Source organism: Shinella pollutisoli, from assembly GCF_024609765.1.
GTDB classification, from domain to species: Bacteria; Pseudomonadota; Alphaproteobacteria; order Rhizobiales; family Rhizobiaceae; genus Shinella; species Shinella pollutisoli.
The window spans coordinates 1-91,260 of the sequence record NZ_JANFDG010000023.1 but is presented as its reverse complement, the minus strand read 5'-3'; the positions used below and the strand labels follow the sequence as shown (position 1 = coordinate 91,260).

The 91,260-nt window shown below is 67.1% G+C and carries 89 protein-coding genes, 2 tRNA genes and 1 pseudogene; 42 read left to right on the top strand and 50 right to left on the bottom strand.

All coding sequences use genetic code 11. The features are described 5' to 3' along the window. Positions 1 to 66 precede the first annotated feature (66 nt). From NNZ72_RS18360 to hflX, 7 genes are all read left to right on the top strand, one after another. The gene (locus NNZ72_RS18360) at positions 67 to 1,200 is read left to right on the top strand and encodes a two-component system sensor histidine kinase NtrB (protein WP_257316954.1); all 1,134 of its coding nucleotides are present in this window, start codon (positions 67 to 69) and stop codon (positions 1,198 to 1,200) included. Next, complete coding sequence (ntrC, locus tag NNZ72_RS18355; RefSeq protein ID WP_257316953.1) at positions 1,197 to 2,651, top strand: nitrogen regulation protein NR(I); 1,455 nt, start codon at positions 1,197 to 1,199, stop codon at positions 2,649 to 2,651. Before NNZ72_RS18360 ends, ntrC begins: the two co-directional genes overlap by 4 nt. A 127-nt stretch (positions 2,652 to 2,778) precedes the next feature. Then, entirely contained in the window at positions 2,779 to 5,055 is a 2,277-nt protein-coding gene (locus NNZ72_RS18350; protein ID WP_257316952.1) for a sensor histidine kinase NtrY-like, read from the top strand. Continuing rightward, positions 5,045 to 6,409, top strand: a complete 1,365-nt coding sequence (ntrX, locus tag NNZ72_RS18345; RefSeq protein ID WP_257316951.1) for a nitrogen assimilation response regulator NtrX — start codon at positions 5,045 to 5,047, stop codon at positions 6,407 to 6,409. The genes NNZ72_RS18350 and ntrX overlap by 11 nt, the downstream gene beginning before the upstream one ends. A 90-nt stretch (positions 6,410 to 6,499) precedes the next feature. Beyond that, positions 6,500 to 7,876 carry a Trk system potassium transporter TrkA gene (trkA, locus tag NNZ72_RS18340; RefSeq protein WP_257316950.1) on the top strand — a complete coding sequence of 459 codons (1,377 nt, stop codon included), beginning with the start codon at positions 6,500 to 6,502 and terminating at the stop codon, positions 7,874 to 7,876. Positions 7,877 to 8,044: 168 nt separating this feature from the next. Further along, positions 8,045 to 8,287 (top strand): RNA chaperone Hfq, encoded by a 243-nt coding sequence (hfq, locus tag NNZ72_RS18335; RefSeq protein ID WP_257316949.1) that lies wholly within the window; start codon positions 8,045 to 8,047, stop codon positions 8,285 to 8,287. A gap of 88 nt (positions 8,288 to 8,375) precedes the next feature. After that, positions 8,376 to 9,695 carry a GTPase HflX gene (hflX, locus tag NNZ72_RS18330; protein ID WP_257316948.1) on the top strand — a complete coding sequence of 440 codons (1,320 nt, stop codon included), beginning with the start codon at positions 8,376 to 8,378 and terminating at the stop codon, positions 9,693 to 9,695. A gap of 330 nt (positions 9,696 to 10,025) precedes the next feature. Here hflX and mazG read toward each other — a convergent pair whose 3' ends face one another. Further along, on the bottom strand, positions 10,026 to 10,862 hold the full coding sequence (gene mazG, locus NNZ72_RS18325; protein ID WP_257316947.1) for a nucleoside triphosphate pyrophosphohydrolase: 837 nt from the start codon (positions 10,860 to 10,862) through the stop codon (positions 10,026 to 10,028). 11 nt (positions 10,863 to 10,873) lie between these two features. Then, positions 10,874 to 11,461, bottom strand: a complete 588-nt coding sequence (locus tag NNZ72_RS18320; RefSeq protein ID WP_257316946.1) for a tRNA-specific adenosine deaminase — start codon at positions 11,459 to 11,461, stop codon at positions 10,874 to 10,876. Positions 11,462 to 11,669: 208 nt separating this feature from the next. On the opposite strand from NNZ72_RS18320, the gene cysG reads away from it, so the two are divergent. From cysG to NNZ72_RS18295, 5 genes are all read left to right on the top strand, one after another. Next, the gene (gene cysG, locus NNZ72_RS18315; RefSeq protein WP_257316945.1) at positions 11,670 to 13,109 is read left to right on the top strand and encodes a siroheme synthase CysG; all 1,440 of its coding nucleotides are present in this window, start codon (positions 11,670 to 11,672) and stop codon (positions 13,107 to 13,109) included. A gap of 1 nt (position 13,110) precedes the next feature. Beyond that, positions 13,111 to 13,428, top strand: a complete 318-nt coding sequence (locus NNZ72_RS18310; protein WP_257316944.1) for a DUF2849 domain-containing protein — start codon at positions 13,111 to 13,113, stop codon at positions 13,426 to 13,428. An 8-nt stretch (positions 13,429 to 13,436) separates the two neighbouring features. Next, positions 13,437 to 15,110 carry a nitrite/sulfite reductase gene (locus tag NNZ72_RS18305; RefSeq protein ID WP_257316943.1) on the top strand — a complete coding sequence of 558 codons (1,674 nt, stop codon included), beginning with the start codon at positions 13,437 to 13,439 and terminating at the stop codon, positions 15,108 to 15,110. Positions 15,111 to 15,121: 11 nt separating this feature from the next. Next, on the top strand, positions 15,122 to 15,634 hold the full coding sequence (locus NNZ72_RS18300; RefSeq protein ID WP_257316942.1) for a DUF934 domain-containing protein: 513 nt from the start codon (positions 15,122 to 15,124) through the stop codon (positions 15,632 to 15,634). A 201-nt stretch (positions 15,635 to 15,835) separates the two neighbouring features. Then, a complete protein-coding gene (locus NNZ72_RS18295; protein ID WP_257316941.1) occupies positions 15,836 to 16,648 on the top strand; it encodes a ferredoxin--NADP reductase in 813 nt (270 codons plus the stop codon). Positions 16,649 to 16,842: 194 nt separating this feature from the next. On the opposite strand, the gene NNZ72_RS18290 is transcribed toward NNZ72_RS18295, so the two are convergent. Both NNZ72_RS18290 and NNZ72_RS18285 read right to left on the bottom strand, forming a co-directional pair. After that, positions 16,843 to 17,463 carry a GntR family transcriptional regulator gene (locus tag NNZ72_RS18290; protein ID WP_257316940.1) on the bottom strand — a complete coding sequence of 207 codons (621 nt, stop codon included), beginning with the start codon at positions 17,461 to 17,463 and terminating at the stop codon, positions 16,843 to 16,845. A 114-nt stretch (positions 17,464 to 17,577) separates the two neighbouring features. Continuing rightward, positions 17,578 to 18,207, bottom strand: coding sequence for a MarC family protein (locus NNZ72_RS18285; RefSeq protein WP_257316937.1), 630 nt, complete (start codon positions 18,205 to 18,207; stop codon positions 17,578 to 17,580). Positions 18,208 to 18,429: 222 nt separating this feature from the next. Here NNZ72_RS18285 and gyrA point away from each other — a divergent pair, with 222 nt between their 5' ends. Next, a complete protein-coding gene (gene gyrA / locus NNZ72_RS18280; protein WP_257316935.1) occupies positions 18,430 to 21,192 on the top strand; it encodes a DNA gyrase subunit A in 2,763 nt (920 codons plus the stop codon). Positions 21,193 to 21,222: 30 nt separating this feature from the next. On the opposite strand, the gene NNZ72_RS18275 is transcribed toward gyrA, so the two are convergent. From NNZ72_RS18275 to NNZ72_RS18260, 4 genes are all read right to left on the bottom strand, one after another. Continuing rightward, positions 21,223 to 21,798: a hypothetical protein gene (locus NNZ72_RS18275; RefSeq protein ID WP_257316934.1), complete on the bottom strand. Its 576-nt coding sequence runs from the start codon at positions 21,796 to 21,798 to the stop codon at positions 21,223 to 21,225. A 45-nt stretch (positions 21,799 to 21,843) separates the two neighbouring features. Further along, a complete protein-coding gene (locus NNZ72_RS18270; protein WP_257316931.1) occupies positions 21,844 to 22,023 on the bottom strand; it encodes a hypothetical protein in 180 nt (59 codons plus the stop codon). A 246-nt stretch (positions 22,024 to 22,269) separates the two neighbouring features. Further along, the gene (locus NNZ72_RS18265) at positions 22,270 to 22,416 is read right to left on the bottom strand and encodes a hypothetical protein (RefSeq protein WP_257316928.1); all 147 of its coding nucleotides are present in this window, start codon (positions 22,414 to 22,416) and stop codon (positions 22,270 to 22,272) included. A gap of 13 nt (positions 22,417 to 22,429) precedes the next feature. Continuing rightward, positions 22,430 to 22,555 (bottom strand): hypothetical protein, encoded by a 126-nt coding sequence (locus tag NNZ72_RS18260; protein ID WP_257316927.1) that lies wholly within the window; start codon positions 22,553 to 22,555, stop codon positions 22,430 to 22,432. 251 nt (positions 22,556 to 22,806) lie between these two features. Here NNZ72_RS18260 and coaD point away from each other — a divergent pair, with 251 nt between their 5' ends. The 6 genes from coaD (at position 22,807) to tgt (ending at position 27,181) form a co-directional block, all read left to right on the top strand. Beyond that, positions 22,807 to 23,301: a pantetheine-phosphate adenylyltransferase gene (coaD, locus tag NNZ72_RS18255; protein WP_257316926.1), complete on the top strand. Its 495-nt coding sequence runs from the start codon at positions 22,807 to 22,809 to the stop codon at positions 23,299 to 23,301. A gap of 30 nt (positions 23,302 to 23,331) precedes the next feature. Then, positions 23,332 to 23,901, top strand: coding sequence for a peptidylprolyl isomerase (locus NNZ72_RS18250; RefSeq protein ID WP_257316925.1), 570 nt, complete (start codon positions 23,332 to 23,334; stop codon positions 23,899 to 23,901). 39 nt (positions 23,902 to 23,940) lie between these two features. Then, positions 23,941 to 24,456, top strand: a complete 516-nt coding sequence (locus NNZ72_RS18245; protein WP_257316924.1) for a peptidylprolyl isomerase — start codon at positions 23,941 to 23,943, stop codon at positions 24,454 to 24,456. A 78-nt stretch (positions 24,457 to 24,534) separates the two neighbouring features. Next, positions 24,535 to 24,984 (top strand): DMT family transporter, encoded by a 450-nt coding sequence (locus NNZ72_RS18240; protein ID WP_257316923.1) that lies wholly within the window; start codon positions 24,535 to 24,537, stop codon positions 24,982 to 24,984. A gap of 8 nt (positions 24,985 to 24,992) precedes the next feature. Next, positions 24,993 to 26,054: a tRNA preQ1(34) S-adenosylmethionine ribosyltransferase-isomerase QueA gene (gene queA, locus NNZ72_RS18235; protein WP_257316922.1), complete on the top strand. Its 1,062-nt coding sequence runs from the start codon at positions 24,993 to 24,995 to the stop codon at positions 26,052 to 26,054. Next, positions 26,051 to 27,181: a tRNA guanosine(34) transglycosylase Tgt gene (tgt, locus tag NNZ72_RS18230; RefSeq protein ID WP_257316921.1), complete on the top strand. Its 1,131-nt coding sequence runs from the start codon at positions 26,051 to 26,053 to the stop codon at positions 27,179 to 27,181. Before queA ends, tgt begins: the two co-directional genes overlap by 4 nt. Positions 27,182 to 27,185: 4 nt before the next feature. On the opposite strand, the gene NNZ72_RS18225 is transcribed toward tgt, so the two are convergent. Both NNZ72_RS18225 and NNZ72_RS18220 read right to left on the bottom strand, forming a co-directional pair. Further along, complete coding sequence (locus NNZ72_RS18225) at positions 27,186 to 27,611, bottom strand: DUF4864 domain-containing protein (protein ID WP_257316959.1); 426 nt, start codon at positions 27,609 to 27,611, stop codon at positions 27,186 to 27,188. A gap of 108 nt (positions 27,612 to 27,719) precedes the next feature. Beyond that, entirely contained in the window at positions 27,720 to 27,962 is a 243-nt protein-coding gene (locus NNZ72_RS18220; protein WP_257316916.1) for a hypothetical protein, read from the bottom strand. A gap of 250 nt (positions 27,963 to 28,212) precedes the next feature. On the opposite strand from NNZ72_RS18220, the gene NNZ72_RS18215 reads away from it, so the two are divergent. Further along, positions 28,213 to 28,605 (top strand): GFA family protein, encoded by a 393-nt coding sequence (locus NNZ72_RS18215; RefSeq protein ID WP_257316913.1) that lies wholly within the window; start codon positions 28,213 to 28,215, stop codon positions 28,603 to 28,605. A 102-nt stretch (positions 28,606 to 28,707) separates the two neighbouring features. Here NNZ72_RS18215 and NNZ72_RS18210 read toward each other — a convergent pair. Continuing rightward, a pseudogene (locus NNZ72_RS18210) lies at positions 28,708 to 29,694 on the bottom strand (IS30 family transposase). Positions 29,695 to 29,932: 238 nt separating this feature from the next. On the opposite strand from NNZ72_RS18210, the gene NNZ72_RS18205 reads away from it, so the two are divergent. After that, a complete protein-coding gene (locus NNZ72_RS18205) occupies positions 29,933 to 30,877 on the top strand; it encodes a phosphoribosylaminoimidazolesuccinocarboxamide synthase (RefSeq protein WP_257316958.1) in 945 nt (314 codons plus the stop codon). Here the strand turns inward: NNZ72_RS18205 and NNZ72_RS18200 are convergent. From NNZ72_RS18200 to NNZ72_RS18160, 9 genes are all read right to left on the bottom strand, one after another. Beyond that, positions 30,865 to 31,689: an MBL fold metallo-hydrolase gene (locus NNZ72_RS18200; protein ID WP_257316912.1), complete on the bottom strand. Its 825-nt coding sequence runs from the start codon at positions 31,687 to 31,689 to the stop codon at positions 30,865 to 30,867. The two genes, NNZ72_RS18205 and NNZ72_RS18200, sit on opposite strands and share 13 nt — an antisense overlap. 2 nt (positions 31,690 to 31,691) lie before the next feature. Further along, on the bottom strand, positions 31,692 to 32,471 hold the full coding sequence (locus NNZ72_RS18195) for a TatD family hydrolase (RefSeq protein WP_257316910.1): 780 nt from the start codon (positions 32,469 to 32,471) through the stop codon (positions 31,692 to 31,694). Positions 32,472 to 32,478: 7 nt separating this feature from the next. After that, a complete protein-coding gene (gene metG, locus NNZ72_RS18190; RefSeq protein ID WP_257316909.1) occupies positions 32,479 to 34,029 on the bottom strand; it encodes a methionine--tRNA ligase in 1,551 nt (516 codons plus the stop codon). 83 nt (positions 34,030 to 34,112) lie between these two features. Further along, complete coding sequence (locus NNZ72_RS18185) at positions 34,113 to 35,144, bottom strand: DNA polymerase III subunit delta' (protein WP_257316905.1); 1,032 nt, start codon at positions 35,142 to 35,144, stop codon at positions 34,113 to 34,115. After that, complete coding sequence (tmk, locus tag NNZ72_RS18180) at positions 35,141 to 35,827, bottom strand: dTMP kinase (protein ID WP_257316903.1); 687 nt, start codon at positions 35,825 to 35,827, stop codon at positions 35,141 to 35,143. The genes NNZ72_RS18185 and tmk overlap by 4 nt, the downstream gene beginning before the upstream one ends. A gap of 98 nt (positions 35,828 to 35,925) precedes the next feature. Then, positions 35,926 to 37,089: a D-alanyl-D-alanine carboxypeptidase family protein gene (locus tag NNZ72_RS18175; RefSeq protein ID WP_257316902.1), complete on the bottom strand. Its 1,164-nt coding sequence runs from the start codon at positions 37,087 to 37,089 to the stop codon at positions 35,926 to 35,928. 54 nt (positions 37,090 to 37,143) lie between these two features. Continuing rightward, complete coding sequence (locus NNZ72_RS18170; RefSeq protein WP_257316957.1) at positions 37,144 to 38,145, bottom strand: septal ring lytic transglycosylase RlpA family protein; 1,002 nt, start codon at positions 38,143 to 38,145, stop codon at positions 37,144 to 37,146. 196 nt (positions 38,146 to 38,341) lie between these two features. After that, entirely contained in the window at positions 38,342 to 38,554 is a 213-nt protein-coding gene (locus NNZ72_RS18165; protein ID WP_257316901.1) for a hypothetical protein, read from the bottom strand. A gap of 265 nt (positions 38,555 to 38,819) precedes the next feature. Continuing rightward, complete coding sequence (locus NNZ72_RS18160) at positions 38,820 to 39,140, bottom strand: hypothetical protein (protein WP_257316900.1); 321 nt, start codon at positions 39,138 to 39,140, stop codon at positions 38,820 to 38,822. Between the two features lie 134 nt (positions 39,141 to 39,274). On the opposite strand from NNZ72_RS18160, the gene NNZ72_RS18155 reads away from it, so the two are divergent. Then, positions 39,275 to 39,364 (top strand) — tRNA-Ser (locus NNZ72_RS18155). A gap of 121 nt (positions 39,365 to 39,485) precedes the next feature. Here NNZ72_RS18155 and NNZ72_RS18150 read toward each other — a convergent pair. The 11 genes from NNZ72_RS18150 to NNZ72_RS18105 all read right to left on the bottom strand — a co-directional run bounded on the left by NNZ72_RS18150 (position 39,486) and on the right by NNZ72_RS18105 (position 50,487). Beyond that, positions 39,486 to 39,710, bottom strand: coding sequence for a hypothetical protein (locus NNZ72_RS18150; RefSeq protein ID WP_257316899.1), 225 nt, complete (start codon positions 39,708 to 39,710; stop codon positions 39,486 to 39,488). A gap of 160 nt (positions 39,711 to 39,870) precedes the next feature. Beyond that, positions 39,871 to 40,782: an AbiTii domain-containing protein gene (locus NNZ72_RS18145; protein ID WP_257316898.1), complete on the bottom strand. Its 912-nt coding sequence runs from the start codon at positions 40,780 to 40,782 to the stop codon at positions 39,871 to 39,873. Positions 40,783 to 41,049: 267 nt separating this feature from the next. After that, positions 41,050 to 41,556 carry a hypothetical protein gene (locus NNZ72_RS18140; protein ID WP_257316897.1) on the bottom strand — a complete coding sequence of 169 codons (507 nt, stop codon included), beginning with the start codon at positions 41,554 to 41,556 and terminating at the stop codon, positions 41,050 to 41,052. Next, positions 41,553 to 44,105 carry a phage tail tape measure protein gene (locus NNZ72_RS18135; RefSeq protein WP_257316896.1) on the bottom strand — a complete coding sequence of 851 codons (2,553 nt, stop codon included), beginning with the start codon at positions 44,103 to 44,105 and terminating at the stop codon, positions 41,553 to 41,555. Before NNZ72_RS18135 ends, NNZ72_RS18140 begins: the two co-directional genes overlap by 4 nt. Positions 44,106 to 44,231: 126 nt before the next feature. Further along, positions 44,232 to 46,181, bottom strand: coding sequence for a prohead protease/major capsid protein fusion protein (locus tag NNZ72_RS18130; RefSeq protein ID WP_257316887.1), 1,950 nt, complete (start codon positions 46,179 to 46,181; stop codon positions 44,232 to 44,234). After that, positions 46,181 to 46,429: a MarR family transcriptional regulator gene (locus NNZ72_RS18125; protein WP_257316884.1), complete on the bottom strand. Its 249-nt coding sequence runs from the start codon at positions 46,427 to 46,429 to the stop codon at positions 46,181 to 46,183. The genes NNZ72_RS18130 and NNZ72_RS18125 overlap by 1 nt, the downstream gene beginning before the upstream one ends. A 245-nt stretch (positions 46,430 to 46,674) precedes the next feature. Beyond that, on the bottom strand, positions 46,675 to 47,151 hold the full coding sequence (locus NNZ72_RS18120) for a hypothetical protein (protein ID WP_257316882.1): 477 nt from the start codon (positions 47,149 to 47,151) through the stop codon (positions 46,675 to 46,677). A 174-nt stretch (positions 47,152 to 47,325) separates the two neighbouring features. Further along, positions 47,326 to 47,772 carry a hypothetical protein gene (locus NNZ72_RS18115; protein WP_257316881.1) on the bottom strand — a complete coding sequence of 149 codons (447 nt, stop codon included), beginning with the start codon at positions 47,770 to 47,772 and terminating at the stop codon, positions 47,326 to 47,328. Next, positions 47,769 to 48,725, bottom strand: a complete 957-nt coding sequence (locus NNZ72_RS18110) for a hypothetical protein (protein ID WP_257316880.1) — start codon at positions 48,723 to 48,725, stop codon at positions 47,769 to 47,771. The genes NNZ72_RS18115 and NNZ72_RS18110 overlap by 4 nt, the downstream gene beginning before the upstream one ends. A gap of 140 nt (positions 48,726 to 48,865) precedes the next feature. Next, on the bottom strand, positions 48,866 to 49,075 hold the full coding sequence (locus NNZ72_RS25545; RefSeq protein ID WP_371747782.1) for a helix-turn-helix domain-containing protein: 210 nt from the start codon (positions 49,073 to 49,075) through the stop codon (positions 48,866 to 48,868). Positions 49,076 to 49,257: 182 nt separating this feature from the next. Next, positions 49,258 to 50,487, bottom strand: a complete 1,230-nt coding sequence (locus NNZ72_RS18105; RefSeq protein ID WP_257316879.1) for a tyrosine-type recombinase/integrase — start codon at positions 50,485 to 50,487, stop codon at positions 49,258 to 49,260. Between the two features lie 432 nt (positions 50,488 to 50,919). Between NNZ72_RS18105 and NNZ72_RS18100 the strand changes: the two genes are divergently transcribed. The 3 genes from NNZ72_RS18100 (at position 50,920) to NNZ72_RS18090 (ending at position 52,612) form a co-directional block, all read left to right on the top strand. Continuing rightward, positions 50,920 to 51,228: a hypothetical protein gene (locus tag NNZ72_RS18100; RefSeq protein WP_257316878.1), complete on the top strand. Its 309-nt coding sequence runs from the start codon at positions 50,920 to 50,922 to the stop codon at positions 51,226 to 51,228. A gap of 450 nt (positions 51,229 to 51,678) precedes the next feature. Further along, positions 51,679 to 52,191, top strand: coding sequence for a DUF992 domain-containing protein (locus NNZ72_RS18095; protein WP_257316877.1), 513 nt, complete (start codon positions 51,679 to 51,681; stop codon positions 52,189 to 52,191). 73 nt (positions 52,192 to 52,264) lie between these two features. Beyond that, positions 52,265 to 52,612: a hypothetical protein gene (locus tag NNZ72_RS18090; RefSeq protein WP_257316876.1), complete on the top strand. Its 348-nt coding sequence runs from the start codon at positions 52,265 to 52,267 to the stop codon at positions 52,610 to 52,612. 10 nt (positions 52,613 to 52,622) lie between these two features. Here the strand turns inward: NNZ72_RS18090 and NNZ72_RS18085 are convergent, their stop codons facing one another. From NNZ72_RS18085 to pcsA, 7 genes are all read right to left on the bottom strand, one after another. After that, the gene (locus NNZ72_RS18085) at positions 52,623 to 53,366 is read right to left on the bottom strand and encodes a FadR/GntR family transcriptional regulator (protein WP_257316875.1); all 744 of its coding nucleotides are present in this window, start codon (positions 53,364 to 53,366) and stop codon (positions 52,623 to 52,625) included. A 156-nt stretch (positions 53,367 to 53,522) separates the two neighbouring features. After that, entirely contained in the window at positions 53,523 to 54,593 is a 1,071-nt protein-coding gene (locus tag NNZ72_RS18080; protein WP_257316874.1) for a BMP family ABC transporter substrate-binding protein, read from the bottom strand. A 41-nt stretch (positions 54,594 to 54,634) separates the two neighbouring features. Continuing rightward, on the bottom strand, positions 54,635 to 55,555 hold the full coding sequence (locus NNZ72_RS18075) for an ABC transporter permease (protein ID WP_257316873.1): 921 nt from the start codon (positions 55,553 to 55,555) through the stop codon (positions 54,635 to 54,637). Further along, complete coding sequence (locus tag NNZ72_RS18070; RefSeq protein WP_257316872.1) at positions 55,555 to 56,649, bottom strand: ABC transporter permease; 1,095 nt, start codon at positions 56,647 to 56,649, stop codon at positions 55,555 to 55,557. The genes NNZ72_RS18075 and NNZ72_RS18070 overlap by 1 nt, the downstream gene beginning before the upstream one ends. Beyond that, positions 56,633 to 58,216 (bottom strand): ABC transporter ATP-binding protein, encoded by a 1,584-nt coding sequence (locus NNZ72_RS18065; protein WP_257316871.1) that lies wholly within the window; start codon positions 58,214 to 58,216, stop codon positions 56,633 to 56,635. The genes NNZ72_RS18070 and NNZ72_RS18065 overlap by 17 nt, the downstream gene beginning before the upstream one ends. 48 nt (positions 58,217 to 58,264) lie before the next feature. After that, a complete protein-coding gene (locus tag NNZ72_RS18060; protein ID WP_257316870.1) occupies positions 58,265 to 59,236 on the bottom strand; it encodes a quinone oxidoreductase family protein in 972 nt (323 codons plus the stop codon). Between the two features lie 18 nt (positions 59,237 to 59,254). Beyond that, positions 59,255 to 59,983 carry a phosphatidylcholine synthase gene (gene pcsA / locus NNZ72_RS18055; protein ID WP_257316869.1) on the bottom strand — a complete coding sequence of 243 codons (729 nt, stop codon included), beginning with the start codon at positions 59,981 to 59,983 and terminating at the stop codon, positions 59,255 to 59,257. A 208-nt stretch (positions 59,984 to 60,191) separates the two neighbouring features. On the opposite strand from pcsA, the gene NNZ72_RS18050 reads away from it, so the two are divergent. Continuing rightward, on the top strand, positions 60,192 to 61,394 hold the full coding sequence (locus NNZ72_RS18050; protein ID WP_257316867.1) for a UbiH/UbiF family hydroxylase: 1,203 nt from the start codon (positions 60,192 to 60,194) through the stop codon (positions 61,392 to 61,394). Here NNZ72_RS18050 and NNZ72_RS18045 read toward each other — a convergent pair. Both NNZ72_RS18045 and NNZ72_RS18040 read right to left on the bottom strand, forming a co-directional pair. Continuing rightward, positions 61,362 to 62,324, bottom strand: coding sequence for an AEC family transporter (locus tag NNZ72_RS18045; RefSeq protein ID WP_257316865.1), 963 nt, complete (start codon positions 62,322 to 62,324; stop codon positions 61,362 to 61,364). The genes NNZ72_RS18050 and NNZ72_RS18045 overlap by 33 nt on opposite strands. Before the next feature lie 41 nt (positions 62,325 to 62,365). Then, positions 62,366 to 63,115: a cytochrome c biogenesis CcdA family protein gene (locus NNZ72_RS18040; protein WP_257316864.1), complete on the bottom strand. Its 750-nt coding sequence runs from the start codon at positions 63,113 to 63,115 to the stop codon at positions 62,366 to 62,368. Between the two features lie 205 nt (positions 63,116 to 63,320). On the opposite strand from NNZ72_RS18040, the gene NNZ72_RS18035 reads away from it, so the two are divergent. Beyond that, a tRNA-Lys gene (locus NNZ72_RS18035) sits at positions 63,321 to 63,396 on the top strand. 189 nt (positions 63,397 to 63,585) lie between these two features. Further along, positions 63,586 to 64,305, top strand: a complete 720-nt coding sequence (locus tag NNZ72_RS18030; protein WP_257316862.1) for a hypothetical protein — start codon at positions 63,586 to 63,588, stop codon at positions 64,303 to 64,305. A 95-nt stretch (positions 64,306 to 64,400) separates the two neighbouring features. Here NNZ72_RS18030 and NNZ72_RS18025 read toward each other — a convergent pair whose 3' ends face one another. After that, complete coding sequence (locus NNZ72_RS18025) at positions 64,401 to 64,928, bottom strand: single-stranded DNA-binding protein (RefSeq protein WP_257316861.1); 528 nt, start codon at positions 64,926 to 64,928, stop codon at positions 64,401 to 64,403. Between the two features lie 267 nt (positions 64,929 to 65,195). On the opposite strand from NNZ72_RS18025, the gene uvrA reads away from it, so the two are divergent. From uvrA to NNZ72_RS18005, 4 genes are all read left to right on the top strand, one after another. Then, positions 65,196 to 68,114: an excinuclease ABC subunit UvrA gene (gene uvrA, locus NNZ72_RS18020; protein WP_257316859.1), complete on the top strand. Its 2,919-nt coding sequence runs from the start codon at positions 65,196 to 65,198 to the stop codon at positions 68,112 to 68,114. Further along, on the top strand, positions 68,111 to 68,497 hold the full coding sequence (locus NNZ72_RS18015) for a nuclear transport factor 2 family protein (RefSeq protein WP_257316858.1): 387 nt from the start codon (positions 68,111 to 68,113) through the stop codon (positions 68,495 to 68,497). The genes uvrA and NNZ72_RS18015 overlap by 4 nt, the downstream gene beginning before the upstream one ends. A 124-nt stretch (positions 68,498 to 68,621) precedes the next feature. Beyond that, positions 68,622 to 69,248 (top strand): glutathione S-transferase family protein, encoded by a 627-nt coding sequence (locus NNZ72_RS18010; RefSeq protein ID WP_257316956.1) that lies wholly within the window; start codon positions 68,622 to 68,624, stop codon positions 69,246 to 69,248. Between the two features lie 30 nt (positions 69,249 to 69,278). Next, entirely contained in the window at positions 69,279 to 70,082 is an 804-nt protein-coding gene (locus NNZ72_RS18005) for a DUF72 domain-containing protein (RefSeq protein WP_257316856.1), read from the top strand. Between the two features lie 191 nt (positions 70,083 to 70,273). On the opposite strand, the gene NNZ72_RS18000 is transcribed toward NNZ72_RS18005, so the two are convergent. Further along, on the bottom strand, positions 70,274 to 71,761 hold the full coding sequence (locus NNZ72_RS18000) for an NAD(P)H-hydrate dehydratase (protein WP_257316855.1): 1,488 nt from the start codon (positions 71,759 to 71,761) through the stop codon (positions 70,274 to 70,276). 367 nt (positions 71,762 to 72,128) lie between these two features. Here NNZ72_RS18000 and NNZ72_RS17995 point away from each other — a divergent pair, with 367 nt between their 5' ends. Both NNZ72_RS17995 and glnA read left to right on the top strand, forming a co-directional pair. Further along, positions 72,129 to 72,467 carry a P-II family nitrogen regulator gene (locus NNZ72_RS17995; RefSeq protein WP_011975544.1) on the top strand — a complete coding sequence of 113 codons (339 nt, stop codon included), beginning with the start codon at positions 72,129 to 72,131 and terminating at the stop codon, positions 72,465 to 72,467. Positions 72,468 to 72,527: 60 nt separating this feature from the next. Further along, on the top strand, positions 72,528 to 73,937 hold the full coding sequence (gene glnA, locus NNZ72_RS17990) for a type I glutamate--ammonia ligase (RefSeq protein WP_257316843.1): 1,410 nt from the start codon (positions 72,528 to 72,530) through the stop codon (positions 73,935 to 73,937). A 225-nt stretch (positions 73,938 to 74,162) separates the two neighbouring features. Here the strand turns inward: glnA and pyrG are convergent, their stop codons facing one another. The 3 genes from pyrG to tpiA form a co-directional block, all read right to left on the bottom strand. Next, positions 74,163 to 75,791 carry a CTP synthase gene (gene pyrG, locus NNZ72_RS17985; RefSeq protein WP_257316841.1) on the bottom strand — a complete coding sequence of 543 codons (1,629 nt, stop codon included), beginning with the start codon at positions 75,789 to 75,791 and terminating at the stop codon, positions 74,163 to 74,165. Positions 75,792 to 75,938: 147 nt separating this feature from the next. Beyond that, positions 75,939 to 76,364 (bottom strand): preprotein translocase subunit SecG, encoded by a 426-nt coding sequence (secG, locus tag NNZ72_RS17980; protein WP_257316838.1) that lies wholly within the window; start codon positions 76,362 to 76,364, stop codon positions 75,939 to 75,941. Positions 76,365 to 76,467: 103 nt separating this feature from the next. Further along, entirely contained in the window at positions 76,468 to 77,238 is a 771-nt protein-coding gene (gene tpiA, locus NNZ72_RS17975) for a triose-phosphate isomerase (RefSeq protein WP_257316836.1), read from the bottom strand. A gap of 162 nt (positions 77,239 to 77,400) precedes the next feature. On the opposite strand from tpiA, the gene NNZ72_RS17970 reads away from it, so the two are divergent. Both NNZ72_RS17970 and NNZ72_RS17965 read left to right on the top strand, forming a co-directional pair. Continuing rightward, positions 77,401 to 79,002 carry a caspase family protein gene (locus NNZ72_RS17970; protein ID WP_257316828.1) on the top strand — a complete coding sequence of 534 codons (1,602 nt, stop codon included), beginning with the start codon at positions 77,401 to 77,403 and terminating at the stop codon, positions 79,000 to 79,002. A 29-nt stretch (positions 79,003 to 79,031) separates the two neighbouring features. Further along, positions 79,032 to 79,649, top strand: coding sequence for a hypothetical protein (locus NNZ72_RS17965; protein ID WP_257316826.1), 618 nt, complete (start codon positions 79,032 to 79,034; stop codon positions 79,647 to 79,649). Between the two features lie 9 nt (positions 79,650 to 79,658). Here NNZ72_RS17965 and NNZ72_RS17960 read toward each other — a convergent pair whose 3' ends face one another. Then, positions 79,659 to 80,537, bottom strand: a complete 879-nt coding sequence (locus NNZ72_RS17960) for an alpha/beta hydrolase (RefSeq protein ID WP_257316824.1) — start codon at positions 80,535 to 80,537, stop codon at positions 79,659 to 79,661. A 209-nt stretch (positions 80,538 to 80,746) separates the two neighbouring features. Here NNZ72_RS17960 and parE point away from each other — a divergent pair, with 209 nt between their 5' ends. Both parE and NNZ72_RS17950 read left to right on the top strand, forming a co-directional pair. Further along, the gene (gene parE, locus NNZ72_RS17955) at positions 80,747 to 82,786 is read left to right on the top strand and encodes a DNA topoisomerase IV subunit B (protein ID WP_257316823.1); all 2,040 of its coding nucleotides are present in this window, start codon (positions 80,747 to 80,749) and stop codon (positions 82,784 to 82,786) included. Between the two features lie 75 nt (positions 82,787 to 82,861). Continuing rightward, positions 82,862 to 83,263, top strand: a complete 402-nt coding sequence (locus tag NNZ72_RS17950; RefSeq protein ID WP_257316821.1) for a hypothetical protein — start codon at positions 82,862 to 82,864, stop codon at positions 83,261 to 83,263. 6 nt (positions 83,264 to 83,269) lie between these two features. On the opposite strand, the gene NNZ72_RS17945 is transcribed toward NNZ72_RS17950, so the two are convergent. Beyond that, positions 83,270 to 84,412 carry a DUF2336 domain-containing protein gene (locus NNZ72_RS17945; RefSeq protein WP_257316820.1) on the bottom strand — a complete coding sequence of 381 codons (1,143 nt, stop codon included), beginning with the start codon at positions 84,410 to 84,412 and terminating at the stop codon, positions 83,270 to 83,272. Positions 84,413 to 84,528: 116 nt separating this feature from the next. Between NNZ72_RS17945 and NNZ72_RS17940 the strand changes: the two genes are divergently transcribed. Then, positions 84,529 to 85,122, top strand: coding sequence for an aldolase/citrate lyase/malate synthase family protein (locus NNZ72_RS17940; RefSeq protein WP_257316819.1), 594 nt, complete (start codon positions 84,529 to 84,531; stop codon positions 85,120 to 85,122). Positions 85,123 to 85,171: 49 nt separating this feature from the next. Here NNZ72_RS17940 and NNZ72_RS17935 read toward each other — a convergent pair whose 3' ends face one another. Further along, on the bottom strand, positions 85,172 to 85,786 hold the full coding sequence (locus NNZ72_RS17935) for a flavin reductase family protein (protein WP_257316817.1): 615 nt from the start codon (positions 85,784 to 85,786) through the stop codon (positions 85,172 to 85,174). Then, positions 85,779 to 86,363, bottom strand: coding sequence for a nitroreductase family protein (locus NNZ72_RS17930; RefSeq protein ID WP_257316814.1), 585 nt, complete (start codon positions 86,361 to 86,363; stop codon positions 85,779 to 85,781). Before NNZ72_RS17930 ends, NNZ72_RS17935 begins: the two co-directional genes overlap by 8 nt. 98 nt (positions 86,364 to 86,461) lie before the next feature. On the opposite strand from NNZ72_RS17930, the gene NNZ72_RS17925 reads away from it, so the two are divergent. Beyond that, a complete protein-coding gene (locus NNZ72_RS17925; RefSeq protein ID WP_257316812.1) occupies positions 86,462 to 87,457 on the top strand; it encodes an RgsD C-terminal domain-containing protein in 996 nt (331 codons plus the stop codon). 66 nt (positions 87,458 to 87,523) lie between these two features. Here the strand turns inward: NNZ72_RS17925 and NNZ72_RS17920 are convergent, their stop codons facing one another. Continuing rightward, positions 87,524 to 88,147 (bottom strand): invasion associated locus B family protein, encoded by a 624-nt coding sequence (locus tag NNZ72_RS17920; RefSeq protein WP_257316811.1) that lies wholly within the window; start codon positions 88,145 to 88,147, stop codon positions 87,524 to 87,526. 278 nt (positions 88,148 to 88,425) lie between these two features. Between NNZ72_RS17920 and NNZ72_RS17915 the strand changes: the two genes are divergently transcribed. Both NNZ72_RS17915 and NNZ72_RS17910 read left to right on the top strand, forming a co-directional pair. After that, positions 88,426 to 90,204, top strand: coding sequence for an extracellular solute-binding protein (locus NNZ72_RS17915; protein WP_257316955.1), 1,779 nt, complete (start codon positions 88,426 to 88,428; stop codon positions 90,202 to 90,204). Between the two features lie 112 nt (positions 90,205 to 90,316). After that, complete coding sequence (locus tag NNZ72_RS17910; protein WP_257316809.1) at positions 90,317 to 90,988, top strand: DsbA family oxidoreductase; 672 nt, start codon at positions 90,317 to 90,319, stop codon at positions 90,986 to 90,988. The last annotated feature ends 272 nt before the right edge of the window (positions 90,989 to 91,260 follow it).

Here is a 91,260-nt window from a genome sequence, read left to right as displayed (position 1 = left end):
CATCCTCGGCCATAAACACAGTGCCCGAAAGGCAGATGTCGAAACGCATTTCATTGGTAGGGCGGCATGAGCGCGGGAGCCCAGGGCGCCGATCTGGCGATGGCGGTGCTGAACGCCATCCAGAACCCGGTCATCATGGTGGACGAGGCCGGCTATGTCGCCTTCGCAAACTGGGAGGCCGAATCCTTCTTCGGCGCAAGCGCCAATTTCCTCGCCCGCCACCGCATCGACGCCTTCATTCCATTCGGCAGCCCGCTGCTGACGCTGGTCGACCAGGTGCGCGAGCGGCGCGGGCCGGTCAGCGAGTATCGCGTCGACCTGAGCTCGCCGCGGCTCGGCGCCGACAAGCTGGTCGACATCTACGTCGCACCCGTGACGACGACGCCGGGCGCCGTGGTCGTCGTCTTCCAGGAGCGCTCGATGGCGGACAAGATCGACCGCCAGCTCACCCATCGCGGCGCGGCCCGCTCCGTCACCGGCCTCGCCTCCATGCTCGCCCACGAGATCAAGAACCCGCTCTCCGGCATCCGCGGGGCGGCGCAGCTGCTCGAAAGCGCGGTGGTGGACGAGGACCGCGCGCTGACGCGCCTCATCTGCGACGAGACCGACCGCATCGTCTCGCTCGTCGACCGCATGGAGGTCTTCTCCGACGAGCGGCCGATCGACCGGGTGCCGGTCAACATCCATTCGGTGCTCGACCACGTGAAGGCGGTGGCCAAGGCCGGGTTCGCCCGCCAGATCCGGATCACCGAGCTCTACGACCCCTCGCTGCCGCCGGTCTACGCCAACCGCGACCAGCTCGTGCAGGTCTTCCTGAACCTCGTCAAGAACGCGGCGGAGGCGATCGGCGAGCGGCCGGACGGCGAGATCCTGCTGACGACCGCCTACCGGCCAGGCATCCGCCTCTCGGTCGCCGGCACGCGGGAAAAGATCTCGCTGCCGCTCGAATTCTGCGTCCACGACAACGGGCCCGGCGTGCCGGCCGACCTCCTGCCGCATCTCTTCGACCCGTTCATCTCCACCAAGACCAACGGCTCCGGCCTCGGGCTCGCGCTCGTCGCCAAGATCATCGGCGACCACGGCGGCATCGTCGAATGCGACAGCCAGGGGAGCCGCACCACCTTCCGCGTGCTGATGCCGGCCTCGCGCGGGGTCAGCGAAGACGACGACATCCAGAAGACCAGAGGACATATCCGATGACAGGCGCCACAGTTCTCGTCGCCGACGACGATGCCGCGATCCGGACCGTGCTGAACCAGGCCTTGAGCCGCGCCGGCTACGACGTGCGCATCACCTCCAACGCGGCGACGCTATGGCGCTGGATCGCTGCCGGCGAGGGCGACATCGTCGTCACCGACGTCGTGATGCCGGACGAGAACGCCTTCGACCTCCTGCCCCGCATCAAGAAGGCGCGGCCCGACCTGCCGGTGCTGGTGATGAGCGCCCAGAACACCTTCATGACGGCGATCAAGGCCTCGGAGAAGGGTGCCTACGACTACCTGCCAAAACCCTTCGACCTCACCGAGCTGATCGCCATCGTCGGCCGGGCGCTCGCCGAGCCGAAGAAGAAGCCCGCCCGCCTCGACGACGACGCGCAGGACGGCATGCCGCTCGTCGGCCGCTCCGCCGCCATGCAGGAGATCTACCGCGTTCTCGCCCGGCTGATGCAGACGGACCTGACGCTGATGATCACCGGCGAATCGGGCACCGGCAAGGAGCTCGTGGCGCGGGCGCTGCACGACTACGGCAAGCGCCGCAACGGCCCCTTCGTCGCCATCAACATGGCGGCGATCCCGCGCGACCTCATCGAATCGGAGCTGTTCGGCCACGAGAAGGGGGCCTTCACCGGCGCGCAGACCCGCTCCACCGGCCGTTTCGAGCAGGCGGAGGGCGGCACGCTGTTCCTCGACGAGATCGGCGACATGCCGATGGACGCGCAGACGCGCCTGCTGCGCGTGCTGCAGCAGGGCGAATACACGACCGTCGGCGGCCGCACGCCGATCCGCACCGACGTGCGCATCGTCGCCGCCACCAACAAGGACCTGAAGCAGTCGATCAACCAGGGGCTTTTCCGGGAAGATCTCTATTACCGCCTCAACGTCGTGCCGCTGCGCCTGCCGCCGCTGCGCGACCGGGCGGAGGACATTCCCGATCTCGTGCGCCATTTCGTGCAGCAGGCCGAGAAGGAGGGGCTCGACGCCAAGCGCTTCGACCAGGAGGCGCTGGAGCTGATGAAGACCTATCCGTGGCCGGGCAACGTGCGCGAGCTCGAAAACCTCGTGCGGCGGCTCACCGCGCTCTACCCGCAGGACGTGATCAGCCGCGAGATCATCGAGGCGGAGCTGCGCCCGGACGTGCCCGACAGCGCCATCGAAAAGGCGCCGGTCCACAGCGGCGCGCTCACCATCGCCCAGGCGGTGGAGGAGAACATGCGCCGCTATTTCGCAAGCTTCGGCGACGGCCTGCCGCCCTCCGGCCTCTACGACCGGGTGCTGGCCGAGGTCGAACATCCGCTGATTCTCGCCGCGCTGACCGCCACGCGCGGCAACCAGATCAAGGCGGCCGACCTGCTCGGCCTCAACCGCAACACCTTGCGCAAGAAAATCCGCGAGCTTGGCGTGTCCGTCTATCGCAGTTCCCGTTCCGCTTGACTTCCCCGGCGGCAGCGTTGCATTTTGGCCACAATCTGTTGCTTGAGAGTGACAGACGGGCGGCCCGGGCCGCGCCTGCAACGATATGGGGAAAGCCGGCGCCGTCGGGCGCACGGGCGGGGAACGGATGCGGCAGACGGCAGAGGGCCTGGGCCTTGCGACAAACGGAAGCGACGGGGCTGCCGGCGGCGACCGGCGGGCGTCCTTCGCCCTTCCGGGCCTCGTGCTCGCCGGCGGCGCGCTGGTGGCGGCCACCATCTCGCTCTTCATCCTGCTCGGCCTCACGCCGATCAAGCCCGAGGCCAACGTCGTCATCGCCTCGGCCTCGATCAACGCAATCTTCGTCCTCGGCCTCATCTACCTGATCGGACGCGAGATCACCCGGCTCGTCAGGGCGCGCAACCGCGGCAGGGCGGCCGCACGGCTGCACGTGCGCATCGTCGCGCTGTTTTCCATCGTCGCCATCACGCCGGCGGTGCTGGTGGCGATCTTCGCCTCGATCACCCTCGACGTCGGCCTCGACCGCTGGTTCTCGATCCGCACCCAGTCGATCGTCAGCTCCTCGCTCAACGTGGCCCAGGCCTACGTGCTGGAGAACGCGAGCTACCTGCAGGGCCAGACCGTGTCGATGGCCAACGACCTCGACCGCAACCGCCAGCTCTACAGCCTCGACCGCACCGGCTTCATCGAGCTGATGACCCGGCAGGCGAGGGGCCGCGGCATGCTCGGCGCCTTCCTGCTGCGCCCCGACGGCTCGACGATCCTGCAGGCGAGCATCCTCACCGAGGATCCGCTGCCGCCCCTGCCGGAGGAGGCGCTGAAGGCGTCCGCGGCCGGCCAGCCGACGCTGGTGCCGCCCGGCACCACCAATCTCGTCGGCGCGGTGATCAAGCTCGAGAACATCCCCGACGCGATCCTCTACACGATCCGCACCGTCGACCCGGAAGTGATGCGCTCCATGCGCCTGATGGAGGAGAACACGGCGGAGTACCGGGCGCTGGAGGCCGGCCGCACGACGCTGCAGATCGCCTTCGGCGTGCTCTATCTCGGCTTCGCGCTGATCGTGCTGCTCGCCGCCATCTGGACGGCGATCGCCGTCGCCGACCGCATCGTCCGGCCGATCCGCCTCCTGATCGGCGCGGCCGACAGCGTCGCCTCGGGCAATCTCGACGTCAGCGTGCCGGTGCGCACGGCCGACGGCGACGTCGGCAACCTGTCGCGCACCTTCAACAAGATGATCGCCGAGATCCGCGCCCAGCAGGCGGAGATCATCGACGCCAAGGACGAGATGGACCACCGCCGCCGTTTCATCGAGGCGGTGCTCTCCGGCGTCACGGCCGCGGTGATCGGCGTCGAGGAGGACGGCCGCATCACCATCGCCAACACCTCGGCCGAGCTCCTGACCGGCCGCGACGCGGCGTCCCTCGTCGGCCGGCCGCTCGCCGAGGTGGCGCCCGAGATCGCCGCGGTGCTGGCGGACGGCGCGACGCGCCACCGCAACGATTACCGCAAGCAGATCAACATCATGCAGGGCGGCAAGGAGCGCACCCTCAACGTGCAGGTGACGCGCGAGGAGGCGAGCGACGCGCAGGAATCCTACGTCATCACCGTCGACGACATCACCGACCTCGTCATCGCCCAGCGCTCCACCGCCTGGGCCGACGTGGCGCGCCGCATCGCCCACGAGATCAAGAACCCGCTGACGCCGATCCAGCTTTCCGCCGAGCGCATCCGCCGCCGCTACGGCAAGCAGATCGACCAGGAGGACCGGGCCGTCTTCGACCAGTGTACGGACACGATCGTCCGCCAGGTGGAGGACATCGGCCGGATGGTCGACGAGTTCTCCTCCTTCGCCCGCATGCCCAAGCCCACCAAGGAGCGCACGGACCTGCGCGGCATCCTCAAGGATGCGGTGTTCCTGCGCGAGATGGGCAATCACCACGTCGCCTTCCGGAAGGACCTCGGCGAGGAGCCGCTCACCGGCCTGTTCGACGCGCGCATGCTCGGCCAGGCCTTCGGCAACCTCGTCAAGAACGCCGTCGAGGCGATCGAGGCGGTGCCGCCGGAGGCGGCCCGCACCGAGCCGAGGATCCTCGTGCGCGCCCGGCGCGACGAGGAGGGGCGGCGCTTCGTCGTCGACGTCATCGACAACGGCAAGGGGCTGCCGACCGAGAACCGCCACCGGATTCTCGAGCCCTACATGACGATGCGCGAGAAGGGCACCGGGCTCGGGCTCGCCATCGTCAAGAAGATCATCGAGGACCACGGCGGGCAGCTCGAGCTGCACGACGCGCCGCGGGACTTCGACAACGGCCACGGGGCGATGATCCGCGTGATCCTGCCCTTCGAGGACACGGCCGGCGAGACGGATGCTGAAGACAAGGAACTGACCCATGGCCTCTGATATTCTTGTTGTCGACGACGAGGAGGACATCCGCGAGATCGTGTCGGGCATCCTGTCCGACGAGGGGCACGAGACGCGCACCGCACACGACAGCGACAGCGCGCTGGCGGCGATCAGCGACCGCGTGCCGCGGCTCGTCTTCCTCGACATCTGGATGCAGGGCAGCCGGCTCGACGGCCTCGCGCTGCTCGACGAGATCAAGAGCCGCCACCCCGATCTTCCCGTGGTGATGATCTCCGGCCACGGCAATATCGAGACCGCCGTCTCGGCGATCCGCCGCGGCGCCTACGACTTCATCGAGAAGCCGTTCAAGGCCGACCGGCTGATCCTGATCGCCGAGCGGGCGCTGGAGAACTCGAAGCTCCGCCGCGAGGTGACGGAGCTGAAGAAGCGCTCGGGCGACCCGGCCGAGCTGATCGGCACCTCGGTCGCCGTCTCGCAGCTGCGCCAGACCATCGACAAGGTGGCCCCCACCAACAGCCGCATCATGATCCTTGGGCCTTCCGGTTCCGGCAAGGAGCTGGTGGCGCGGATGATCCACCGCAAGTCGAGCCGGGCGGGCGGGCCGTTCGTCGCGCTCAACGCGGCTGCGATCACGCCGGAGCGCATGGAGATCGCGCTGTTCGGCACCGAGGGCACCTCCGGCCAGCCGCGCAAGACCGGCGCGCTGGAGGAGGCGCACGGCGGCATCCTCTACCTCGATGAAATCGGCGAGATGCCGCGCGAGACGCAGAACAAGATCCTGCGCGTGCTGGTCGACCAGCAGTTCGAGCGCGTCGGCGGCTCCAAGCGCGTCAAGGTGGACGTGCGCATCATCTCGTCCACCGCCTACAATCTCGAAGGGCTGATCGCCGAGGGCGCCTTCCGCGAGGACCTCTACCACCGGCTCGCCGTCGTGCCTGTGCGCGTGCCGCCGCTCGCCGAGCGGCGAGAGGACATTCCCTTCCTCGTCGACATGTTCATGCGCCAGATCGCCGAGCAGGCGGGCATCCGCATCCGCAAGATCGGCGACGACGCGCTCGCCGTGCTGCAGGCGCATGACTGGCCGGGCAACATCCGGCAGTTGCGCAACAACATCGAGCGGCTGATGATCCTCGCCCGCAGCGATGGCCCCGACACGCCGATCACCGCCGACATGCTGCCGACCGAGGTCGGCGACATGCTGCCGAAGATCTCCACCCAGGGCGACCAGCACATCATGACCCTGCCGCTCCGGGAGGCGCGCGAGATGTTCGAGCGCGACTATCTCGTCGCCCAGATCAACCGCTTCGGCGGCAACATCTCCCGCACGGCCGAGTTCGTCGGCATGGAACGCTCCGCGCTCCATCGCAAACTGAAATCGCTTGGCGTATAAGACGTCGGCGAGTCCGGCCGGAGCAATCCCGGCAGGCGTGCGAAGCGGCTTTGCGTCCGGAATTGCGTGACGGCGGATGAGGGTTGAGGCATGAAGGTCATCATCTGCGGCGCCGGGCGCGTGGGCTACGGCATTGCCGAGCGGCTTGCCGAGGAGGGCAACGACGTGTCGGTGATCGACACGCAGCCCTCGCTCGTCGCCGCCATCACCGAGACGCTCGACGTGCGGGGCCATGTCGGCCACGGCGCGCATCCCGACGTGCTCGCCAAGGCCGGCGCCGACCAGGCCGACATGATCATCGCCGTCACGCTGTTCGACGAGATCAACATGGTCGCCTGCCAGGTGGCCCACTCGCTCTTCAACGTGCCGACGAAGATCGCCCGCATCCGCGCGCAGAACTATCTCGCGCCCGAATATTCCGACCTGTTCTCGCGCGAGAACATCCCGATCGACGTGGCGATCTCGCCCGAGGTCGAGGTCGGCAAGATGGTGCTCCGGCGCATCTCGTTTCCCGGCGCGACCGACGTCGTGCGCTTCGCCGAGGACCGCATCGTCATGGTGGCGATCGAATGCCTGGAGGACTGCCCGGTCGTCGAGACGCCGCTCAAGCAGCTGAGCGAGCTTTTCCCCGACCTCAACGCCACCGTCACCGGCATCGTCAGCAACGGCCGGCTCTTCGTGCCGCGCTCGGCCGACCAGCTCCACGCCGGCGACCTCGCCTATGTGGTCTGCGACCGCGACCACGTGCGCCGCACGCTCTCGCTGTTCGGCCACGAGGAGCAGGAGGCCGCGCGCATCGTCATCGCCGGCGGCGGCAACATCGGCTATTTCGTCGCCCGGACCATCGAGGAGTACCAGCCGCGCACCCGGCTGAAGATCATCGAGAGCGACCGCGAGCGCGCCGTGACGATCGCCGACAAGCTGCGCGGCGCCGTCGTGCTGCACGGTTCGGCGCTCGACCGGCGCATCCTGCTCCAGGCCGACATCCAGGACGCCGACCTCGTCGTGGCGCTCACCAACAACGACCAGATCAACATCCTCGGCGGCGTGATGGCCAAGCACCTCGGCTGCAAGCAGAACCTCGTGCTCCTCAACGACCCGACCTTCCAGGACTTCACCCACAGCCTGGGCATTGATTCGCACATCAATCCGCGCGCGGCGACGATCTCCGGCATCCTCCAGCACGTGCGCAAGGGCCGCATCCGCTCGGTCTACGCGGTGCAGAAGGGATCCGCCGAGGTGATCGAGGCGGAGGCGCTGGAAACCTCGCCGCTCGTCGGCAGGCCGCTGCGCGAGATCCACCTGCCGGCCGGCGTGCGCATCGGCGCGATCTACCGCGACAAGGCCTTCATCCGCCCGGACGGCAGCACGAAGATCAAGGCGAAGGACCGGGTCGTGCTGCTCGCCGAAGCGGCGGCCGTGCGGCACGTGGAGCAGCTCTTCCGCGTCAGCATCCAGTATTTCTAGGGAATCCCCGGCGGACCGGCGAAAATTCGCCGGACCGTTTTCGTCGTTGCGGAGAGGACTGCGATTTGATACCAGAATCGACGGTCCCGGCGGAGCTTCCCCGGACCTGGGGGCAATTTATTTCAGTCAACCGGTCGAAGAGGCCGGCAATCAGAAAGAAGCGGCGCGATGGCGGAACGTTCTCAAAACCTGCAGGACCTTTTTCTCAATACCGTTCGCAAGCAGAAGATTTCGCTGACGATCTTCCTCATCAACGGGGTGAAGCTGACGGGGGTCGTGACCTCCTTCGACAATTTCTGCGTGCTGCTGCGCCGCGACGGCCATTCGCAGCTCGTCTACAAGCACGCGATCTCGACCATCATGCCGGGCCAGCCCCTGCAGATGTTCGAGGCCGAAGACAGCGGCGCCTGACGGGACGAAGCCCATTCGCAAAACCGAAACACGTTCCGGATCCGCCAAGGATTCCATCGTCCCGGAGGCCGAGAAGCCCCGGGACGACATGCGCGCCGTCGTCATCGCGCCGGTCGTCAAGGCCGGCCGCGCCGATCCGTCGGCAGCGCCCGTCCGTTCCGACGAGGCGCGGCTGGAGGAGGCCGTCGGGCTCGCCCGCGCCATCGATCTGACGATCGTGCACGCGGCGGTCGTGCCCGTCAGCCAGCCGAAGCCGGGCACGCTGCTCGGCACCGGCAAGATCGCCGAGATCCGCGAGGCGCTCGACGCGCACGATGCCGGCCTCGTCATCGTCGACCATCCGCTGACGCCGGTGCAGCAGCGCAACCTCGAGAAGGAATGGAACGCCAAGGTCATCGACCGGACGGGTCTGATCCTGGAGATCTTCGGCCGTCGTGCCTCCACCAAGGAGGGCACGCTGCAGGTCGAGCTCGCCCATCTCAACTACCAGAAGGGCCGGCTGGTCCGCAGCTGGACCCACCTCGAACGCCAGCGCGGCGGTGCGGGCTTCATGGGCGGTCCCGGCGAGACGCAGATCGAGGCCGACCGCCGGCTGCTGCAGGAGAAGATCGTGCGGCTGGAGCGCGAGCTGGAGCAGGTGCGCCGCACCCGCAAGCTCCACCGCGCCAAGCGCAAGAAGGTGCCGCACCCGATCGTGGCGCTGGTCGGCTACACCAACGCCGGCAAGTCGACGCTGTTCAACCGCATCACCGGGGCGGGGGTGCTCGCCGAGGACATGCTCTTCGCCACGCTCGACCCGACTCTGCGGCGCATGAAGCTGCCGCAGGGCCGCACCGTCATCCTCTCGGACACGGTGGGCTTCATCTCGGACCTGCCGACCCATCTCGTCGCCGCCTTCCGCGCGACGCTGGAGGAGGTGCTGGAGGCCGACCTCATCCTGCACGTGCGCGACATGTCGGACCCCGACAACGGCGCGCAGGCGGCCGACGTCACCCGCATCCTCGCCGATCTCGGCATCGACGAGAAGGACGGGGCGGAACGCATCCTGGAAGTCTGGAACAAGATCGACCGGCTGGAGCCGGAGGCGCGCGCCGCGCTGGTGCAGAAGGCGGAAGGGGCGGAGAACGTCGTCGCCGTCTCGGCGATCTCGGGCGAGGGCGTCGACCGGCTGCTCGCCGAGATCAACGAGCGGCTCTCCGGCGTGCTGGTCGACCGCGAGGTCGTCCTGCCGGTCGGAAAGCTTCCGCTGCTGCCCTGGGTCTACGACCATTCTGTCGTCGACGCGCGCGAGGACCTGGAGGACGGCGGCATCCGCCTGGAGCTTCGCCTTACCGAGACCGAGGCCGCCGAGCTCGACCGCCGCCTCGGCACCGGCGCGAAGGCGCCGCGCGAGGACTGGGAACGGTGACGGGACAGGCGAGGGACGCGACTATGCCCCTCATCCGCCTGCCGGTACCTTCTCCCCGCGAGCGGGGAGAAGGAGAACGTGGGGATGGTTTCCTGAAATCCGGAAAACGGGGCGGCGTATCCCTTTGTAACTTCCCTTTCACCGCGAAAGGGTCTGTATTTCCCTTTGCGGTGGCGGATGGAAACCCGCATGACCTTTGGGCCTGGAAGCCCGTGGGAGAGCTTGGGTATCCGTCCGCCGTTCCATCGAACCCGAACAGTCGCCAGGGCCGCTCTCCCCGCTTGCGGGGAGAAGGTCGCGGCAGCGGGATGAGGGGCGCAACCCGACGGACTACCGCGCCAGCCTGCGCTCGATCTCCTTGGCCGCCTGCCAAAGCTCTTCCATCCGCTCCAGCGATGCCCCTTCGAGAGATTCTCCTGACTTCTCAAGATTCTCTTCTATATAGCTGAACCGGCTTCGGAATTTCGTGTTCGTGCCACGCAGCGCCATCTCCGGGTCGGCGCCGACATGGCGGCCGATGTTGACGAGCGCGAAGATCAGGTCGCCGAGCTCGTCCGCTACTGCAGCCCGATCGCCGGCGGCGAGCGCCTCGCGTAGCTCGCCGATCTCCTCCTCGATCTTGTCGAGGATCGGCGCCGGCTCCGACCAGTCGAAACCGACCTTGGCCGCGCGCTCCTGCAGCTTCAGGGCCTCGACCAGCGCCGGGAAGGAGCGCTGCACGGAGCCGAGATGGCCGCGTGCGGCGTCCTCGGGCAGGCCGCGGCGGGCGCGCCGCTCCCGGCGCTCGCGCTTCTCCGCCTGCTTGATCGCGTCCCATTGCAGCTTCACGGCCTCCGGCGTGTCGGCGTCCGAGCGGGCGAAGACATGCGGATGGCGTCGGATCATTTTGCGCGTGACGGCCTCGACGACGCTGCCGAAGTCGAATTCGCCGAGCTCCTCCGCCATCCGGGCGTGGAAGACCACCTGCAGCAGCAGGTCGCCGAGCTCGTCGCAGAGATCGTCCATGTCGGCGCGCTCGATCGCATCGGCGACCTCGTAGGCCTCCTCGATCGTATAGGGTTTTATCGTCTCGAAGGTCTGGACGACGTCCCAGGGGCAGCCGGTCTCCGGCTGGCGCAGCGCCGCCATGATCTCGATCAGGCGCCCGATATCGCGGCTCGGTTCCATGGCTTCGGCCCTCAGTTGAGCGGGATGCTGTTGCCGGCCTTGCCGGACTGGTAGGTCGCCGACAGCGCGCCGTAGGCCGCGCGGATGCGGGCGTCCTGCTGCTTCAGGCCATGCTTCCCCGCCGCGTCGGATGTGGCGATCAGGTCGGCGATGGCGGCGGAGCGCCAGAAGGCGTTCGTCCTCGCATAGCCGCCGGGATCGAGGCGGAATACCTCCTTGAGGATGCGCAGGTCGTGCGGGATGGAAAAACTGTCGCGCGAATCCTCGTGGCTGAACAGGTAGTGGAAATTGTCGAAGCCGGCCCAGGTGATGGCGGAGAGGCACATGGAGCAGGGCTCGTGCATCGACAGGAACAGAAGCTCGCGCGTGTCCGGCCGCTCCGTCCGCTCGTAGAAGCGCTTCAGCGTATGGACCTCGCCGTGCCAGAGCGGGTTCTCCGTCTCGTTGTTCGTCTCGGCCAGCACCAGCGACAGGTCCGCCTTGCGCAGGATCGCCGCGCCGAACACCTTGTTGCCGGCGGCGACGCCCGCGCGCGTCAGCGGCAGGATGTCGAACTCGATGACGTCGAGTAGGCGGCTGGCGAGGGCGGCCTGATCCATGTATAGGTCCCGGTAGAGCGTGTCCGGCTCCTTCCTTAGCGGCCGCAGCATCGCCGAGGCAAGGGCGTTTCGGGCGTCCGGTGACTTATGCTCAAAATGCCGGTGGCGCGAGCAAAACAATACGCACCGCCACGGGCACGGGGATTCCTGTTTCTTTCGTCTCTGGCGCCTTTCCGCGATAGTGCGCACACTTCAACCGGACCGCATCATGATTCAGACCGACCAGAAGCTCACGACCTTTCCCGCCTTCTTCCGCGTCAGCGGCAGGACGGTCGTCGTCGTGGGCGGGGGGGACGAGGCCTTCGCCAAGGCGCGGCTGCTGTTCAACACCGATGCCCGGATCGTCGTCGTCGCGGAAGAGCCGGAAACCGCCTTCGCCCGCTTCATCGCGGAAAAAGGCCTGACGCTCGATCGCCGGCCGTTCTCGCCGGAAACGATCGCCGGCGCGACGCTCGTCTTCGCCGCGACCGGTGATGCGGCGGCCGACCGTGCGATCTCCGTCGTCGCGCGCGCGCTCGGCATTCCGGTCAATGCCGTCGACCAGCCCGACTGTTGCGATTTCTTCACGCCGGCGCTCGTCAACCGCGCGCCGGTCGCCGTCGCCATCGGCACGGAGGGCGCCGGCCCGGTCCTCTCGCAGATGATCCGCGCGCAGGTCGACCAGATCCTCTCGCCCTCGCTCGGCCGGCTCGCGAGCCTCGCCGATAGCTATCGCGGCGCCGTCGACCGCGTGTTGCCGCGCGGCGCCACCCGGCGCGCCTTCTGGCGGCGCTTCTTCCGCGGCGCGGTGGCGGATGCCGTCGACAACGGCGACATCGAGGCGGCGCGGCGCAATGCCAACCGGCTGCTCAATGCCGAGGGTGCGGCCGAGGGCCACGTCTGGCTCGTCGGTGCAGGCCCGGGGGCCGAGGACCTGCTGACGCTGCGCGCCCAGCGCGTGATGATGGATGCCGACGCGATCGTCTTCGACGCGCTGGTGCCGCAGGCGATCGTCGACATGGGTCGGCGCGACGCCGAGCGCATCTCCGTCGGCAAACGCAAGGGCTGCCATTCCAAGTCGCAGGACGAGATCAACGACCTGCTGGTGGAGCTCGGCAAGTCCGGAAAGCGCGTCGTGCGGCTGAAATCCGGCGATCCGCTCGTCTACGGCCGGGCCGGCGAGGAGATGGCGGCGCTGCGCCGGGCGGGTATCCGCTACGAGGTCGTGCCGGGCATCACCTCGGCCTTCGCGGCGGCCGCCGATTTCGAGCTGCCGCTGACGCTCAGGGGCGTCGCCTCGTCGCTGGTCTTCACCACCGGCCACGATCTCACCGGCGCGGTGCTGCCCGACTGGGCGCGGCTTGCCGTTTCCGGCGCCACCGTCGCCGTCTACATGGGCCGCACCGTCGCGGCCTCCGTCGCCGGACGGCTGATGGAGGCGGGCCTGCCGGCGGAGACGACGGTCGCCGTCGTCGAGAACGCCAGCCGCCGCGACCGGCGCCTGCTGCACGGCACGCTCAAGGACCTGCCGGGGCTGGAGCATCGCGACGACCTCGACGGCCCCGTGATGGTGATTATCGGCGAGGCCGTCGCCGGCGCCAATTTCGACCGTTCCGTACCGCTCGCCGCCGGCATGCCGGTGCGCGAGGAAGCCGCATTGGGAGCATGACATGGCCGACAAGGTTCTGACAGCAAACCGCCTCTCCGACGGCATCTCCGTCTGGCTGGATGCCGCCGGCAACTGGAACGAATCGCTCCAGGCCGCCTTCGTCGCCCGCCACAAGGAGGCCGTCGACGCGCTGGAGGCGACCGGAAAACAGGCCTTCGCCGACAACAAGGTGGTTGACGTCAACGTCGTCGACGTCGAAGAGGTGGACGGTGTGCTGAGGCCCTTGCGCATGCGCGAGCGCATCCGCGCCGATGGCCCGTCCATTGCCTATGCCGCCGGCTATGCCGGCCTGACCGCGACCGCCGTGCCTGCGGCCTGAGGATTACGATGTACCGCTACGACGAATTCGACCATGCCTTTGTCGCCGGCCGCGTGGAGCAGTTCCGCGACCAGGTCGAGCGCCGCCTTGCCGGGGAACTGGCCGAGGACGCCTTCAAGCCGCTGCGCCTGATGAACGGCGTCTACCTGCAGCTCCACGCCTACATGCTGCGCATCGCCATCCCCTACGGCACGCTGAGCGCACGGCAGATGCGCATGCTCGCCCATATCGGCCGCAAGTACGACCGCGGCTACGGCCATTTCACCACGCGCCAGAACATCCAGTTCAACTGGCCGAAGCTGTCCGAGATCCCGGACGCGCTCGCCGATCTCGCCACCGTCGAGATGCACGCGCTGCAGACCTCCGGCAACTGTATCCGCAACGTCACGGCCGACCACTTCGCCGGTGCGGCCGCCGACGAGGTCGCCGACCCGCGCCCCTATGCGGAAATCCTGCGGCAATGGTCTTCCGTCCATCCGGAATTCTCCTTCCTGCCGCGCAAGTTCAAGATCGCGGTGACGGGGGCGGAGCGCGACCGCGCGGCGATCCAGGTCCACGACATCGGCCTGCACCTGAAGAAGAACGACGCGGGCGAGATCGGCTTCGCCGTCTATGTCGGCGGCGGGCAGGGGCGCACGCCGATGGTCGCCAAGAAGATCCGCGACTTCCTGCCGGAAGAGGACCTGCTCTCCTACACGACCGCGATCATGCGCGTGTACAACCTGCACGGCCGGCGCGACAACAAGTACAAGGCGCGCATCAAGATCCTGGTGCACGAGACGGGCGCGGAGGAGCTATCGCGCCAGGTCGAGGCCGAGTTCGCGGAGCTGAAGAACACCGAGCTGAAGCTGCCGGAGGCCGACATCGCCGCGATCTCCGCCTATTTCGCGCCGCCGGAGCTGCCCGCGCGCGCGGAAGGCTGGGCGAACCTTGCCGGGTGGAAGAAGGCCGACCCGGCCTTCGCCGACTGGGTGCGCCAGAACGTCCAGCCGCACAAGCATCCCGACTACGGCATGGTGACGATCTCGCTCAAACCCATCGGCGGCATTCCGGGCGACGCCACCTCCGAGCAGATGGAGGCGGTCGCCGACATCGCCGAGGATTATGCGCTCGACGAGATCCGCGTCAGCCACGAGCAGAACCTGATCCTGCCGCATGTGGCGCTCGCCGATCTGGAAGCCGTCTATCGCGGCCTCGTCGCGGCGGAGCTGGCGACGGCCAATGCCGGGCTCATCACCGACATCATCGCCTGCCCGGGCCTCGACTATTGCGCGCTGGCCAATGCCCGCTCGATCCCCGTCGCCCAGGAGATATCCACCCGCTTTGGCTCGCCCGAGCGTCAGGCGGAGATCGGCGAGCTGAAGATAAAAATCTCCGGCTGCATCAATGCCTGCGGCCACCACCATGTCGGCCATATCGGCCTGCTCGGGGTGGAGAAGAAGGGAGCCGAGCTCTACCAGATCACCCTTGGCGGCTCGGGCGACGAGAACACGTCGATCGGCGAGATCATCGGCCGCGGCTTCGAGCCGGAGAAGGTGACGGACGCGATCGAGGTGATCGTCGACACCTATCTGGGGCTGCGCCTCGATCCGTCGGAAACCTTCCTCGCCGCCTATCGCCGCGTCGGGCCGCAGCCCTTCAAGGACGCGCTCTACGGCGACAAGACGGCCGAAGCGGCCTGAGGAGAGCGGCGATGACGAAGATCTGGAACGAAACCGGATTCGTGGCCGACGATCCCTGGGTCGTCGAGACCGAGGAGACCTCGGCGGGGTCCAACCAGAAGGCGATCCTCGGCCTCGACGCCTTCCTCGCCCGCGTGGCGGGGACGGAGGAAACGGGGCTCGGCGTGCTGATCCAGCCGGCCGACGACGTGCGCCGGCTCGAAGGCCATTTCGACCGGCTGGCGCTCGTCGCCGTGGCCTTCCCGGCCTTCAACGACGGCCGCGCCTTCAGCCATGCCTCGCTCCTGCGCACGCGGCTCGGCTTCGCCGGCGAGGTGAGGGCGGTCGGCGACGTGCTGATCGACCAGATCCCGCTGATGTTGCGCTGCGGCATCGACAGCTTCGCCGTCACCAATCCGACGGCGCTGAAGCGGCTCGCCGAGAACCGGCTGCCGGGCATCGACAACCATTACCAGCCGACGGCGCGGCCCGCGGCGGAGGCCGGTTCCTACAGCTGGCGGCGGCGGGCCTCTCCCGCCGCCTGAGCCCGCGAATGGCCGCAATCCGGCGCTACGATTGCGGCCTGTCAAGGACAGACCGCATGCGTTGCGGCAAGGATGCGCCTGCGCCAAACTATTGCGCGGCCAATCAGCGCATTGGAACGGAATACCTTCCTTTGTCGCTCCACATGTAATATCTGCCTATCGTCAAATCCTTGTCGACAAGAAGCCAGGACCGATCCCAGCATGAACGCACCTGCCAAGACCGAAGATTTTGTCGCGACCGTGCCGGCCGGCGTTTTCGCCGAGACGGTGACGAGCGTGCAGCATTACACGGATCGCCTGTTCCGCTTCCGCATGACGCGCCCGGAAAGTTTTCGCTTCCGCTCCGGCGAGTTTGCCATGATCGGCCTGATGGTCGGCGACAAGCCGATCTACCGCGCCTATTCGATCGCCAGCCCCGCCTGGGACGACGAGCTGGAATTCTTCTCGATCAAGGTGCCGGACGGGCCGCTCACCTCGCATCTCCAGCAGATCAAGCCCGGCGACACCGTGCTGATGCGCAAGAAGCCGACCGGCACGCTGGTGCTCGACGCGCTGACGCCGGGCAAGCGTCTCTATATGTTCTCGACCGGCACGGGCATCGCCCCCTTCGCGAGCCTGATCCGCGACCCGGAGACCTACGAGAAGTTCGATGAGGTCATCCTGACGCATACTTGCCGCGAGGTCGCCGAGCTCAAATACGGCTTCGACCTGATCGATGAGATCAGGAACCACGAGTTCCTGTCGGAGATCGTCGGCGGGAAGCTGCGCCACTACGCGACGGTGACGCGCGAGGACTATCCGTTCCAGGGCCGCATCACCGACCTCATCGTCGACGGCAAGATGTTCGAGGACCTCGGCCTGCCGCGCTTCGATCCCGCCGTCGACCGCGGCATGATCTGCGGCTCCTCGGCCATGCTGAAGGACACCAAGGCGCTGCTCGAACAGGCCGGCCTCGTCGAGGGCTCGAACGCCAAGCCGGGCGAATTCGTCATCGAACGCGCCTTCGTCGACTGAGCCGACCGCCGGTCTTTTCGGCGTCCCCCTCATCCGGCCCTTCGGGCCACCTTCTCCCCGAGGGGAGAAGGGACGGCGGCGCTGCCTCATTCCCCTTCTCCCCGCCGGGGAGAAGGTGCCGGCAGGCGGATGAGGGGGCGTTTCCGCTATATCGATCGTTCATCGCGGCGGCCTTCGGGCCGCCTTTTTCGTGCTCAGCCGGCAAGCACGTCCATCAGCTCGGCCATCGCCGCCGCGGCGCCCGGGCCGTCGGCCTGGCGGACGGCGCGGATGACGCGCACGTGCAACTCGATCGAGCGGTCCATGTGCCGCTCGTCGGCGCGCGCGAACCAGAGGCGGCGCGCGTGGGTCTGGAGCGGGGCAAGCGCCGCGGTCAGGAAGCGGTTCGGGCAGGCCTCCTCCATGATGCCGTCGAAATCCTTGTCGGCGGCAAGGAACCCCTCGATGTCGGAACGGATCGAGCAGGCGGTCATCGCCTGGGCGCAGGCGACGAGCCGCTCGCGCTGGCGTTCGTCCGCATGGATCGCCACCAGCTCGGCGGCGAGCGGCTCCAGCCGCCGGCGGGCCTGCATGACCTCGGCGTGATCGCCGGGGCGGATGGCGGTGATCCTCAGGCCCGCGCGCGGGCGGACCTCCATCAGGCCCTGCCAGGCGAGCTTCTGGATCGCCTCGCGCACCGGCGTGCGGCCGTGGCCGGAGAGCGCGATCAGCTCCTTTTCCGTGACAAGGGCTCCCGGCTCCAGCTTCAGCGAGACGATCAGGCCTTCGAGGGCGCGATAGGCGAGGTGGGCCTGCGATCCGGTGGTTTCCGTCATGATACCCGCCTCTGATATATCAGTGCTCAAACCTGTCGCAAAAACGACATGCCGCCTGCTGATATATCAGGGTATGGCGCACACGGCTACGGGGCGGGGAAAAATGGCCGAAAATCAGAGGGAAAAGGCCGAGCGCACGCCGTCGACGACGAACTGCACGGCAAGTGCCGCGAGGATCACGCCGAGGAGGCGCGTCAGGATCGCCCGGCCGGTGACGCCGAGGAGGCGATCGATGCGCTCGGCGATGACGAGCGCCAGGAACAGGATGGCGATGCAGAACGCGATGACGCCGATCAGCGCCCCGCGCTCCAGCGCCGTCGGGAAGGAGCCGGAGAGCAGGATGGTGGCCGAGATCGCGCCGGGGCCGGCGATGAGCGGCAGCGCCAGCGGGAAGACGGCGATGTTGTGGATGTGGTCGCGGGTGATCGCCACCTCGCTGGTCTTCTCCTTGCGCTCGTTGCGCCGCTCGAAGATCATCTCGAAGGCGATCCAGAAGAGCAGCAGGCCGCCGGCGATGCGGAAGGCGCCGATCGATATGCCGAGAAGCGAGAGCACGCCGGCCCCCGTCAGCGCGAAGACGGCGAGGATCGCGAAGGCGATGATCGAGCCCCTCAGCGCCACCTGCTTGCGCTGGGCGCGGCTCATGCCGACCGTCAGGCCGAGGAAGATCGGCGCGAGGCCCGGCGGGTCGATCGTGACGAGCAGCGTCGTCACCGCGTTGATCACCTGATCCATGCTGGGCATCGGCCGTCCCCTCCGGCTGCGGCCGTTTTCCCGGCCTTGTGGCGCCATTGTTAGGCAAGGCCAAAGCCGAAGGGAAGGGCCGGGCGCAAACCGCTACGAAAATGCGCAAATCTGCGGTTTTCCTCGTGAAAAGCCTGTTCAAAACCCTCCGCGAAATTGGCGCTCACAGGCGGGGTAGGCTATAAATTTGCAACTGATTCTGAACGAAGATCGTGACTGACATTGACAGAGCAATCGACCCCCGGCGGCAAGAACCCTCCCGGCATTGAGCCCATTTCCATCATCGAGGAGATGCAGCGGTCCTATCTCGATTACGCGATGAGCGTGATCGTCTCCCGCGCGCTCCCGGACGTGCGCGACGGGCTCAAGCCCGTGCACCGGCGTATCCTCTACTCGATGAGCGAGATGGGCGTCGACTGGAACAAGAAATACGTCAAGTCGGCCCGCGTCACCGGTGACGTGATGGGTAAGTACCATCCGCACGGCGACGCCGCGATCTACGACGCGCTCGCCCGCATGGCGCAGGACTGGTCGCTCCGCCTGCCGCTCATCGACGGCCAAGGCAATTTCGGCTCCGTCGACGGCGACCCGCCGGCGGCGCAGCGCTACACGGAATGCCGGCTGGAGAAGGCCGCCCATTCGCTGCTCGACGACCTCGACAAGGAGACGGTCAACTTCCGCGACAACTACGACGGCACGCTCTCCGAGCCGGTCGTCATCCCGGCGAAGTTCCCGAACCTGCTCGTCAACGGCGCGGGCGGTATCGCCGTCGGCATGGCGACGAACATCCCGCCGCACAATCTCTCCGAGGTCATCGATGGCTGCATCGCGCTGATCGACAATCCGGCGATCGACCTCATCGACCTGATGCAGATCATCCCGGGGCCGGACTTCCCCACCGGCGCGCTGATCCTCGGCCGCGCCGGCATCCGCCAGGCCTACGAGACCGGCCGCGGCTCGATCATCATGCGCGGGCGCGCCCGCATCGAGCCGATGCGCGGCGACCGCGAGCAGATCATCATCACCGAGATCCCGTTCCAGGTGAACAAGGCGACGATGATCGAGAAGATGGCCGAGCTGGTGCGCGAGAAGCGCATCGAGGGCATCTCGGATCTCCGCGACGAGTCCGACCGCGAGGGCTACCGCGTCGTCATCGAGCTGAAGCGCGACGCCAACGCCGAGGTCATCCTCAACCAGCTCTACCGCTACACGCCGCTGCAGACCTCCTTCGGCGCTAACATGGTGGCGCTCAACGGCGGCAAGCCGGAGCAGATGACGCTGCTCGACATGCTGCGCGCCTTCGTCGCCTTCCGCGAGGAGGTCGTCAGCCGCCGCACGAAGTACCTGCTGCGCAAGGCGCGCGACCGCGCCCACGTCCTGGTCGGCCTCGCCATCGCCGTCGCCAATATCGACGAGGTGATCAACCTCATCCGCCGCGCGCCCGACCCGCAGACGGCACGCGAGCAGCTGATGGAGCGCCGCTGGCCGGCGAAGGACGTCGAGGCGCTGATCCGCCTCATCGACGATCCGCGCCACCGCATCAACGAGGACCTCACCTACAATCTCTCGGAAGAACAGGCCCGCGCCATCCTCGAGCTGCGGCTTGCCCGCCTCACCGCGCTCGGCCGCGACGAGATCGACGAGGAACTCAACAAGATCGGCGAGGAGATCAAGGATTACCTCGACATCCTCTCCTCGCGCCTGCGCATCATGACCATCGTCAAGGACGAGCTCGGCGCGATCCGCGACGAGTTCGGCACGCCGCGCCGCACCGAGATCGCCGACGGCGGCCCGGACATGGACGACGAGGACCTGATCGCCCGCGAGGACATGGTCGTCACCGTCTCGCATGCCGGCTACGTCAAGCGCGTGCCGCTCGCCACCTATCGCGCCCAGCGGCGCGGCGGCAAGGGCCGCTCCGGCATGGCCATGAAGGACGAGGATTTCGCGACCCGCCTCTTCGTCGCCAACACGCACACGCCGGTGTTGTTCTTCTCCTCGCGCGGCATCGTCTACAAGGAGAAGGTCTGGCGCCTGCCGATCGGCACGCCGCAGTCGAAGGGCAAGGCGCTGATCAACATGCTGCCGCTCACGCCGGGCGAGCGCATCACCACGATCCTGCCGCTGCCAGAGGACGAGACGACCTGGGAAAACCTCGACGTCATGTTCGCGACGACGCGCGGGACCGTGCGCCGCAACAAGCTCTCCGACTTCGTGCAGGTCAACCGCAACGGCAAGATCGCCATGAAGCTGGAAGAGGAGGGCGACGAGATCCTCAACGTCGAGACCTGCACGGAGCGCGACGACGTGCTTTTGACGACCGCGCTCGGCCAGTGCATCCGCTTCCCGGTCGACGACGTGCGCGTCTTCGCCGGCCGCAACTCGGTCGGCGTGCGCGGCATCTCGCTTGGCGCCGGCGACCGCATCATCTCGATGACCATCGTCAGCCATGTCGATGCCGAGCCGTGGGAGCGCGCCGCCTACCTCAAGCGCTCCGCGGCCGAGCGGCGCGCGAGCGGCGTCGACGAGGACGATATCGCGCTTGTCGGCGAGGAGGTCGGCGAGATGGGCGAGCTCTCCGAGGAGCGTTACCAGGATCTCAAGGCGCGCGAGCAGTTCGTGCTGACGGTCTCGGAGAAGGGCTTCGGCAAGCGCTCGTCCTCCTACGACTTCCGCACCTCCGGCCGCGGCGGCAAGGGCATCCGCGCCACCGACACGTCGAAGACCGGCGAGATCGGCGAACTGGTCGCCGCCTTCCCGGTCGAGGACACGGACCAGATCATGCTCGTCTCCGACGGCGGCCAGCTGATCCGCGTGCCGGTCGACGGCATCCGCATCGCCAGCCGCGCCACCAAGGGTGTCACGATCTTCTCCACCGCAAGGGACGAGAAGGTAGTCTCCGTCGAGCGCATCAGCGAGCCGGAAGGCGATGACGAGGGCGAGAACGGCGAAAACGGCGGCGAGGAGACGGCGGCCGAGGAATAGGCCGCTCGCCTCTGCCGGGGCAAGGGCGGGCTATTGCCTCGCGCTGACGCAGGATTTCTCGACGCGTTGGATCGCCCCGGCGGCGGCGATCCTGTCCTCGGGCGTCGGCACGGACACCGTCCAGGCCTTGTAGCAGGTCGAGTCGTATGCGGGCCTTTCCGCCGCCAGATTGACGATGTCGCGGCAGACCCACGGCGTTTCGCCGTCGATGGCGACGAGCCGCACGTCCTGGGCCTCCGCCGACCGCGAGGGCGCGGAGCCGGGATCGTCCGTTTCCGATAGCCAACGCACCCTTTTGACCTTGGTGAAATCGAACGCCACGGTCCCGGATTCGGCCCAGCCGGTCTTCGATTGCCGGATGCTGTGAAGGCGCACGATGCAAAGGCCCGGCCCGGGCGCGAACACGCCGACGAAGGATGCGTCGCCGGACCGGTTCTCGATGACGATGCTGCCGTTGACGATGCGTCCCGGAACCGGATGCGACGGCGGTTGCGAGGCGATCAGCGAGAACATCGCCCGAAGCACCTCCTCGTCCGCCGCGGCGGGCAGGGGAACTGCGGCAAGGACGGACACGGCAAGGGCGCCGCATGCAAGAGGCCTCTTCATTCCATCCTCCATCGGGACATGCCGGAGCCGGATTGCGCGCCGCGCTCAGTCTCCCCGGCTAATCTTGTAGAGGGAGCCGGCGCATGCGACGAGCGCGAGGATGAAGAACACCCAGTTCATCGCGCTGACGGCGGTCCCGGGCGCTTCGGTCGCGCCGAAAATCGAATATGCGAGGAAGAGTGCGGCGACGCCGCTCACGACTGCGACCAGTTTCGGGTTGTTCATTCCCCTGTCCCCCGCAGGATCCGTCGAATGCAGCGGACGGAGAATAGGACGATCGGCGTTCCATGACAAGGACGGGCGCGGCGGCCGCTGGACATGGAAAAGCCGGACGGGCAGGGAACGACCGTCCGGCTTCTCGGTGGGCGCGGGTAGCCCGGAGGGAAGGCTACCCGCTGAACGGCGGCAAGGGAGCGTCCGTTTCTCTGCATTCGCGCGGCGCCGGGCGTTTCCGCCCGGCCGGAACGATGCTCAGACGCTGAAGCCGCCTGCTTTCGTCTTTCGCCACTGCGCCTTCAGCTCGGCCCGGTCGCGGCGGATCTCATCGATCGCGCGCAGGAAATCGACCGTGAAGACGATGCTGATGAACAGCATGGCGAGAATGGTGATCGCGGCCATGGGCCTTCTCCGTTCAGCGCAGCCACTTGCCGCGGGCGGCGGCCTTCGGGGCCGCGGGACGGGCCTCTTCGCGCAGCGCATTGAGCGTCGCGGCGGTGAGAACGATGAACATCGTCATGCAGAGAAGAGCGAGTGCCATTGTTGTTTTCCTTCCAGCCTGAGGAAACGCGATACTTGGTCTGCCGTTGTCGACCGGTACAATGCGCAAGCGTGGTCTTTGTTCCGGCCCCCGATGCTTGCATCTAGACATGGCGCGGCTGAAATGGTCTTGAACGGGCCGTTCATGCGGCGTTCATCTTCTTGCAGCGGGGGACAGAGCGCGGTGGCCGGCCGCCCGCTCTTGCGGAAAAGGGCGGTCCGTGACACAAGGCGGCAAACGGGACGCAGCCGATGACCATTGCCTTCTATCCGGGCTCCTTCGATCCGATCACCAACGGCCATGTCGACGTGCTCGTGCAGGCGCTGGCCGTGGCGCCGAAGGTGGTCGTCGCGATCGGCATCCATCCCGGCAAGGTGCCGCTCTTTACCTTCGAGGAGCGCGCCGACCTCATCCGCCGCTCGCTCGCCGAGGCGCTGCCCGCGCGCGCCGGCGACATCGACGTCGTCTCCTTCGACAGGCTCGCCGTCGATGCCGCGCGGGAAAACGGCGCGAGCCTGCTGATCCGGGGCCTGCGCGACGGCACGGACCTCGACTACGAGATGCAGATGGCCGGCATGAACCAGCAGATGGCGCCCGACGTGCAGACCGTGTTCCTGCCGGCCGGCACCGCCTCGCGGCCCATTACCGCCACATTGGTCCGGCAGATCGCGGCGATGGGCGGCGATGTCCGGTCCTTCGTCCCGACGCCCGTCTTCGAGGCCCTGCAAGCCCGCCGCAAGGGCTGAGCCCGTTCACCCGAAACCTGAGGAGCCCTCATGACCATCCTCCGCACCGCCCTCGCAGGCGCCTTCTTCCTCGCCTCCACGCTCGGCGCGGCCTTCGCCCAGTCCGGCGATTTTCTCACCATCCAGCTGAAGGACGGCCCGGTCGTCGTCGAGCTGCGCCCGGACGTGGCGCCGAAGCACGTCGAGCGCATCAAGGCGCTCGCCGCCGCCGGCGAATACGACAACGTCGCCTTCCACCGCGTCATCGAGGGCTTCATGGCCCAGACCGGCGACGTCGAGTTCGGCGACATGGAAGACGGATTCCAGCCGCAGCGCGCCGGCACGGGCGGCTCCAGCCAGCCGGACCTGCCGGCGGAATTCTCCGACGTGCCCTTCGAGCGCGGCACGGTCGGCATGGCGCGCGCGCAGGACCCGAACTCCGCCAACTCGCAGTTCTTCATCATGTTCGCCCCCGGCGACTTCCTGAACGGCCAGTACACGGTCGTCGGCAAGGTGGTCGAGGGCATGGAGAACGTCGACAAGATCAAGCGCGGCGACGATGCCGCCAACGGCGCCGTCAGCGATCCCGACCGGATGATCAAGGTCACCGTCGGCAAGTAATCTCGAAAATCCGAAAGTTCACGCGACAGGAGAAAGACCATGGCCGAGATCAAGGATCCGGAAAACACGATCATCATGGAGACCACGAAGGGCAGGGTGGTCATAGAGCTTCTTCCGGATCTCGCGCCGGGCCACGTCGCGCGCGTCAAGGAACTGGCGCGCGAGGGCGCCTATGACGGCGTCGTCTTCCATCGCGTCATCGAGGACTTCATGGCCCAGACCGGCGACGTCAAGTTCGGCAAGCAGGGCGGCGAGCACTTCAACCCGGCGCGCGCCGGCATGGGCGGCTCCGACAAGCCGGACCTCAAGGCCGAGTTCTCCAACATGAGCCATGTGCGCGGCACCTGCTCGATGGCCCGCAGCCAGATGCCGAACTCCGCCAATTCGCAGTTCTTCATCTGCTTCACCGACGCCCCCTGGCTCAACAAGCAGTACTCCGTCTGGGGCCAGGTCGTCGAAGGCATGGAGAATGTCGACAAGATCAAGCGCGGCGAGCCCGTGCGCGATCCCGACTCGATCGTCTCGATGAAGGTTGCCGCCGACGTGGCGGCCTGATAGAAAACCGGCGTTTTCGACCGCGCTCGCCCCGGCGGGCGCGGTTTTTGTTTGCGCTTTTCAAACGAGAGCTTGGACATGGCTGCAATCCTCTGGGCGTTGCTCGGCGTCGTGGCCGGCGCATGCATCGCGATCCAGGCGCCGATCAACACGCTGCTCGGGCGCGGCCTCGGCATGCCGGTCGCCGCCGCCTGCGTCTCCTTCCTCGCGGGGACGATCCTGCTGGTGATCGTCGTGGCGGCCGCATCCGCCTTCGAGGGCAGGGCGCCCGACTGGCGCGTGCCGGCCGTCTGGACCTATGTCGTCGGCGGCGCGCTCGGCTCGATCTACGTGACGAGCGTGATCTACCTGATCCCGCGCATCGGCGCGGCCGCCGTCATGGCCTTCGCCGTCTCCGGCCAGCTTCTCGCCGGCATCCTGCTCGACCGCATCGGCTTCCTCGGCATGGCGGTGCGGGAAGTCTCCGTCGGCCGCATCGCGGGCGCCCTGCTGCTCGTCGCCGGCGCGCTGATGATCCGCGTCTTCTGAGCCCCGCCATGCGTGTCGACCTCTTCGATTTCGATCTTCCCGAGGACAGCATCGCGCTGCGCCCCGTGACGCCACGCGAGGCGGCGAGGCTGCTCGTCGTGCGCCCGGGTGCGCACACGCCCTACGAGGACCTGACCGTCGGCGACCTGCCGTCGCTGCTTCGCCCCGGCGACGCGCTGGTCTTCAACGACACGCGCGTCATTCCCGCCCAGCTCGAAGGCGTGCGCCGCCGGGAGGGTGCGGGCGGGCAGAGGGTTTCCGCCACGCTGCACATGCGCGTCGCCGCCGACCGCTGGAAGGCCTTCGCGAAGCCCGGCAAGCGCATCAAGGCCGGCGACCGCATCCTCTTCGGCGAGGATCTCGCGGCCCGTGTCGAGGACAAGGGCGAGGGCGGCGAGGTCACCCTGCATTTCGATGCCGCGGGTCCGGCGCTCGACCGCGCCATCGCCGCCGTCGGCCATATCCCGCTGCCGCCCTACATCGCCTCCAAGCGCGAGGACGACGAGGCCGACCGGCGCGACTACCAGACGATCTACGCCCGCGAGGAGGGCGCCGTCGCCGCGCCCACCGCGGGGCTGCATTTCACCGACGCGCTCTTCGAACGGCTCGATGCGCTCGGCGTCGAGCGGCATTTCGTGACGCTGCACGTGGGGGCGGGCACCTTCCTGCCCGTCAAGGCGGAGGACACGGCCGACCACATCATGCACGAGGAGATCGGCCACGTCCCGCACGAGACGGCCATTGCGCTCAACGCGGCCAGGGCGAGGGGCGGGCGCATCGTCTCCGTCGGCACGACCTCGCTGCGGCTGCTCGAGAGCGCCGCGGACGAGGACGGCACGATCCGGCCCTGGTCGGGGGCGACCGGCATCTTCATCACGCCCGGCTACCGCTTCCGCACCGCCGACATGCTGATGACCAATTTCCACCTGCCGAAGTCGACGCTGTTCATGCTCGTCTCGGCCTTCTCCGGCCTGGAAACGATGCGCGGCGCCTATGCGCATGCCATCGAAACCGGCTACCGCTTCTATTCCTACGGCGATTCCAGCCTGCTTTTCCGGGACGACCGATGACCGAGACCTTCCAGTTCAAACTGCTGGCCACCGACGGCGCGGCGCGGCGCGGCGAAGTGTCGATGCCGCGCGGCACGGTCCGCACGCCGGCCTTCATGCCCGTCGGCACGGTCGGCACGGTCAAGGCGATGTATCTCGACCAGGTGCGCGACCTCGGCGCCGACATCATCCTCGGCAACACCTATCACCTGATGCTGCGCCCCGGCGCGGAGCGCGTCGCCCGGCTCGGCGGCCTGCACGAGCTGATCCGCTGGCCCTGGCCGATCCTTACCGATTCCGGCGGCTTCCAGGTCATGTCCCTTTCCGGGCTGCGCAAGCTCGACGAAAAGGGCGTCACCTTCAAGAGCCATGTCGACGGCGCGCTGCACCACATGTCGCCGGAGCGCTCGATCGAGATCCAGGGCCTGCTCGACAGCGACATCCAGATGCAGCTCGACGAATGCGTGGCGCTGCCGGCCTCGCCGGACGAGATCGAGCGCGCCATGGAACTGTCGCTGCGCTGGGCGGAGCGCTGCAAGACGGCCTTCGGCGACCAGCCGGGCAAGGCGATGTTCGGCATCGTGCAGGGCGGCGACGTCGCGCGCCTGCGCGAGCGCTCGGCACAGGCGCTCGCCGGCCTCGACCTCAAGGGCTACGCCATCGGCGGGCTCGCCGTCGGCGAGCCGCAGGCCGTCATGCTCGACATGATCGCGACGACCGTGCCGCACCTGCCGGCAGACAGGCCGCGCTACCTGATGGGCGTCGGCACGCCGGACGACATCCTGAAATCGGTGGCCCGCGGCATCGACATGTTCGACTGCGTGATGCCGACCCGCTCCGGCCGCCACGGCCTCGCCTTCACGCGCCGCGGCCGCATCAACCTGCGCAACGCCCGCCACGCCGAGGACATGCGCCCGCTCGACGAGGAATCGAGCTGCCCGGCCGCGCGCGATTATTCGCGCGCCTACCTGCACCACCTGGTCCGCGCCAACGAGTCGCTCGGCGGCATGCTGCTCACCTGGAACAATCTTTCCTACTACCAGGACCTGATGGCCGGCATCCGCAAGGCGATCGAGGAGGGCCGCTTCGCCGACTTCGCGGCCGAGACGCAGGAGACCTGGGCGAGGGGCGATCTGGCGCCGCTCTGAGGTTTCAGATGTCCGGCCCGGGCGCCGCCGGCACGAGGTGCATGGCGTTGATCCGGTAGCTGTCGTCCGGCTGGCGGAGAAGCTGGTAAAGCGCCGTCCAGTCCTTCCCGTCGGGGCCGGATATCAGCACCTCCTGCAGGATCATGCCGCCATCCTGCCTCGCGCGGCCGAAGGCGAAATTGCCGGGATGGTAGACCGGCGCGTACTGGCGCCTGACCATGTCGAAGAAGCCCGCCTCGGTCGGGAATTTCTCGCGGATCGCGGGCGACGCGAAGGCATAGGCCGTGGCGGGATCGTCGTTGAGGAAGGCCTGGATCTGCTGGCCGATGATCTCCCTCGCCGCCAGGATCGCATCCTCCGGCGAGGCCGCCGGCACGACGGACAGCGATACGCACGAACACAGGGCAAGCAGAACGGTCATGGCGCGAATCCTCCGCACCGGCGATACTAGCGCAGAAACCGTCCGCGGACGAGAAAGGCCCGCCATCCTTGCGGGTGGCGGGCCGGTTCAGGGCGAAAGTCGCGTGGGCTTTCGGGCTCAGCGGGTCAGGACGATGTTGGCCCGGTCGCCGTCGTCGTCGAAGACGACGGAGGCATGGGTTCCGGCCGCGAGGTTCGCGGGAACCGCGACGTCCTGCGGGAGAGCGACGGTCTTGCCGCTTTCGAACGTGATGACGCGGGTATGCGCATCATACGACTGAACGATGCCGCTGACCGGCATGGCCGCGAGTGCGGAGCCGGCGAAGAGAGCGAATGCGGCGGAAAGAACGATCTTCTTCATGATAATCACCTTGGATTGATTTCTGCTCATGACCGAGGCGGTATGTCATCGCCTCGATAGCTGGAAGATGGGAAGCCGCCGGCCGCGCAATAAGGCCCTGAATCGTGTCCGCAGTGTTCACCGGACGGCGATCACAAGCCGGTGAGGACATCTTGACCCGGGAGACGGCTGACCTAAACGTCAGGCTGTCTTGGACGCCGGCAGGATGATTGCAGACCAGCCAGCCGTTCGAAAATGGAGGAGGCGCAGCATGGATCGGTTCACGGGCGGCTGCCTGTGCGGCAATGTGCGGATCGTGGCGACGGGCCGGCCGTATCGCGTCGGCCTTTGCCATTGCCTCGACTGCCGCAAGCATCACGGGGCGCTCTTTCACGCCTCCGCGATATTTTCCGAGGATGCGGTGACGGTCGAGGGCGAGACGCGGGACTATGCCGGGCGGTTTTTCTGTCCGCGCTGCGGCTCGTCCGTCTTTGCGCGCACCGCGGACGAGGTCGAGGTGAACCTCGGCTCGCTGGACGCGCCGGACCGGCTGACGCCGACCTACGAGAGCTGGACCGTCCGCCGCGAATCCTGGCTGCCGCCGTTTCCGCTCGCACGGCGATACGAGCACGATCGCGACGCCACGAGCCGCTTCGAGGAATAGGCCGCACGGCAGCCGGGAAGGCGCCGTTCCGGGCGGGAGGGTGCCGCCCGGCGCTGGGAGAACCCAACCCAAGTGCATCATGCCATTGTTGAGGGTAGGGGATTACCCCGCTTCCTGCGAATGTGCCATGAATACCTCGGCCGGTATCCTGTAACCGAGGTGCCTTCGCGGCTGATCGTTGCGCTCGCGGGCGAGCTGGGTGAGATCGCGTTGTGATACGGTTGCCAGGCCGGTATCGCTGGGCATGAAACGGCGAATGCGCTTGTTGGCATTTTCCACGGCGCCTTTTGCCACGGTGCGCTGGGGTCGCAGAACCAACTGCGCGCATCGATACCATCTTCCAGAGCCCGGAAGCCGGCAAACTCCGTGCCGCGATCAAAGGTGAAGCTCTGACGTGCCAGGGATGGCAGGGGCGAGAATGTGTCGACGATCTTGTCCATGATCGGCCGCGAGTGCCTGCTTGGGTTCTTGATCATCACCGTGAGCGGCTCTTGCGTTCAACGAGGGTGGTGACATTGGCATGGCCGAGTTCTCGTTCGAAGATCAGGAGATCGCCTTCCCAATGACCGAACTGGGATCGATCACCAATAAAATCTATCCTGTGGCTGGCTGGAAACACGCTGTTGCGCGGCTTCCTCGATCCACGCGGACGGTGTTTGCGGCGTGCCTCGGGTAGATAGCGATAAAGGCCGAGCCCGTAATCTTCCTTGCCATAGATGAAGCGATAGATCGTCCCGGCGCAGATCCGGACCAGGCTGACGCCGTCCGCCAGGAGGCGACCTGCGATCTGCTCCGGCGACCCATAGGCCTTCAATCTTTCGATCACCAAGGCACGCAACTGCGAATGGCGTCGCAGCTTCCTCAGGCGCCGTCGACGTTCCTTGCGATATCGTCGGCAACTGTGCTGTAGTAGCCGTCGTAGTCAGGCAGTTCGCGATCATGAAACGTATTGCGCTTGATCTCGCGATAAATGGTCGAGCGATGATGACCAAGTTGGCGCGCCATCTCGTTGACTGGAACTTTTGCCGCCACGAGACGATGCAGGCGTCGACGGTCGGTGAGGGTGAGCTGCGAATAGCATCGGGGCATGCCAGGATCTCCAAAGCGAAGCCATTGAAATCATTGGCATGTCGCACCTGGAAATAGAATGTATCCCTGCCGATACGAAGATCGCATAAGATAGATTATGGAACCAGCCGATATGCCGAAACCCCGGAATATCCGTGCCTTGGCGGTCCCCGCGCCGTTTCCGCCTTGACCCGGCGCGGCCTCGAGCCGTAAGCGGAACGCGGGACAACCGATCTTGAAGGCCATGCCGATGAGCGATCTGCGCATTCTCTCCGACGCCCATATCCCGGAACTGCCGAACCGCTACAAGGGCAAGGTCCGCGAGAACTACGATCTTCCCGACGGCCGGCGCATCATCATCGCCACGGATCGCCTCAGCGCCTTCGACGTCATCCTGACGTCGATCCCGTTCAAGGGCCAGGTCCTGACCCAGACGGCGCGCTACTGGTTCGAGGAAACGGCCGACATCTGCCCGAACCACGTCCTCGACTATCCCGACCCCAACGTCGTCGTCGGCACGCGGCTCGACATCCTGCCGGTCGAGGTCGTCGTGCGCGGCTATCTCGCCGGCACCACCAGCACCTCGATCCTGACAAAATACCGTAAGGGCGAGCGCGAGATGTACGGCATCCGTCTGCCCGACGGGCTGCGCGACAACGAGAAGCTGCCCGAGCCGATCATCACGCCGACCAGCAAGGCCTTCGACGGCGGCCACGACGCGCCGCTGTCCGGCGCGGAGATCCTCTCCCAGGGCCTGCTGACGGCCGCGCAATGGGACACCGTCTCGCGCTATGCGCTGGCGCTCTTCGCCCGCGGCCAGAAACTTGCCGCCGCGCGCGGGCTGATCCTGGTCGACACGAAATACGAGTTCGGCACGGACAAGGACGGCCGCATCGTCCTTGCCGACGAGATCCACACGCCGGATTCGAGCCGCTACTGGATCGCCGACAGCTACGCGAAGAGCTTTGCCGAAGGCCGCCGCCCGGCGAGCTTCGACAAGGATTTCGTCCGCGCCTGGGTGACGGAGCGCTGCGATCCCTATCGCGATCCCATTCCCGAGATCCCGCGCGCGCTCGTGGAACAGACCTCGAAGGTCTATATCGAGGCCTACGAGCGGATCACCGGCCGGACCTTCGTGCCGGACCTGTCCGGCGCCACGGTGCTGGAGCGGATCCGGACGAACCTGAAACCCTATTTCTCCTGACCGGGCAGCTCGATCTCGAAGCTCAGCCCGTCATAGGCGGGCTCGACGTTGTCCGGCGTCTCCCGCGCCACGGTCTCGTAGTCGAGCGGCACGTGCATGTGGGTCAGGATCGCGCGGCGCGGCTTCAGCCGCGCGATCCAGTCGAGCGCCTGGCTGATCGACAGATGGCTCGAATGGTAGCGGTACTGCAGGGCGTCGATGACGAGCATGTCGAGGTCCCGCATCAGCGGCAGCGTATCGTCGGGAAAGTCGCTGACGTCGCTGCAATAGGCGACGTCGCCGACGCGGAAGCCCAGCGAATGGATCGAGCCGTGCACCTGGACGAGCGGCTGGAAGGGGATGGCGCCCCCTGCCCCTTCGATGATGATCGGCCCGTCCGTGGGATCGATCAGGTTCTCTGTGACGATCGGCGGATACATGCTGCCGGGCGGCGTCTTCAGGCAGTAGCTGAACCCCTCGCGGATGCGCTCCATCGTGAATTCGTCCGCCCAGATCGGCACCTGCCGGTGGTTCTGCAGCACGAAGCCGCGGATGTCGTCGATGCCGTGGATATGGTCGGCATGGCCGTGGGTGTAGATGACCGCGTCGATCGACTGGACGCCGTTCGCGATCATCTGGTCGCGGAAGTCCGGTCCCGTGTCGACGACGACGGTGGTGCGGCCCTCCGGGCCGATCTGCTCGACCAGGAAGGCGGCGCGGGTGCGGCGGTTCTTCGGGTTGGACGGGTCGCAGGCGCCCCAGTCGCCGGTGATCCGCGGCACGCCGGGCGACGAGCCGCAGCCGAGGATGGTGAAGCGCCGCCGCACCGCCAAGGCTACACCCTCGGCATCTTCGAGAAGATGCGGAAGGCGTTTTCGGTGGTGATGCGGGCGATCTCTTCCGCGCTCAGGCCGAGCGTGTCGGCGAGCACCGCCGCCGTATGCGCCACGTAGGCCGGCTCGTTGCGCTTGCCCCGGAACGGCTTCGGCGCGAGGTAGGGCGCGTCGGTCTCGACCAGCAGGCGCTCGAGCGGCACGGTTTTCGCGATTTCGCGCAGCTCCTCCGACTTCGGGAAGGTCAGGATGCCGGAAAATGAGACGTAGCCGCCGAGCGCGACGCCGGTGCGGGCGAGCTCCGGCCCGGAGGAGAAGCAGTGGAGCAGGAAGGGAAAGGCCCCCTTCCCCGTCTCCTCGGTCAGGATCGCCGCCATGTCCTCGTCGGCCGAGCGGCTGTGGATGACGAGCGGCAGGCCGGTCTCGCGCGCGGCGGCGATATGGTTGCGCAGGCCCGCGGCCTGGGCGTCGCGCGGGGCGTTGTCGTAATAGTAGTCGAGCCCCGCCTCGCCGATGGCGACGACGCGCGGATGCCTCGACAGCGCGACGAGCTCGGAGACCGGGATGTCCAGCTCCTCGTCGGCATTGTGCGGATGGGTGCCGACCGAGCAGAAGACCGACGGGTATTTTTCGGCGATCGCGAGGATCGCCGGGAAGCGGCGCACGCGCGTCGAGATGGTGATCATCTGCCGGACGCCGGCCGCGTGCGCGCGCGCGACGATGGCGTCGCGCTCGGCCTCGAAATCCGGGAAATCCAGATGGCAGTGGGTGTCGATCAGCATCGGCGCGTTACGCCTCCGGCGCCACGTAGCGCGGGAAGACCGGCGTCGGCGCCTCGAGCGCCGTGCCGCTGACGAGGCGGCCCGCCGGTCCGAGCGCCGCGAAGTCGCGCCTGTCGGCCGGCGCGGCGACGAGGTCGAGGAGCCTTGCGCCCGATTGCGGCATGAACGGCTGCAGCAGGATCGCGATCTGCCGCACCACTTCCGCCGTGACGTAGAGCACGGTGCCCATGCGCGCCGGATCGGTCTTCTTCAGCGCCCAGGGCGCCTCGCCGGCGAAATAGCGGTCGGCCTCCGAGACGACGGCGATGATCGCCGAAAGCGCCCGGTGGATCTGCTGGCGGTCCATCTCCTCGCGGGTGATGCCGTGCAGCGCGTCGACCGAGGCCAGCATGGCGCGGTCGGCCTCCGCGAGGTCGCCGCATTCGGGGACCTTGCCGTCGCAGTTCTTGACGATCATCGACAGCGAGCGGCTGGCAAGATTGCCGATGCCGTTGGCGAGGTCGGAATTGATGCGGGTGGCGATCCCCTCCTCGCTGTAGGAGCCGTCCTGGCCGAAGGAGACCTCGCGCAGGAAGAAGTAGCGGATCGGGTCGAGGCCGAAATGGTTGACCAGGTTCACCGGGTCGACCACGTTGCCGAGCGACTTCGACATCTTCTCGCCCTTGTTGAGCAGGAAGCCGTGGGCGAAGACGCGGCCGGGCAGCGGCACGCCGGCCGACATCAGGAAGGCCGGCCAGTAGACGGCGTGGAAGCGGATGATGTCCTTGCCGATGACGTGGATGTTCGCCGGCCAGTATTTCGCCCGCGGGCCGTCGGGGTCGGTCAGATAGCCGGTCGCGGTCACGTAGTTGGTGAGCGCGTCGACCCAGACATACATGACATGCGCCGGATCGTCCGGCACCTGGATGCCCCAGTCGAAGGTGGTGCGCGAGACCGAGAGGTCCTTGAGGCCGGACTTGACGAAGGAAATCACCTCGTTGCGGCGCTCGGCCGGGCCGATGAAATCCGGGTTCTCCTCGTAGTGCCTGAGCAGCCTGTCCTGATAGGCGGAGAGGCGGAAGAAATAGCTCTCCTCCTCCACCCATTCGACGGGCGTGCCCTGCGGGCCGTAGCGCACGCCGTCGTCGCGCAACTCCGTCTCGCCCTCCTGGTAGTAGGCCTCGTCGCGCACGGAGTACCAGCCGGCATAGCCGCCCTTGTAGATGTCGCCGTTCGCCGCCATGCGCCGCCAGATCTCCCGGCAGGCCTCGTGGTGGCGCTCCTCGGTGGTGCGGATGAAATCATCGTTCGATGCATTAAGAAGAACCGCCATATCCTTGAATTCCTGCGAATTCCTGTCGGCGAGTTCACGCGGCGTGACGCCTTCCTTGCGCGCGGTCTGCTGCATCTTCTGGCCGTGCTCGTCCGTGCCGGTCAGGAAGAACACGTCGCGCCCGTCCAGCCGCTCGTAACGCGCCATGGCATCCGTCGCGATCAGCTCGTAGGCATGGCCGATATGCGGCTTGCCGTTCGGATAGGAAATGGCGGTCGTGATGTAGAAGGGGGACTTTTCGGTCATGGCGCGTCTGTCTTCTATGGTGCGATGCCGCAAGCTATTATCCCATGCGGACGCCAAGGGAAACAGCAAGTTGGCCTTTTCGCTCAGAGCGAGGCGCGGATGTCGTCGAGGAGGCCGATCACCGTCTGCTTGCGGTCGAGATTGTAGGCCTGCGCGACCGTGAGCTTCTCGGCGAGCCGCGAGGAGAGCCCCGCCAGCCGGTCGGCCCGGCCGATATCGCCCGCAAGGGCCGCCGCGCGCGCCGCCTCCGTCACGAAGTCCGACGCCTGCTGGCAGAAGAAGCCGAAGACGATCTCGCTGTCCTTCGCCGACAGCACGTCCGCCAGCCGGTGCACGTCGCGGCGCGGCGGCTCGCCCGCCCCGCCGACGATGGCGCGGAACGCCTCGACGATGTCGAAGCCGCCGTAGTTCACCAGCTTCAGCGCCTGCGAGACGCTGCCGTGCGCGGCAGCGATCACCTCGCCCGCCCGCGGGCCGGACGGCAGCACGCCGAGGCTCGCCATGGCGGCGGCGAGATCGTCCGGCGACAGCGGCGAGAGGCCGAGCGGCAGGCAGCGCGAGCGGATGGTCGGCAGGAGCTTGCCCGGTGCGTGCGTCAGCACCAGGAAGAGTGCGCGCTTCGGCGGCTCCTCGAGGATCTTCAGGATGGCGTTGGCGGCATTGCGGTTGAGGTCGTCGGCCGGGTCGATGACGACGATGCGCCAGTTGCCGGTGCCCGAGGTCTGGGCCAGGAACTTTCCCGCCTTGCGCACCTCGTCGACGGTGATGGCCGACTTCGCCTTGCCGGTCTTCTCGTCGACGGGCCGGGTGAGATGCAGGAGATTGTGGGAGGCGCCGGCGGCGAGCTGCCGCGTCACCGACGAGTCCGGCGACGGGTCGGCAAGCGTCTCCGGCGCCTGCGCCGGCTCCGGATGGGAGAGCACGTGGTTGGCGAAGCGGAAGGCGAGCGTCGCCTTGCCGATCCCCTCCGGTCCCTCGATCAGGATGGCGTGATGGCCCTTGCCGGAGCGGTAGGAGCGGGCGAGGAAGGCCTCCGCCGCGGCATGGCCGAAGAGTTTCGGCTGTTCGGCGGGGTGGCGCGCGCCGTCGAGCACGTCGGCACGAATGTCGCTCACGACACGCGCTCCGGATCGGTCCTGCCGCGCGCGCGGATCGGCAGCAGCGGCTCGACGATGGCGAGCACGGCGGCCGCCACGGCCTCCGGCGGCTGCAGGGCGTCGACCACCCGGCAACGCAGCGGCTCGCGCTCGGCGATGTCGAGGAAGGCCTCGCGGCGCTTCTCGTGCGTCTCCAGCTCCTCCTTCTCGAAACGGTCCGGCCCGCCCTCGCCCGGCCCCTCGCCGCGCCGGCGCGCGCGCTCCAGCCCGACGGACGCGGGAAGGTCGAAGACGATCGTGCAGTCCGGCGTGACACCGTTGATCGCGACGCGCTCCAGCGCCGCGACCAAGGCCGGCTCGAGATTGCCGGTGATGCCCTGGTAGACGCGCGAGGAATCCATGAAGCGGTCGCACAGCACGACGGTGCCGGCGGCGAGCGCCGGGCGGATCACCTCTTCCACGTGGTCGCTGCGCGCGGCGGAAAACAGGATCGCCTCCATGCGCGTGCCGAAGGGTTCCGCCGCGCCCGAGAGCAGCACGTGCCGCACGGCCTCCGCCCCCTTCGAGCCGCCCGGCTCGCGCGTCACCAGCACCGTCAGCCCCCGCGCGCGCAGCGCGTCGGCGAGCAGGCGGATCTGCGTCGACTTGCCGGCGCCCTCCCCGCCCTCGAACGTGACAAACAAACCCGGTGCGGCAGACAAATCCCGTTCCCGTTCCAATGGCCGCAGGAGCGGCAACGATTCGGACCACTACTAGCCCATGTTTCCCGCGGGCGAAACGCCTTTGCCGCCGCGCCCCGTCAAATCCAGAAGAACAGGAGTTCGAGGAGCGCATCGAGCGCGCGGGCGCGCAGCGTTCCGACGCCGACGCTGCCGGCCGTCCTCACCGGGACCTCGCGCAAGACCTGCTTCTCGTTGGAGATCCTGAGCGTGCCCACCTCCATCCCCGGCTCGACGGGGGCGCGGATCGGCCACGTATAGACGACGCGCGCCGTCAGGCGCTGCGAATTGTCGACCGGCAGGAAGACGTCGACCCGGTCGCCGGCGACGAGCGGAACCTTGCCGGCGTCGCCGCCGTAGACGCTCGCCTCGGCGATCGCCTCGCCCTCCTTGAACAGCGTGCGCCGCTCGAAGGAGGAGAGGCCCCATTCCAGGATGCGCCGCGTCTCCTCCACGCGCTGCTTGTCGGATTCGAGCCCGCCCATGGCGAGCAGCAGGTGCTTGCCGTCACGGCGGATCGAGGCGACGATCGAATAGCCGCCCTCCTCCGAGAAACCGGTGACGAAGCCGTCGACGCCGATGTTGAGCGCCAGCAGCGGGTTGCGGTTGCGCTGCTTGATGCGGTTCCACTCGAACTCGGCCTCGGTGTAGTAGCCCATGCGCTGCGGATAGGCCTGCTGCAGATGGCGGGCGAGCTGCACCATCTCGCGCATGGTCACGCGGTTTTGCGGGTCGGGCAGGCCGGTGGCATTGGCGAAGGTCGATTTTGCCAGGCCGAGCGCCCGTGCCTCCTCGGTCATGCGCGCGGCGAACGCCGTCTCCGAGCCCGCCAGGCCCTCGGCGAGGATGATGCAGGCGTCGTTGGCGAACTGCACCGTCACGCCGCGGATCAGGTCCTCGACGCGGACGCTGGACTTCAGCGCCGCGAACATGGTGGCGGTGCGCGACGGCGCGCCGCCTGTGCGCCAGGCGTGCTCCGTCACCGGATATTCCGTGTCGAGACCGGTCTCGCCCGTCGCCAGCGCCTTGAAGACGACGGCCATCGTCATCAGCTTGGCGAGCGAGGCGGCCGGCACGACCTGGTCTTCGTTGCGGGCGAAGAGCACCGTGCCCGTCCCGGCCTCGATCAGATAGACCTGGCCCGCCTTGACGTCGAAGCCGGCCTGGGAGGCCGGCTGCTGGCCGAAGGCGGGGTGAAGCAAAAGCGCAAGGACGGCGAGGCAGGCGAGGATACGGCGATGCATGGCGACTCCGGACTGCCGTCACACTCCCACACAAGCGCGCATTGCGCAAACGGCTCAGCCGGCGTCTTCGGCGAGTTTCGAGAGCGGCGTCAGCGTGCCGTCGACATGCAGGATCGCGTCGAACGCGCCGGCGGCGTCGCGCACCCGCTCGTCCGCATAGGCGGCGGCGTAGCTCGCATCCGGCTGCATGTCGGGCACGTAGCTCGGCCGCTCGAGCGGCAGCGGGCCGGTCTCCGGCAGCATCACGAACTGCTCGAGCGCCTGGAAGGCCTGCGATGCGGCCGGCGTCTCGGCGAGCGCCGTCATCGCGCCGCCGCCGTCGGGCAGCCGTAGCACGTTCTCATCGCCCGCGCCCGGCAATGCGCCGGCGCTCGCGGAGGCGACCATCACGCCGGTCGCGATCTGGCCGCCCGGATCGACGGCGGGAACGCGCGAGCCCTTGGGGATGTAGGAGGCCATCAGATAGGGCATGTCGTTGCCGTCCATGCTCGCCTTGCCGACATATTCGACGCGGACCTTGGCGGTGCCCGTGCGCTTCATGTCGAGAAGCTCGGCCGTCTTCGAGGAGACGTCGATGATGCGGTTCTCGTGGAACGGCCCGCGGTCGTTCACGCGGACGAGCACGGACGAGCCGTTCTCGAGATTGGTGACGCGCGCATAGCTCGGGAGCGGGAAGGTCGGATGGGCGGCCGACAGGTGATACTTGTCGTAGACCTCGCCGTTCGCCGTCCGGCGGCCGTGGAAGGCCGAGCCGTACCAGGAGGCGAGCCCGGTCTTGTTGTAGTTCGGATTCTCTTCCGGCTTGTACCAGCGGCCGCGCACCTGGTAGGGCTTGCCGACCTGATAGCGGCCGCCGCCCTTCGGCACGGCCTTGCCCTCCTCCACGACGCGCGGGCTCGCCTTCACGCCATATTCGGATTCGGAGAAGAATTCCTTGCTGCGGACCTTCTTCTTCGGCGCCGGCGCCGTGGTGGCGCAGGCTGCGAGCCCGGCGCAGATGAAGGGAACGGCAATGAAGCGCAGCCCCCTGCCGATCCGGCCGTTTCCGGTCTTGATATCGTATTTTCCCACGCCGCTATTGTCCCCGACGGTGTGCCGACCAACTCGCTTGCCCCTCGCAAGCCGGCCGTCCATGCCACTCTCAACATAACAGTCCGTTAATCATGCCAATAACGTGGCAAAATTGCGAGCGGCGCGCGCGGCGCGGGGAAAGAACGCGCGATCATGGTTTACGGCAGGTAAACCGCGGCCTTCAGCGATCGGGCCGCAGCGTCTCGAAAAGCTGCTGCGGATCGCGCACGCCGTGGCGGTAGAGCTTGATGATCGAGCGGGCGAGCGAACGGGCCTTCGCCTCGTCCCGCACCGCAAGGTCGGCCGCGTTGAGGCGGGCGAAAACCGATTGCAGGAGCGCCACGTCCTGCGGCTCGAACATGCCGATATGAGTCTGGTCGCGAAGCACGTCCATGGAGGCCTCCTTTTGACCACGTCCGGCAGAATACCCTGCTGAGGATGGCCGACAGGGTAACGAAGCATTAAGGCGCCAGCAAGTCGAGAAATCTTGCCGCGCCCGCCCTGCCCCCTTGAAACGCGGACCGGCGGCACCATCTATGGGTCAGGATTTCGCTTCCGCCCTGACCACGGATGTACTGGCAGGACGTCGAGGCGAAGCGAAAGGTCGGGACGCAAGTACCCGGCCTTTTTGTTTGCGCGGCCGTCCCGCGCGCCGGCGGCTATTCGTCCTCGTCCGGATCCGCCTTCCCGGCATGTCCCGCGCGCGCCCGGGCACGGGCGGCCCTCGGCAGATGGCCGGCATGGACCCAGACGATGCCGTTCTCGATGGTGAACTGGAACCGGCGGGGATAGGGATGGGTCGCGCCGGCGGCCTGCATGTCGCTCACCGCCTCGAGGAAATCCTCGGAGGAAACCCGCATGTAGTGCCCGGCGAGAATATGGACGCGGACATAGACATCCGCGACCTTCCTCACGGCGAGCTTCAGGTCCCGCAACGTCTGCCATGTCCGGGGTTGCTCGCGGCGGCTGTCTTCACTCATTTCGCATTCCAATCCCTGTTGCCCCCGTTTACCCCCTCGGCGGCAAGCGTTCAAGCCCGGCGGGTGCCGCGGGCGATGTTGACGCCACCCCGTCCCTGCCTGTAAAGGCGACCGAACCCGCGATCGCGGGGTGCGGATGGGTGGCCGAGCGGTTTAAGGCACCGGTCTTGAAAACCGGCGTAGGCGAAAGCCTACCGTGGGTTCGAATCCCACCCCATCCGCCAACCGATTTGCCATAACAAATTGATTTTGCTTGCGGTTTCTTGTTGTTGCCGATCCTTGGTCCTAGCGGCGGTCCTATTTTTCCGTTTTGCTATCGGCCAATAGGACCAAGATTTTTTTTGATCAGCAGTCGCAGCGGCAGCGCTCGTCCTGCTTGACGACTTCAAGGCGGCGCTCGGCGATTTCGATGACGGCGAGCATGTCGGCAAGATTTCGATGCGCGTCGGCGAGATCGCTGGCGATGGTCTCGCGCGTCTCGGGATCGGCCCGCAGTCGCTCGCGGAAGGCGGCAAGCTCGTCATCGCTCATTTCGGCGATGCGCGCGGCGACGCGCATACTCGCCGCCATGGCCTCTGCCCAGGCAGGAGAGCCGATTGGCATAAGATCGTCAGTCAAGGTAATGCCCCTTCTTCAAGCCACACGCGCCCGTGGGCGCGCGTCTGACTTTCTCCGCTATCACAAGGGCGGCGAGGGGCCATAGCGCGCTGTCGTCGCGCTTCCCCGGTTCTCACTTCAATCCGTAGTATTTCAAAGCTGCCTCTTTAAGCAAATCAGTCGCTACGGCTGATCCGATCTTCCAAGCGCTGCCAGCCGCCTTGGGCGTGTTCTTCTTGATCCAGTCGAGAGCCTTGCGCCCGAGGGGTTGGTCGGCATTGTCCGGCTTCTCGGAGGCGACGATCTCCGTGATTTCCTTGGCGGCCGGTTCGGACAATCCCGCCTTAATCAGTTCACTGACCATCGACGCATTGTCGCCTGCCGTGATCGCGAGCGAGACGTGCGCGTTGTCGGTCGCCGTCACATGAGTGACATTTCCGTGGATCGTCTGATTGAAAATCTGCGTGACCGTTGCAGCGCTTTCAGGGGTCTTCTCGATCACGCTTTGCAACGTGACTTCAACCGCCTGCGGCAGCCGCTTCTCAAGCTCAATCGTCAGCTCAAGGATGCGAGCACGGACAGCTTGGACGATTTCGCGGACGGCGAAGATGGAAATATTTCCTGAGACGGCATTGCAAGCATAATCCTCATAGACTTTGCCTTGCAGCATGAGAATTAGGTTCGAGGAATTGAGACCTAGGTCGTGATCCTTACTCGCCATCTCTTGAACGCCGGCAATGCTCTCGCGAACCCGATGTCGGGTCCAATGTTCCCCTGCGTGCTTCTCTATCAGATACGGTGGGATCGGAGCGTTGCTTATGCCGCCACCAAAAGGACCGGACCAACTGCCGGTGTATGAAACGCTGACGATCCGGTAGGTCGGGACTTCTATATCGCGGGGATACCCTTCCGCTTCATACTTCACCCAATCCTCAAGCGGCTCACTACCAAGCCGCGACGCGAGAAGACGCAGCTTGAGCAGGATCGTGCCGAGGTCTGGGTTCTCTTGGAGGATAGCTGCCTGTATGTCGCGAAGAATACTCAATTGTGCCCCCGATCATCGAAAGCTTCAATATTTCGGTTGCCGGTGCCACGCGCAAGTCCCGAGCGGGAAAGCAGCGGGCGGCTATAAAGCCGCCCGCCTGTTCTAGCCGGTGGTGCCCTTGACCCGGAATTAGAATAACCGCGCCCACCGGGAGGACACCTTTCGCAGCGAGGCAGCTAGCCCCCGCCCGGAAGTGGCGCGGTATTTGTGCGAGCTGGCTCAATGCATTGGCCGTGCTCAAGCACGGCCAATGCCGGATCGCTTTGGTCAGCAATCATTTCGCCCGTCCTCTTGTTCAGTCCTAGAACCGAGCCGCGAGACAGCCGCGCTGGCGCGCGTTTCATCGTCGGCGCTGTCTGTGACGCGCCGTGCCGGAAATGCGACTACACGGCCCTCCTGCGTGACCAGAGCGGCAGGCGCGCTATTCGTCATCGCAAGGGCTTCTTCAATGCTCGCGCCCTTCATCAGCGTGGCGATGACATCGGCCTCACGTCCCTTGGCGGCCGGCGATGAGATCGCTGTCATGACGCGCTGCATGGTCTCGCGTTCGGCGAGCATCCACGTCAAGCCGAACGCTTGGCCTGCGCCTTCCGCGTGCTCATCGTCGCTCGATACGAAGCGACGGAAATAGAGCGCGGCCCGCATCATGGCGGCCCGCGTGAAGGAAAGGCCGGTTACGGCATCGCCGGTAATACGGCGCTCGGCGATCTGCCGCTCGATGTGCGCCATCATCAGCGGGGCGAGTTCTTCGAGATCATCGGCGGCGATTGTCATGTGTATTTGAACCCATAGTCGGCCTGGACGCCGCGCAGCGCCTCTCGGGTTGCGTCGGAGATTGCTCGTTTCACCTTGTCGATGATCGCTTCATCGTCCTGCGCGCCGGTAATGTTGATGTTGACTGTTTGGTTGAAGCTCCCACCGCCGCCCGAGCCGTTCGGATGGACGTAGCCGCTGCGCGACGGCGTGATGATTTCCGGCCCCTGCTCGCCGACAAGGTAGCTCCGGCCGGGATAGACCGGGCCGCCGCTCGCGCGCTTGCCGTCTACGGCCGGCTGGCTATCGCCACCGCCGCCACCGCCGCCGCCCGCCCACGAAGGGATAAGCCCGCGAATGGCGCCGGAAAGGTCGGTCGTGATCGCCGCCTTGATCCGCGCCGGGATCGTCTTCACCCACGCGATAAGCTGCTCGACCTTGCTCACCATCCCATCCCAAAGGGACTGGATCATGTCGGCGCCAGCGGCAAAGATTTGCGCATTCGCAGACTTGAATGCCGCAACCAGCGCCTCGATCGAAACGGCGTCCTTGAAGTCGATCTTCCCGAATGCCGCCCTGATCCGCTGCGGGATCGTGGCCGCCCAGGTGACGGCCTCCCCGATCTTGGAGGCCATCCCTCCTAGAAGGGACTGGATCATCTGCACGCCGGCATCAAGGAGAAGCCCATGCCCTACCTTGAGGCCGTTGATGATGCGGTTCGTGATGTCCCGCGCGTCACCCTCAAGCGCCGCCTTCTGATCTTCGGAGAGAAGTTCGCGGGAGAAAATCGAGCCGAACCAGTCGCCCACGGCGCTAAGAGCGCTCGCGGCCTTTTCCCAGGCCCAGGCTATCGCGTCGCCGACCGGCGCGAGCCATTCAAGCACGGGACGCGCTGCCTCGAATGCCGGCGCAAGCTGATCGCCGATCGCCAGCGCCACGCCACGGAAGATCGAGGACAGCCGATCCCAATATTTCCAGATCGTGAAGCCGACTGCCGCGACGGCGGCAATGCCGGCGACGATGGGAACGGTCAGAGAGCCGAGCGCGGCGACGATCGCGCCGATGGCAGGACCGACCAGCCGCAGGCCGGGCGTAATGCGTGCGATGGCCTTGAGAGCGTCTGCCGCCTTCGCCAGCCCACCGTAGCTTGCGCCGCCCGCCAGGGCGGCTTGCAAGGCCCACGTCGCGCGTACCGCGCCGCCCATCTTGCTCCCTGCGGCGGCGATCCGGCCGAAGGTCGCCGCCAGCAGCGACAGCGCGCCGCCCTTCACGAACAGCCCGGCGAACCGCAGGCCGGCGAGCGCGATCCTGAAACCGATCAGCGCCGATGTTGCTGCGATGACGTTCGCCGTGAGGGTCGGATGGGCTTCGGCGAAGCGCTGGACCGCATCCACAATCGGCCCGAGCTTATCCATCATCGCCGTGAGTGGCGGAAGCAGAACGTTGCCGATCGTCACCGCGACCGCATTGAGGCGGTTGCGGAAGAGTTGGAGATTATTGGCGAAGGTCGCCGCGCGGGCCTCGTATTCGCGGGTCGCCGAGCCGGCATAGTCGGTCTCGTTCGCGACCAGCCCGAGCGACTTTTTAAGCAGATTGAGGTTCGTCAGGAGCGGGCCAAGGGCGCGAGCCTCATTGCCGAAGAGATCGGACGACAAGGACGCCTGCAAATCTTTCGGCAGCTTGCCAATCGCCTCAAGGACTTCGAGCGTGGTGCCTACGGCGTCGCGCTGCATCGCCTTCGACACCTTCGTGGCATCGAGACCGAGCGCCCGGAAAGCTTGCCGCTGGCGCTTGGTCGCTGACGCGCCCCGCGTCAGCGCAAGGCCCATGTTGCGGAAGGAGGTCGCGACCACTTCGCTTTCCATGCCGGCCGACAGCATGGCCGAGGCGAAGGCAGAGACTTCGACGGCGCTATAGCCATACTGCTTGGAGGTCGCGCCGACGCGGCGTACCACGTCGAGAATGTCGGCGGCGCTCGATGCCTGCGCGTTGCTCAAATGGTTCATCGCGTCGGCAAGCCGCCCGACCTGATCGACGGAAAGATCAAGCCCGGTCATCACCTTCGCCAGCGCTTCGCCCGTCTGCTCGGCGGTGATGTCGAAGGCGACACCGACCTTGGCCGCCATATCGGTGAACCGAAGAAGCTCTTCCCGCGCGATGCCGGCCTGACCGGCAGCAGCCACGATTTTCGTCAAGTCCTGCGCCGCGAGGGGCAGGCGCTTCGACATTTGGAGAACCGAAGTCTGGAAATCTTTGAACGCCTGCGGGGTGTCGAAGTCCACGACCTTGCGGACATCGGCCATCGCGCTTTCAAATTCGGACGCTGCACGGATCGGGGCAGCGAGCGCTCGTTGCAGCGCGTAACCGGCCGCCACGGCATCGACCATTCGACCCCGCGCGGCATCAAGCGCACGTTCGTTCTTCGCCATCGCGGCCTGCAAGCGGCCCTGCATTCCGCCGATCTTGTTGGCGGCCTGCCCGATGCCGAGCAGCGCGCCGGCAGCTTTGCGGGCGGGACCGGACACGCCATCAATCAGGCGCACTAATAGTTGAGAAACGTGGTTTGCCACCGTGCCACCTCATGAAGGGAGGAAGCGCCCGACCGGCGCACGACGGCCGGGCGCTGGTGGCGGCCCGCCTCGCAGGTGGCGGACCGCCGAGGGCGGCGGAGGACTAGGCCGCCGCCGAAGAGTTTGTCAGCCGCCGGACGGGCCGTCGTAAGGCGTCTTGAAGAGGCCGCGCCAGTCGAGCACCTTGGCGGCCACGTCGAGGCGCGCCTTGATCTCGATCCCGTCGATGTCAAAGCCCATACGGGTTTCGGTGAAGACGCCCTGCTGGCCTTCGAGATAGGCCAGTTCCACGATGTCGACGACGCTCGGCGAGGCGGCGAAATAGAAGGCGTCATCATTGCCCGCGATGCCGAAGCGCGGAATGCCGAGGTCGAGGCGGGGTTCCGCGATGACCGTAAGATTGCGAAGCTCGCGCGGCACCGCGTCGTCGGTCTTGGCCGGCGTGATCGTCGTCAGGAACTTCAACGCCGCCGTCTCCTGCGCCTTCGGGACGATCAGATATGCGGGCGTCAGGTTCAGCGCCGTGGCACCGTCAAGGCCGGTTTGGAGGCCCATGCCCTTGCGCGCTTCGCTGACGGACGCCTCGCCAATCGCGAGATCGGTTCCGAGGTTTTTGTGATCCGAGTGGAACAGGTCCACGTTGTCGCCCATCTTCGGATTGCCGATGATCTGCGCCCACACGACATCGCTCTCCAACTGCGCCGCCTGGACGCCGAAGGCGCGCGGCAGGCGGTCGAAAGCGCTCAAGTCGTCGTTGACGATGCTCTGCCGGGTCAAGCCGATGACCTTTCCATAGGTCGCGAGCCGGAAGGTTTCTTTGCCTTCGCCGATCGTGCCGCGCTTGAACTCGCCATGCTCGTTTACCCGTTCAAGGGCGGGCGCCTCGCCGATCGACACGCGGCTTTGCTCTTTGAAGTCGGGGACCGTCGTCACGCGGACGAGCGGCCGGAAGGTCTGCGGCGCAGCCTCATAGGCCATCCGCAGTACCTTGCCGGTGACACCGGCAAGGACCGCCGGGAAGTCGCTCGTGCCGTGCAGGCCGCCGAGCGACCGCTGATCCAGCGCCGCCGCCGCGATCTGCATCTTCGACATGCCGGCGGTGCGGACGCCCCTGCCTTCGACAGCCGCGCGGGCGACTTCCAACAGAGGCATTGCGACGAAGACCTCGGCACCGGCTTCCAGCGGGAAGGCGGTCGGATCGACGCGGTGCAGGATCGCCGATGCCATCGCGGCAGCGCGACGATTGTCGAAGCTGTGATCGGCCACGGTAGCCGGCGCGCCGATCTGCTGGCCGGGGCCGCCGGGATGGACGCGACGTTCGTCTTCGACCATGCGGTCGAACAGCGCTGCGCGGAAATCATCAACCGTCGTGCCTGCCTGGATCGCGGGCGCGATCATTTCCGGCAGGCCGGCGCGGGTCGCGAGGTCGGTGATGGTGCCGGCGCGGCTGCGCTCGGCTTCGAGGGTCGCCGCGTCGGCGGCAGGGTTGGCATTCGTCTTCGTAGGCATCTTCGTTGCCCCTTTCAGTTCGATGATTGCGGGAAAGGTTTCAGAGCCGGCGCGGATTTGCGCGCCGGCATCAGCCGGGATCGGCACGGCCGAGATTTCGAGAGGCTCGAAATCGACCACACGATGAAGCGGGACATCGCCGTCGCTTTCGATCTTTTCGACGCGATGCACGCGATACCCGACGCTCACATTGCGGATGACGCCGGCCTTGATCTTGGCGACGGTATCGGCATCGCCGGGCGCATCGCTCAACAGGATGCGAGCAACGCCCTGGCCCCTCACGATCTTTGCGCTGCCGGGCACGACCGAGCCGATCACATCGGCAAGGTCGTAGCTCGCATGGGTATTGAGGAAGGGCGCGCCCGCGTTGAGCCGGTCAAGGCGGACGGACTGCGGGCTGACGACAAGCTCTTCGTCAAAGGCCCCATCGAGCCACGAAAAGCGCCGGACCTTTGCGCCCGTCGTCCAAACCACTTCGATCGTGTTCGCGGCTTCATCGAAGGAAGCGGCGCGAAGCTGCGCATCGCGCCTCATGGCCGGAAGGCTGATGGTGAGAGGCGCGTTCATCAGTTCGCCCGCCCCCGGTTTTCATCGGCTTCGGCTTCGAGCAGCCGCAGCGCCTCATCCGCGATCAGGTAGCCGACCAACTGGCGGATGAGTTCGTTCGTGTCGGTGCCGATGACTTCGGCGATCTCGGCGAGAGTGAGATCGCCACCGCGCTCAAGCAGCGCGAGGACTGCATCGCGCGTATGGCAATCGCAGCACGCGAGCACGGTGCTCAAATTGATTTCGATGGGGGGAAGAGAGTTCGGCATGACGGTCGGTGTCCTTTTATGACCTGACCGCGCCGAAGGCGTCGTCTTGTTCGGCCCTACCGTTTTTCACGGGCTCGGCACCGAAACCCACGCATATTTGCGATCAGGCGATTAAGATGATCAGCGTCAACGGCGTTTTCGTCAAGAAAACACGGACGCGCTGACGTATTTTTTTGTCTCACTCGGCGCTGAATATCGCGTCAATACTTTTCCAACGCCGATATCGATGGTGGTGCGTTGGTTTTCTACTTATAGAAATCCTCGCCAAGCTCGGCGCTCTTCTGCGCATCGGCAGCGGCCTTTTCGATCCGTCCCATCATCTGATCAATCTCGGCCCGAACTTCATTGCGGATGTAGCTCGGCAGCGCGGCGGGGACTTTCTCGACCTCGCGACGCACGACACGCACGAGGCTTCCCATGACTTGCCTGTGATCTTCGAGCGGGATCAGTTCCCGCATCTTCTGTGCGATGCGCTGCTCAATCTCGGTCGCGCGCGCAGAGGCGACCTTCGCCGCCGACGCCGCCTGCGCGGCGCGGCGTCCCTCGTCTTGGAGCCACCGCAGATAGCCCCTGATGCCGGCGACCATCGGGTAAGCATCGCGGCCGGCCTTCGGGATGATGCCGGCCTGCGCAAGCTGCCGGACCCGGCCGGTGGAGATCATGAGAAGGGCGGCAAGCTGCTGTGCTGAAACGCTGCCGGCGGGGGTGTTTGGATTAGTCATTGGGATGCTCCTGCGATAACGAAACGGGAAAACGGAATGTGGAAAAACACTCGCCCACCGGGGCAGCGCTGCCCGCAGAGGGGCGGGGATAGCAAGAAATCCTTTGATGCCGGGGGGCTGACGGCGCGCATGGGGGCGCGCAGGGAGGAGACGCAGGCAGGAAGGCGGCGCGGCTCATACCGCGCCTCCCTTGCGACCATGGCCGTCGCTATCGGTGGGATCATTCGGGATTTGCTGCCAACGTGTGCGCGCGCCATTGGAATGGAACACGGTCACGAACATTGCAGGCCGGGGGGTGAAGAACGGGCGAGGATTGTTGACTGCAAGCGCCAAGCCTTCCGTCGCCCATTTGAGCATCTTGCGCGCGGCGGTCTCAATGTCATCGTTCGTAATTGCGATGATGACTTCGCGCTGGTGACGGCCAGTGCAATTGCGAAGCATAAAAAGCGCGATCTCGCGAGGCCCGCGCCGCTGTTCAGTGCGCATGATCTCGCGCGCGATGTCGGCAATCCTCGGCGCGAGCGCACGAGCAAAATGTTCTGCGTCGTCGCCATTGATGCCGCACGCCGCCGCTGCGCGGCGGCCGGCCCAAAGTCCCCAAGAAATCCTGGGAGTGCTCATGCGACTGCCCTCCTGTTGCCCTTATCGATTTTGGTCTTGACCGGAATGGACGGCTGGCTCTGCACCGCCGCGCCGATAGGACGCAAGCGAGCGCTATAAGGCGTCTGCTCGTTCGTGTTGGGCTGCAAGACGCGTACGAGCGCTACGGCCGCTCCGCTGGCACGCTTGCTCGCGTTGGTCGCGATCCGGCCGATCTCGTGCAGCTTTGCGGTCGTTTCTGGCGACAGCCTGATCATTTTCGCCGCGCGGCCTGCGGGCCGCGCGCTATTCGGTGTGGCCATTTTTTCGTCGGCAGCAATATGATCCTCATACTTGCTGCCGACGTTTTTTTGGCCATCGTTCTGACGGCGACGCCGCCACGTCCTGTAGCTTATGCCTTGGGCCTCCCACGGACGGGTGTCCTTGAGCTTTTCCTTCTTCGGCAGCGCGGCCCGCTTGGCGCGGGCCGCAGCGGCATCACGCTCGCGCCGCTCCTTCTTCATGCTTTCGTCGGTCTGCCCGACTGCGCGAATGGTCGTGATCTTCAACTCATTCCGCTCTTGACGCGTCAGGGCCAAGGCCTTGCCGGCTTCGGTCGCGTTGAACCGCTTCGGCTCGCTCGCGGCGACAGACAGGAATTCGCTATCGGTCAGCAGCGGCGCCATTGCGGTCGCCCAAGCGCGAGCCGATCCGGCGGGCAGATGCGGGTAAATCAATTCGAGGTAAATCAGGCCATCGTCAGTGTCGACCGGGCCGCCGTGCCGACGACGGATCAGGCGCTCGATCTCAGCGACCCGCTGGCGGTCTTGCGTCCAGCCGCGACAATATGACTGCGGATCGTGATCGTAACCGAGAATGCATGAACCTACGCGCCGAAAGCGCGCGGCTTTCGGCACCGCGCGCAAGGCTTGTTCCGCGCGCGGATCGCTTTCCTCAAAGACCGCTGCCGGTCGAGGTTTCTGGACGATACCCATCAGCGCCTCCCTGCTACGGCCAGGCGCAATGCCTTTGCGATGGCGGTGGGCGCGAGGGTCTCCAAAAGCGCGCGCCGCCGCTTGAAGGCGGCGGCGAGCATGGCAAGGCGATCGAGATGAGAGAGAGCCGAGGCCGACATCTAGGCGGCCTCCGCGATCGAGGCGATCAAGCGCTCAAGGTCAGCCCTCGCAACGAGCGTCCGGCCGAGCAAGCGGCGTTTCGGCAGGAGGCCCTGCCTGAACATTTTATAAAGAGTGGGGCGGGAGACGCGGAGCTGCCGTGCAGCCTCCGCGACGGTCAGGAGAAGGGTGCCATCCTTCTCGTGAGCGATAATTTCCTCGGGGTCCATATTACACCTGCGCGTCGCGTGACGGGTTTCATTTTAATTTTCTCCATCAAAACGACGGCTATGGTGCCGAAGTGTCCAAATCGTATTAGCGAAAATCGCGAAAATGCAAGTCAAAAAATGAAAAGCGGCGCAATTTGGCGCCGCTCATTCAGAATTCGTTGCGTTGGAATTCTATATTTTCACTACGCAGACCTTTGAAATTGAAGAACGTTGCGTGCTTGCGTGCCCGTCACGTATGCAGCCCAATCGCTCATCAGTGCGCGACGCTTCTCAAGCGCCGCGCCGCGCCTGTAAGCTCCCTCGACGCCGCGCAAAGTATGCGCAAGCGCCGCTTCCGCGACTTCACGCGGATAGGTGGTCATGTCGCCGCACCAATCCCGGAACGTGGAACGAAAGCCATGAACCGTGATGCCTTCGACGCGACCACGCAAGCACATTGCCAAGCTCATATCAGAAAGGGGCGTTCGCTTTCGCGATGGGAAGACCAGTGCCTTGCCGCGCTCCGCGCCTTGCGGCGCGAGCGGCAGCACCTTGCGCAAGATCGCTACCGCTTCATCCGAGAGCGGCACTTGATGTTCACGGCCGGCCTTCATCCGTTCCTTGGGCACGGTCCATAGCTTCTCGTCAAGGTCGATCTCGCCCCATGTCGCTCCGCGCGTCTCGCCGCTGCGTGCGGCGGTCAGGATCGTAAATTTGAGCGCCTGCGCGCTGAGGCTATCGAGCGCGTCGAGCTTCGGCCAGAAGGCCGGAACGGCCTTGTAATCCATCGCTGCATGGTGGCCCCGCTGAAGCCTATTTCGCTTCGGCAGAAGAAACTCGATATGCCCACGCAGGCGGAAGGGGTTCTCTCCGCTTCGCAGGCCCTTTGCCTTGGCGGCGTCAAGGATCGCTTCGAGCCGGCCGCGAATGCGGGCGGCGGTTTCAGACTTCACCGTCCAGATAGGTGAAAGGATCGCAAGCGCGTCTTCCGTGTCGATCTCGTCAAGCCGTTTTTTCTGGATGCCTTTGCAATATGCAGGGCCGACCGTCATGCGCCATTGATCGATGTGCTTTTCATTCCGCAATGCGGTTGCTTTCGTATCGATGAAGTCCTTCGCGAACGCCTCGAAGGTCGGCTTTTCGAGGTCAGCCTTCGCCTCTTCGAGCTTCTTGCCGCGCATGACTATCGGGTCGATGCCGGCGTCGAGCAGCTTGCGCGCTTCGGCTGCGGCCGAGCGCGCGTCCTTGAGGCTGACGGCATCCGGGCCAGCGGCCGTGCCAAGCCCCATGTCGCGCTGACGGCCGTTGAGAACGAAGCGTAGCAGCCAGGATCGCCGGCCGTCAGGCCGAACGAGCAAATAGAGGCCGCCACCGTCGCCATGGCGACCGACAGGCGCGTTCTTGACTGCAAGCGGGGTGAGTTTGTTCAGCAATCGGGGGGCCACGTTTCGTTCCTTCAATCCATTCCGTTCAAAAGGGACCAGCGGCTCCGGTCCTATTTCCGGTCCTATTTCCGGTCGCCGCTAGCAAGTATCTATTTTCAATGGAAATTGGAAATCCGCAAGATATTTCAACGGGATGCGTTTACATCCTTTGACAACGTTTTTCACGGAAAAACGGAATTTCTAAAGACACCCCATCCGCCATATTGCCGGTTTTACGCTGCAGTTCAGTATATCCCGAGGCCGCAACGGCAGCTTCCGACCTCACTTGAGCGCGGCACCCAAACCCTGTCATTCACATCACATCGGAGTCCTGACCCAATGAAAGTATTAAGGGTTCTTCGCACGCTACCGTTTACGGCCCTCGCTTTGGCCAGTATCTGGGCTGCCAATCGGGCTCCCGATGGTCGCCGTCCTCCGCAGATGGACTTCACCGTTACGCCCGAGGCAATCGTCAATGCCCTGACCAAGATGCCGCACATTGCCTCCATGGCTATGCTGTTTGTCCTCGCCGTACTCGCAACCGGCTACTCGCGCATCCGGCTTGCTGCCGTGCTGACTTTTCTTGTGGGCGTGAGCTGGGAACTCGTTCAGACCACCGTAATCGGCCACAATCCGCGTGTCGTCGACATCTTTCCCAACCTTGTCGGCATCGCGCTTGCCTGGATCGTCGTATCCGTGTCGGTTTTCCTCTGGCGCTCGGCCCGTTCGCGCTCTGCGAACTCCCATTGAACGAGACGCGCCCGGATTCCCCGTAAGTCGTGCGGTTCTATAATGCGCAGTAGCGCAGACCTCCTTAAGTCTTGCGACAAAATCACCGCACCTGATTCTTCAAGGGGATTTCCGTCGCAAAAGTCAGATGCACAAACCCGACCGGGCGACAGATTTTTGCGTCACTGGAAGACTGCTTCCCCACTCCGTAAGTCCGAAAGCTGCCTGACCGCTAACGCGCTCCTCTCAGCCCGAGAGCCGCCATTCGGCTTTCCACCCCACTGCGACCTTTCGCTCTTACTTCAACTTAGAGAGCCATAGCGTAGACGCAGTTTTCCGTTTCGTCGGCTTCGGCCCGCCAGGCACCGCCCACACTCCGCCATGATCGTCGCCGAGCGTTTCGCGATCGCGTCGCGGCGGGAACGAATCTTTTGCCGCGGCCGTTCCTGAGAAGATCGAAGGAGTGCTCCCATGACGAAATTGCTTGCAACTGCCCTCACCCTCGCGCTCGCCACGGCCGCGAGTGCTGCGGACATGACGGTGCGCGAGGCGGCGCCGGTCTATGTCGAACCGGACTCCCAGGACGGCGTCAAGATCGGCATGCTCACCTGCGACGTCGGCGGCGGCGTCGGCTACGTGCTCGGCTCGGCAAAGTCCGCCGACTGCGTCTTCCGCTCGATCCGGGGCCAGGAGGACGGCTATTCCGGCGTGATCCGCAAGATGGGCGTCGACCTCGGCTTCACCACCCGCGGCCGCATCGTCTGGGCCGTCTTCGCGCCGACGGCCGGCTACCACCGGGGCTCGCTCGGCGGCCTCTACCAGGGGGCCACGGCCGAGGCGACGGTTCTCGCCGGCGTCGGCGCCAATGTGCTGGTCGGCGGCACGTCCGGGTCGATCCACCTGCAGACGGTGAGCGTCAGCGGCCAGCTCGGCCTCAACCTCGCCGCGACCGGCACCTCCGTCACCCTGTCGCCGCAGGGCTGACGGGCCGCATCGACGGCGGTTGCGTTCTCCGCTAGTGTGCGGGGGGACGACGGATCAGCGACGGGGAGATGCCATGCTGGAGAGCAGCGATGCCGAACTCGAGGACGAGCGCCTGAAGCAGCTGGACCTGCTCGCCGGCGAGCGCGAGATGACGCCGGCGGAGCTGCTCGGCCACTACGCGCCCGGCACCTTCGGCTTCCACGAGGCGGCGAGCACCGCCTCGCTGATCCTCGACCTCGTCGACGAGCGGCTGCTCCAGCATCCCGCCATCGCCGGCAATCCGGACTGTTTCAGGCTCGCCGCGCGGGCGAGCGAGGCGCTGTTCAATCTCTACCAGACGCTGGGCGCCGTGCAGATCGCCGCCCACGAACCCGAAGAGGGCCTCCGGCCGGAGGAGCTCAACGCCAGCAACGACGACTGACGCGGCCGCCTCAGCCGCGCTCGCGCAGGGCCTGGACGACGCGGTCGCGGCCGACCTTGATGACGTTCTCCATCGCCTGGCGCGCGCCCTCCTCGTCGCGGCGGTCGATCTCCTCGACGATGCGGATATGGCTTGCCGCCACGTCGCCGATCTTGCCGCGGTCGGCGGCGGGCGAGCTCAGCTTGAAGGCGCCGACCAGCGCCGCCTCGATCAGGCTGCCGACGGTGCGCAGGAACGGGTTGCGCGACGCCTCCAGCACGCTCAGGTGGAATTTCAGGTCGGCCATGGCGAGCGTCTCGGCCGTGTGCGCCGGATTGCCCATGGCGACGGCGAGCCGCATCATCTGGCTGATGTCCGCCTCGGAGGCGTGGCGGGCGGCAAGGGCGGCGGCGTGCGGCTCGAAGGCCAGCCGCACCTCGCTCAGGTGGATCAGGAAGTCCTCGTTGACGCCGACGGCGAAATACCAGGTCAGGATGTCGCTGTCGAACAGGTTCCACTGGGTGTTGGGCGTCACGCGGGTGCCGATGCGCGCGCGCGGCACGATCAGGCCTTTCGCGGCGAGCGTCTTCATCGCCTCGCGCAGCACGGTGCGCGACACCTTGAAGCGCTGGGCGAGCTCGGCGTCGCCCGGCAGCGTGGCGCCCACCGGATAGTCGCCCGCGACGATGGCCTTGCCAAGTTCGTTGACCACCTGGGCATGGCTGGTACGCGTGCTGACGCCGCCGATGACCGTCTCAAGCAGACCCTTGCGCAAAGCCGTCCCCTCTCCCGTCCCGGATCTCCCGTGCGTTCCGGAACCATCCCGAAGGTATAGAGCGCCCCGGCGATTCCGCAAAGCATCGTTGAATGCTGATGAACGAAAAAGGCGCCCCTTCCGGAGCGCCTTCCCGCATCTGCACGTCCGCCGGACCTACTGCGGCAGCTTGTCGTCGATGCCGGCGATGTAGAAGTTCATGCCGAGCAGCGTGCCGTCGTCGGAGACCTCGCCTTCGGCGAGCCAGTCCGAGCCGTCCTGCTTCTTGACCGGGCCGGTGAAGGGGTGCAGCTCGCCGGAGCGGATCTTGGCCTCCACCTCCTCGGCGGCCTTCTTCACGTCGTCCGGCATGTTGGTGTAGGGCGCCATGGTGAGGATGCCGTCCTTGAGGCCGTCCCAGATGTTCTCCGGCTTCCAGGTGCCGTCGATCACCGCCTGCGTGCGCTTGATGTAGTAGGCGCCCCAGGTGTCGACGATGGCGGTGAGCTGCGTCTCGGGGCCGGCGGCGATCATGTCGGAGGCCTGGCCGAAGGCCTTGATGCCGCGCTCGGCGGCGACCTGCATCGGCGCGGTCGAGTCGGTATGCTGCGTCAGGATGTCGACGCCCTGGTCGGCGAGCGCCTTGGCGGCGTCGGCTTCCTTGCCGGGATCGGCCCAGGTGTTGGCCCAGACGATCTTGACCTTGAAGTCCGGATTGACCGAATGCGCCCCCAGCATGAAGGCATTGATGCCCATCACCACCTCCGGGATCGGGAAGGAGGCGATGTAGCCCGCCACGCCGGCCTTGGAGACCTTGGCGGCGATCACGCCCTGGATGTAGCGGCCCTCGTAGAAGCGGGCGTTGTAGGTGCCGACGTTCTCCGAGCTTTTGAAGCCGGTCGCATGCTCGAACTTCACGTCGGGGAACTTCTGCGCCACCTTGATCGTGGCGTCCATGAAGCCGAAGGAGGTGGTGAAGACCAGTGCGCAGCCGGAGCGTGCCATGCGCTCGATGGCGCGTTCGGCGTCGGGGCCTTCCGGCACGTTCTCGAGGAAGGCCGTCTCGACCTTGTCGCCGAGGGCCTGTTCCAGTTCCTGGCGGCCGCGGTCGTGGCCTTCCGAATAGCCGCCGTCGGTCTTCGAGCCGACATAGATGAAGCAGACCTTGGTCTTGTCCTGGGCGCCGGCGGCGGCGGAAAAGCCGAGGAGGGCGGCGGAGGTGGCAAGGGCGAGAAGCAGTTTCTTCATGGCATCCTCTGTGGGTTGGTGGTTCTTGGTTCTTGTTCGTCTCACCGGTCGGGCACGAAGGGCTTGCCGAGCGATGCAGGCGTGTTGATCAGCGTCACGCGCCGATTGTGGGATATCAGGATCAGGACGACAACGGTCGCGACATAGGGCAGCGACGACAGGAACTGCGGGGGGATGCCGATGCCGAAGGCCTGGGCGTGGAGCTGGCTGATCGATACCGCGCCGAAGAGATAGCCGCCGGCCAAGACCCGCCACGGCCGCCAGGAGGCGAAGACGACCAGCGCCAGCGCGATCCAGCCGCGGCCGGCCGACATGGTCTCCACCCATTGCGGCGTGTAGACCAGCGAGAGCTGGGCGCCCGCGAGACCCGCGCAGGCGCCGCCGAACATGACGGCGAGGTAGCGCGTGCGGATGACGTGGATGCCGAGCGCGTGCGCCGAGGCGTGGTTGTCGCCGATCGCCCGGAGCTTCAGGCCCGCACGGCTCGAGAACAGGAACCAGTTGATGCCGATCACCAGCATAATCGACAGGTAGAAGATGAGGTCCTGGCGGAAAAGGAGCGGCCCGAGGAAGGGGATGTCGGCGAGAAGCGGGATGGCGATCGGCTGCAGCTTGACGCCGGACATGCCGGCATAGGGCTCGCCGATCTGGCCGGAGACGCCGAGGCCGAGGATGGTGAGCGCAAGCCCCGTCGCCACCTGGTTGGCGACGAGCGTCAGCGTCAGGAAGCCGAAGAGCAGCGAGAACAGCGCCCCGCCGGCAATCCCGGCGACGACGCCGACATAGGGCGAGCCGGTCATCTGCGTGGCGGCGAAGGCGATCGCCGCGCCCATGATCATCATGCCCTCGACACCGAGGTTCAGCACCCCTGCCCGCTCCGTCACCAGCTCGCCGAGCGAGGCGATGACCAGCGGCGTGGCGGCGGTGATGACGGTCAGCAGGATGGCTTCGATCATGCCCATCAGTGCGCCTCCCCCTGGCCGGAGCGTCCGAGGCCGGAAAGGACCAGCCGGACGCGGTATTGGATGAGCGTGTCGCAGGAAAGCACGAAGAACAGCAGCAATCCCTGGAAGACGCGCGTGACCTTGTCGGAGACGTTGAGCGTCAGCTGCACCGCCTCGCCGCCGACATAGGTCAGCGCCAGGAACAGGCCGGCGGCGATGATGCCGAGCGGGTTGAGGCGGCCGAGGAAGGCGACGATGATCGCCGTGAAGCCGTAGCCGGGCGAGATGATCGGCTGGAGCTTGCCGATGACGCCGCTCACCTCTGAGATGCCGGCGAGCCCCGCGAGCGCGCCGGAGAGCAGCATCGAGAACCAGATCATCCGCCGCGAGGAGAAGCCGGCGAAGCGCCCTGCCCGCTCCGACTGGCCGAGCACGGAGATCTCGAAGCCCTTCAGCGTGTAGCGCATCATGAACCAGAGGCCGACCGCCGCGAGGATGGCGAAGGCGAAGCCGTAGTTGGTGCGGCCCGACGCGATCATCTCCGGCAGGATGGCCTCGGGCGTGAAATCGCGCGTCACCGGGAAATTGTAGGCGTCCGGGCTGCGCCACGGCCCGCGCACCAGCCAGTCGAGGAAGAGCTGGGCGATATAGACCAGCATCAGGCTCGTCAGGATCTCGTTGGTGTTCATGTGCGCCTTGAGGAAGGCGGGGATCGCGGCATAGAGCGCGCCGCCGATCATGCCGAAGACCAGCATCAGCGGCAGCACGAGCGGCGAGTGCCAATCGTGGAAGACGACGGGCACGATGGCGCCGGCGATGGCGCCCATGATGAACTGCCCCTCGGCGCCGATGTTCCAGTTGTTCGAGCGGTAGCAGACCGAGAGCCCCGCGCCGATGAGGATGAGGGGTGCCGCCTTGACGGCGATCTCGTGCAGCGACCAGACGTCGGTGAGCGGCTCGACGAAGAAGCTGTAGAGCGCCGCCACGGGATTCTTGCCGATCAGCGCAAACATGATGCCGCCGGCGACCACGGTGAGGGCGAGTGCCAGGAAGGGCGAGAGGACGGAGAGCAGCGTCGAGGGGCGCGGCCGCTTCTCAAGCTCGATGCGCATGGGCCACCTCCGCGCTTTCGTCCGTCTCGCCGTGCATGCCGCCCATCAGCAGGCCGATCTTCTCCCGCGTCAGCGACTGTGCGGGATAGGTGTCGGAAAGCCGCCCCTCGCTGATCACCGCGATCTCGGTCGCCACCTCGAAGATCTCGTCGAGGTCCTGGCTGATGACGAGGACGGCCGAGCCCGAGCGCGCCAGATCGACCAGCGCCTGGCGGATGCGGCTCGCGGCCCCCGCGTCGACGCCCCAGGTCGGCTGGTTGACGACGAGCACGGACGGCTGCCGGTCGAGCTCGCGCCCGACGATGAACTTCTGCAGGTTGCCGCCGGACAAGGAGCCTGCGGCCGGGTTGTCGCCGCTCTTGCGCACGTCCATCGTCTCGGCGATGCGCTTGGAGGCGAGCCGCACGACCGCCTGGCGGATGATGCCGAGCGCGCCGCCGCCCAAAAAAGTCTTCCGGTCGGACTGATTGCGGGCGAGCACGAGATTGTCCGAGAGCGGCAGGGCCGGCACGGCGGCATGGCCGTGACGCTCCTCCGGCACGAAGCCGGCGCCGATCAGGCGGCGCGCGGAAATGCCGAGATTGCCGGCCGGCCGGCCGCGGATCGACACCATCGCCGGGTCGGAGACCGGATATTCGCCCGAGAGCGCGTCGAAGAGCTCGCTCTGGCCGTTGCCGGCCACGCCGGCGATCGCCAGCACCTCGCCGGCGCGGACCTTCAGACAGACGTCCTTGAGCGCCACGGCGAAGGGGCTGCGGGCGGGAACGGTGAGGTGCCGCGCCTCCAGCAGCACGTCGCCCCTGGCGCCGGTGCCGGCGGCGCTGACGGCGGCGACGTCGCTGCCGACCATCATGCGGGCGAGCGAGGCCGGCGTCTCCTTGCGCGGGTCGCAGGCACCCGTCACCTTGCCGTGGCGCAGCACCGTGGCGCGGTCGCAGATGCGCTGTACCTCCTCCAGCCGGTGGCTGATGTAGAGCACCGAGCGGCCTTCCGCCTTCAACTTGGCGAGCGTCTCGAACAGCCGGTCGGCCTCCTGCGGGGTCAGCACCGAGGTCGGCTCGTCGAGGATGATCAGCTCCGGGTTCTGCAGCAGCGCGCGGACGATCTCGATGCGCTGGCGCTCGCCGACCGAGAGGTCGGCGACATGGGCGTTCGGGTCGAGCGGCAGGCCGTAGAGGCGCGACAGGCGTGAGGCCTCCTCCGCCACCTTCGAGAGCGAGATGCCGGGGGGAAGCGAAAGCGCAATGTTCTCGGCGACCGTCAGCGCCTCGAACAGCGAGAAATGCTGGAACACCATGCCGATGCCGATCCGCCGCGCCGCGGCAGGGCTCGCTATGCGCACCGGCTCGCCCTTCCAGAGGATCTCGCCGCTCGTCGGGGCGAGCACGCCGAACAGCATCTTCACCAGCGTCGACTTGCCGGCGCCGTTCTCGCCGAGCAGGGCGTGGATCTCGCCCGGCCGGATGTCGAGGTCGATGGCGTTGCAGGCGGTAAACGAGCCGAAAAGCTTCGTCAGGCTGCGGACGGCCAGCAGCGGGCCGTCCCCGGACGCTTCCACGTCTGACACTGTTCCCCTCTTTCCTGCCGCCCGCTTCGTTCCGCCCGTCGGGGCCGTTCACGGAATGAGCAGCGTCGTTCCACTCGTTCTTCTTGCTTCCAGATCCGCATGCGCCCTGCCGGCCTCGGCGAGCGGATAAGTCTGATGAATAATGTTATGCACTTTGTTGCCTTGCACAACAGCAAAGAGCGAGTTTGCACATGCATCCAGCGCCTCGCGCGTGGCGATGTAATGGAAGAGCGACGGACGGGTGGCGAAGAGCGATCCCTTCTGGGAGAGGAGCCCGAGGTTGAAGGCGTCGACCGGGCCGGAGGAATTGCCGAAGCTGACGAACAGGCCGCGCGGCTTGAGGCAGTCGAGCGACGTCGGGAAGGTGTCGCGGCCGACCGAATCGTAGACGACGTCGACGCCCGCCCCGCCGGTGATCTCGCGCACGCGCGCGACGAAATCCTCCTTCGAATAGTCGATGACGTGGTCGTAGCCGTTGTCGAGCGCGAGCCTGACCTTCTCCGGCGAGCCCGCCGTGCCGATCACGGTCGCGCCCAGCGCCTTCGCCCACTGGCCGGCGATCAGCCCCACCCCGCCGGCGGCGGCATGGAACAGGAGCACCGTGCCGGGCTTCACGGCATAGGTCTGGTTGAGCAGATACTGCGCCGTCATGCCCTTCAGCATCATCGAGGCGGCCGTTTCCAGCGAGATCCCCTCCGGCACCCTGACGAGATGGCGCGTCGCGACGTTGCGCTCGGCCGCATAGGCGCCGTCGGCGGAGGCATAGGCGACGCGGTCGCCGACGGAAAAGTCGCTCACGCCCTCGCCCACCGCCGTCACCGTCCCCGCGCCCTCCTTGCCGGGCACGAAGGGAAGCTCGGCCTTGTAGAGGCCGGTGCGGAAATAGACGTCGATGAAGTTGAGGCCGATCGCCGCCTGGCGGATCTGCACCTCGCCGGGACCGGGGGCGGAAAGCGGCATGTCCTCCAGCTGGAGCACCTCCGGTCCGCCGAGGCTGCGCACGACGATTGCCTTGGTCATGATGTCCTCCGTTCGATGTTAGGAGCGCCGGCCGAGGTTCGGGAAGGCCTGCAGCACGGCGCCGATGCCATAGAGATAGATGCCCGTGGCGACCATGCCCCAGACCACCCAGGCGGGCGTCTCGAAATGCAGGAGCAGCGCGTAGATGCCGAGCAGCGACCAGACGAGGAAGACCGCGAGATTGAGCGATCTGAGCCGCGCCACCCGCACGGGATGCAGGAAGTTGATCGGCATGAAGGTGAGGAACACCGAGACGAAGACGACGATGGAGGCGGTGAGCTCGCTCGCCTGGATGACGAAGAGCGTGAAGACCACCATGTTCCACACGACCGGGAAGCCGGAGAAGAAATATTCCTCCGTCTTCATGCCCATGTCCGCATAGTAGATGGCGCTGGAGACGACGATGGCGCCGGCGGCGACGAAGGACCAGGGCTCGCCGATCATGCCGTTCTGGTAGAGCGCGAAGGCCGGCAGCAGCACGTAGGTCACGTAGTCGATGATGTTGTCGAGCGTGTCGCCGGACCAGTTCGGCAGCACCTCCTTGACGCGGACCTTGCGGGCGATCGGCCCGTCGATGCCGTCGACCAAGAGCGCCAGCCCGAGCCACCAGAACATGTCGACGAAGCGGTGCTCGGCCGCCGCCACCACGCCGAGGAAGGCGAGGAACGAGCCGGAGGCCGTCAGGATATGGACCGAGAAGGCGCGCATTTCCGCATAGGGCACGCGCTTGTAGTTGAAGAACTTCATTGCCTGTTGCTGTCCATTCCTGCAGGGCTCGTGCCGGTAAATATGCATTGATTGCCCGGCGCCGCCAGTGAAAAACCGTGCGTCCCGCGCGCCGTCCTTTCGCCTGCGCCGTTTCATCCCATGGAAAAAGCCCCTTTGCGGCCCTACCCTCAGGCGCTAGAAGGCCCGCAAACCTGTGGGCAAATGCGTCCGCCGAAGGGAGACCGGGATGAACGAGTTCGATATCGCCGTCGCGGGCGCCGGCCTGGCCGGCAGCCTCGCCGCGCTGGCGCTGGCCGATTCGGGACGGCGCGTCGCGCTCGTCGCGCCGCCCGCCCGCGCCCATGACGGGCGCACGACCGCGCTGATGGACCAGTCCATCGCCTTCCTGAAGACGCTCGGCCTGTGGGGCGAGGTCGAGCGGCACGCCGCACCGCTCGAAACCATGCAGATCCTCGACGGCACGGCGCGGCTCCTGCGCGCGCCGCCCGTCGCCTTCCGCGCCAGTGAGGTAGGGCTCGCCGCCTTCGGCTACAACATCCCCAACGCGCCCTTCATCGGCATCCTCGAAGAGAGGATCGCCGCGCACACGGGCATCGCCCGCGTCTCCGCCGGCGTCACAGCCGCGACCGCCTTCGACGGCCATGTCGAGCTGACGCTGGACGACGGCGGACGGGCGGCCGCCCGCCTCGTCGTCGGTGCGGACGGCCGCAGGTCGAGGATCCGCGAGAGCGCCGGCATCGGCGTCAGCGCCTGGTCCTATCCGCAGAGCGCGCTCGTCCTCAATTTCGCGCACGAGCGCCCGCACGGCAACGTCTCGACGGAATTCCACACCGAGAGCGGCCCCTTCACGCAGGTGCCGCTGCCCGGCCGCCGCTCCAGCCTCGTCTGGGTGCTGCCGCCGGCCGAGGCCGAGCGTCTGCGCCGGCTCGACGCGGAAACCCTCGGCCGCGCCGTCGAGACGCGCATGCAGTCCATGCTCGGCAAGGTGACGGTGGAGGGCGCCGTGCAGGCCTTCCCGCTCTCCGGCATGACCGCCGACCGCTTCGGCAAGGGGCGGATCGCGCTCGTCGGCGAGGCGGCGCACGCCTTCCCGCCGATCGGCGCGCAGGGGCTGAACCTCAGCCTGCGCGACATCATGGCGCTCGTCGAGCTCGTGCGCCGCGGCGATGCGCCGGAGGCGATCGGCGACCGCTTCAACCGCCGCCGCCAGGCGGACGTCCGCTCGCGCACCGCAAGCGTCGACCTCCTCAACCGCTCGCTGCTGTCCGATTTCCTGCCGGTGCAGGTGCTGCGCTCGGCGGGCTTGCACCTCCTCTCCGTGCTCGGCCCGCTGCGCAGCGTCGTCATGCGCGAGGGCATCGAGCCCGGCGGCTCGCTCAGGGCGCTGCGCGACGGCTTACGGGAACGGATCGGCCGGCAGCAGGCCTGACTTGACGAGATAGAGCAGCAGCGTCACCGACGCGACGGAGAGCACCGTCGTGATCAGGATCGTCGCCGAGGCGCGCTCCTGCCATACGCCGTATTGCTGGGCGATGACGAAGACGTTCGTCGCCGTCGGCAGCGCGGCGAGCAGCACCGCCGTATAGACCCAGACCGGATCGAAATGCCCGGCGAGGCCGAGCACGAGATACATCGTCACCGGCAGCAGAAGCAGCTTCGCCGGCACGATGTAGCCGATCTCCACCGGCACGCGCCTGAGCGGCCTCAGCGCCAGCGTGACGCCCATGGCGAAGAGCGCACAGGGCGCGGCGGCCTGCGCGAGATAATCGATCAGCCGCTGCAGCGGCAACGGCGGCTCGAAACCGGCGAAGGCGGCGGCGAATCCGGCCGCGGTGGCGAGGATGAAGGGATGCGTGACGATGCGGTAGGCGACCCCGGCGGCGATCTCCAGCGCCGGCCGCTTCTCCCCGCCCGCGACCGCCATCAGCGCCGGCGCGACGGTGAAATGCAGCATGTTCTCGAAGCAGAAGATCAGCGCCACCGGCACGGCCGCCGGCTCGCCGAAGGCGAGCAGCGCCAGGCCCGGACCCATGTAGCCGATGTTGCCGTAGGCGGCGGCGAGCCCCTGGATCGTCGCCTCGCCCACCGTCGCGCGCCGCAGGAGGAGGCCGGCGGCGAAGATCAGGCCGAAGACGAGATAGGTGGCGCCGACGTCGGCGAGGATGAAGTCGATGCGCGTCAGTTCCTCGACCGGCGTGCGGGCGACCAGCTTGAAGAACAGCGCCGGCAGCGCGATGTAGATGATGAAGGTGTTGAGCCAGCCGAGCGCCTCGGCCGGCTGGCGGCTGACCTTCGCCGCCGCGTAGCCGAGGAGGATCATGCCGAAGAACGGCAGCACGAGCCCGACGATGTCTGCCATGGACCGAACGCCGCTCCCCTTTTCCGCCGCAGCCCCCGGGACTAGCCGATTTGCGAGAGAATGGGAAACGTTTGCTGGAACCAGATGGCGACGGCGCTGATATAGCCGAAGATGAAGGCGAGCCCCGTCAGCACGAGCAGCGCGCCCATCACCTTCTCCACCGTGCCGAGATGGCGGCGGAAGCGGACGAGAAAGCGCATGAAGGCGCCGGAGAAGCCGGCGGCGATCCAGAAGGGCACGGCAAGTCCGAGCGAATAGACGGCAAGCAGCGCCGCGCCGTCGCCGACCGTCTCGCGCGCGGCCGCGACCCCGAGGATCGCGCCGAGCACCGGGCCGATGCAGGGCGTCCAGCCGAAGGCGAAGGCGAGGCCCATGATGTAGGCGCCCGAGGCGGTCGCCGGCTTGCCGCCGCCCTGGAAGCGCGCTTCGCGGGAAAAGAGGCCGATGCGCAGGAACCCGAGGAAATGCAGCCCCATCAGGATGATGACGACGCCGCCCACCTGCGCGAGGATGTCGATGTGGCGGCGCAGCACCATGCCGATCGTCGAGGCGCCCGCGCCGAGCGCGACGAAGACGGTGGCGAAGCCGAGCGTGAAGCAGAAGGCGGCAAGAAGCACGGCGCCGCGCGTATCGCGCCGCACCGCCACCGCGCCGTCTCCGCGGAACTGCTCCACCGAGACGCCGGCCATGTAGCAGAGATAGGGCGGCACCAGCGGCAGCACGCAGGGCGAAAGGAAGGACAGGGCGCCGGCGAGTAGCGCGCTCAGGAGGGAAATATCCGCGATCGACACGAGGCTGCTCCGCAACGGAATGGCCGGGACACGGCCGGGGTTCGGCCCCTCAATATCCGCCCCGGGGCCCTGCTGCCAATCACCTTTCGGCGAACGCGGCGAAATGCAGCAAAAGCTGTTTCGCGCCGCATTTTCCGGGTTGACCCGCCATGGCCTCCTGCCTATGTTCCGCGCACTTCCGCGGGGGCCGAAAATCCCCGCCGGGGAGCGCGTAGCTCAGCCGGTAGAGCAACTGACTTTTAATCAGTAGGTCCAGGGTTCGAATCCCTGCGCGCTCACCAACCAACCCCATCCATACCGACTTGCGATGGCCATCGCCTCTTCACGGCCGTCGGCATGCTTCCGGCCGAGCGGGTCACGTGCGGGCTCGCTCTAACTTTTGGTGGTATTTTGTATCAATATTGATCTAAGGTTTAACGCAGCTATCCTGAAAATCGCACGCCTTCCTGACGGCTTTGGGGGACAAGACGATGACGGCAATGGAATATCTGCAGGAATGGATAAGACAGAACCGGCGCGGCGCGGCGCTGATCTCCGGCGCCATCGCCCTGTTTGCGGCCGTCGCCGTCATCGAGGGATTCGGGCTGCAGCTCGAATCGACGATCCCGAGCATCGTGTGGATCCTGCTGATCGGCTTCCTCCTGCTCATCATCGAGCGTTTCCTCGACGAGCCGTTCGCCGTGCGGGCGCTTTCCTGGTTCTTCGGCGCCCTCGTCGTGCTCTGGGTTCTTGCCTTCATCTGGCACAAGCTCAACCCGGAGAACGAACGCGGCGCCTGCGTCGTCTATTTCTGGCAGCCGTGCCGCATCACGGCGGACAGGCAGGCCGACACGGCGTCGGGAGACAGCGCCGGCCTTCTGGAATGCGCGCCTCCGGCCGTCACGACGACGCCGGCGGTCCAGGTCGGGCAATACCGGGTCTTCATCCAGTTCGCCGGATACAGCCGCAGCACCATCGTCGAGCTCGCCAGGCTGCTCGAGACCGGCGGATGGAACGTGCAGGGCGCCGGCCAGGGCGGTGAACGGATCGCAAGCGCGGCCGGCAAGGCCGAGGTGCGTTATCACACCGGCGACGAGCGGGCGGCGGAGGCGCTGGCGGCCGCCATAAGCGCCAGCAAGGTCAAGACGGTGAAAACGGTGCGCATGGACATCATCACGCCCGGCACCCTCGAGGTCTGGATCGGACAGTAAGGCCGCCGAGCCCGGAGGAAACGGCAAGGGGCAGGACCTTCGCCCTGCCCCGAACCGGGAAATCGCCCCTCTGCCGGGCTCGACGCCAGGATCGCTCAGAACGGAATGTCATCGTCCATGTCGCGCGACATCGGCGAGCCGCCCGAGCGGCTGGCACCGCCGCTTCCGCTGCCGCCGGAGGGGCGCGAACCGTAATCGTCGTAGCTCGGCGCGCCGCCGCCGTAGCCGCCGCCGAAATCGCCGCCGCCGCGGCGCTCGCCGCCGCCCTCGCCGCGCCCGTCGAGCATCGTCAGCGTCGAGTTGAAGCCCTGCAGCACGACTTCCGTCGTGTAGCGGTCGTTGCCGTTCTGGTCCTGCCACTTGCGGGTCTGCAGCTGGCCCTCGACATAGAGCTTCGCGCCCTTCTTCACATATTGCTCGACGACCTTGCACAGGCCCTCGTTGAAGACGACAACGTTGTGCCATTCCGTCTTCTCGCGGCGCTCGCCGCTGTTGCGGTCGCGCCAGCTCTCCGAGGTGGCGATGCGCAGGTTGGCGATCGGCCGACCGTCCTGCGTGCGCCGGATTTCCGGGTCCGCCCCGACGTTGCCGATCAAGATCACCTTGTTGACGCTACCAGCCATGCCCGTCACTTTCCGTTGTCGTGCCGGACCATGGGCCGGCATCATGTCGATACGATGGTCCATCTTACCGGCTGGCGCCGCCCCGCGCCGCCCCGGCCTCACCGTAATCCACAGATCATTGCCAAATTCGTTCTTTTTTTGTTCTAATAATTCCCTACTATCTTGTCAACCGAATCGGAAAGGGGCACGGATTTCCGGGAAAGGCGCATGGACAGGCGCCCGCCCGTCCCTACATAGGGGGCACAACGACCTCAGACGCTGGACACCATGAGCGACCTCAAGACCATTTCCATCCGCGGCGCGCGCGAGCACAACCTCAAGGGCATCGATCTCGACCTGCCGCGCAACAAGCTGATCGTCATGACCGGGCTTTCGGGCTCCGGCAAATCGTCGCTCGCCTTCGACACGATCTATGCCGAGGGCCAGCGCCGCTATGTCGAGAGCCTCTCGGCCTATGCGCGCCAGTTCCTGGAGATGATGCAGAAGCCGGACGTCGACCAGATCGACGGGCTGTCGCCCGCCATCTCCATCGAGCAGAAGACCACCTCGAAGAACCCGCGCTCGACCGTCGGCACGGTCACCGAGATCTACGACTACATGCGCCTGCTCTTCGCCCGCGTCGGCGTGCCCTATTCGCCGGCGACGGGCCTGCCGATCGAGAGCCAGACGGTGAGCCAGATGGTCGACCGGGTGCTGGATTTCGGCGAGGGCACGCGGCTCTACATCCTCGCGCCCGTCGTGCGCGGCCGCAAGGGCGAGTACAGGAAGGAACTCGCCGAGCTGATGAAGAAGGGGTTCCAGCGCGTCAAGGTCGACGGGCAGTTCTACGAGATCGCCGACGTGCCGGCGCTCGACAAGAAATACAAGCACGACATCGACGTGGTGGTCGATCGCGTCGTCGTCAGGCCCGACCTCGCGACGCGGCTCGCCGACAGCCTGGAGACGTGCCTGTCGCTCGCCGACGGGCTCGCGGTCGCCGAATTCGCCGACAGGCCGCTGCCGCCGGAGGAGACGGCGGCGGGCGGCTCGGCCAACAAGTCGCTCAACGAGACGCACGAGCGCGTGCTGTTTTCCGAAAAGTTCGCCTGCCCCGTCTCCGGCTTCACCATCCCGGAGATCGAGCCGCGGCTCTTCTCCTTCAACAACCCCTTCGGCGCCTGCCCGACCTGCGACGGGCTCGGCAGCCAGCAGAAGATCGATCCGGAGCTGATCGTGCCCGAGCAGCAGCGGACGCTGCGCGACGGCGCCATCTCGCCCTGGGCGAAATCCTCCTCGCCCTACTACAACCAGACGCTGGAGGCGCTCGGCGCGGCTTACGGCTTCAAGCTCTCCAACCGCTGGAGCGAGCTTTCCGAGGAGGCGCGGGACGCGATCCTGTTCGGCACCAAGGAGAAGGTGGAGTTCCACTACCAGGACGGCGCGCGCGCCTACAAGACGGTGAAGACCTTCGAGGGCATCGTGCCGAACCTGGAGCGGCGCTGGAAGGAGACGGATTCGGCCTGGGCGCGCGAGGAGATCGAGCGCTACATGTCCGCCGCCCCCTGCCCGGCCTGCGCCGGCTACCGCCTCAAGCCGGAGGCGCTGGCGGTGAAGATCGGCGGGCTGCACATCGGCGAGGCCACGGCCATGTCTATCCGGGTGGCGCGCGACTGGTTCGAGGCGCTGCCGGAGCGGCTCTCGCCCAAGCAGAACGAGATCGCCGTGCGCATCCTCAAGGAGATCCGCGAGCGGCTGCGCTTCCTCAACGACGTCGGCCTCGAATATCTGTCGCTGTCGCGCAATTCCGGCACGCTGTCGGGCGGCGAGAGCCAGCGTATCCGCCTCGCCTCGCAGATCGGCTCGGGGCTGACGGGCGTGCTCTACGTGCTCGACGAGCCGTCGATCGGCCTGCACCAGCGCGACAACGCCCGCCTCCTCGACACGCTCCGGCACCTGCGCGACATCGGCAACACGGTGATCGTCGTCGAGCACGACGAGGACGCCATCCTGACGGCCGACCACGTGGTCGATATCGGCCCCGCCGCCGGCATCCACGGCGGCGAGGTCGTCGCCCAGGGCACGCCGGACGACATCATCGCCAGCCCCGCCTCGCTCACCGGCAAATATCTTTCCGGAGAACTCTCCGTCGCGGTGCCGGCGGAGCGGCGCAAGCCGCAGAAGAAGAAGGAGATCCGCGTCGTCGGCGCGCGCGCCAACAACCTGAAGGACGTGACCGCGGCCATCCCGCTCGGCGTCTTCACGGCGGTGACGGGCGTGTCCGGCGGCGGCAAGTCGACCTTCCTGATCGAGACGCTCTACAAGGCGGCGGCGCGGCGCATCATGGGCGCGCGCGAGATCCCGGCCGAGCACGAGCGCATCGACGGCTTTGAATATATCGACAAGGTCATCGACATCGACCAGTCGCCGATCGGCCGCACGCCGCGCTCCAACCCGGCCACCTATACCGGCGCCTTCACGCCGATCCGCGACTGGTTCGCGGGCCTGCCGGAGGCGAAGGCGCGCGGCTACCAGCCCGGCCGCTTCTCCTTCAACGTCAAGGGCGGGCGCTGCGAGGCCTGCCAGGGCGACGGCGTCATCAAGATCGAGATGCACTTCCTGCCGGACGTCTACGTCACCTGCGACGTCTGCCACGGCAAGCGCTACAACCGCGAGACGTTGGACGTCACCTTCAAGGGCAAGTCGATCGCCGACGTGCTCGACATGACGGTGGAGGAAGGCGTCGAGTTCTTCGCCGCCGTGCCGGCGGTGCGCGACAAGCTCGTCACGCTCAACCAGGTCGGCCTCGGCTACATCAAGGTCGGCCAGCAGGCGAACACGCTGTCGGGCGGTGAGGCGCAGCGCGTCAAGCTCGCCAAGGAACTGTCGCGCCGCTCGACCGGCCGCACGCTCTACATCCTCGACGAGCCGACGACGGGCCTGCACTTCCACGATGTGGCGAAGCTGCTCGAGGTGCTGCACGAGCTCGTCAACCAGGGCAATTCGGTCGTCGTCATCGAGCACAATCTGGAGGTCATCAAGACTGCCGACTGGATCATCGACTTCGGCCCCGAGGGCGGCGACGGCGGCGGCGAGGTGATCGCCGAGGGCACGCCGGAGGATGTGGTCAAGGTCAAGCGCTCCTATACCGGCCAGTTCCTGAAGGAGCTCCTGGAGCGCCGGCCGATGAAGAGGGCGGCGGCCGAATGACGGCCGACCGGGAAACGGCCGTCCGGCAGGCGGTCGAGCGGCTGGGTGTGCTGCTCTTCGCCAAGGACGCGGCGATCGCCGAAGAGTTCGCGCCCGACGCCGTGCTCGCCGGATCGGAGACGGGCGAGCGGGCCGATGGCCGTGACGCCGTCGCGAAGCTCTTCGCCGGCCTGATGGAGAAGCCGCGGACGGTCCGCTGGGCCTGGGACAGCCTCGACGTCTCGGTCGCCGGCGACCTCGCCTGGATTTTTGCAGAAGGAAACGCCCTCCTCGGCCAGGACGACGGGGAGCGCGCCTTTCCCTACCGGCTCTCGGGCGTCCTGCGCTTTCGCGACGGGACGTGGAGGTGGCAGCTGTTCCACGGTTCCGAGCCGGCGGGCTGATGTTTCGACGGAGGAGACCATGATCCCAATCCGGCATCATCGGCATCGGCGGCTGGATGGTCGATCCTCGCGAGGAGCGCCGCGAACGGTGGCCAATGAAGAAGACGGCGGCGGAGCAGCGCGCATGATCCTGATCGGCCAGTACGATTCCTCCTATGTGCGGCGCGTGGCGATCGCCATGCGGCTCTACGGCCTCGCCTTCGAGCATCGCCCGTGGTCGGTGTTCGGCGACGCCGGGAAGCTGCAGGCGGTCAATCCGCTGATGCGCGTGCCGACGCTCGTGCTCGACGACGGCGACATCGTCGCCGACAGCGCGTCGATCCTCGACCATCTCGACGGGCTGGTGCCCGCCGACCGCCGGCTGGTGCCGCAGGCGGGGCCGGCGCGCCGCCATGCGCTCAAGGTCATGGCCTTCGCAACGGGCCTCGCGGACAAGGGCGTCAGCCTGTTCTACGAGCTGCACCTGCACGAGACGCCTTCGGCCGGCTGGGTCGAGCGATGCCGCTCGCAGATCCTCGCCACGCTCGGCGCGCTCGAGGCCGACCGCGCAAACCGGACGGGCGACCACTGGTTCGGCACTGCGATCGGGCACGCCGATATCGCCGTCGCCTGCGCCTGGCGCCATGTGGGCGAGGCGCATCCGGGGCTGATCGATGCCGCCGCCTATCCCGCGCTCGCCGCGCATTGCGCGCGGCTGGAAGCGCTGCCGGTGTTCCGGGAGATTTTCCAGCCTTTCGCCGCACCGGCCTGAGACCCGTCCTGTCCGTCGAGGAGAACCGACATGAGCACATCCGGCATCATCCGCACCGGCATCGGCGGCTGGACCTTCGATCCGTGGGAAGGCACCTTCTATCCGGACAAGCTGCCGAAGAAGCGCCAGCTCGAATATGCGAGCCGCGAGCTCTCGGCCATCGAGGTGAACGGCACCTATTACGGCTCGCAGAAGCCGGAGACCTTCGCCAAGTGGGCGAGCGAGGTGCCGGACGGCTTCATCTTCTCGCTCAAGGCGAGCCGCTTCACCACCAACCGCAAGGTCCTGGCCGACGGCGGCGAATCCGTCGAGCGGTTCCTGACGCAGGGGCTGACCGAGCTCGGCGACCATCTCGGCCCGATCCTCTGGCAGTTCCCGCCGACGAAGAAGTTCGAGCCGGAGGATTTCGAGGCCTTCCTGAAGCTCCTGCCGGAGAAGCTCGACGGGCTTTCGCTGAAACATGCGCTGGAAGTCCGCCACGAGACGTTCAAGGTGCCGGAATTCGCGGCCCTCGCCCGCAAGTACAAAATGGCGATCGTCTACGCGCAGCACGAGGATTATCCGGAGATCGCCGACGTGACGGCGGATTTCGTCTATGCCCGCCTGCAGAAGGGCTCCGACGACATTCCGACCTGCTATCCGGAAAAGGCGCTGGACGAATGGGCGGGACGGCTCAAGGCGTGGGCCGGCGGCGGCGAGCCGGGCGACCTGTCGAAGGTCGACCCGGATGTGAAGCCTGCGAAGACAGCCCGCGACGTCTTCGCCTTCTTCATCACCTCCGGCAAGGTGAACGCGCCGAACGGCGCGCGCGAACTCAAGAAACGGACCGGCTGAGGCCTGGTCGCTTGTGGAATGACGAGGCTCCTCCTGCTTCCTTCTCCCCCCGGGAGAGGTCGCGGCAGCGGGATGAGGGGGACGCCGCAGGCGACCTTGCGGTGCGTTCCACCCCCTCATCCGGCCCTTCGGGCCACCCTCTCCCCGGCGGGGAGAAGGGGAACGGCAGCGCCGCTTTCCATGGGCATCGCTTACGGGCGCGGCCAGGGCGGGATGGCGGCGGGCAGGTCTTCCGCCGTCAGCCCCTCGCCTGCGATACGTCCCGCCTCGCCATGGCGCCAGACGGCACTTGCCGCCGCCTCGAAGGCAGGCATGCCCTGCGCCAGATGCGCGCCGACGATGCCGGCGAGCACGTCGCCGGAACCGGCCGTGGCGAGCCAGGGCGGGGCGTTGTCGTTGACGAGCGCACGGCCGTCGGGGCTCGCGATCACCGTGTCCGCCCCCTTCAGCACCACCACGGCATGGCTGCGGGCGGCCGCCTGCTGCGCGCGGTCGATCTTCGACAGCGTGCCGTCCTCGGCGAGATCGGGGAAAAGACGGGCGAACTCGCCGTCGTGCGGCGTCAGCACGAGCCGCGGCGCGCCCTCGGCAAAGAGCGGGAACAGCGCTTCCGGCGCGTCGCGGAAGGCGGTGATGCCGTCGGCGTCGAGCACCAGCCGGCGCCCCGCTTCGGCGATCCGGCGGACGTAGGCCCGCGCCCTTTCCATGTCGCCGAAGCCGGGGCCGAGGACGAAGGCGGCGAGCCGGCGGTCTTCGAGCAGGCGGGAGAGATCCTCCTCGCCGTCGACCTCCTTGAGCATCACCGCCGTCAGCTGCGCGGCATTGGCGGCAAGGGCCGGCTCCGGCGACAGCAGCGTCACCAGCCCGGCGCCGGCGCACAGCCCCGCGGCGGCGGAGAGCCGGGCGGCGCCCGTCGCCGTCGCCGGGCCGGAGAAGACGGCGAGATGGCCGCGGGTATACTTGTGCGCGGCCTGGCCTGCGGCCGGCAGCGCGCCGCCCCAGATCGCCGGCGAATTGAGGCGGATATGCCGGGAATGGCGCATCAGGATGCGCGCCGGTATGCCGATGTCGAACACCTCGACCGTGCCGCAGAGCGACCGGCCGGGCATCAGCAGGTGCCCCGGCTTGCGGCAGACGAAGGTGACGGTCATCGCCGCCTTGAAGGCGGCGCCCAGCACCGCGCCGGTGCGCCCGTCGACGCCCGAGGGCAGGTCGACGGCGACGACCGGCAGCGCCAGCGTGCCGACCGCCTCCACCGCCCGCAGCGCGGCCTCCGGCAGGTCGCGCGCCAGCCCCGCGCCGAACAGCGCGTCGATGACGACGTCGCCCGTCTCTGGGCGGAAATCCTGCAGCGGGGCCGCGGCGCCGGCCCAGGCGGAAGACATCGCCGCCGCGTCGCCCGCAAGCCGCGCCGGATCGCCGAGCGCGAAGACCGCGACATCGGCACCCGCCGCGCTGAGCGCGCGCGCCGCCACGTAGCCGTCGCCGCCGTTATTGCCGGGCCCGCAGAGGACGACGAAGCGTAAAGCGCCGGGAAAGCGCCGGAGTGCCGCGGCGGCCACCGCCTGCCCTGCCCGCTCCATCAGGCCGAGACTGGAAATGCCGGAATCCGCGGCGTCCCGGTCGACGGCGGCCATGTCCGCGGGCGGGATGACGAGGGTATCGCGTTCGCTGTGCATGCCTCACCATGTCAGGAAATGCGGGCCGCGAACAGGGCCGCCCGCCACGTTGCGGCAAAAGGCCATTTTTTATGCATCTGCATAATTGGAATGCTCAAATAGGGGGCTTTGCGGCATCGATCCGGTCATTCGCGCGGCATGCAGCCGCCCGGGGACGCGCAGGGTGACAATTTTTAGGCAAATCCCCTCTGGTTCTTTTCTCCGGAAAGCCGCATGATCGCCGGCGCGACGGCGTGTGGGGCGAAGAAAAAAGACGCATTTCGTCCGGTCCGGCGCCGTCGCGATGGAAACTGGCACGCCACGTGCATCAGAGTGGGCAGCGGGGTCGATCCCCGCGCAAACGGGAGAAGCGGAGAGACATTTTCTCATGAAAAAGATCGAAGCGATCATCAAGCCCTTCAAGCTCGATGAAGTGAAGGAAGCCCTTCAGGAAGTCGGCCTGCAGGGCATCACCGTCACCGAGGCGAAGGGCTTTGGACGCCAGAAGGGCCATACGGAACTCTACCGTGGCGCCGAATACGTCGTCGACTTCCTGCCGAAGGTGAAGGTCGAAGTCGTTCTGGCGGACGAGAATGCGGAGGCCGTCATCGAGGCGATCCGCAACGCCGCGCAGACCGGTCGCATCGGCGACGGGAAGATCTTCGTCTCCAACGTCGAAGAGGTCATCCGCATCCGCACCGGCGAGACCGGCATCGACGCCATCTGATCCCGCCCGGCCGTCCGGCCGAGGCTTTCCACCTCGTCATTCACACAGGGACCATAAAATATGACGACTGCCAACGATATCCTCAAGCAAATCAAGGAAAACGACGTCAAGTTCGTCGACCTGCGCTTCACCGACCCCAAGGGCAAGCTGCATCACCTGACGATGGACGTCTCCTGCGTCGACGAAGACATGTTCGCCGACGGCGTCATGTTCGACGGTTCCTCGATCGGCGGCTGGAAGGCCATCAACGAATCCGACATGGTGCTGATGCCCGACCCGGCGACCGTCCACATGGACCCGTTCTTCGCGCAGTCCACCCTGGTCGTCATGTGCGACATCCTCGACCCGGTCTCCGGCGAGGCCTACAACCGCGACCCGCGCGGCACCGCCAAGAAGGCCGAGGCCTATCTCAAGGCGTCCGGCATCGGCGACACCGTCTATGTCGGCCCGGAGCCGGAATTCTTCGTCTTCGACGACGTCAAGTACAAGGCCGACCCCTACAATACCGGCTTCAAGCTCGACTCGTCCGAGCTGCCGTCGAACGACGACACCGACTACGAGACCGGCAACCTCGGCCATCGCCCGCGCGTCAAGGGCGGCTACTTCCCGGTTCCGCCGATCGACTCGTGCCAGGACATGCGCTCGGAGATGCTGACGGTGCTCGCCGAGATGGGCGTCGTCGTCGAGAAGCAGCACCACGAGGTCGCCGCCGCCCAGCACGAGCTCGGCGTCAAGTTCGACACGCTGGTGCGCAACGCCGACAAGATCCAGATCTACAAGTACGTCGTCCACCAGGTCGCCAACGCCTACGGCAAGACGGCCACCTTCATGCCGAAGCCGATCTTCGGCGACAACGGCTCGGGCATGCACGTGCACCAGTCGATCTGGAAGGACGGCAAGCCGACCTTCGCCGGCGACGAATATGCGGGCCTGTCGGAAACCTGCCTCTACTACATCGGCGGCATCATCAAGCATGCCAAGGCAATCAACGCCTTCTCCAACCCGACGACGAACTCCTACAAGCGTCTCGTCCCGGGCTACGAGGCGCCGGTGCTGCTCGCCTATTCGGCCCGCAATCGCTCGGCCTCGTGCCGCATCCCGTTCGGCACGGGTCCGAAGTCCAAGCGCGTCGAGGTCCGCTTCCCCGACCCGCTGGCGAACCCCTACCTCGCCTTCGCCGCCATGCTGATGGCCGGCGTCGACGGCATCAAGAACAAGATCCATCCCGGCAAGGCCATGGACAAGGACCTCTACGACCTGCCGCCGAAGGAACTGAAGAAGATCCCGACCGTCTGCGGTTCGCTGCGCGAAGCGCTGGAGAGCCTCGACAAGGACCGCAAGTTCCTGACGGCCGGCGGCGTGTTCGACGACGACCAGATCGACGCCTATATCGAGCTGAAGATGGCAGAAGTCATGCGCTTCGAGATGACGCCGCATCCGGTCGAGTTCGACATGTACTATTCCGCCTGACCGGTCTTCCTTTCTCCCCGGCGGGGAGAAGGTGGCCCCAAGGGCCGGATGAGGGGGAAACGCATAGCGATCACGCCTGCGGCGTCCCCTCATCCCGCTGCCGCGACCTTCTCCCCGCGGGGGAGAAGGGACAAGAGGCACTGCCATCATTCCAAAGCAGCCCTCCCGAAACGAAAAAACCCGGCGCAAGGCCGGGCTTTTTGTCGGAAGCGACGGCGGTGCCCGTCAGACGAGGCGGCTCTGCTCCAGCGCGGCCGCGACGAAGCTCGCGAACAGCGGATGCGGGTCGAGCGGGCGGCTCTTCAATTCCGGATGGTACTGCACGCCGATGAACCAGGGATGGTCGGCATATTCCACCGTCTCCGGCAGGAGGCCGTCCGGCGACATGCCGGAGAAGACGAGGCCGCAGCCCTCCAGCCGGTCCTTGTAGTCGACATTCACCTCGTAGCGATGGCGATGGCGCTCGGAAATCTCCGTGGTGCCGTAGATATCGGCGATCCTGGTGCCGGTCTTGAGGGCGGCGCGGTAGGCGCCGAGCCGCATGGTGCCGCCGAGGTCGCCCGCGGCAGAGCGCTTCTCCAGCTCGTTGCCCTTGACCCATTCCGTCATCAGGCCGACGACCGGCTCGCTCGTCTTGCCGAATTCAGTGGAGGAGGCCTTGTCGATGCCGGCGAGATTGCGCGCCGCCTCGACCACGGCCATCTGCATGCCGAAGCAGATGCCGAAATAGGGCACCTTGCGCTCGCGCGCGAAACGCGCCGCGTTGATCTTGCCCTCGGAGCCGCGTTCGCCGAAGCCGCCGGGAACGAGGATGCCGTGCACCTTCTCCAGGTAGGGCGCCGGGTCCTCCTTCTCGAAGACCTCCGACTCGATCCACTCCAGCTTGACCTTGACGTGGTTGGCGATGCCGCCGTGGTAGAGCGCCTCGATCAGCGACTTGTAGGCGTCCTTGAGGCCGGTGTACTTGCCGACGATGGCGATCGTCACCTCGCCTTCCGGCGTGCGGATGCGCTCGGACACGGTCTCCCACGCCTCCAGGCGCGGCTTGGGCGCCGGCTCGATGCCGAAGGCGGCGAGCACCTCGTCGTCGAGGCCTTCCTTGTGATAGGCGAGCGGCACGTCGTAGATCGAGGCGACGTCGAGCGCCTGGATGACGGCGGACGGGCGCACGTTGCAGAACAGCGATAGCTTCCGGCGCTCGGCCTCGGGGATTTCCCGGTCGGCGCGCACGAGCAGGATGTTGGGATGGATGCCGAGCGCCTGCAGCTCCTTCACCGAATGCTGCGTCGGCTTGGTCTTCAGCTCGCCGGCGGCCGGGATATAGGGCATCAGCGTCAGATGCACGTAGACGGCGGTGTTGCGCGGCAGGTCGTTGCCGAGCTGGCGGATCGCCTCCATGAAGGGCATCGCCTCGATGTCGCCGACCGTGCCGCCGATCTCGCAGATCACGAAGTCGTAGTCCTCGTTGCCCTCGGTGACGAAGGCCTTGATCTCGTTGGTGACGTGCGGGATGACCTGGACGGTGGCGCCGAGATAGTCGCCGCGCCGCTCCTTGTCGATGATGTTCTTGTAGATGCGGCCGGTGGTGATGTTGTCGGTCTTGGTCGCCGAGCGGCCGGTGAAGCGCTCGTAATGGCCGAGGTCGAGGTCGGTCTCCGCGCCGTCGTCGGTGACGAACACCTCGCCGTGCTGCGTCGGGCTCATCGTGCCCGGGTCGACGTTGAGGTAGGGGTCCAGCTTCCTCAGCCGCACGCGGTAGCCGCGCGCCTGCAGGAGAGCTCCGAGAGCGGCGGCCGCGATGCCTTTTCCGAGAGAAGAAACCACGCCGCCAGTGATGAATACATATCGCGCCATGGGAGTCACCGGATACCTTTTCAAAAACGATTCCGCCACCGAAAAATCACCGCGGGCGGCGATCCGGAAGGGGCAATCGGCGTTTTACACAAGAAGAAGGCCGGTTGGGTTTCGCCAACCGGCCGGTTCGTTTCGGTCCCCTGCGGCTTACTGGCCGCTCGGCACGTCGGAATTGCTCTGGCCGGCCGTGCCCGCGCCGTCCGCCGGAACGGTGTCGGAGGTCGCCGGCGCCTGCTCGCTCGTGCCGGATGCGGGCGCCTGGCCCTGCTCGCCTTCGCCGCCGCCGAGCGCATCGAGGACGCCGCCCGTGCCGGTCGTGCCCGGAATGCGGTCGAGGATGTCGGTCGGCTGCGTCTCGTAGCGGGCGAGGATGCCCATGGCGAGCGCCAGCACGAAGAAGAGCGCCGCCAGGATCGCCGTCGCGCGGGTCAGCGCGTTGGCCGTGCCGCGCGCCGACATGAAGCCGGACCCGCCGCCGATGCCGAGGCCGCCGCCTTCCGAGCGCTGGATCAGCACCACGCCGATGAGCGCGACGACGACCATGAGATAGATGACGAGCAAGATGGTCTGCATGTTTTCGATATCCGGGGCGCGCGGCCCAAATGGGAGTTAGCGGCTCCTTATACCAAGCCGCCCGTCATTCCAAGCCCTCGCCGCCATTCGGGCGGCGCGCCCGTCAGGCCGTGAGCTCTTCGTATGCCCGGTAGATGGCGAGGAAGTCGGCCGCTTTCAAGCTCGCCCCGCCGATCAGCGCGCCGTCGACATTGGCTACGCCCATCAGCTCCTTCGCGTTGGCGGGCTTCACCGAGCCGCCGTAGAGGATGCGCATCCTCGCGCCCTCTTCCGCAAAGCGTGCGGCAAGCTCGGCGCGCATGAAGGCATGCGCCTCCTCGACGTCGGCGGCGGTCGGCGTGAGCCCCGTGCCGATCGCCCAGACCGGCTCGTAGGCGATCACGGTGTTGGCGGCGGTCGCCCCGTCCGGGACGGAGCCGGCGAGCTGCGCCTTCAGCACGTCGAGCGTCCTGCCCGCCTTACGCTCCTCGCCCGTCTCGCCGATGCAGACGATGGCGACGAGCTCGTTCTCGTGGGCGATCCGGGCCTTGGCGCGCACCAGCGCGTCGCTCTCGCCGTGGTCGGTGCGTCGCTCGGAATGGCCGACGATGACATGGGTGCCGAAGCAGTCGGCGATCATCTCGGCGGAGATGTCGCCGGTATGGGCGCCGGAGGCCTTCTCGTGGCAATCCTGCGCGCCGATCTTCAGCGGGCTGTCGTCTGAGAGGGCGGTGGCGACGTAGAGCAGCGTCGCCGGCGGGCAGATCAGCGTCTCCACCCTCTGCGCCAGCGCGCCCTTCACGCCTTCGGCCATCGCCTTGATCTGGTCGAGCGATGCGCGCGTGCCGTTCATCTTCCAGTTCCCGGCAACAAGCGGGGTCACGTCCGGCGTCATGGGGGCTCCCTTTCCTTCCATCTCGGTCGGCTTGCGGCGTAGCAAATCGGCGCGCGCGAGAAAAGATGCGATTCGCCGCGGCACGCCCGAATATTCCGGCTCGCTGATACGTCGTGGGAAAACGGCGCGGGGCGCGCGCCCGAGGAAGGATGGATGGGGCGCATGCTTCCCTCAAGACGCTGCATCGCCGCCGCGACGGCGGCATTCCTCGTTGCCGGCGCGGCCATCGCGCAGGAGACGGGCGATCCCGCCGCGGGGGGCGACGGGACGCGGGGGCTCGCGGGCATCAAGACCGCGGTCAACGGGGTGACGGCCGGCGAGGCGCTGGTCTCTCCCGTCGTCTCGGCGCGACGCATGGCGCTCGTCGTCGGCATGGCCTCCTACGCGTCGATCTCGCCGCTGCGCAACACCGCGGCCGATGCGCGCGCGGTCGGCGCCATGCTGGAAAGGCTGGATTTCGCCGTCGACCTCGCCATCGACGTGCCTTTCGCACAGCTGAAGGAGACCATCGCCGCCTTCTCGCGCCGGTCGGAGACGGCGGACATCGCGCTGGTCTACTATGCCGGCCACGGCGTCGAGGCGGCCGGAGAGAACTACCTGATCCCGATCGACATCAAGGTCGACGATCCGGCGAAGATCCCCGAGCAGGCCGTGAGCCTCGCCACGGTGCTCGCCAGCGTCGAGCATGCGCGCAAGCTGCGCATCGTCATCCTCGATTCCTGCCGCAACAACCCGTTTCCCGCCTCCAGGGGGCTTGCGGCGGCAAGCGGCGGCATCGCGCCGGCTGTAACGCTCGGCGGCGACGGGCTCTCGCCGCCCGATCCGGCGCAGGGCATGCTGGTGATCTACGCGGCCGAGGGCGGCAAGGTGGCGCTCGACGGCGACGGCGACAACAGCCCCTTCGCCACGGCGCTGCTGGAGACCCTGCCGACGCCGAACGTGGAGATCGGCCTCGTCTTCCGCCAGGTGCGCGACCGGGTGATGGCGCTGACGGCCAACCGCCAGCAGCCGCATTTCTATGGCTCGCTCTCCGGCGCGCCCTTCTTCCTCGCCGGCGAGGACGAGGCGATCGCCGGCATCGCCGACAAGGCCGGGCAATGGCAGGCCCTCAAGCCCGAGCAGGCGGTGCAGCTTACGGCGCTCGCCGACGAGGGCAACACGCGCGCGATGATCGGCCTCGGCTACATGGCGCTTTCGCCCGATTCGACGAGGTTCCAGCCCGACAAGGCGTTCGAGTTCTTCCGCAAGGCGGCCGAGGCGGGCGATGCCGAGGCGATGTTCGAGCTCGGCAAGCTCTACGAGAAGGGGATCGGCACGGGCCAGGACGTCGCCGAGGCGCTGGAGCTCTACCGCAAGGCGGCCGACCTCGGCTTTGCCGACGCCATCAACGATCTCGGCTTCCTCCACTATCAGGGCGCCGAGGGGCTGGCGCGCGATCCGAGGAAGGCGATCGAGCTCTTCGTCCGGGCGGCGGACCTGCGCCATCCCCAGGCGATGTTCAACGTGGCCGCGCTGATCGACGACGGCCTGGTGCCCGGCAAGACGCCGCAGGACGCCGCGGACTATCTCTACGCGGCGCTGCGCTCCGGCGTCGAGGACGTGCTGGAGCAGCTGACCACCCGCCCGACCATGTTCAAGCCGGAGACGCGCCGCGCGCTGCAGGCGGCGCTCCAGCGCAACAATTTCTACGCCGGCGCCATCGACGGGCAGATCGGCGCCGGCACGCAGAGGAGCATGCGCATCGCATTCGGACAGACGGAGTGACACACGAGTTTCAGAGGGGAGAGACTTCGATGCCAGCCAGGAAAAGAAACCGCCTGCTGTTCCAGCGACTGACCACCGCCGTTCTCGCCCTCGCCCTCTCGGCGATGCCTGTGACGAACGGCCTCGGCCAGGAGACGAGCGGGGAAGGCGGCGGACACCACAGCCACACGCCCGGCGATCCCCGCATCTCCGCGGTCGCAAGCCCCGCCACCACGGCCTCGATCGTGCGCAACATCCAGGCCGTGCGCGCCGAATGCGCGAGCTACGATCCGGTCTATCGCATCGACTGTCTCCGCCGAGGCCTGAAGGACGTCGCGGACCGGATCCCGGGCGTCGGCGACTACCGGCAGGCCAAGCGCATCATCGCCCAGGCCGCCTCCAAGCTCGGCGGCATCCAGGCGAACAATGCCGATGCCTCGCAGCCGCGCGTGCGCACCCGCGGCAATGCCCGCTTCAAGCGGCAGCGGACGCTCACCGCCGTCAAGCGGCAGAACCTGCGCCAGGCGATGCAGCAGGCCGCCGCCGTCATCGAGGAGGCGGAAACGCTGCTCCTGCGCTCGGCCGAGAATTCGCAGAAGCGCTCCAGCCACTACCAGCAGATCGCCGCGGCCGTCGGCTCGACGAAGGTCCTGCTGCGCTCGGCCTGATCCCCCGCCTTACTGCGCAAACAGCCAGTTGAGCGTCTCGCGCCAGTCGGTCATGCGCACGGGCGTGCCGTGGCCGCCGGTCTGGAACAGCACGAAGCGCGCCGGCACGCCGGCCTTCCGCAGCCTGCGGAAGACGGCGATCTGGTCGTTCGCCTGATAGACGCTGTCGATGTCGCCGTGGGTGAAGACGATCGGCAGGCGCGCCTTGAAGGCGGGCGTCTGCGTATAGGCGCCGTCCGCCGCCCCGCCCATCAGCACCATGCCGGAGAGGTCCCGCACCGCGGCCGGGTCGCGTGCGACGCCCGCGCAGACGAAGCTGCCCATCGAGGCGCAGGCGAGGATCACCGGACCGTTCGGCGAGGCCGCCTTCGCCCGGCGCACGAGGCCGGAGACGAGTGCCGCGCCCCTGGCGTCGAAGGAGGGCACGCTCGGCGCGTAGTAGACGCCGCCGTTGTGCAGGGCGAGGTTCTTCAGCCGGTTGAAATTGCCGCCGAACGACCAGTCGTTGGCGCCGAGCCGCCGGTCGCCGCCGCGGCCGTGGATGAAGATGACGGTGAAGGCCGCCCCCTCGCCTTTCCCGGTCACCGCCACGTCGATCGGCCCGGCCGGCGTGTCGACGGTCCGCTGCAGCGTCTTCACCGCCGTCGAGACATAGGCCGCCTTCACGCGCCGCTCCGGCACCTGGTCGCGGGCGTTGATGTCGCGCAGCTCCTGGTAGTCGACAACCCGCAGCGCCCCGCCGTCCGCCGTCTCGACGATCTCGCCGTAGGAGAAGAGCTCGTCCTTCCACGGCTTGAGCGTCAGCGCGGCAGCGCTTTCCGCCGTCAAAGCGGCAAGGAAGGCGGCGAGAACCAGCCAGGCGAGGCAATGAACTGTGGACTGCGGCATGAACCAACCCTCCTGCGGGGCGGCCAGTCTTGCCATCGGCGTGCCCGCGACGCAATCCTCGTGAGCGAAGACGATGCCGTCCGGCATCGCGAAAGCCCGAGAAATCTGGCAGAGTCGCGGGCGATTCGCCCAGGAGCGCCGCACGCCGCCTGCCGGTCCCGCACGGACCGCCGGCGGAAAGGGCGCACGGAACAAAATCTGAACGGCCCATGCAAGACAACAACGATCTTTTCGCCAGCCTTCCCCCAGAACCCGACCGGCAGCCCGCGCCGCCCGCGGAAAGGCCCGCGGCGCGGCCGGCACCCGCCGCCGAAGGCAGCGGCGGCTACGACGCCTCGGCGATCCGCGTGCTGGAGGGACTGGAGCCGGTGCGCATGCGCCCCGGCATGTATATCGGCGGCACCGACGAGAAGGCGCTGCACCATCTCTTCGCCGAGGTGATCGACAATTCGATGGACGAGGCGGTGGCCGGCCACGCCAATTTCATCGAGGTAAGCCTTGACGCGGACGGTTTCCTGACCGTGACGGACAACGGCCGCGGCATCCCGGTCGAGAACCATCCGCAGATGCCCGGCAAGTCGACGCTGGAGGTCATCCTCACCGTGCTGCACGCCGGCGGCAAGTTCGACGGCAAGGCCTACGAGACCTCGGGCGGCCTGCACGGCGTCGGCGTCTCGGTGGTGAACGCGCTCTCCGACCATCTCGAGGTCGAGGTCGCGCGCAACCGCCGCCTCTACCGCCAGCGCTTTTCGCGCGGCGTCGCGCAGGGGCCGATCGAGGAACTGGGCGAGGTGCACAACCGGCGCGGCACGAAGGTGCGCTTCCATCCCGACCCGCAGATTTTCGGGCCGCATGCGCGCTTCGATCCGGGCCGCGTCTTCCGCATGGCGCGCTCCAAGGCCTACCTGTTCGGCGGCGTCGAGATCCGCTGGAGCTGCGACCCGTCGCTGCTCCCGGAGGGCTCCGAGACGCCGGAAAAGGCGGTCTTCCACTTCCCCGGCGGGCTGAAGGACTACCTCCAGGCGACGCTCGGCAAGGAGCACACCGTCACCCGCGAGATCTTTTCCGGCAAGAGCGAGAAGTCGGGCGGGCACGGGTCGCTCGAATGGGCCGTCACCTGGTACGGCGGCGATTCGATGATCCATTCCTACTGCAACACGATCCCGACCGCCGACGGCGGCACGCACGAGGCCGGGCTCAGGATCGCGCTTACCAAGGGCCTCAAGAACTACGCCGAGCTGACGCAGAACAAGCGCGCGGCGGCGATCACCACCGACGACGTGATGATCTCGGCCGTCGGCATGCTCTCCGTCTTCATCCGCGAGCCGGAATTCGTCGGCCAGACGAAGGACAAGCTCGCGACCGTGGAGGCGCAGCGCATCGTCGAGAACGCGCTGCGCGACCCGTTCGACCACTACCTCGCCGACAATCCGGGCGAGGCGGCGAAGCTGCTCGACTGGGTGATCGAGCGCGCCGAGGAGCGGCTCCGGCGCCGCAAGGAGAAGGAGGTGAGCCGCAAGACGGCGGTGCGCAAGCTGCGCCTGCCCGGCAAGCTCGCCGACTGCGCGCAGAATTCGGCGGAGGGCGCGGAGATCTTCATCGTCGAGGGCGATTCGGCCGGCGGCTCGGCCAAGCAGGCGCGGAACCGCGCCAATCAGGCGATCCTGCCGCTGCGCGGCAAGATCCTCAACGTCGCCAGCGCAGGGCGCGAGAAGCTCGGCGCCAACCAGCAGATCGCCGACCTCGTCCAGGCGCTCGGCTGCGGCACGCGCGCGAAATACCGCGAGGACGACCTGCGCTACGAGCGCGTGATCATCATGACCGACGCCGACGTCGACGGCGCGCACATCGCCTCGCTGCTCATCACCTTCTTCTATCAGGAGATGCCGGACCTCATCCGCGGCGGCCACCTCTATCTCGCAGTCCCCCCGCTCTACCGCCTCAGCCAGGGCGGCAAGACGCTCTACGCGCGCGACGACGAGCACCGCGAGGAGCTGATGCGTACCGCCTTCAACGGCCGCGGCAAGGTGGAGATCGGCCGCTTCAAGGGCCTCGGCGAGATGCTGCCGGCCCAGCTCAAGGAGACGACGATGGATCCGGCCAAGCGCACGCTGCTCAAGGTCGAGATCGACGACGTCGACTTCGAGGGCACGCGCGACGCGGTCGACAGCCTGATGGGCACGAAGCCGGAGGCGCGCTTCCGCTTCATCCAGGAGCGGGCCGCCTTTGCGGAGAACCTCGACATCTAGGGCAGTCCGGCGCCTTATTTTCGCGGCAATGCCGGTCTCCAAGGGCGCTTTGCGGGCGGCAGGAAAGGACGGGCCATGAAGGCGGCGCTGATCGTGATGACCATACTCGGCTGCGACGACAGCGCGACGCAGTGTCACTACATCGACACCGTCGACAGGAGCTGGCAGACGGTGGCGCTCTGCGACGCGCAGGCCGAGACCGAGATCAACCGCCGCCAGAACAGCAACTATCCGGTGATCGTCGCCGTCTGCGAAAGCTCCGGCGACCGCGTGACCGCCGGCCTGGAGAAGGCCGCCCCGCCGGCGACGGTGCAGGCCGACGAGCCGGCCGCGAAGCCCGAGGGCCTCGCCGCGCGCACGCTCGATTTCCTGAAGAACGCCCTGCCCGACACGGCGAAGCTGAAGGCCGCCGTCAGCAAGCCCGTCCATTCGATCGAGGACGGCTATGTCTGGGTGGTGAAGCGCTTCACCGACTGAGGCCGGTCAGGCCGCCTCGCGCGCGGCGATCAGCGCATAGCTGCGGGCGGTCTGGCGCTGCTCGGCGATCGCCAGCCGCTCGACCAGGTCGAGCATCGCCCGGCAGGCGGCATCGTCCGCGCGGCGGACCTGCGAGAGCAGCCGCTCGGAGACGGAAAGCTCCCCTTCCCCGCCCTTCGCCTCGCGGCGCCAGATGAGCGTTGCCTCGGCGAAGAGCGCGCTGACGTCGCGGCCGAGGCCGGCGGCCTCGTAGAGCGCGCGCACGGCCGCCTCGCGCCCGTCCGAGAGGATCGAGCGCACGCGCCGCTCCGCCTGGCCGGACAGGTTGACGATCGCGGCGGCGAAGAACTCGACGCGGCCGGTGCAGAGCGCATGCATCAGGAAGACCGGCGTCAGCCGTCCGGCGACGCGCAGGTGCTCGACCAGCGCCGGCATCTCCGCGGGCGTGACCTCGCCCGCCATGCCGATCGTGGCGAGGTCGCAGGCCTCGCGGGTGATGCGCTCGACGCGGCCGTCGCCGACGGCGGCGCGAATCAGGCCGAAGCCCGCAAGCGCGGCGCCGACCTTCTCGACCAGCGCCTGGCGCGCGTCGCTCGGGAGGTCCCCACGGTCGAGCAGGCGGTCGCGGATCTCCGCGTCGTCGCCGAGGCGGGCGGCGATGCGGGCAAGGCTCACGCGCGAGAGGACCGCGCCCTCGTTGTCGAGGAGCGCCAGCACGTCCGGCACCTCGCCGATCTCCGCCAGCGCCGCCGAGACCGGGCGGGAGACGAAGGGACGATGGGCGATCAGCATGCGCGCGACGTCGCCGCCCTTGGCGGCAAGGTCCACCAGGTCCGCATCGGTAAGCAACGGCGAACGAAGGATGATGTGGGCGGCGATCTCCGGCTGGTCCTCGGCGAGCGGCAGGATGACGGCGCGCGGCGCCGTCCCGCAGTCGGCGAGTTCCTCGGCGAGCGCCAGCCGCACCGACGGCGCCGGATCGTCGAGGAGGAAGATCATCGCCATCTCGGCGGCGCGCCGGTCGTCCGGCGCGATGCGCGAGCGAACATAGGCGCGGGCAAGCACGCCCGCGGCCCTCGCCCTGTCGCCGGCCCTTGCGGTTTCGACCCAACGGAGAAAAGCATGAATGACCACGGAACGCCCCGACACCTGCATGACATCTGCTGATGAGGGCACGCTATCGGCAAAACGTTTAAGATTGGTTCACCATGTCCGTTAACCCCTCGCCCATTGCCGGCAGGCCCGCCCGGCCCTATGAGGAAGGCATGAACGCCCTGCCGCACGCCCTCTTCCGCGCTTCGGACACGCTGACGACGCCGCTCGGCGCCTTCCTCGTGCAGCAGGCCGGCGCGGAGGACGCTTCGGCCCTGCGCCGGGCGCTCGCCGGAGGCCTCACGGGCGTGGCGCTCGCCGGCTGCCGCCGCGGTGCCGACGTGCAGCGGCTCGCCGTCCTCCTGTCCGTCGCCGAGGCGGAGGAGGACCGGCCGGAGGGATCCTGCCCGATTCTCGCCGTCACGGACGGCATCCTGCCGGCCCCCGCCGGCGCCGAGGGATTCGCCGGCAGTTCGGCGCGGCTCGCCGGCCTCGTCTGGGACCATGCCGCGCTTGCCCGCACGCTGGGCGCCGAGGACTGCCGGGCGGCGGACGGGGCCTGGACCGCGCCCTTTGCCGCGGCCCGGGCGGCCGTGCTGCTCTCCGCACGGGCGGCGGACCTTCGCGCCTACGATTCGGCCTGTCCGCTCGCCGGCGAGAACTTCGTGGAGGATTGCCGCCGCTCGCGCGCGGACGGCTTCTTCGGCCGGCTGGCGCAGGTCCCGGAGCAGATCCCGGTCATCGAATCGATCTACGGCGGCCGCTAGCGCTTCCGCTCGTCTCCGGATCGCGGAGACGCTCCACCTCCGGAAATCCCTAGGCCTTCGGCCGCAGCATCTCGAAGACGTCGGAGGCCTCGCAATAGTCCATGTAGCCCATGCGGCCGAGCGGGCGGGCGACGGCCATGTCGAGCCGGCCGTCGCGCACGATCCGCGAACTGATATGGATGCCGACCACCTGGCCGAACACCACCCAGTTGTCCGTCTCGTTGCCGTCGAGATCGAGGGGACGGAGGATCTGCGTCATGCGGCATTCGAGCGCCGCATAGGCCTCGCCGACATAGGGCGCGTCGACGAGCCGGCCGGTCACCGGCGTCAGGCCGGCAAGGGAGAACTCGTCCGCATCGCGCGGCACGGCGACGGAGCTGGCGTTCATCGCCTCGGCGAGGTTGCAGCTCGCAAGCGAGCAGGTGAAGACGCCGGTCGCCTCGATATTGGCGACGCTGTGCTTGTGCCCGCTCGACGAGAAGACGACGAGCTTCGGCCGATCGCTCACCGCATTGAAGAAGGAATAGGGCGCGAGGTTGCGCGTGCCGTCCGCCGCCCTGGTGCCGATCCAGCCGATCGGCCGCGGCGCCACGATCGCCTTGAAGGGATCGTGCGCCAGGCCGTGGTCGTTCGTCGCCGTCTCGTAGAAGCAGGCCTCAGCCATCGTCCCCGACCCAGGTGACGATCTCGGAAAGCTCCGGCCGCGGCCGCTCGGTCGGCGGCACGGTCGGCGTGCCGATATGGATGAAGCCCGCGACCTTCTCGTGAGGCTCGACGCCGAGCAGGGCGTGGGCGCGCGGGTCGAAGGCGTACCACTCGGTGATCCAGTTGGCGGCATAGCCGTGGGCGTTCGCCGCCATGATGAGGTTGAGGCAGACGGCGCCGGCCGACAGCACCTGCTCCCATTCCGGCACCTTGACGTGCGGCGCGGCGCGGCTCACCACCGCGACGACGACGGGCGCGCGCGTCAGCCGCGTGTTCTCCACCCTGACCATCTCCTCCGACAGGTCCGGCCGGTCGGCAAGCGCGATCTTCGCCATCGCCTCGCTGATGCGCCTGCGCCCCTCGCCGCGGTAGACGACGAAGCGCCAGGGCGCGAGCTTGCCGTGGTCCGGCACGCGCGAGGCGAGCTTCAGCATGTCCTCGACCTCGGTGCGGGAGGGGCCCGGCTCGCCGAGCTGGAAGGCGGGGATCGACCGGCGGGTCGAAAGATAATCGATCAGCTTGATTTCGGTTTTCATCGGGGAGGAGTTCCAATAACGTGCCGCGGCGCGGCCATGAAAATGCCATTAGCCGGGTCTTCAAGTGGAGCCATAAAGTCAGGAAGTCAACCTTCACCATGCGCATGCCGAACAATCCCGCCGTTGCCTTCAGCGTCGTCGCGGCCACGCTCGCCTCGCTGTCGGCGCCGGTGCGCGCGCAGGACACGCTCGACAGCTTCTCCGAAATCACCACGCCGCTGAAGGGCGCCAAGCTCGTCACCTCCTTCAATCCGCTGGTGACCGGCGAGGCCACGCCGGCGAACCTGCGCGACGTCACCTGCGAGGCGGTGCTGACGAAGGACGGCCAGGCGATGCAGCACGGGCTCACCTGGCGCGTCTTCTCGCCGATCCCCGGCGTCGACGGCAAGCTGCCGCTGCTCGCCACCTCCGAGGGCGGCTCGGCGGCCTTCCAGCTCGTGCCGGGCGAATATTTCGTCAACGTCGCCTTCGGCCGGGCGGGCGCCACGAAGAAGCTCGTCGTGCCGCAGAGCGGCGCGGTCGAGAAGCAGGTGATGGTGCTCGACGCCGGCGGCATCATGCTGAACGCCGTCTCCGGCGCCGACGTGCGCATTCCGCCGAAGGAACTGAGCTTCTCCATCTACGCCGCCGAGGTGCGCGAGGACGGCGAGCGCAACCTGGTGCTCGCCGACGTCAAGCCGAACACCGTCGTGCGCCTCAATGCCGGCACCTATCACGTCGTCTCCGACTACGGCGCGGTCAACGCGGTGATCCGTGCCGACATCCAGGTCGAGGCCGGCAAGCTCACCAAGGCGATCATCCAGCACCGCGCCGCCAAGCTGACGCTGAAGCTCGTCTCCGAGCCCGGCGGCGAGGCGATCGCCGACACGGCCTGGTCGATCCTCACCTCCTCCGGCGACACGGTGAGCGAGAGCGTCGGCGCCTTCCCGACGCTGGTGCTCGCCGAGGGCAGCTACATCGCCGTCGCCCGCAACAAGGAAAAGATCTACCAGCGCGATTTCACGGTGAAGGCCGGCGTCAACACCGACGTCGAGGTGCTGCTCGACGAGAACGGCGGCGGCCAGAAGGCGACCGACGAGGCCGTGTTCGACTGATGCCATGCAAAAAGGCCGGCGGGGCGCTCGCCCGGCCGGCCTTCGAGAACCCGTCCGCGGACGGAATTACTGGCTCTTGGCGGCCTTCTGCGCGTCCTCGAGCTTCTTGCGGGCCTCCTCGGCCTTCTTCTGCATCTCTTCCTGCAGCAGGCGCTGGCGCTCCTCGAGCTGCGACTGCTCGATCGGCTCGCCGTCGAAGGCGCCGGTGAAGCCCTCGAGCGAGATCTTGATCGGGTTCGGCGCGCGCTGGAAGTTGACCGAGGTGAAGACCACCTCGCCGCCCTTCTTGAGGCTGGCGATGACCTGATCGGTCAGCGGGATCTCGGCCACGCACTTGTCGGGCATGCAGATGGCATAGTCGAGCTTCTGCGCCTTGCCGCCGTCGATCTGCATCTGCACGCCCGGGGGCACGAGACGCGCGCTCGGCACGGAGACCTGCATCAGCTTGCGGTTGGTCTTGCCGGTGACGGTGATGAGGCCGACGGCCGTGATCAGCTGGCCGCTGTTGGCGGTGAGCAGGTTCTGCACGATGCAGACGTCGTTGTCCTCCTGCTTGGTGCAGACCTTGAACCAGCCCTTCGGCGCACCGGCCTGCTGGGCGAAGGAGGCGGAGGGCAGCGCCGCCGCGGCGACGGAGAAAGCGAACGCGGAAAGCGCCGTCTTCCGGATGATGTTTGAAGTGAAGATCATAATTCTGTCGGTCTCCTGAAAGTCCGGTGCCGGAGCGACGGGCTCCGCTCCTCAGCGTTTGATCGGCCGTGCGCTCTCCTGTCGGCGAAATGAGGCATTTGCATGGCCCGGTTCCGGGTACTCCTGTTACAATGCGCCGCGTCGGATATCCAGCCTTTCTTGCGAATTTCGCCGGACCGTGCCGCCTTTGCGCGCGGAGCGATATAATGAAGGGGGAATCATCGGCAGTTCACGAGGAGACGCCCTTGCACCGGATATTCACGGCCGTCCTGGCCGGCATGATCGGCCTTGCCGCGCCGGCCGCCTCTGCGGAGCCCCTGCACGGCATCGCCATGCACGGCGAGGCGGCGCTGCCGGCGGACTTCGCCCATTTCCCCTACGTCAACCCGCAGGTGAAGAAGGGCGGGCGAATCGCCTACGGCGTCGTCGGCACCTTCGACAACCTCAATCCGTTCATCCTGAAGAGCATGCGCACCACCGCGCGCGGCATGTGGGATCCGGAATTCGGCAACCTCGTCTACGAATCGCTGATGCACCGCTCGCGCGACGAGGCCTTCACCATGTACGGCCTTCTTGCCGAGACGGTGGAATGGGACGAGGACCGCACCTTCATCCAGTTCAACCTGAACCCGAAGGCGAGATGGGCGGATGGGAAACCGGTCACGCCGGAAGACGTGATATTCACCTTCGAACTGCTGCGCGACAAGGGCCGCGCGCCCTTCAGCCGGCGGCTCGACGGCGTCGATCGGCTGGAGAAGGTCGGCGACAACAGCGTGCGCTTCACCTTCAACGACAAGGCCGACCGCGAGACGCCGCTGCTGATCGCGCTCTCGCCGGTATTGCCGAAGCACGCCGTCGACGCGGAGACCTTCGACCGCACCTCGCTTGCCTTCCCGCTCGGCTCCGGCCCCTACCGGGTGAAGGAGGTCAAGCCCGGCGAGAAGATCGTCTTCGCGCGCGACCCGGACTACTGGGGCAAGGACCTGCCCTCCAAGGTCGGCTTCGACAATTACGACGAGATTTCCGTCGAATACTTCCTGCAGGAGAATTCGCTGTTCGAGGCCTTCAAGAAGGGCGAGATCGACATCTTCCAGGAGGGCAACCCGACGAAGTGGGCGCGCGGCTACGACTTTCCCGCCGTGCAGTCCGGCGCCGTCGTGAAGGAGACGTTCCGGCCGAAGATGCCGTCCGGCATGCTCGGCTTCGTCTTCAACACGCGCCGCGCCATGTTCGCCGACGCCGAGGTGCGCAAGGCGCTGACGCTCGCCTTCGACTTCGAATGGGTGAACCGCAGCCTGTTCGAGAACGCCTACAGGCGCACGGAAAGCTACTGGCAGAACTCCGACCTCTCCTCGCTCGGCGTCGCGGCGGACGCGCGCGAACGGGAAATCGCCGGCCCCGCGCTTTCGCGCATCGATCCGGACGTGCTGGCCGGAACTCACCGGATGCCGGTGACGGACGGCTCCGGGCGCGACCGGACGGTGCTGCGCCAGGCGATGGACCATTTCAAGAAGGCCGGCTATGCGATCCGCGACGGGCGGATGGTCGACGCCGAGGGCAGGCCGCTCGCCTTCGAGATCATGACGCAGAACGCCGACCAGGAGAAGCTGGCGCTCGCCTACCAGCGCTTCCTCGCCGCCCTCGGCGTCCGGGTCTCGGTGCGCACCGTCGACGATTCGCAGTACCAAAGCCGCAGCCAGACCTTCGACTACGACGTGATCATCAAGGCCTACGCCTCCTCGCTCTCGCCCGGCATCGAACAGATCAGCTACTGGGGCTCGGCCTCGCGCGACCGCCCGGGAAGCTCGAACTTCGCCGGTCTCGCCGACCCGGACGTCGACCGCGTCATCGAGGCGATCCTGACGGCGCGGGCGCCCGGGGACTTCCGCTCGGCCGTCAGGCTGCACGACCGGATGCTGCTGTCGGGCGCCTATGTCGTGCCGCTCTACCATCTCGGCGAGCAGTGGATCGCGCGGGCGAAGCACATCGGCAGGCCCGAGGTCACGCCGCTCTACGGCTACCAGCTTCCCGTCTGGTGGGACGAGCGGGCGCAATAGGCGGCCGGTCCCGAATTCTCCGGTAACATGGAAGTAACCGGTTGAATGCGCCTGCCGGGAAGCCTATCTCGGCGGCCTGTCCGGAATTTTCCGGCAATCGAAAGGAAATCCGATGGAAGCGCTCACGATCGATGTCGTCTCCGACGTGGTCTGTCCCTGGTGCTACCTCGGCGAACGGCGGCTGGAGAAGGCCGTCGAGGCGGTGCGCGGCGAGGTCGCCGTCGCCGTCACGTTCCGTCCCTACCAGCTCAACCCCGACCTGCCGGCGGAAGGCGTCGACCACAAGAAGCACCTTGCGGAAAAACTCGGTGGCGCCGCCGCCGTCGAGGCGGCGCACGAGCGGCTTTCCGGCCTCGGCCGCGCCGACGGCATCGCCTTCGACTTCCCGGCCGTCAAGGTGAGCCCCAACACGCTCGACGCCCACCGGCTGATGCGCTGGGCGATGATCGAGGGGCCCGAGGTGCAGCGCCGCGTGGCGCTCGCCCTCTTCAGGGCCTATTTCGAGGAGGGCCGCAACGTCGGCGACCGCGCGGTGCTGCTCGACGTCGCCGAGAGCTGCGGCATGGACCGGGCGGTCGTCTGCGCGCTCTTCTCCGCAAACGCCGACGTCGATTCGGTCCGGGAGGAGATCGGCATGGCCCGCGACATGGGCGTCACCGGCGTGCCCTGCTTCATCATCGACAACAAATATGCCGTCATGGGCGCGCAGTCGGCGGACGTGCTCGCCAATGCGTTGCGCGAGATCGCCGCGATGAAGGCGAAGGAGCGGGCGAGTACGGAATAGGGCGCGGTCGGCTTCCCCTTCTCCCCTCGGAGAGAAGGTGGCCCGAAGGGCCGGATGAGGGGGGAACGCACTGCAATCCGCCTTCGGCGCCCTCTCATCCCGCTGCCGCGACCTCTCCCCGCCGGGGAGAAGGAGCAAAAGGCGCTCTCCTCATTCCACATATGACTGCCCCGGCAGGACAGAGAGGCAAGCGAAACATGCCTCACGCCGCCCTACCAATGAAATGCGTTTCGACATCTGCCTTTCGGGCACTGTGTTTATGGCCGAGGATG

Bases quoted from the DNA above. Each gene is read 5' to 3' on its own strand.
- NNZ72_RS18360 (WP_257316954.1), top strand. From the start codon at position 67: ATGAGCGCGGGAGCCCAGGGCGCCGATCTGGCGATGGCGGTGCTGAAC.
- ntrC (WP_257316953.1), top strand. From the start codon at position 1,197: ATGACAGGCGCCACAGTTCTCGTCGCCGACGACGATGCCGCGATCCGG.
- NNZ72_RS18350 (WP_257316952.1), top strand. From the start codon at position 2,779: ATGCGGCAGACGGCAGAGGGCCTGGGCCTTGCGACAAACGGAAGCGAC.
- ntrX (WP_257316951.1), top strand. From the start codon at position 5,045: ATGGCCTCTGATATTCTTGTTGTCGACGACGAGGAGGACATCCGCGAG.
- trkA (WP_257316950.1), top strand. From the start codon at position 6,500: ATGAAGGTCATCATCTGCGGCGCCGGGCGCGTGGGCTACGGCATTGCC.
- hfq (WP_257316949.1), top strand. From the start codon at position 8,045: ATGGCGGAACGTTCTCAAAACCTGCAGGACCTTTTTCTCAATACCGTT.
- hflX (WP_257316948.1), top strand. From the start codon at position 8,376: ATGCGCGCCGTCGTCATCGCGCCGGTCGTCAAGGCCGGCCGCGCCGAT.
- mazG (WP_257316947.1), bottom strand. From the start codon at position 10,862: ATGGAACCGAGCCGCGATATCGGGCGCCTGATCGAGATCATGGCGGCG.
- NNZ72_RS18320 (WP_257316946.1), bottom strand. From the start codon at position 11,461: ATGGATCAGGCCGCCCTCGCCAGCCGCCTACTCGACGTCATCGAGTTC.
- cysG (WP_257316945.1), top strand. From the start codon at position 11,670: ATGATTCAGACCGACCAGAAGCTCACGACCTTTCCCGCCTTCTTCCGC.
- NNZ72_RS18310 (WP_257316944.1), top strand. From the start codon at position 13,111: ATGGCCGACAAGGTTCTGACAGCAAACCGCCTCTCCGACGGCATCTCC.
- NNZ72_RS18305 (WP_257316943.1), top strand. From the start codon at position 13,437: ATGTACCGCTACGACGAATTCGACCATGCCTTTGTCGCCGGCCGCGTG.
- NNZ72_RS18300 (WP_257316942.1), top strand. From the start codon at position 15,122: ATGACGAAGATCTGGAACGAAACCGGATTCGTGGCCGACGATCCCTGG.
- NNZ72_RS18295 (WP_257316941.1), top strand. From the start codon at position 15,836: ATGAACGCACCTGCCAAGACCGAAGATTTTGTCGCGACCGTGCCGGCC.
- NNZ72_RS18290 (WP_257316940.1), bottom strand. From the start codon at position 17,463: ATGACGGAAACCACCGGATCGCAGGCCCACCTCGCCTATCGCGCCCTC.
- NNZ72_RS18285 (WP_257316937.1), bottom strand. From the start codon at position 18,207: ATGCCCAGCATGGATCAGGTGATCAACGCGGTGACGACGCTGCTCGTC.
- NNZ72_RS18275 (WP_257316934.1), bottom strand. From the start codon at position 21,798: ATGAAGAGGCCTCTTGCATGCGGCGCCCTTGCCGTGTCCGTCCTTGCC.
- NNZ72_RS18270 (WP_257316931.1), bottom strand. From the start codon at position 22,023: ATGAACAACCCGAAACTGGTCGCAGTCGTGAGCGGCGTCGCCGCACTC.
- NNZ72_RS18265 (WP_257316928.1), bottom strand. From the start codon at position 22,416: ATGGCCGCGATCACCATTCTCGCCATGCTGTTCATCAGCATCGTCTTC.
- NNZ72_RS18260 (WP_257316927.1), bottom strand. From the start codon at position 22,555: ATGGCACTCGCTCTTCTCTGCATGACGATGTTCATCGTTCTCACCGCC.
- coaD (WP_257316926.1), top strand. From the start codon at position 22,807: ATGACCATTGCCTTCTATCCGGGCTCCTTCGATCCGATCACCAACGGC.
- NNZ72_RS18250 (WP_257316925.1), top strand. From the start codon at position 23,332: ATGACCATCCTCCGCACCGCCCTCGCAGGCGCCTTCTTCCTCGCCTCC.
- NNZ72_RS18245 (WP_257316924.1), top strand. From the start codon at position 23,941: ATGGCCGAGATCAAGGATCCGGAAAACACGATCATCATGGAGACCACG.
- NNZ72_RS18240 (WP_257316923.1), top strand. From the start codon at position 24,535: ATGGCTGCAATCCTCTGGGCGTTGCTCGGCGTCGTGGCCGGCGCATGC.
- queA (WP_257316922.1), top strand. From the start codon at position 24,993: ATGCGTGTCGACCTCTTCGATTTCGATCTTCCCGAGGACAGCATCGCG.
- tgt (WP_257316921.1), top strand. From the start codon at position 26,051: ATGACCGAGACCTTCCAGTTCAAACTGCTGGCCACCGACGGCGCGGCG.
- NNZ72_RS18220 (WP_257316916.1), bottom strand. From the start codon at position 27,962: ATGAAGAAGATCGTTCTTTCCGCCGCATTCGCTCTCTTCGCCGGCTCC.
- NNZ72_RS18215 (WP_257316913.1), top strand. From the start codon at position 28,213: ATGGATCGGTTCACGGGCGGCTGCCTGTGCGGCAATGTGCGGATCGTG.
- NNZ72_RS18195 (WP_257316910.1), bottom strand. From the start codon at position 32,471: ATGCTGATCGACACCCACTGCCATCTGGATTTCCCGGATTTCGAGGCC.
- metG (WP_257316909.1), bottom strand. From the start codon at position 34,029: ATGACCGAAAAGTCCCCCTTCTACATCACGACCGCCATTTCCTATCCG.
- NNZ72_RS18175 (WP_257316902.1), bottom strand. From the start codon at position 37,089: ATGCATCGCCGTATCCTCGCCTGCCTCGCCGTCCTTGCGCTTTTGCTT.
- NNZ72_RS18165 (WP_257316901.1), bottom strand. From the start codon at position 38,554: ATGGACGTGCTTCGCGACCAGACTCATATCGGCATGTTCGAGCCGCAG.
- NNZ72_RS18160 (WP_257316900.1), bottom strand. From the start codon at position 39,140: ATGAGTGAAGACAGCCGCCGCGAGCAACCCCGGACATGGCAGACGTTG.
- NNZ72_RS18150 (WP_257316899.1), bottom strand. From the start codon at position 39,710: ATGGCGGCGAGTATGCGCGTCGCCGCGCGCATCGCCGAAATGAGCGAT.
- NNZ72_RS18140 (WP_257316897.1), bottom strand. From the start codon at position 41,556: ATGACAATCGCCGCCGATGATCTCGAAGAACTCGCCCCGCTGATGATG.
- NNZ72_RS18130 (WP_257316887.1), bottom strand. From the start codon at position 46,181: ATGAACGCGCCTCTCACCATCAGCCTTCCGGCCATGAGGCGCGATGCG.
- NNZ72_RS18125 (WP_257316884.1), bottom strand. From the start codon at position 46,429: ATGCCGAACTCTCTTCCCCCCATCGAAATCAATTTGAGCACCGTGCTC.
- NNZ72_RS18120 (WP_257316882.1), bottom strand. From the start codon at position 47,151: ATGACTAATCCAAACACCCCCGCCGGCAGCGTTTCAGCACAGCAGCTT.
- NNZ72_RS18115 (WP_257316881.1), bottom strand. From the start codon at position 47,772: ATGAGCACTCCCAGGATTTCTTGGGGACTTTGGGCCGGCCGCCGCGCA.
- NNZ72_RS18110 (WP_257316880.1), bottom strand. From the start codon at position 48,725: ATGGGTATCGTCCAGAAACCTCGACCGGCAGCGGTCTTTGAGGAAAGC.
- NNZ72_RS25545 (WP_371747782.1), bottom strand. From the start codon at position 49,075: ATGGACCCCGAGGAAATTATCGCTCACGAGAAGGATGGCACCCTTCTC.
- NNZ72_RS18100 (WP_257316878.1), top strand. From the start codon at position 50,920: ATGGACTTCACCGTTACGCCCGAGGCAATCGTCAATGCCCTGACCAAG.
- NNZ72_RS18095 (WP_257316877.1), top strand. From the start codon at position 51,679: ATGACGAAATTGCTTGCAACTGCCCTCACCCTCGCGCTCGCCACGGCC.
- NNZ72_RS18090 (WP_257316876.1), top strand. From the start codon at position 52,265: ATGCTGGAGAGCAGCGATGCCGAACTCGAGGACGAGCGCCTGAAGCAG.
- NNZ72_RS18080 (WP_257316874.1), bottom strand. From the start codon at position 54,593: ATGAAGAAACTGCTTCTCGCCCTTGCCACCTCCGCCGCCCTCCTCGGC.
- NNZ72_RS18075 (WP_257316873.1), bottom strand. From the start codon at position 55,555: ATGGGCATGATCGAAGCCATCCTGCTGACCGTCATCACCGCCGCCACG.
- NNZ72_RS18070 (WP_257316872.1), bottom strand. From the start codon at position 56,649: ATGCGCATCGAGCTTGAGAAGCGGCCGCGCCCCTCGACGCTGCTCTCC.
- NNZ72_RS18060 (WP_257316870.1), bottom strand. From the start codon at position 59,236: ATGACCAAGGCAATCGTCGTGCGCAGCCTCGGCGGACCGGAGGTGCTC.
- pcsA (WP_257316869.1), bottom strand. From the start codon at position 59,983: ATGAAGTTCTTCAACTACAAGCGCGTGCCCTATGCGGAAATGCGCGCC.
- NNZ72_RS18050 (WP_257316867.1), top strand. From the start codon at position 60,192: ATGAACGAGTTCGATATCGCCGTCGCGGGCGCCGGCCTGGCCGGCAGC.
- NNZ72_RS18045 (WP_257316865.1), bottom strand. From the start codon at position 62,324: ATGGCAGACATCGTCGGGCTCGTGCTGCCGTTCTTCGGCATGATCCTC.
- NNZ72_RS18030 (WP_257316862.1), top strand. From the start codon at position 63,586: ATGACGGCAATGGAATATCTGCAGGAATGGATAAGACAGAACCGGCGC.
- NNZ72_RS18025 (WP_257316861.1), bottom strand. From the start codon at position 64,928: ATGGCTGGTAGCGTCAACAAGGTGATCTTGATCGGCAACGTCGGGGCG.
- uvrA (WP_257316859.1), top strand. From the start codon at position 65,196: ATGAGCGACCTCAAGACCATTTCCATCCGCGGCGCGCGCGAGCACAAC.
- NNZ72_RS18015 (WP_257316858.1), top strand. From the start codon at position 68,111: ATGACGGCCGACCGGGAAACGGCCGTCCGGCAGGCGGTCGAGCGGCTG.
- NNZ72_RS18010 (WP_257316956.1), top strand. From the start codon at position 68,622: ATGATCCTGATCGGCCAGTACGATTCCTCCTATGTGCGGCGCGTGGCG.
- NNZ72_RS18005 (WP_257316856.1), top strand. From the start codon at position 69,279: ATGAGCACATCCGGCATCATCCGCACCGGCATCGGCGGCTGGACCTTC.
- NNZ72_RS18000 (WP_257316855.1), bottom strand. From the start codon at position 71,761: ATGCACAGCGAACGCGATACCCTCGTCATCCCGCCCGCGGACATGGCC.
- NNZ72_RS17995 (WP_011975544.1), top strand. From the start codon at position 72,129: ATGAAAAAGATCGAAGCGATCATCAAGCCCTTCAAGCTCGATGAAGTG.
- glnA (WP_257316843.1), top strand. From the start codon at position 72,528: ATGACGACTGCCAACGATATCCTCAAGCAAATCAAGGAAAACGACGTC.
- pyrG (WP_257316841.1), bottom strand. From the start codon at position 75,791: ATGGCGCGATATGTATTCATCACTGGCGGCGTGGTTTCTTCTCTCGGA.
- secG (WP_257316838.1), bottom strand. From the start codon at position 76,364: ATGCAGACCATCTTGCTCGTCATCTATCTCATGGTCGTCGTCGCGCTC.
- tpiA (WP_257316836.1), bottom strand. From the start codon at position 77,238: ATGACGCCGGACGTGACCCCGCTTGTTGCCGGGAACTGGAAGATGAAC.
- NNZ72_RS17970 (WP_257316828.1), top strand. From the start codon at position 77,401: ATGCTTCCCTCAAGACGCTGCATCGCCGCCGCGACGGCGGCATTCCTC.
- NNZ72_RS17965 (WP_257316826.1), top strand. From the start codon at position 79,032: ATGCCAGCCAGGAAAAGAAACCGCCTGCTGTTCCAGCGACTGACCACC.
- NNZ72_RS17960 (WP_257316824.1), bottom strand. From the start codon at position 80,537: ATGCCGCAGTCCACAGTTCATTGCCTCGCCTGGCTGGTTCTCGCCGCC.
- parE (WP_257316823.1), top strand. From the start codon at position 80,747: ATGCAAGACAACAACGATCTTTTCGCCAGCCTTCCCCCAGAACCCGAC.
- NNZ72_RS17950 (WP_257316821.1), top strand. From the start codon at position 82,862: ATGAAGGCGGCGCTGATCGTGATGACCATACTCGGCTGCGACGACAGC.
- NNZ72_RS17940 (WP_257316819.1), top strand. From the start codon at position 84,529: ATGAACGCCCTGCCGCACGCCCTCTTCCGCGCTTCGGACACGCTGACG.
- NNZ72_RS17935 (WP_257316817.1), bottom strand. From the start codon at position 85,786: ATGGCTGAGGCCTGCTTCTACGAGACGGCGACGAACGACCACGGCCTG.
- NNZ72_RS17930 (WP_257316814.1), bottom strand. From the start codon at position 86,363: ATGAAAACCGAAATCAAGCTGATCGATTATCTTTCGACCCGCCGGTCG.
- NNZ72_RS17925 (WP_257316812.1), top strand. From the start codon at position 86,462: ATGCGCATGCCGAACAATCCCGCCGTTGCCTTCAGCGTCGTCGCGGCC.
- NNZ72_RS17920 (WP_257316811.1), bottom strand. From the start codon at position 88,147: ATGATCTTCACTTCAAACATCATCCGGAAGACGGCGCTTTCCGCGTTC.
- NNZ72_RS17915 (WP_257316955.1), top strand. From the start codon at position 88,426: ATGATCGGCCTTGCCGCGCCGGCCGCCTCTGCGGAGCCCCTGCACGGC.
- NNZ72_RS17910 (WP_257316809.1), top strand. From the start codon at position 90,317: ATGGAAGCGCTCACGATCGATGTCGTCTCCGACGTGGTCTGTCCCTGG.